Annotated in this window: 105 protein-coding genes, 1 tRNA gene and 1 pseudogene (2 of these 107 cut by a window edge); 62 read left to right on the top strand and 45 right to left on the bottom strand. The window is 66.9% G+C overall.

Translation table 11 applies throughout. From position 1 onward, the window contains the following. A protein-coding gene (gene proS, locus NO363_RS07210) for a proline--tRNA ligase (protein ID WP_256683986.1) crosses the window boundary here: on the top strand, positions 1-967 show its 3' portion. It extends 491 nt beyond the left edge of the window; only the last 967 of its 1,458 coding nucleotides appear in the window; its start codon lies off the left edge, out of view; it ends in the stop codon at positions 965-967. 137 nt (positions 968-1,104) lie between these two features. Next, positions 1,105-5,667 carry a glutamate synthase large subunit gene (gene gltB / locus NO363_RS07205; RefSeq protein ID WP_256683985.1) on the top strand — a complete coding sequence of 1,521 codons (4,563 nt, stop codon included), beginning with the start codon at positions 1,105-1,107 and terminating at the stop codon, positions 5,665-5,667. An 18-nt stretch (positions 5,668-5,685) separates the two neighbouring features. Here the strand turns inward: gltB and menE are convergent, their stop codons facing one another. The 3 genes from menE to NO363_RS07190 are packed head-to-tail and all read right to left on the bottom strand — an operon-like array spanning position 5,686 to position 9,103. Beyond that, complete coding sequence (gene menE / locus NO363_RS07200) at positions 5,686-7,158, bottom strand: o-succinylbenzoate--CoA ligase (protein ID WP_256683984.1); 1,473 nt, start codon at positions 7,156-7,158, stop codon at positions 5,686-5,688. After that, positions 7,155-8,165, bottom strand: coding sequence for a mandelate racemase/muconate lactonizing enzyme family protein (locus NO363_RS07195; protein WP_256683983.1), 1,011 nt, complete (start codon positions 8,163-8,165; stop codon positions 7,155-7,157). Before NO363_RS07195 ends, menE begins: the two co-directional genes overlap by 4 nt. Further along, entirely contained in the window at positions 8,162-9,103 is a 942-nt protein-coding gene (locus tag NO363_RS07190; RefSeq protein WP_256683981.1) for a 1,4-dihydroxy-2-naphthoate polyprenyltransferase, read from the bottom strand. Before NO363_RS07190 ends, NO363_RS07195 begins: the two co-directional genes overlap by 4 nt. Positions 9,104-9,505: 402 nt before the next feature. Between NO363_RS07190 and NO363_RS07185 the strand changes: the two genes are divergently transcribed. Beyond that, positions 9,506-10,600 (top strand): glycosyltransferase family protein, encoded by a 1,095-nt coding sequence (locus tag NO363_RS07185; protein ID WP_256683979.1) that lies wholly within the window; start codon positions 9,506-9,508, stop codon positions 10,598-10,600. A gap of 26 nt (positions 10,601-10,626) precedes the next feature. Continuing rightward, positions 10,627-11,103: a DUF7109 family protein gene (locus NO363_RS07180; RefSeq protein ID WP_256683977.1), complete on the top strand. Its 477-nt coding sequence runs from the start codon at positions 10,627-10,629 to the stop codon at positions 11,101-11,103. Here NO363_RS07180 and NO363_RS07175 read toward each other — a convergent pair whose 3' ends face one another. Next, positions 11,104-12,123, bottom strand: coding sequence for a lysylphosphatidylglycerol synthase transmembrane domain-containing protein (locus NO363_RS07175; RefSeq protein WP_256683976.1), 1,020 nt, complete (start codon positions 12,121-12,123; stop codon positions 11,104-11,106). 147 nt (positions 12,124-12,270) lie between these two features. Between NO363_RS07175 and NO363_RS07170 the strand changes: the two genes are divergently transcribed. Continuing rightward, complete coding sequence (locus NO363_RS07170) at positions 12,271-12,885, top strand: NUDIX hydrolase (RefSeq protein WP_256683974.1); 615 nt, start codon at positions 12,271-12,273, stop codon at positions 12,883-12,885. On the opposite strand, the gene NO363_RS07165 is transcribed toward NO363_RS07170, so the two are convergent. Together NO363_RS07165 and NO363_RS07160 are read right to left on the bottom strand one after the other, a co-directional pair. Further along, positions 12,882-13,379, bottom strand: a complete 498-nt coding sequence (locus NO363_RS07165; protein ID WP_256683973.1) for an Hsp20/alpha crystallin family protein — start codon at positions 13,377-13,379, stop codon at positions 12,882-12,884. The genes NO363_RS07170 and NO363_RS07165 overlap by 4 nt on opposite strands. After that, entirely contained in the window at positions 13,376-13,534 is a 159-nt protein-coding gene (locus NO363_RS07160; protein WP_256683972.1) for a DUF7559 family protein, read from the bottom strand. Before NO363_RS07160 ends, NO363_RS07165 begins: the two co-directional genes overlap by 4 nt. 81 nt (positions 13,535-13,615) lie before the next feature. On the opposite strand from NO363_RS07160, the gene NO363_RS07155 reads away from it, so the two are divergent. The 7 genes from NO363_RS07155 to NO363_RS07125 all read left to right on the top strand — a co-directional run bounded on the left by NO363_RS07155 (position 13,616) and on the right by NO363_RS07125 (position 21,044). Next, on the top strand, positions 13,616-15,316 hold the full coding sequence (locus NO363_RS07155; protein ID WP_256683971.1) for a radical SAM protein: 1,701 nt from the start codon (positions 13,616-13,618) through the stop codon (positions 15,314-15,316). A 66-nt stretch (positions 15,317-15,382) separates the two neighbouring features. Further along, positions 15,383-17,185 carry a flippase-like domain-containing protein gene (locus NO363_RS07150; protein WP_256683970.1) on the top strand — a complete coding sequence of 601 codons (1,803 nt, stop codon included), beginning with the start codon at positions 15,383-15,385 and terminating at the stop codon, positions 17,183-17,185. Between the two features lie 50 nt (positions 17,186-17,235). Beyond that, a complete protein-coding gene (locus NO363_RS07145) occupies positions 17,236-17,985 on the top strand; it encodes an NRDE family protein (protein ID WP_256683968.1) in 750 nt (249 codons plus the stop codon). Between the two features lie 24 nt (positions 17,986-18,009). Next, positions 18,010-18,354: a helix-turn-helix transcriptional regulator gene (locus tag NO363_RS07140; protein ID WP_007741411.1), complete on the top strand. Its 345-nt coding sequence runs from the start codon at positions 18,010-18,012 to the stop codon at positions 18,352-18,354. A gap of 69 nt (positions 18,355-18,423) precedes the next feature. Continuing rightward, positions 18,424-19,311, top strand: a complete 888-nt coding sequence (locus NO363_RS07135) for a DUF5791 family protein (RefSeq protein ID WP_256683965.1) — start codon at positions 18,424-18,426, stop codon at positions 19,309-19,311. Next, positions 19,308-20,195 (top strand): NAD-dependent epimerase/dehydratase family protein, encoded by an 888-nt coding sequence (locus tag NO363_RS07130; protein WP_256683963.1) that lies wholly within the window; start codon positions 19,308-19,310, stop codon positions 20,193-20,195. The genes NO363_RS07135 and NO363_RS07130 overlap by 4 nt, the downstream gene beginning before the upstream one ends. Before the next feature lie 48 nt (positions 20,196-20,243). Further along, positions 20,244-21,044, top strand: a complete 801-nt coding sequence (locus NO363_RS07125; protein WP_256683961.1) for a helix-turn-helix transcriptional regulator — start codon at positions 20,244-20,246, stop codon at positions 21,042-21,044. Here the strand turns inward: NO363_RS07125 and NO363_RS07120 are convergent. Next, a complete protein-coding gene (locus NO363_RS07120) occupies positions 21,028-21,327 on the bottom strand; it encodes a transcriptional regulator (RefSeq protein WP_256683960.1) in 300 nt (99 codons plus the stop codon). The two genes, NO363_RS07125 and NO363_RS07120, sit on opposite strands and share 17 nt — an antisense overlap. A 98-nt stretch (positions 21,328-21,425) precedes the next feature. Between NO363_RS07120 and NO363_RS07115 the strand changes: the two genes are divergently transcribed. After that, positions 21,426-21,821: a nascent polypeptide-associated complex protein gene (locus tag NO363_RS07115; protein ID WP_256683958.1), complete on the top strand. Its 396-nt coding sequence runs from the start codon at positions 21,426-21,428 to the stop codon at positions 21,819-21,821. Further along, positions 21,818-22,555 carry a methyltransferase domain-containing protein gene (locus tag NO363_RS07110; RefSeq protein ID WP_256683956.1) on the top strand — a complete coding sequence of 246 codons (738 nt, stop codon included), beginning with the start codon at positions 21,818-21,820 and terminating at the stop codon, positions 22,553-22,555. The genes NO363_RS07115 and NO363_RS07110 overlap by 4 nt, the downstream gene beginning before the upstream one ends. A 46-nt stretch (positions 22,556-22,601) precedes the next feature. On the opposite strand, the gene NO363_RS07105 is transcribed toward NO363_RS07110, so the two are convergent. The 5 genes from NO363_RS07105 to arcD all read right to left on the bottom strand — a co-directional run bounded on the left by NO363_RS07105 (position 22,602) and on the right by arcD (position 27,687). Further along, positions 22,602-23,570, bottom strand: a complete 969-nt coding sequence (locus NO363_RS07105) for a DMT family transporter (protein WP_256683954.1) — start codon at positions 23,568-23,570, stop codon at positions 22,602-22,604. 274 nt (positions 23,571-23,844) lie between these two features. Continuing rightward, complete coding sequence (locus NO363_RS07100) at positions 23,845-24,720, bottom strand: universal stress protein (RefSeq protein ID WP_256683953.1); 876 nt, start codon at positions 24,718-24,720, stop codon at positions 23,845-23,847. 105 nt (positions 24,721-24,825) lie between these two features. Further along, the gene (locus tag NO363_RS07095) at positions 24,826-25,431 is read right to left on the bottom strand and encodes a metal-dependent hydrolase (RefSeq protein ID WP_256683952.1); all 606 of its coding nucleotides are present in this window, start codon (positions 25,429-25,431) and stop codon (positions 24,826-24,828) included. Positions 25,432-25,516: 85 nt separating this feature from the next. After that, positions 25,517-26,170, bottom strand: a complete 654-nt coding sequence (locus tag NO363_RS07090) for a helix-turn-helix domain-containing protein (RefSeq protein ID WP_256683951.1) — start codon at positions 26,168-26,170, stop codon at positions 25,517-25,519. Between the two features lie 44 nt (positions 26,171-26,214). After that, positions 26,215-27,687: an arginine/ornithine antiporter ArcD gene (arcD, locus tag NO363_RS07085; protein WP_256683950.1), complete on the bottom strand. Its 1,473-nt coding sequence runs from the start codon at positions 27,685-27,687 to the stop codon at positions 26,215-26,217. A 398-nt stretch (positions 27,688-28,085) separates the two neighbouring features. On the opposite strand from arcD, the gene hutU reads away from it, so the two are divergent. From hutU to hutH, 4 genes are read left to right on the top strand one after another with little or no spacing between them, the layout of a single operon-like run. Further along, positions 28,086-29,822, top strand: a complete 1,737-nt coding sequence (gene hutU / locus NO363_RS07080) for a urocanate hydratase (protein WP_256683948.1) — start codon at positions 28,086-28,088, stop codon at positions 29,820-29,822. Then, the gene (gene hutG / locus NO363_RS07075; RefSeq protein WP_256683946.1) at positions 29,819-30,739 is read left to right on the top strand and encodes a formimidoylglutamase; all 921 of its coding nucleotides are present in this window, start codon (positions 29,819-29,821) and stop codon (positions 30,737-30,739) included. Before hutU ends, hutG begins: the two co-directional genes overlap by 4 nt. Then, on the top strand, positions 30,736-31,968 hold the full coding sequence (gene hutI / locus NO363_RS07070; protein ID WP_256683944.1) for an imidazolonepropionase: 1,233 nt from the start codon (positions 30,736-30,738) through the stop codon (positions 31,966-31,968). The genes hutG and hutI overlap by 4 nt, the downstream gene beginning before the upstream one ends. Then, positions 31,965-33,545, top strand: a complete 1,581-nt coding sequence (hutH, locus tag NO363_RS07065; protein ID WP_256683942.1) for a histidine ammonia-lyase — start codon at positions 31,965-31,967, stop codon at positions 33,543-33,545. Before hutI ends, hutH begins: the two co-directional genes overlap by 4 nt. A 58-nt stretch (positions 33,546-33,603) precedes the next feature. Here the strand turns inward: hutH and NO363_RS07060 are convergent, their stop codons facing one another. Both NO363_RS07060 and NO363_RS07055 read right to left on the bottom strand, forming a co-directional pair. Then, a complete protein-coding gene (locus NO363_RS07060; protein WP_256683940.1) occupies positions 33,604-34,416 on the bottom strand; it encodes a hypothetical protein in 813 nt (270 codons plus the stop codon). A gap of 77 nt (positions 34,417-34,493) precedes the next feature. Continuing rightward, entirely contained in the window at positions 34,494-35,408 is a 915-nt protein-coding gene (locus NO363_RS07055) for an acetamidase/formamidase family protein (RefSeq protein WP_256683939.1), read from the bottom strand. 138 nt (positions 35,409-35,546) lie between these two features. On the opposite strand from NO363_RS07055, the gene NO363_RS07050 reads away from it, so the two are divergent. Both NO363_RS07050 and NO363_RS07045 read left to right on the top strand, forming a co-directional pair. After that, positions 35,547-37,016, top strand: coding sequence for an amidohydrolase family protein (locus NO363_RS07050; RefSeq protein ID WP_256683937.1), 1,470 nt, complete (start codon positions 35,547-35,549; stop codon positions 37,014-37,016). Positions 37,017-37,337: 321 nt separating this feature from the next. Beyond that, positions 37,338-38,717 (top strand): uracil-xanthine permease family protein, encoded by a 1,380-nt coding sequence (locus NO363_RS07045; RefSeq protein WP_256683936.1) that lies wholly within the window; start codon positions 37,338-37,340, stop codon positions 38,715-38,717. 67 nt (positions 38,718-38,784) lie between these two features. Here NO363_RS07045 and NO363_RS07040 read toward each other — a convergent pair whose 3' ends face one another. From NO363_RS07040 to glpA, 5 genes are all read right to left on the bottom strand, one after another. Continuing rightward, on the bottom strand, positions 38,785-39,699 hold the full coding sequence (locus tag NO363_RS07040) for a DUF7551 domain-containing protein (RefSeq protein WP_256683935.1): 915 nt from the start codon (positions 39,697-39,699) through the stop codon (positions 38,785-38,787). Between the two features lie 113 nt (positions 39,700-39,812). Beyond that, complete coding sequence (locus NO363_RS07035) at positions 39,813-40,985, bottom strand: ABC transporter substrate-binding protein (RefSeq protein ID WP_256683934.1); 1,173 nt, start codon at positions 40,983-40,985, stop codon at positions 39,813-39,815. Between the two features lie 102 nt (positions 40,986-41,087). Then, positions 41,088-42,449: an anaerobic glycerol-3-phosphate dehydrogenase subunit C gene (locus tag NO363_RS07030; RefSeq protein WP_256683932.1), complete on the bottom strand. Its 1,362-nt coding sequence runs from the start codon at positions 42,447-42,449 to the stop codon at positions 41,088-41,090. Between the two features lie 5 nt (positions 42,450-42,454). Further along, a complete protein-coding gene (gene glpB / locus NO363_RS07025; RefSeq protein WP_256683930.1) occupies positions 42,455-43,732 on the bottom strand; it encodes a glycerol-3-phosphate dehydrogenase subunit GlpB in 1,278 nt (425 codons plus the stop codon). Continuing rightward, positions 43,722-45,473 carry an anaerobic glycerol-3-phosphate dehydrogenase subunit GlpA gene (gene glpA / locus NO363_RS07020; RefSeq protein WP_256687919.1) on the bottom strand — a complete coding sequence of 584 codons (1,752 nt, stop codon included), beginning with the start codon at positions 45,471-45,473 and terminating at the stop codon, positions 43,722-43,724. Before glpA ends, glpB begins: the two co-directional genes overlap by 11 nt. A gap of 271 nt (positions 45,474-45,744) precedes the next feature. On the opposite strand from glpA, the gene NO363_RS07015 reads away from it, so the two are divergent. From NO363_RS07015 to NO363_RS06995, 5 genes are all read left to right on the top strand, one after another. Further along, positions 45,745-46,974 (top strand): Cdc6/Cdc18 family protein, encoded by a 1,230-nt coding sequence (locus NO363_RS07015; RefSeq protein WP_256687917.1) that lies wholly within the window; start codon positions 45,745-45,747, stop codon positions 46,972-46,974. A 162-nt stretch (positions 46,975-47,136) separates the two neighbouring features. Beyond that, a complete protein-coding gene (gene glpK / locus NO363_RS07010) occupies positions 47,137-48,669 on the top strand; it encodes a glycerol kinase GlpK (RefSeq protein ID WP_256687915.1) in 1,533 nt (510 codons plus the stop codon). 1 nt (position 48,670) lies between these two features. After that, on the top strand, positions 48,671-49,744 hold the full coding sequence (locus tag NO363_RS07005) for a DUF7973 family transport facilitator (RefSeq protein WP_256687914.1): 1,074 nt from the start codon (positions 48,671-48,673) through the stop codon (positions 49,742-49,744). Between the two features lie 8 nt (positions 49,745-49,752). After that, a complete protein-coding gene (locus NO363_RS07000; RefSeq protein WP_256687913.1) occupies positions 49,753-49,926 on the top strand; it encodes a hypothetical protein in 174 nt (57 codons plus the stop codon). 139 nt (positions 49,927-50,065) lie between these two features. Then, positions 50,066-50,995 (top strand): sulfide-dependent adenosine diphosphate thiazole synthase, encoded by a 930-nt coding sequence (locus NO363_RS06995; protein ID WP_256687912.1) that lies wholly within the window; start codon positions 50,066-50,068, stop codon positions 50,993-50,995. A 141-nt stretch (positions 50,996-51,136) separates the two neighbouring features. Here NO363_RS06995 and thiM read toward each other — a convergent pair whose 3' ends face one another. The 3 genes from thiM to NO363_RS06980 form a co-directional block, all read right to left on the bottom strand. Next, entirely contained in the window at positions 51,137-51,973 is an 837-nt protein-coding gene (thiM, locus tag NO363_RS06990; protein ID WP_256687911.1) for a hydroxyethylthiazole kinase, read from the bottom strand. Continuing rightward, positions 51,970-52,605, bottom strand: coding sequence for a thiamine phosphate synthase (thiE, locus tag NO363_RS06985; RefSeq protein ID WP_256687910.1), 636 nt, complete (start codon positions 52,603-52,605; stop codon positions 51,970-51,972). The genes thiM and thiE overlap by 4 nt, the downstream gene beginning before the upstream one ends. A gap of 109 nt (positions 52,606-52,714) precedes the next feature. Next, positions 52,715-53,134: a GlcG/HbpS family heme-binding protein gene (locus NO363_RS06980; RefSeq protein ID WP_256687909.1), complete on the bottom strand. Its 420-nt coding sequence runs from the start codon at positions 53,132-53,134 to the stop codon at positions 52,715-52,717. Between the two features lie 163 nt (positions 53,135-53,297). Here NO363_RS06980 and NO363_RS06975 point away from each other — a divergent pair, with 163 nt between their 5' ends. After that, a complete protein-coding gene (locus NO363_RS06975) occupies positions 53,298-54,734 on the top strand; it encodes an MATE family efflux transporter (protein WP_370525588.1) in 1,437 nt (478 codons plus the stop codon). Positions 54,735-54,865: 131 nt separating this feature from the next. On the opposite strand, the gene NO363_RS06970 is transcribed toward NO363_RS06975, so the two are convergent. Both NO363_RS06970 and NO363_RS06965 read right to left on the bottom strand, forming a co-directional pair. Continuing rightward, on the bottom strand, positions 54,866-55,624 hold the full coding sequence (locus NO363_RS06970) for a Nif3-like dinuclear metal center hexameric protein (protein ID WP_256687908.1): 759 nt from the start codon (positions 55,622-55,624) through the stop codon (positions 54,866-54,868). Between the two features lie 38 nt (positions 55,625-55,662). Beyond that, positions 55,663-57,792: a thioredoxin domain-containing protein gene (locus NO363_RS06965; protein ID WP_256687907.1), complete on the bottom strand. Its 2,130-nt coding sequence runs from the start codon at positions 57,790-57,792 to the stop codon at positions 55,663-55,665. 87 nt (positions 57,793-57,879) lie between these two features. On the opposite strand from NO363_RS06965, the gene NO363_RS06960 reads away from it, so the two are divergent. Then, positions 57,880-58,374 carry a hypothetical protein gene (locus NO363_RS06960; RefSeq protein ID WP_256687906.1) on the top strand — a complete coding sequence of 165 codons (495 nt, stop codon included), beginning with the start codon at positions 57,880-57,882 and terminating at the stop codon, positions 58,372-58,374. A gap of 29 nt (positions 58,375-58,403) precedes the next feature. Here NO363_RS06960 and NO363_RS06955 read toward each other — a convergent pair whose 3' ends face one another. Then, entirely contained in the window at positions 58,404-58,691 is a 288-nt protein-coding gene (locus NO363_RS06955) for a hypothetical protein (protein ID WP_256687905.1), read from the bottom strand. Positions 58,692-58,805: 114 nt separating this feature from the next. Then, positions 58,806-59,621 carry a manganese catalase family protein gene (locus NO363_RS06950; RefSeq protein WP_256687904.1) on the bottom strand — a complete coding sequence of 272 codons (816 nt, stop codon included), beginning with the start codon at positions 59,619-59,621 and terminating at the stop codon, positions 58,806-58,808. Between the two features lie 205 nt (positions 59,622-59,826). On the opposite strand from NO363_RS06950, the gene NO363_RS06945 reads away from it, so the two are divergent. The 4 genes from NO363_RS06945 to NO363_RS06930 all read left to right on the top strand — a co-directional run bounded on the left by NO363_RS06945 (position 59,827) and on the right by NO363_RS06930 (position 63,888). Beyond that, positions 59,827-60,642, top strand: coding sequence for an aldo/keto reductase (locus NO363_RS06945; protein WP_256687903.1), 816 nt, complete (start codon positions 59,827-59,829; stop codon positions 60,640-60,642). A gap of 99 nt (positions 60,643-60,741) precedes the next feature. Beyond that, complete coding sequence (gene purD, locus NO363_RS06940; protein WP_256687901.1) at positions 60,742-62,037, top strand: phosphoribosylamine--glycine ligase; 1,296 nt, start codon at positions 60,742-60,744, stop codon at positions 62,035-62,037. Beyond that, the gene (locus tag NO363_RS06935) at positions 62,037-62,519 is read left to right on the top strand and encodes an acyltransferase (RefSeq protein WP_256687899.1); all 483 of its coding nucleotides are present in this window, start codon (positions 62,037-62,039) and stop codon (positions 62,517-62,519) included. The genes purD and NO363_RS06935 overlap by 1 nt, the downstream gene beginning before the upstream one ends. A 127-nt stretch (positions 62,520-62,646) precedes the next feature. Continuing rightward, positions 62,647-63,888 (top strand): Nramp family divalent metal transporter, encoded by a 1,242-nt coding sequence (locus tag NO363_RS06930; protein WP_256687897.1) that lies wholly within the window; start codon positions 62,647-62,649, stop codon positions 63,886-63,888. 273 nt (positions 63,889-64,161) lie between these two features. Here NO363_RS06930 and NO363_RS06925 read toward each other — a convergent pair whose 3' ends face one another. Further along, the gene (locus NO363_RS06925; RefSeq protein WP_256687895.1) at positions 64,162-68,202 is read right to left on the bottom strand and encodes a DNA polymerase domain-containing protein; all 4,041 of its coding nucleotides are present in this window, start codon (positions 68,200-68,202) and stop codon (positions 64,162-64,164) included. Between the two features lie 90 nt (positions 68,203-68,292). Between NO363_RS06925 and NO363_RS06920 the strand changes: the two genes are divergently transcribed. The 3 genes from NO363_RS06920 to NO363_RS06910 all read left to right on the top strand — a co-directional run bounded on the left by NO363_RS06920 (position 68,293) and on the right by NO363_RS06910 (position 70,314). Then, positions 68,293-68,640, top strand: coding sequence for a DUF7322 domain-containing protein (locus NO363_RS06920; protein ID WP_256687893.1), 348 nt, complete (start codon positions 68,293-68,295; stop codon positions 68,638-68,640). 24 nt (positions 68,641-68,664) lie between these two features. Next, positions 68,665-69,087: a DUF7346 family protein gene (locus tag NO363_RS06915; protein WP_256687891.1), complete on the top strand. Its 423-nt coding sequence runs from the start codon at positions 68,665-68,667 to the stop codon at positions 69,085-69,087. Positions 69,088-69,258: 171 nt separating this feature from the next. Continuing rightward, positions 69,259-70,314 (top strand): AI-2E family transporter, encoded by a 1,056-nt coding sequence (locus NO363_RS06910; RefSeq protein WP_256687889.1) that lies wholly within the window; start codon positions 69,259-69,261, stop codon positions 70,312-70,314. 415 nt (positions 70,315-70,729) lie between these two features. Here NO363_RS06910 and NO363_RS06905 read toward each other — a convergent pair whose 3' ends face one another. Beyond that, positions 70,730-71,536 (bottom strand): DUF7388 family protein, encoded by an 807-nt coding sequence (locus tag NO363_RS06905; protein ID WP_256687887.1) that lies wholly within the window; start codon positions 71,534-71,536, stop codon positions 70,730-70,732. Positions 71,537-71,692: 156 nt separating this feature from the next. Between NO363_RS06905 and NO363_RS06900 the strand changes: the two genes are divergently transcribed. The 4 genes and pseudogenes from NO363_RS06900 (at position 71,693) to NO363_RS06885 (ending at position 77,309) form a co-directional block, all read left to right on the top strand. Beyond that, positions 71,693-73,993: a heavy metal translocating P-type ATPase gene (locus tag NO363_RS06900; RefSeq protein WP_256687886.1), complete on the top strand. Its 2,301-nt coding sequence runs from the start codon at positions 71,693-71,695 to the stop codon at positions 73,991-73,993. A gap of 80 nt (positions 73,994-74,073) precedes the next feature. Then, entirely contained in the window at positions 74,074-74,565 is a 492-nt protein-coding gene (locus NO363_RS06895) for a CBS domain-containing protein (RefSeq protein ID WP_256687884.1), read from the top strand. A gap of 49 nt (positions 74,566-74,614) precedes the next feature. Then, a pseudogene (locus NO363_RS06890) lies at positions 74,615-76,974 on the top strand (penicillin acylase family protein). Further along, positions 76,971-77,309 (top strand): hypothetical protein, encoded by a 339-nt coding sequence (locus tag NO363_RS06885; protein WP_256687883.1) that lies wholly within the window; start codon positions 76,971-76,973, stop codon positions 77,307-77,309. The pseudogene NO363_RS06890 and the gene NO363_RS06885 overlap by 4 nt, the downstream one beginning before the upstream one ends. Positions 77,310-77,395: 86 nt before the next feature. Here NO363_RS06885 and thiD read toward each other — a convergent pair whose 3' ends face one another. The 5 genes from thiD to NO363_RS06860 form a co-directional block, all read right to left on the bottom strand. Then, positions 77,396-78,739 carry a bifunctional hydroxymethylpyrimidine kinase/phosphomethylpyrimidine kinase gene (gene thiD / locus NO363_RS06880; RefSeq protein WP_256687882.1) on the bottom strand — a complete coding sequence of 448 codons (1,344 nt, stop codon included), beginning with the start codon at positions 78,737-78,739 and terminating at the stop codon, positions 77,396-77,398. Next, positions 78,736-78,882: a hypothetical protein gene (locus tag NO363_RS06875; RefSeq protein ID WP_256687880.1), complete on the bottom strand. Its 147-nt coding sequence runs from the start codon at positions 78,880-78,882 to the stop codon at positions 78,736-78,738. The genes thiD and NO363_RS06875 overlap by 4 nt, the downstream gene beginning before the upstream one ends. Further along, positions 78,879-80,429 (bottom strand): sodium:solute symporter family transporter, encoded by a 1,551-nt coding sequence (locus tag NO363_RS06870; protein WP_256687879.1) that lies wholly within the window; start codon positions 80,427-80,429, stop codon positions 78,879-78,881. The genes NO363_RS06875 and NO363_RS06870 overlap by 4 nt, the downstream gene beginning before the upstream one ends. Continuing rightward, a complete protein-coding gene (gene tenA, locus NO363_RS06865) occupies positions 80,430-81,110 on the bottom strand; it encodes a thiaminase II (RefSeq protein WP_256687877.1) in 681 nt (226 codons plus the stop codon). It lies immediately after the preceding gene. A 200-nt stretch (positions 81,111-81,310) separates the two neighbouring features. Further along, a complete protein-coding gene (locus NO363_RS06860) occupies positions 81,311-81,505 on the bottom strand; it encodes a DUF7535 family protein (protein WP_256687875.1) in 195 nt (64 codons plus the stop codon). 191 nt (positions 81,506-81,696) lie between these two features. Here NO363_RS06860 and mutL point away from each other — a divergent pair, with 191 nt between their 5' ends. From mutL to NO363_RS06835, 5 genes are all read left to right on the top strand, one after another. Next, complete coding sequence (mutL, locus tag NO363_RS06855; RefSeq protein ID WP_256687873.1) at positions 81,697-83,769, top strand: DNA mismatch repair endonuclease MutL; 2,073 nt, start codon at positions 81,697-81,699, stop codon at positions 83,767-83,769. Positions 83,770-83,816: 47 nt separating this feature from the next. Then, positions 83,817-84,758, top strand: coding sequence for a PfkB family carbohydrate kinase (locus tag NO363_RS06850; protein ID WP_256687871.1), 942 nt, complete (start codon positions 83,817-83,819; stop codon positions 84,756-84,758). A 64-nt stretch (positions 84,759-84,822) separates the two neighbouring features. Beyond that, positions 84,823-85,020, top strand: a complete 198-nt coding sequence (locus NO363_RS06845) for a hypothetical protein (RefSeq protein WP_007741310.1) — start codon at positions 84,823-84,825, stop codon at positions 85,018-85,020. A gap of 69 nt (positions 85,021-85,089) precedes the next feature. Beyond that, positions 85,090-86,439 (top strand): MFS transporter, encoded by a 1,350-nt coding sequence (locus tag NO363_RS06840; protein WP_256687868.1) that lies wholly within the window; start codon positions 85,090-85,092, stop codon positions 86,437-86,439. A gap of 119 nt (positions 86,440-86,558) precedes the next feature. After that, the gene (locus tag NO363_RS06835) at positions 86,559-87,293 is read left to right on the top strand and encodes an SDR family oxidoreductase (RefSeq protein WP_256687867.1); all 735 of its coding nucleotides are present in this window, start codon (positions 86,559-86,561) and stop codon (positions 87,291-87,293) included. Here the strand turns inward: NO363_RS06835 and NO363_RS06830 are convergent. Continuing rightward, positions 87,280-87,699 (bottom strand): DUF7988 family protein, encoded by a 420-nt coding sequence (locus NO363_RS06830; RefSeq protein WP_256687866.1) that lies wholly within the window; start codon positions 87,697-87,699, stop codon positions 87,280-87,282. The genes NO363_RS06835 and NO363_RS06830 overlap by 14 nt on opposite strands. A gap of 46 nt (positions 87,700-87,745) precedes the next feature. Further along, a complete protein-coding gene (locus tag NO363_RS06825; protein WP_256687865.1) occupies positions 87,746-88,225 on the bottom strand; it encodes an RNA-binding protein in 480 nt (159 codons plus the stop codon). Between the two features lie 82 nt (positions 88,226-88,307). Between NO363_RS06825 and NO363_RS06820 the strand changes: the two genes are divergently transcribed. Then, positions 88,308-88,616: a DUF7562 family protein gene (locus NO363_RS06820; protein WP_256687862.1), complete on the top strand. Its 309-nt coding sequence runs from the start codon at positions 88,308-88,310 to the stop codon at positions 88,614-88,616. Between the two features lie 41 nt (positions 88,617-88,657). Here NO363_RS06820 and NO363_RS06815 read toward each other — a convergent pair whose 3' ends face one another. Continuing rightward, positions 88,658-91,015, bottom strand: coding sequence for a DUF2298 domain-containing protein (locus tag NO363_RS06815; protein ID WP_256687860.1), 2,358 nt, complete (start codon positions 91,013-91,015; stop codon positions 88,658-88,660). 92 nt (positions 91,016-91,107) lie between these two features. On the opposite strand from NO363_RS06815, the gene NO363_RS06810 reads away from it, so the two are divergent. From NO363_RS06810 to NO363_RS06800, 3 genes are all read left to right on the top strand, one after another. Beyond that, positions 91,108-91,875: a glycosyltransferase gene (locus NO363_RS06810; RefSeq protein WP_256687858.1), complete on the top strand. Its 768-nt coding sequence runs from the start codon at positions 91,108-91,110 to the stop codon at positions 91,873-91,875. Further along, positions 91,872-92,393, top strand: a complete 522-nt coding sequence (locus NO363_RS06805; protein WP_256687856.1) for a GtrA family protein — start codon at positions 91,872-91,874, stop codon at positions 92,391-92,393. Before NO363_RS06810 ends, NO363_RS06805 begins: the two co-directional genes overlap by 4 nt. Before the next feature lie 39 nt (positions 92,394-92,432). After that, positions 92,433-92,507: transfer RNA gene (locus tag NO363_RS06800), tRNA-Met, on the top strand. A 372-nt stretch (positions 92,508-92,879) separates the two neighbouring features. On the opposite strand, the gene NO363_RS06795 is transcribed toward NO363_RS06800, so the two are convergent. Beyond that, complete coding sequence (locus tag NO363_RS06795) at positions 92,880-93,563, bottom strand: DJ-1/PfpI family protein (protein ID WP_256687854.1); 684 nt, start codon at positions 93,561-93,563, stop codon at positions 92,880-92,882. 41 nt (positions 93,564-93,604) lie between these two features. Next, positions 93,605-94,171, bottom strand: a complete 567-nt coding sequence (gene hpt, locus NO363_RS06790; protein ID WP_004052857.1) for a hypoxanthine/guanine phosphoribosyltransferase — start codon at positions 94,169-94,171, stop codon at positions 93,605-93,607. Positions 94,172-94,382: 211 nt separating this feature from the next. Here hpt and NO363_RS06785 point away from each other — a divergent pair, with 211 nt between their 5' ends. Continuing rightward, positions 94,383-94,574 (top strand): hypothetical protein, encoded by a 192-nt coding sequence (locus NO363_RS06785; protein WP_256687845.1) that lies wholly within the window; start codon positions 94,383-94,385, stop codon positions 94,572-94,574. Between the two features lie 107 nt (positions 94,575-94,681). Here the strand turns inward: NO363_RS06785 and NO363_RS06780 are convergent, their stop codons facing one another. Next, on the bottom strand, positions 94,682-95,044 hold the full coding sequence (locus tag NO363_RS06780; protein ID WP_256687843.1) for a type IV pilin domain-containing protein: 363 nt from the start codon (positions 95,042-95,044) through the stop codon (positions 94,682-94,684). Between the two features lie 240 nt (positions 95,045-95,284). Here NO363_RS06780 and mbhE point away from each other — a divergent pair, with 240 nt between their 5' ends. The 8 genes from mbhE to NO363_RS06740 are packed head-to-tail and all read left to right on the top strand — an operon-like array spanning position 95,285 to position 103,166. Beyond that, a complete protein-coding gene (gene mbhE, locus NO363_RS06775; RefSeq protein ID WP_256687842.1) occupies positions 95,285-97,756 on the top strand; it encodes a hydrogen gas-evolving membrane-bound hydrogenase subunit E in 2,472 nt (823 codons plus the stop codon). Between the two features lie 11 nt (positions 97,757-97,767). Further along, positions 97,768-98,223 (top strand): MnhB domain-containing protein, encoded by a 456-nt coding sequence (locus tag NO363_RS06770; protein ID WP_256687936.1) that lies wholly within the window; start codon positions 97,768-97,770, stop codon positions 98,221-98,223. Next, positions 98,220-98,573, top strand: coding sequence for a sodium:proton antiporter (locus NO363_RS06765; protein WP_244698652.1), 354 nt, complete (start codon positions 98,220-98,222; stop codon positions 98,571-98,573). The genes NO363_RS06770 and NO363_RS06765 overlap by 4 nt, the downstream gene beginning before the upstream one ends. Beyond that, a complete protein-coding gene (locus NO363_RS06760; RefSeq protein WP_256687841.1) occupies positions 98,573-100,156 on the top strand; it encodes a complex I subunit 5 family protein in 1,584 nt (527 codons plus the stop codon). The genes NO363_RS06765 and NO363_RS06760 overlap by 1 nt, the downstream gene beginning before the upstream one ends. Next, a complete protein-coding gene (locus NO363_RS06755) occupies positions 100,153-100,713 on the top strand; it encodes a Na+/H+ antiporter subunit E (protein ID WP_256687839.1) in 561 nt (186 codons plus the stop codon). The genes NO363_RS06760 and NO363_RS06755 overlap by 4 nt, the downstream gene beginning before the upstream one ends. After that, positions 100,697-100,993, top strand: coding sequence for an MrpF/PhaF family protein (locus NO363_RS06750; RefSeq protein WP_256687838.1), 297 nt, complete (start codon positions 100,697-100,699; stop codon positions 100,991-100,993). Before NO363_RS06755 ends, NO363_RS06750 begins: the two co-directional genes overlap by 17 nt. Next, on the top strand, positions 100,990-101,358 hold the full coding sequence (mnhG, locus tag NO363_RS06745) for a monovalent cation/H(+) antiporter subunit G (protein WP_256687837.1): 369 nt from the start codon (positions 100,990-100,992) through the stop codon (positions 101,356-101,358). Before NO363_RS06750 ends, mnhG begins: the two co-directional genes overlap by 4 nt. Beyond that, positions 101,358-103,166, top strand: a complete 1,809-nt coding sequence (locus NO363_RS06740) for a flippase activity-associated protein Agl23 (protein ID WP_256687835.1) — start codon at positions 101,358-101,360, stop codon at positions 103,164-103,166. Before mnhG ends, NO363_RS06740 begins: the two co-directional genes overlap by 1 nt. On the opposite strand, the gene coaBC is transcribed toward NO363_RS06740, so the two are convergent. Both coaBC and NO363_RS06730 read right to left on the bottom strand, forming a co-directional pair. Next, positions 103,085-104,254 carry a bifunctional phosphopantothenoylcysteine decarboxylase/phosphopantothenate--cysteine ligase CoaBC gene (coaBC, locus tag NO363_RS06735; RefSeq protein ID WP_256687833.1) on the bottom strand — a complete coding sequence of 390 codons (1,170 nt, stop codon included), beginning with the start codon at positions 104,252-104,254 and terminating at the stop codon, positions 103,085-103,087. The two genes, NO363_RS06740 and coaBC, sit on opposite strands and share 82 nt — an antisense overlap. 18 nt (positions 104,255-104,272) lie before the next feature. Next, entirely contained in the window at positions 104,273-105,589 is a 1,317-nt protein-coding gene (locus NO363_RS06730; RefSeq protein WP_256687831.1) for a NosD domain-containing protein, read from the bottom strand. A gap of 209 nt (positions 105,590-105,798) precedes the next feature. Here NO363_RS06730 and NO363_RS06725 point away from each other — a divergent pair, with 209 nt between their 5' ends. Further along, entirely contained in the window at positions 105,799-106,323 is a 525-nt protein-coding gene (locus NO363_RS06725; protein WP_256687829.1) for a type II toxin-antitoxin system RatA family toxin, read from the top strand. 36 nt (positions 106,324-106,359) lie between these two features. Here NO363_RS06725 and NO363_RS06720 read toward each other — a convergent pair whose 3' ends face one another. Beyond that, positions 106,360-107,115, bottom strand: a complete 756-nt coding sequence (locus NO363_RS06720) for a GNAT family N-acetyltransferase (protein WP_256687827.1) — start codon at positions 107,113-107,115, stop codon at positions 106,360-106,362. 158 nt (positions 107,116-107,273) lie between these two features. On the opposite strand from NO363_RS06720, the gene NO363_RS06715 reads away from it, so the two are divergent. Beyond that, positions 107,274-107,960: an HD domain-containing protein gene (locus NO363_RS06715; protein WP_256687824.1), complete on the top strand. Its 687-nt coding sequence runs from the start codon at positions 107,274-107,276 to the stop codon at positions 107,958-107,960. Here the strand turns inward: NO363_RS06715 and NO363_RS06710 are convergent. Both NO363_RS06710 and NO363_RS06705 read right to left on the bottom strand, forming a co-directional pair. Beyond that, complete coding sequence (locus NO363_RS06710) at positions 107,949-108,626, bottom strand: LysE family translocator (protein WP_256687822.1); 678 nt, start codon at positions 108,624-108,626, stop codon at positions 107,949-107,951. The genes NO363_RS06715 and NO363_RS06710 overlap by 12 nt on opposite strands. A gap of 405 nt (positions 108,627-109,031) precedes the next feature. Further along, entirely contained in the window at positions 109,032-110,222 is a 1,191-nt protein-coding gene (locus tag NO363_RS06705; protein ID WP_256687819.1) for a threonine synthase, read from the bottom strand. Between the two features lie 86 nt (positions 110,223-110,308). Here NO363_RS06705 and NO363_RS06700 point away from each other — a divergent pair, with 86 nt between their 5' ends. From NO363_RS06700 to NO363_RS06685, 4 genes are all read left to right on the top strand, one after another. Then, entirely contained in the window at positions 110,309-110,590 is a 282-nt protein-coding gene (locus NO363_RS06700; RefSeq protein ID WP_256687817.1) for a DUF7545 family protein, read from the top strand. 52 nt (positions 110,591-110,642) lie between these two features. Continuing rightward, positions 110,643-111,899, top strand: a complete 1,257-nt coding sequence (locus tag NO363_RS06695; protein WP_256687815.1) for an NAD(P)/FAD-dependent oxidoreductase — start codon at positions 110,643-110,645, stop codon at positions 111,897-111,899. A gap of 61 nt (positions 111,900-111,960) precedes the next feature. Then, entirely contained in the window at positions 111,961-112,377 is a 417-nt protein-coding gene (locus tag NO363_RS06690; protein ID WP_256687813.1) for a hypothetical protein, read from the top strand. Positions 112,378-112,413: 36 nt separating this feature from the next. Beyond that, positions 112,414-113,184: a DUF7839 domain-containing protein gene (locus tag NO363_RS06685; protein WP_256687812.1), complete on the top strand. Its 771-nt coding sequence runs from the start codon at positions 112,414-112,416 to the stop codon at positions 113,182-113,184. On the opposite strand, the gene NO363_RS06680 is transcribed toward NO363_RS06685, so the two are convergent. Continuing rightward, positions 113,181-113,633: the 3' portion of a J domain-containing protein gene (locus NO363_RS06680; protein WP_256687811.1), read on the bottom strand. Its footprint extends 150 nt past the window's final position; only the last 453 of its 603 coding nucleotides appear in the window; its start codon lies off the right edge, out of view — the gene reads right to left on this strand; the stop codon is at positions 113,181-113,183. The genes NO363_RS06685 and NO363_RS06680 overlap by 4 nt on opposite strands.

The following is a 113,633-nucleotide window of genomic DNA, read 5'->3' as shown; positions in this document are numbered from 1 at the left end:
GGAGGGCCACACCGCCCACCGCGACGGCGAGAGCGCGTGGGAGGAGACGATGCTCCGCCTGGAGCAGTACCGTCGCCTCCACGAGGAGGTGCTCGCGATCCCCGTGCTGGAGGGGCGCAAGCCCGAACACGACAAGTTCCCTGGGGCCGACACGACGACCGCCGTGCAGTCGCTGATGCCCGACGGCAAGAGCCTGCAGGCGGCGACGAGTCACTACCTGGGCGACGGGTTCGCCGAGGCGTTCGACGTGACCTACGTCGACGAGGACGAGAACGAACACGTCGCGCATACGGCCTCGTGGGGCCTTTCCTGGCGCGCGCTCGGCGGAATGGTCATGACCCACTCGGACGATCAGGGGCTCGTCCTCCCGCCCGCGATCGCACCAGAACAGGTCGTCGTCGTGCCCATCTGGCAGGAGGACACTCAAGAGGAGGTGCTCGACTACGCCGCCGAGCTCGCCGCCGAGCTCGACGAGGCGGACATCAGGGTCGAACTCGACGATCGCGACGGGCGCAACCCCGGCTTCAAGTTCAACGAATGGGAGCTCAACGGCGTTCCGCTGCGCATCGAGATCGGGCCGCACGAGGTCGAAGACGAGGAAGCGACGCTCGTCCACCGTCCAGACGGCGAATCGATCGTCGAGGGGCGTGAGAGTATCGCCGACACGGTCGACGAGCATCTCGACACCGTCTACGCGAAACTGTACGCCGCCGCCGAAGAAGAGCTAGAGGAAAACGTCCGCGAAGCCGAGAGTCGCAACGAGTTGCTCGGTACGATCGGTCAGCACGGTGGCTACGTCAAGACCGCGTGGTGTGGCGAGGAAGGCTGCGAGACCGAGATCAAAGACGAGATCGCCGCCGAGATCGTGATGGTCCCCTTCGACGAGGACGAGGGGCCGATCGACGACACGTGTGCGATCTGTGGCGACGACGCGACCGAGACAGCGTATTTCGCCAAGTCGTACTGAGCGGTTCCACCCCCTGAATCCTCTTTTTCCGCGCTGACGACCGCGGGACGGATGTACTGACATCCTTGAGTGGTATTAATACACACTTATCCTTTCAGGGTTAGCCTCTTATCCCTGTCAATGAGAGCCCGTTGCATATGGATGACACACATTCCCACGGAGAGCAGTCGGCGGCCACGGGACTGGCCGATCCGTCCGAGCAGCGCGCGAACTGCGGCGTCGGGGTCGTTATGGATCTCGACGGGGAGGGAGGCCACTCGGTCGTCGCCGACGGGCTCGAACTCCTCTCGAATCTCGAACATCGCGGGACGACCGGCGCGGAGGAGAACACCGGCGACGGCGCGGGCGTCATGCTTCAGACACCTCACGAATTCTTCGCCGACGAACTCCCGATTGATCTCTCCGGGACCTATGCCGTCGGATCGCTGTTCTTCCCCCAGGACGATGCCGCACGCGAGGTGCTCCAGGAACTCGTCGCCGACGAACTCGCCGAGCACGGCCTCTCGGTCGCCCACTGGCGGGCGGTCCCGACGGACAACACAGATCTAGGACGGACGGCGATCGATTCCGAACCAGCGGTTTACCAGGCGATCGTCGTCCCCGAAGAGGATCTCGCCACCGACGAGTTCGACACGCGGCTCTACGTCGGCCGTCGAGCGGTCGAAAAGCGCGTCGCCGAGCGCGAGCCCGCTGGCCACGAGCGCTTCTACGTCTGCTCGCTCGACCGCCAGACGCTCGTCTACAAGGGACTGCTGAAGGGCGATCAGCTCGCCGGCTACTACCCCGACCTTCGGGATTCGCGGCTCGCCTCGACGTTCGTCATGGTCCACGCGCGCTTTTCGACGAACACGCTCGGCGCGTGGCATCTCGCCCATCCCTACCGGCGAACCATCCACAACGGCGAGATCAACACGATCCAGGGCAACGTCAACTGGATGCGCGCCCGCGAGACCGACATCGATACCGACGAGTTCGACGTCGATGCGGTCAGGCCGGTGATCGCCGATGCGAAGCAGTCGGACACCGCGAGCGTCGACAACGCGCTCGAACTCCTCATGGAATCGGGCCGCGAGCTCCCACACGCGCTCAGGCTGCTGATCCCGGAGGCGTTCCGCGGCGACGAACACGAGATGAGCGACGAGCGCCGTGCGTTCTACGATTTCCACGCCTCACTGTCCGAACCGTGGGACGGGCCGGCGCTGGTGGCGGCGACGGACGGCGAGCGGGTCGGTGCGGTGCTCGATCGCAACGGCTTCCGGCCCTGTCGCTACGACGTGACGACCGATGGACGGCTCGTGATGGCCTCAGAGACCGGGGCGCTCGATCTCGACCCGGCGAACGTCGCCGAGCGCGGCCGGCTCGAACCTGGCCAACTGTTCCTCGCGGATCCCGAGGAAGGGCGCGTTCTGCCCGACGAGGAGGTGTTCGCGGAACTGACCCACGAGAACTACGGCGAGTGGATCGACGAGGAGCAGGTCGATCTCGCCGACCTCGTCGACGCGGCAGGCGATCACCAGGAATACGCGGAGCACGAGAGCAACACCGATCTCCGCAGCCGCCAGGCGCTCTACGGCTACACCCACGACGAACTCGATAACCTGCTCGAACCGATGGCGACCAAGGGGAAGGACCCGGTCGGGTCGATGGGCGACGACACACCTCTTTCCGTCCTCTCGCAGTTCAACCGCCCGCTGTTCACCTACTTCAAGCAGCTGTTCGCGCAGGTGACGAACCCGCCGCTCGATTACATCCGCGAGGAGCTGGTGACGTCGCTCGAAACGCGCCTCGGCAACCAGCGCAACCTGCTCGCCGAGTCGCCGGCTCACGCACGCCAGCTCGTCGCCGACTCGCCCGTTCTCTCGAACGACGAGACGGCAGCCATCAGGGGGATCGAGGGCGAGGCGGCCAACGGGATGGAGAGCCGTGTCGTCGACATCACCTACGACGTCGACGACGATCTCGAATCGGCCGTCGAGCGCGTGCGACGCGAGGCGACCGTGGCCGCCGACGAGAACGATATCCTGATTCTCTCGGATCGGACAGCGAGCGGCGAGCGGGTACCGATCCCGTCGCTGCTGGCGACCGGTGCCGTCCACCATCACCTGGTGCGCAACGGCCGTCGCAACCGCGTCGGGCTCGTCGTCGAATCGGCCGACCCACGTACCGTTCATCACGTCGCGGCGCTCGTCGGCTACGGCGCGGGTGCGGTCAACCCGTATCTCGCCTACCGGACGATCGCGGACCTCACGCGCGGCGCGGACGGTGCCGACCGCGATGCGGCCGTCGCGGCCTACCGGGGCGCGCTCGAGGACGGACTCCTGAAAACCATGTCGAAGATGGGGATTTCGACGGTCCAGAGCTATCAGGGGGCCCAGATCTTCGAGGCAGTCGGACTGGATTCCGACTTCGTCGCCGACTACTTCGAGGGAACGACCGCCCGCACGGAGGGCATCGGCCTCGCGGAGATCGAGGACGATCTCGAGGATCGCCACGTGCTCGCGTTCGGCGACGAGCCCGATATCGAACGGCAGGGTGAGTACGAACACCGCTCGGACGGGATCTTCCACGAGTGGAACCCCCAGACCGTCGGCACGCTCCAGCAGGCCGTCAGGCAGGGCGATTACGAGCAGTACGAGGAGTTCGCCCGTCTGATGAACGAGCAGAACGAGCAGCTCCAGACGCTGCGTGGTCTGCTCGAATTCGACAGCGAGCGCGAGTCGATTTCGGTAGAAGAGGTCGAACCGGTTCACGAGATCGTCGAGCGGTTCTCGACGGCGGCGATGAGCCTCGGCAGCCTCTCGCCGGAGATGCACGAGACGAACGCGATCGCGATGAACAGGTTGGGGGCGAAATCGAACACCGGCGAGGGTGGCGAGCCGCCGGCACGGTTCCATACTGAAAAGGAGTGTCCGGTCAAGCAGGTGGCGTCGGGTCGGTTCGGCGTCACCTCGGAGTATCTCACGTCGGCCGACGAGATACAGATCAAGATGGCCCAGGGCTCCAAGCCGGGCGAGGGCGGCCATCTCCCCGGGAAGAAGGTCAACGAGATGATCGCCCACGTCAGATACGCGACGCCGGGCGTCGGCCTCATCTCGCCGCCGCCGCTGCACGACATCTACTCGATCGAGGACCTGAAGCAGCTGATCCACGATCTGAAGGCGGCGAACCCCGAGGCCGACATCAACGTCAAACTCGTCTCTGAGGCGGGCATCGGCACGATCGCGGCGGGTGTGGCGAAGGCCAACGCCGACGTCGTCCACATCTCGGGGCACTCCGGCGGGACGGGTGCGAGCCCGCGCACCTCGATCAAAAATGCGGGTCTGCCGTGGGAGCTCGGACTGGCCGAGGCGAACCAACTGCTCCGGGAGACCCGACTCCGCTCGCGCATCCGGATCTCGGCCGACGGCGGCATGAAGACCGGCCGTGACGTGGCCATCGCGGCGCTCCTGGGGGCCGAGGAGTACGTGTTCGGGACCGCTTCTCTCGTCACCTCGGGTTGTGTGATGGCTCGCCAGTGTCACGAAAACACCTGTCCGGTCGGCGTCGCCACCCAGCGCGAGGAGCTCAGGGAGCGCTTCCCCGGCGAGCCCGAACACGTCATCAACTACATGACGTTCATCGCACAGGAACTCCGCGAGATCATGGCCGAACTCGGCTTTGCAACCGTCGAGGAGATGATTGGCCGCCCCGAGTTCCTCACCCAGCGCACGGATGTCGCCAACGAGAAGGCCAGAAAGCTCGATCTCTCGTCGATGCTCGCCGAGCCGCGCAGCGACGGCGAGCCGGGCACCGAACGCACGAAGATACGAGACCAGACCCACGAGATCGACGAGCAGCTAGATCACGAATTGATCGCCGACGCCGAGACGGCCATCCAGAACGGAAAACCCGTCTCGCTCAGTCGGGAGATCTCGAACGCCGATCGTGCGGTCGGCGCGCTGCTCTCCCACCATATCTCCCGCGAGCACGGCGGCGATGGTCTCCCCGAGGATTCCATAACCGTGGACTTCGACGGGACGGCCGGCCAGAGCTTCGGGGCCTTTCTCGCCACGGGCGTGACGATGCATCTGACCGGGACCACCAACGACTACGTCGGCAAGGGGCTCTCCGGTGGGAAACTCGTCGTGAACACGCCGCCGACCGCGCCCTACGAACCCGAGGCGAACAGTTTGATCGGGAACGTCGCCCTCTACGGCGCGACCGAGGGCGAGATCTACGTCAACGGGAAGGCCGGCGAGCGGTTCGCGGTGCGCAACTCGGGTGTCACGGGCGTCGTCGAGTCGGTCGGCGACCACGGCTGCGAATATATGACCGGGGGAGCGATCGCGGTGCTCGGCGAGACGGGGAAGAACTTCGCGGCCGGCATGAGCGGCGGCGTCGCGTACGTGCTCGATAGGGAGAACGAGTTCGAATCGCGCGTCAACCGCGGCATGGTGAGCACGACCACGGAACTCGACGAGAAGGACGAGCGGATGCTCCGCCGGCTGGTCGAAAACCACGTCACCTACACCGGCTCCGACCGCGGGCAGTCCGTTCTCGACGACTGGGACGAGGAGCTGACGAATTTCGTGAAGGTGATGCCAGATGCCTACGCCGACGTCATCGACGAGCGCGAGGGCGCGGACGTACGGACACAGCCACCGACTGCAGCGGCGCTCGACACCGACGGTCGGCCGGTCGCGGAGGGCGGCGCTGACTGAGAGCCACGGCCGACCCGATCAGTCGCCGTTGTCTAGAAGACGCTCCCGGACCACCCGGCGCGCGACGGTGCCCGAGGCGGTGCGGGGGAGTTCGTCGGCGAACGCGATCGTTCGCGGGAGTTTGAAACCGGCGAGGCGCTCGCGGCAGTAATTTCGAACCGTCTCGGCGTCGGTGACATCCCCGACGACGAGTGCACCGACGCGCTCGCCCCAGTCGGGATCGGGGAGACCGACGACGCCGGCGTCGTCGATGGCCGGATGGGACCGGAGCACGCGGGCGATCTCGCCGGGCGCGACGAGCTCCCCACCCGTCGAGATCATCTCGTCGCGCCGGCCCGTCACCCAGAGCCGCCCGCCAGCGTCGCGATGGCCGACGTCGCCGGTGTGAAAGCCTCGCTCGGAGAATGCCCGCGCGGTCGCGTCGGGATCGCCGTAGTAACCCGCGAACACCGTCGGGCCGGACACGACGAGCTCGCCCGTCTCGCCGATGTCGACGGATTTCCCGTCGCCGCCGAGAACCGAGAGATCGGTGTCCAGGAGTGGGCGGCCGACCGTACCGGTGTGGGCGAACGCCTCTCCGGGACGTGCGGTGGCGACCTGCGAGGCCGTCTCGGTCATGCCGTAGGTGGGGTGGACGGGAACACCGCGCTTCTCACAACGCTCGATGAGTTCTTCCGAGGCGGGCGCACCGCCCAGGAGGACGAACCGGAGCGAGTCGGCGAGCGACCCGGCGGCGAGAAGCCGCCGGAGCATCGTCGGCACGAGCGAGATCCCGGTGCAATCGAACCGTTCGAGCGCGTTGAGCGTCGCTCGGGCGTCGAACTCGCCCGGAATGACGACGGTCGTCCCGTAGAGTGCGGAGCGAACGATCGGCGCGAGCCCGCCCATGTGGTAGACCGCGAGCGGATCGAGCCAGCGGTCGTCGGGCGTGATGCCAAGCCGAAACGCCGAGGCGACGGCGCTCGAACGCAGATTTTCGGTCGTGAGCACGACGAGCTTCGGCTCGCCGGTCGTCCCCGACGTGGCGAGCATGACTGCCGGATCGTCGGCGTCGCGCGAGGCGGGCGCGAACTCCGCCGGCGAGACGCTGTCCAGGACAGTGATCTCCGTGTGCTCCGTGTCGTCGACGGAAGCGGTCGGAACGTCCACCGAGAGCTCGACGGCGGTGTCGGCGGTGTCCGCCCCGCAGACGAGCGCCGCGAGCTCCGCGCGTTCGACGTGGCTGTCGAGTTCGGTAGGCGTGAGACGCGTGTTCAGCGGGACGAGCACGCAGCCGAGGCGGGCGGCCGCGTGGACGAGAACGGCCGTCGCGGGCCGGGTTTCGAGTAGACAGCCGAGATGTTCGCCCGCGATCCCGAGCGCCGCGAGCCGGCCGGCGACCCGCTCGACGTGCTCGTCGAGCTCGCGGTAGGTCCACTCCGCTCCTCCGACCCCGACGAGCGCGGTCGCGTCGGGCGAGGCCTGCACGCGCCGGGCGAGCACGTCTGTCATCCGTCCTCCAGTGGCGCGTTGCCCGGTCCCTGTGGCACGCGCGCGTGGCCGTCGTCGATCGGTGCCGGATCAGAGATGAGATCCTCGGCGAGCCGATCAGCGGTCGCGAGCCCGGCCGCCAGCGGGTCAGGGAAGCTCGCCGCGACGTGGACGGCCCCTGCCCGTGCGAGTGCACCGTCGATCGTCGTCGTGAGAACCGCCTCGCAGCCGGCCTCGCGGGCGGCGAGCGTGGCCGCACGCGCGCGATTCGGCCCACCGAGCGCCATCGGTTTTACGATGATGACGTCCGCAGCATCGGCGGCGAGAACGCGCTCGACGGAGTGAATCGCGAGCGATTCGTCGAGCGCGATCGGCAGCCGTCCTCGGAGATCGGCGTGGCCGGCGAGATCGTCCGCGGGAAGCGGTTGTTCGACGTACGCGAGCCCCGCGTCGGCGAACTCATCGAGCGCTGCGCGTGCCGTCTCGTGGTCCCACGCACCGTTCGCGTCGGCACGGAGCTCGATATCGTTCCCGACCGTCTCCCGGACGGCGGCGACGCGCTCGATGTCCTCCACGATCGCCCGCGCGCCGACTTTGAGCTTGAGAGCCTCGAACCCCCGTTCGACGGCCGCGGTGGCTTCGGCGATGGTTTCGTCGACTGAGCCGTCGCCGATCGTCGCGTTCACCGGGATCTCGTCCGTCGGATCGCCGCCGAGATGGCGGTAGAGCGGGAGACCGGCGGCACGCGAGCGGGCGTCGGCGAGCGCGAGCGCGAGCCCGTGGCGGGCGGCCGGTGTACCGTCGAGCGCATCGAGCGCTGCTGACCAGTCGTCGGTATCGAGTACACGATCGAGCGCCGTCCGACACTTGTCGAGCGATTCCGTCCAGCCGGGCAGCGGTGTCGCCTCGCCGACGCCTCGCGTCCCCTCGTGGTCGATCGTGACGAGGAACCCCTCCCTCGTGTCGATCGTGCCCCGGGCGGTCGAGAGCGGGCTCGCGAGCGCCAGCGAGAGCGGTTCGATCCTCATAGCACCCTCGGCAGCGCGAGCCCGAGCGCGAAGAGCACGGAGTGGGCCGCGAGCAGTTTGCCCACCCGTTCGAGCGCGGGATTGAGCGCATCGCCGTCGGTTCTGGTCAGAACGGTCGCGGCGATCGAGGCGGCGTACGGCAGCGTCAGCAGCGGTGCGAGCACGAGCGCGCCGGAGCCGGTGAGCCAGAAGACGACGGGGATCACGTAGGCCATTCCCGTCATCAGCAGGAACTCGACGCGGCTCCAGCGGTAGCCGAGGAGCACCGCGAGCGAGCGCTTGCCCGCCGCCATGTCGGTCTCGCGATCGCGCAGGTTGTTAACGATCAGGATGTTGGTCGAGAGGCCCGCGGCGGGCAGGCTCGCCACGACGGCCGCGAGCGGCAGCGTGTCGGGTGGGAGCCAGAGCGGGAACGATCGTGCGAGAGCCGCGGCCTGCACATAGTAGGTGCCGCTGACGGCGACCAGCCCGAAGAAGACGAACACGAAGAGATCGCCGAGGCCGTACCAGCCGTAGGGGTAGGGGCCACCGGTGTAGAGGATCCCCGCGGCGACGCTCGACAGGCCGACGATCACGATCGGCAGTCCGCCGACGAAGACCAGATAGCTCCCGAGAACGATGGCGAGCGCGAACGTGGCGATCATCGCGCGCCGGACCTCGCTCGCCCCGATGAGGCCCGATTGGGTGACTCTCGTGAACCCGTCGCGATCCTCGGAGTCGACGCCGGACTTGGCGTCGTAGTAGTCGTTCGCGAAGTTCGTCCCGATCTGGATGAGCAGCGCGCCGACGAGCGCCGCCAGCGCGGGCAGCGGGGCGAACACGTCCATCGCGACGGCGAGACCGGTGCCGACGAACACCGGCGCGGCGGCCGCCGGCAGCGTCTGCGGTCGCGCGGCCATCAGCCACGCGCGGCCGCGGGAGACCTCCTGTGTACTCATTTCCGGAGAATCAGGCAGCCGGGAGCGTTAACGTTGGGATACGGATCGCCGACGAGACCGACGAAACACCTATTCTCGTTGCCGTTCGAGAACGAATTGATCTGTCGACAGGTGGTATGTTTCACGGCGTGACACATGCTTCAGTGTTTGAAACGTCGGTCAGGGAGTAAGTATAGGGCCTTCTGCATCGTGCATCCAAACGGAACCAGAGGGTTCCGGTCACACGGGAACACGGTCCGCTGCCCTGGCATCACCGCGCACCTTTCCCGTGTCTGTTTTCGAGACGAACGGCGTTCCGGAAGGCTTGATTGGCCGCAGGCCCGACGATGGACGAACAGGCCCGGCGCGCTCGTCCCGAACGAAACTACCGAGCATCGAGCGCGCGAGTGGCGAGTTCGACTCATGGAGTACGTTCAGGAACGGATCACGACGCTACACGGGTTCGCCGACGAGCCGCCGGCCGCGCCGACGGAGCGCACGGCGGTCGTCGTCCCGATGACCGGCCGCGAGCACCGCACCGATGCGGCCGAGCACGTCTTTTCGTCGCTCGCCACGCTCGACGTGGCCACCGTCATCGTCGCCTTGCGCGCCCCGCGCGAGCGCGTCGAGTCGATCGCCGAGTGGCTGTCGGGGTTCGCCATCGATATCGAACTGTTCTGGTGTGGCGGGCCGCGCCTCGCCGCGCTGCTCGACGAGCACGGTCTCGACGGCGAGAGCGGGAAAGGTCGGGACGTCTGGCTCGCGCTCGGCCCCGCGAGCGACCACGAGTTCGTCGTCGTCCACGACGCCGACGCGCTCTCGTACTCGCCCGCCGACGTCCGCCGCCTCTGCGCGCCGCTCGCCGACGGCTTCTCGTTCGTGAAGGGCTACTACGCCCGCATCGAGCGTAATCAGCTGTTCGGCCGGCTGTTCCGCCTCTTCTACGAACCGCTCGTGGCCACTCTCTGCGAGCGCCACGACGCAGCGGTCCTCGGCTACTTCGGCGCGTTCCGCTACGCGCTCGCCGGCGAGATCGGACTCACCGGCTCGCTCGCGCGCGAACTCCGGCTCGGCCGGGGCTGGGGGCTTGAAATCGACGGGCTGGCGACCGCATTCGACGAGGCAGGGTTTGCGGACACCGCACAGGTCGATCTCGGGATCGACGTCCACGATCACCGGTCGGTGTCGGGGGCCGACGGCCTGGCAGCGATGAGCCGGGAGGTCGGGCGAGCGCTGCTGCGCGCGGTCGAAGGACACGGCGTGCGCCCCGCGTACGATACCTTGCCGGCGCGCTACGAGCGGACGGCGGCGCGGTTCGTCCGCCAGTACGCCGCCGACGCCACCCACAACGGGCTGGAGTACGACGCCGACGACGAACGCGCGCAGGTCGGCGACTACGCGGCGGCCATCGAGCCACCCGAGATCGACGATCGGCTGCCGGCGTGGACCGACGCACCGCTCGACCCCAACGAGGTCCGGGCAGCGGTTCGGGCCGATCTCGCGGCAGCAAAGGACTAACCCGTGGCCCACGGTAGGACGATCGAATGAAGCTGACCCACGACGAGCTCGCCGGCATCGTCGATCTCTTCGGCGCACTTTCGCGGAGCGAACTCGCCACCGCGGGCGACGAACTCGCGTTCAAGCGCGGTGCGAAGTTCGACAGCCCGGACGTCGACGCGGCGCTCGCGGCCTATCGACTCGTCGCGTTCGATCCCGATACGATCGCCGACCGGACCGCGGACGAACGGCTGCTCGCCGCCGGTCCGACGGCGTTCCCGGCGCTTCCCGACGGTGCCGAGGACCTGCCACACATCCTCGACGTCGATGCCTGTACGCCCGATCGCGCAGCACTTGGGGCAGTCGTCGAGGAGCGGTTCCGCGCGGACGCGGCGCGTGCGGTCGCCGAGGACGATCACGAACGTATCGCGCGGCTGCTCGACGTGAGCTACGATCTCGAAACGTGGGCCCCGATCGCCCTCGACGGCGTGCGTGATCGACTCGATGCGGCCGCGGGCGACTGATCAGGCGCGGGCGGTGACGTAGAGCGCGGCCGGGCCACAGACGATGAGTGCAAACACGTAGCTCGTCGCCCGATAGAGGATCGCGAGCGCGGCCGCCGCGCCGGCACCGACGGGGGTGAGCGCGACCACGAGTGCGACCATCGCCGTCGAGACGCCGCCGAGACCGCCCGGCGTCGGGACGAAGCCGGCGAGCGAGCTCGCGGGGGCGAGGAAGGCGACCAGCAGCGGATCGACCGGCAACGAGAGTGCGAGCGCGGCGAAATACAGCGGCGCGGCGAAACAGATCCAGCCGAGATACGAGTAGACGATCCCGACGAGCAGATCGCGCGGCTCCGCGGCGATGCGCGCGATCTGGCTGTAGAAGGTGTCGATGCGCGTCTCGATCCGCTCCATCGACACCCGATCGGTGCGTGTCGTCACCGGACGGGCGAGCGTTGTGATGATCCGCTCGACGAGATCGCGCCGTCGCCACGCACCGTAGACGATCGCCGGTATGCCGATGGCGATGGCGGCGAGTCCGATCAGGATCGAACTCGCGCCCGGCGGCACTGTCCCGGTGATCGCGAGCGCCGCGAGCCCGATGCCGGCGAAGGTGAAAAAGGGCAGCAGATGCATCAGATCGGCCGTCGAGACGCTTGCGAGACTCTCTTCGTAGCTCGCCTCGGTGTCGGCCGAGAGGACGTAGGCGATGAACGGTTCGCCGCCGGCCTGACCGAACGGCGTCGTGTAGTTCGCGAACGTCGCCGCGAGATAGGTCGGAATCAGCTCCCGGTAAGGAATCTCGATCCCGCCGGCATCGAGGACGACCTGCCAGGTCTTCGTCCACGCGAGCAGGTAGCCACAGGTACAGAGACAAGCGACGGCCACCCAGCGGAGGTCGGCACGCGCGAGCGCGTCGGCGATGTCGGCCCAGCCGACGACGTTGCCGAGGAAGTAGAGGAGCACGGCGGCGATGAGGAAGCCGACGAGCATCTTCCCGATCGAGCGCCGGTCGAGGATGTCCGCGGATTCGGTCGCCACGTCAGGCTCCTGCCGGTCGCCGCCGGTCACGCTGCGATCCGATCATGCTGTCGAGGGGACGAACGGCGGTGGCATAAACGACCCGAAACGATCGTCCCGAGACGAACGGAGCGGACGAATTAAGCCCCGTCGGCGTCTCACGACGGTATGCATCTCGCGCGGGTCGCCGAGCACGCCGCCACGGGCGTCACCGACGAGCAGCGCGACGCGGCCGTGCTCGTGCCGGTCATCACGCGCGAGCGCCCGGACGACTACGGCGGCGCACATCTCCTCTTCACCAAGCGCGCCGACCACCTCGGCGAACACCCCGGACAGATGAGCTTCCCCGGCGGCGGGCGCGAGCCGATCGACGATGATCTGACTGCAACCGCGCTGCGCGAGGCCGACGAGGAGATCGGTCTCGACCCTGACACCGCCGAGGTCGTCGGCCGACTCGACGATATCCGTACCATCACGCGCTACGCCGTCCGGCCGTTCGTCGCGCGCGTCCCCGATCGCGAGTATGTCCCCGACGAGCACGAGGTCGCCGAGGTCGTCGTGCTCCCGATCGCGGCGCTCACCGATCCCGACAACTACGATTCCGAACGCCGCGATCACCCTCACTACGGCGATATCCGACTCCACTTCTTCCGCGTCGGCGACTACGTGGTCTGGGGTGCGACCGGCCGCATCCTCGTGCAGTTTCTGGAACTGACGACCGACTGGCGCGTTCCCGACGATCCCGATCGCGTCGTCGATTCGGATGCCGACTTCCCGGTTTAGAACTCGTCGACGTCGTCGTCCGTCGTCTCCTCGTCAGTCTCTACAGACGTATCCTCGACTGTCTCGTCGTCAGCCGTCTCGCCCTCGTCGGTGGAGATCCGGATCGGCCCGTCGTCGGAATCCTCGACTTTCGGTAGCTCGACTTCGAGCGTGCCCTCGGCGGTGAGCGACGCGCTCGCGACGTCGGGATCGACCGTCGCCTCGGCGGGGAGCGTCACGCTGCCGTCGAGCGAGAGGCCGCGACCGGGAAAGCGCATCTCGAACCCTTCGCGGTGCTCGCGGGTGCGGTCGATACGGACGTGGACGGCGCGCTCGGAGAAGCGGACTTGGACATCGTCGGCGTTCGCGTCGGGCGCGTCGAAGACGACGAGATAGGCGTCGTCGCTTTCGAGCAGATCGGTCGCCAGCGGGCGGCGCTCCTGGGCACGACCAGCGAACCGTCCGACGCCGTCGAGCACGCGCTTGAGGACCGATTCGCCGACATCGCTGCTCACAGTTCGACCTCCCGGAGCGAGTCCGTCTTAGTGCAGTACGGACATTCGAAGGCGTCGATGCCCACGTCGTCGGGCATGTCGTAGGTGTAGTGCATCTCGAACATGTCGAGCTCACAGTCGTCGTTCTCACAGACCACTTCGAGGGTTGCGGGCATACGTCCCGTACTGCCGGACGACCTATCAACCCCACGGGTCGTGAGAGTGGGAGTTTTACGCCGCGACGCTCTTGTGACCCCATGACCGATCCAGCCACGCTCGACGTCACCCTGGTCGATGGGTACGTCGACGAACCCGCCCACTTCGGGGTGCCGCCGTACATCTCCACGTATCCACGGTTCACCGCCGGCGCGCTCGTCGATGCGGGCGTTCCCGAAGAGCAGATCACCTACCACACGATCGACGAACTGCGCGACGAGCGGGACAAGTGGCGTGACGTCGCCCAGGCCGATCTGATGATCTATCTCGGTGGGATGACCGTTCCCGGAAAGTACGTCGGCGGCACGCCCGCCGAACCCGACGAGGTCCGCGAGCTCGCGTGGGTCGCCGAGGGCACGAGCCTGATGGGTGGTCCGGTACGGTTCGGCGTCGGGGAGGAGAACGCCGGCGGCCAAGAGACCGAACGCAAGGACCTCGATTTCGAGTTCGTCGCCAAGGGCGACGTCGAGGCCGCCGCCCACGATCTCGTGGGCAATGGGTTGGAGGGGTTCAGCAATCGCGTCCGCGATGTCGGGGAAGTCACGCGCTGGGCACGACAGGGCGCGTTCGTCGTCTCCCAGCACCCGAACCATCCCGACTACCTCATCTGCGAGCTCGAAACGTCCAGGGGCTGTGCCTACCGCTGTTCGTTCTGTACCGAACCCCTGTATGGAAACCCCTCCTTTCGTCCGCCCGATTCGATCGTCAACGAAGTCGCTGCGCTCGCCGACCGCGGCGTCAAACACTTCCGCCTCGGCCGACAGGCCGACCTTCTCGCCTACGGCGGCGACGGTGAAGCACCCAACCCCGACGCGCTCCGGGAGCTCTACGGCGGCATTCGGGATGTCGCGCCCGACCTCGAAACGCTCCACCTCGACAACATCAACCCGATCACCATCGTGCGCTGGCCGGAGCAATCGCGGGAGGGACTGCGGATCATCGCCGAACACAACACGCCCGGCGACACGGCTGCCTTCGGGCTCGAAAGCGCCGACCCCGTCGTCCAGGAACAGAACGATCTGAACGTGACCGCCGACGAGTGCTTCCGCGCCGTCGAGATCGTCAACGAAGAGGCCGGCTGGCGGCCTGAGAGTGATGGAACCGCTAACCGCCTGCCGAAACTGCTGCCCGGTATCAATCTCCTCCACGGGCTGCAGGGCGAGCGCGAGGAGACGTTCGAACTCAATAAGGAATTTCTCCACCGGGTCTACGACGCCGGCCTCTCGCTCCGCCGGGTGAACATCCGGCAGGTGATGGCCTTCGACGGGACCGAGATGAGCGAGACCGGCACGCAGATCGCCGACGATCACAAGAAACTGTTCAAGCAGTACAAAACCGAGGTCCGCGAGGAGATCGACAACCCGATGCTCCAGCGTGTCGCGCCCGCCGGGACGCTCCTGCCGGACGTCCATCTCGAATACCATCAGGACGGCAAGACATTCGGTCGGCAGCTCGGAACCTACCCACTCTTGGTGGCGATTCCTGGCGAGCGTGATCTCGGGAACGTCACCGACGTCGCCGTCACCGACCACGGCTATCGCTCCGTATCGGGCGTGCCGGCACCGCTCGATCTCAACCGTGCCTCGATGGACGAACTCGCGGCGTTGCCCGGGCTCGGCGACCAGCGCGCGGGCACGCTCGTCGTGAACCGGCCGTACGGGTCGCCCGCCGAGGCCAGCGACGCGCTCGGCGTCGAGCTCCCCGGTTTCGCCACTGCCCGCGCGCCGGAAGGGGCCGACTGAGAGCGAGCGAACGGGGACCGTGTAGAACCCGGAAATGATTTGTCGATGGCTGGCGCATTCGGAGCAATGAGTTCGGTCGCCGTGAGCGTCGTCCTTCCGGCCTACGACGAGGAGCGCACGCTCTCAGCGACCGTCGAAACCACGCTCGACACGCTCGGATCGTTCCTCCCCGACGGCTCGTTCGAGCTGCTCGTCGCCGAGGACGGCTGTACCGACGACACGCCCGAAATCGCCGCCCGGCTCGCCCGCGAGGACGACCGCGTGCGCCACGTCCACAGTGACGAGCGGCTCGGCCGCGGCGGCGCGCTCACCCGTGCCTTCCGGGCGGCGCGCGGTGACACGCTCGCGTACTTCGACACCGATCTCGCGACGGACATGGGGCATCTCGAAGAACTCGTCACCTCCGTTCGCTCCGGCGAGTACGACGTCGCCACCGGCTCGCGCCTGCTCGCGGCGAGCGACGCCGACCGGCCGGCGAACCGCGACGTGCCGAGCCGCGTCTACAACGGGCTCGTCCGGCTGTTCCTACGCTCGTCGGTCCACGACCACCAGTGTGGGTTCAAGGCCTTCGACCGCGCGGTGCTCGACGATCTCCTCACCGATGTCGAGGACGACCACTGGTTCTGGGACACCGAGCTACTCGTGCGCGCCCAGCGCGCCGGCTACCGCGTCCGGGAGTTCCCCGTCGACTGGACGCCGAAGGGCGATACGAAGGTCGATTTCGTCCGCGACGTGCTCGGCATGGGCAGCGGGGTGCTGCGAACGTGGTGGCAGCTCGCCGTCGCGCCACGGATCACTCGGCGCGTGACGCTCGTCGCCGGCACGCTGCTCACGCTGTTCGCCGTCGCGCTGATGCCACAGTACATCGACGTCTCACGGATGATCGCCGAGATCGAGACCGCGAACCCGGCGCTCGTCGTCGCCGCGGCGCTCGTCTATGTTCTCTCGTGGCCGCTCCGCGGGGGACGCTACCGCGACATCCTCGAAGAGCTCGGCTACACCGAAGGGCTCGGCTTCCTCACCGGTGCGGTGTTCATCTCCCAGACCGGCAACCTCGTCTTCCCGGCGAGGGCGGGCGACGCGGTCCGGGCCTACGTCGTCAAGACACGCCGACGCGTCCCCTACCCGACGGGCTTCGCCTCGCTGGCTGTCGAACGGGTCTTCGATCTGCTCACGATCACGCTGCTCGCCGGCGTCGTTCTCATTGGACTCGCCGGGACGGGGATCACTAGCCTCTCGGGGCTTGGTGCGACCGTCGCCGGCGGGAATCAAAGCGGGCGCGTCGCCCTCCTCGTCGCCAGCGGCGTCGGGGTGGCCGCTATCGTCCTCGTCGGTGCCATCGTCGCCAGCGCGCGCTCGGATCGCAATCTCGTCCGTCGCGGGATGGAGAAGGTGAGCTCGGACGCCTACGCCGACCGCGTCGCGGGCGTCATCGAGCGGTTCGTCGGCGACGTGCAAACTGTCGCCGGCGATCGCGGTGCGTTCGCCCGTATCGGCGCGAGCAGCGTCGTGATCTGGACGCTCGACGTCATCACTGCCCTGCTCGTGTTCGCCGCCTTCGACGTCGCACTGCCTCTCACGACGCTCGTCGCCGTCGGCTTCTTCGCCGTCAGCGTCGGCAACCTCGCCAAAGTGCTCCCGCTCTCGCCGGGCGGGCTCGGTCTCTACGAGGGTGCGTTCAGCCTGCTCGTCGTCGGACTGACACCGGTCGCCACGCCGATCGCCCTCGGCGCGGCCATCGTCGACCACGCGGTGAAGAACATCGTCACCGTCGTCGGTGGACTCGCCTCGATGCTCGTGCTCAACGTCTCGCTCACGACCGCCGTCGAGGAGGGCAGCGAGGTCGAGGCGACACCGACCGACGACTGACTGGTGCACTGACCAGGCCTATTTAGGCGCGCCGGCCCCTTCTTCGAACCATGTGCACCCTCGTGCTCGCGTGGCAGGTCTTCGCCGACCGTCCGGTGGCGGTGGCGGCCAACCGCGACGAGGCCGTCGACCGCGAGTCGAACCCACCAGGATTGCTCTCGGACGAACCCGCAATCCTTGCTCCGAGCGATGCCAAGGCCGGCGGGACGTGGATCGGCTACAACGAGCACGGACTGTTCGTCGCGGTGACGAACCGCTGGACCGATCAGGAGCTGGCGGGCGAGCGCTCGCGCGGACTGCTCGTCAGGGACGCGCTCGAACGCGACTCGGCGGAGGCGGCCGCCCGTCACGTCGAGCGCGCCGTTGAGGCCGACGAGTACGAGGGGTTCAACGTCGTGGTGGCCGATGCGCGGGCGGCGATCTTGCTCGAATGGGACGGCCAGTTGCAGCTCCGAAACCTCGACCCCGGCGTCCACGTCGTGATGAACACCGGCGCGATCGGCGACGTCGACGTGCCCGAGTCGTGGCCCGAGCGCGGCGAGCGCCAGGCCGAAAACGGCCGCCAGGTGCGCGCGGCGCTTCAGCCCGATCCCGGCGAAACGAGCGAGGAGTGGCTCGATCGCGCGGCCGATGTCCTTGGCGATCACGACTACGGGGTCTGCGTCCATCACGAGGAGTTCGGCTTCGGCACGCGCTCGTCGTCGCTCATCACCATCGACGAGGATGGCGATGGCAAGTACGCGTTCGCCGACGGGCCACCCTGTCGAACCGCGTTCGAGCCGGTCGAACGCCGGATTTAACCCATCCGGCGGTGTGGATAGCGTATGAGCACGACGGCCGAGGTGGAGCTCTCGGAGGACGAGCGTGCCGGTCTCGAACTCGTTCGCTCGACGGGCGGTATCCACCAAAGCGATTTCTGGAAGGAGCTCGATGTCGACTCGCGCACAGGCAGTCGCATCGCCGAGCGCCTCGAAGAGCACGGGCTCGTCGAGCGCGAGGACACCGTCTACGAGGGCCACAACACCTACTACATCGCCCCGGCGGCGCGCGATCTCGACTTCTCGCTGCTGATGGCCGGCAACAACCTCTCGCCGCTGGTCGGCGAGGAGGACGTCGAGGCCGACAGCGACGCCTTCTCGCAGTGGATCATGCAGCTGGCCTACGAGTAATTACCGGCATTCCCGGCTGCTTGCACCGAGCACGAACGTTCAAACCCGAAGCCGCGACCAATCGGCGGCGTGGAGCCGTCGCATCGCACGAGCATCGAGCCGACCAACCGGGTGGACGCACGCTGTGACTGTGAACCATCCGTCGAGAGCAGTCGTCTTTTGATCGACGCGAGCGACTGCGTCGGGGATGGCCGGATCGCGACGACGCCAGCCTGTCGGGCGACCGCCATCGCGGCGCTCGACGACTCTATCACCGAAATCGAAATCCACGACGAGGACTGCGAGCGCCGTCACGACGAGGGGACGGTCGGCATGTTGCTCGCCGCGGCTCGCTTCGCCGCCCTCGTCGCCGATCGAGATGCGACGCTGGCGCGGCGAGCACATCGGGAACCGCTCGTGGCGGCCCGCGCGGCGCTCGCTCGCGGTGGACGGGTGGGCGAACTCGCCGCCGTGACCGGTCTGGCCGAGGCGCTCGCTCGGGGATACGGCGTCACGGACGAACTCAATCCACTTACGTCGGGGACGGCTACCGGAGCCATGTTCCACGACGTCGAGAATGCGGGCGAACTCACGCCCGACGAACTGCGCGCGCGGTACGACGAACTCCTCCGTTCGGTCGTCGAGAGCCACGGCAGCGACACGATCCGCGAGGAGACGGGCGTCGAGGGCGTCGGGGCGCTCACGAACGGCGAATCGCCGTCGCTCACACTCGACGAGGCCGCGGCCGTGCTCGCGCTCGATCCCGAGGAACCCGACGCCGACGCCATCGCCATGGAAGCACGCGATCATCTCCTGATGGGGATGACCACCGCAGTTCTCGACGTCGAGGCGCTCGAATCGGGCATCGACGGTGCGCTCGACGCGCGCGAGATCCAGCAGAAGATCGAGGGACGGCTCGCGATGGAGCTCGACGAGTTCGCGCTGCTCCACGGCTACATCGAGGAACGAAAGCCATGAGCGTCGCCATCCTCGGCTGTGGCTACGTCGGCCTTGCACTCGGTCGTAGCCTCGCGCCCGATCGCCGGGTCGTCGGCGTGCGCCGATCGGCCGACGGGCGGGCGGCGATCGAACGCGCCGGTTTCGAGGCCGTCGAGGCCGACGTCACCAGTCAGGAGGAGCTCGCGGCCGTTCCGAACGTCGATACGGTGGTGTTCGCCGCGAGCTCCGGCGGTCGCGGAGCCGACGCCGCCCGCGAGATCTACGTCGACGGGCTCCGGACCGCCATCGAGACCTTCGGCGCACGCGAGGAGCCACCCGATCGGCTCGTCTACACCTCCTCGACGGGCGTCTACGGCGATCACGACGGCGACTGGGTCGACGAGGGGACACCCATCGAGCCGACGACCGAGAAGACCGAGGTGCTCGCCGAGGCCGAGCGGATCGCCATAGCGGCAGCGGACGAACACGGCATCGACGGCACCGTGGTGCGCTTTGCGGGTCTCTACGGTCCGGAACGCTACCGGCTCGATCGCTACCTCGACGGGCCCGTGACGGAGGGGTATCTCAACATGGTCCATCGCGCCGATGCCGCCGGCGCGATCCGATTCCTGCTCGAAAGCGACGTGGCGCGCGGCGAGACGGTGCTCGCCGTCGACGACGAGCCGGTCGCAAAGTGGCAATTCGCCGACTGGCTGGCCGACGAGTGTGACGTGCCCCGCCCGGAGAAACGGACGACCGCCGAGCGCCTCGCCGACGAGGGACTCTCGGCACCGGCGCGGCGACGCATCGAGACGTCGAAACGCTGCTCGAACGACAAGCTTCGGGAACTGGGCTACGAGTTTTCCCATCCGACCTATCGCTCGGGCTACCGGGCAGCGATCGAGGAGTATCGCCGCGGTTGACAGTACCCAGCGGAAGCTTCTTTCGTCTGCACGGAAATCCCCAATCGAATGGCGTCTTGGGAACACGTCGCGTTTCTCGCCGGTTCGGAAAATCGCGTCCGGATCCTGGAAGCGCTCCAGGAACGGCCGCGTCGGCAGTGTGAACTGGTCTGTGAGTGTGGGCTGTCGCGCTCGACGGTCCATCGGGCGCTCGACGGGCTCGCCGACCGCGAGTGGATCCACAACGAGGGCGGTGTCTACCAGCTTACGGTCGGCGGACGGCTCGTGCTCGATCAGTACGAACTGCTCGAAGCGACGATCGAGCGCGTCGACGAGTGGGGATCGTTTCTCCAACATCTCGGCGAGGCGGCCACGACGCTGCCTGCGGCGGCGCTCGACGACGCGCAGCTGGTGTCGAACGCGCCGGAGAACCCCCACGCGGCCATCGGCCACGTCGCCGACGCGTTCGCCACGAGCGACGTCGACACGTTTCGCGGCATCTCCCCGGTCGTCAGCCCCGTGCTCAACGACGGTGCGCGCGAACTCGCCACGTCCGGGGCGGAGATGGAGTATCTCATCGATAGTTCGGTGCTCGATGCGTCGCAGTCGGCCTACCCGGAGGCGCTCGCGGCCGCGCATTCGATCGATCGGTTCACGCTCTATCTCTATCCCGGTGAGATCACGTTCGGGCTCGCGATTCTCGACGAGCGCGTGCTGGTCTCGACCTACGACGAGCACGGCTCGCTCCACGAGTGCCTCGACGGGGCCGACGAGGCGCTCGTGCGGTGGGCGAACGACGTCTACGAGGATCACCGGGCAGTGGCCGAGCCCGTCGAGGCCCCCGAAGCTGAAGCTACCCCTCGACAGTGAAGCGCGGCTCCTCGATCGCCTCGCTCTTGCACTCGGGACAGCGTGAGGGGCGGTTGATGCGGTCGTCGAACCCGTCGAACCCGCAGTCACGACACTCCGGCGGGGCGACCAGCAGCTCCTCGTCGGTCCCGTCGATCGACTGGGCGACGTGCTCGACGTGATCGAGCGCGGTCGCCGTCGTGATCGAAAACTCGGTCGCGAGGCTGCTCGCGGCGGCCGGCTGTTCGCGGAGATGGTCGGCGATGCGTTGGCGCGTCGTCGCGTCGGCGTCCGCTCGGCGCATGGATTGTCTGGGAAGCGGTCGCGCAAAACCGTTTGCCTCCGCGCGGTCGTCTCGGAGTGGGTCGGAAGCCACAAGGCGCTGGCTGTCCATCCGCAGGTATGTTCGGAGGAGGCGGCGGTCTGAACCCGCGCAAGATGCAACAGATGATGAAACAGATGGGCATCGACATCGAGGAGATCGATGCCGAGGAGATCGTCATCCGCACCGGCGACGAGGAACTCGTCTTCGACGACGCCGAGGTCCAGCGGATGGACGCCCAGGGACAGGCGACCTACACCATCACGGGCGAGCCCGAGACACGCTCGGCCGACGACGAGGAAGCGATCCCGCTCGGCGAGGGCGACGACGATGCCGACACGGGCGGTACGGATCGGATTCCCGATTCGGACGTCGAGATCGTCGCCCAGCGCACGGATGCGAGTCCCGAGGAGGCACGCGAGGCGCTCGACGCCGAGGACGGCGACCTCGCGGCGGCGGTCTCGCGACTGGAGTGACGGCCGTTCTGCTCGTCGGCGAGGGCCGCGAGTATCTCCGCGAGCCGGGCGCGAAGTTGGAGACGGATCTCGGCGTGCTCGACGTACCGACGGACGCGAGTAGTGGCGACGTGCTCGAAACGCATCTCGGCACCGAATTCGAAGTCAGAGAGCTCCGCGGTCCGGATCTCTTCAACCATTTCGAGCGCACCGGCGCACCGATGTTACCCCGAGACATCGGTCTGGTGATGGGCCACACCGGCGTCGCGACTGGCGACCGGGTGCTCGACGCCGGCACCGGAACGGGCGTGCTCGCCGCCGCGCTCGGCCGTGCGGGCGCGTCGGTCGCGACGTACGAACAGGACCCCGAGTTCGCCGCCGTCGCCCGCGAGAACATGACTCTCGCCGGGGTCGAGGAGGACACGAGCGGCGGCAGCGTCGACGTCCGCACTGGCGACGTGCTCGACGAACTCGACGAACTCGATCGTCGCTTCGACCTGCTCACGCTCGACACCGCGGACGCGCCGGCGGTCGTCGAACACGCGCCCGATCTGCTCGTTCCGGGGGGATTCGTCGCGATCTACTCGCCGTTCGTCGAGAGCATGCGCGAGACGGTCGAAACGCTCGACTCGGTGGGGATGGACGCCGACACGTACGAGACGATCCAGCGCGAGATGGACGTCGACGAGCGCGGGACGCGCCCCTCGACGGCCGGTGTCGGGCACACCGGCTATCTGATTTTCGCACGGAAATAAGGGTCGTCGGTCTTCGCCGATCTTTCGGAGAACCGCGGGAAGGAGTTCAGTCGGAAGCGGGCGACGACCGCCGGACGAAGAGGTTGACCAGCGAGCGCCGCTGGATGCAGACGAACCCGGCGATGATGGCGGCAAAGCCGAGCGCGGTCAGCGTGTCGATGAGCTGGCCCAGGACGAGCCACGAGAGCACGGTCGCGGCCGCGGGTTCGAGATAGCCGATGAGGTTGACCTGTGCCGGGCCGAGGCGGTCGAGCAGCGTGAAGTAGATGAGAAAGGCTCCGGCACCCGAGACGAGGCCGAGATAGAGCAGCGAGATCCCCGCCGTCGGCGTCCATCGAATGGCGGCGAGCGATTCACCGCGCAGGCCGCCCGTGAGCATGAGCAACGCCGCTCCGATCAACATCGCCCAGGCCTGGACGGTGCGCATCGGCAGCGTCGTCTCGATCGTCCGCGTCAGCACGCCGCCGAGCGCGAACGAGGCCGCCGCGAAGAAGACCAGCACGATGCCGGTCATGTCGCCGGCCAGCAGCGCGCCGGGATCGAGCGCCGCGATCCGCTCGGCGAGCGGTAAGCTACTCTCCTCGGCGATGCCGGGCTGGGCGACCAGCAACACGCCGAAGAGGCCGAACGCGAACCCGAGCCCGTCGAGCGCCGAGAGATGGGCATCGAGGATGGCGACGGCGAACAGCGCCGTCAGTACCGGCCCGAGGCTGACGACGATGGCGGCGACGGCACCGCTGAGATACTGTTGGCCGAGATAGAGAAACGAGTGGTGGCCGCCGATGAGAAAGGCCCCCGCGACGCCCGCGAGCGTCCATTCACGACGACCTCGTGGTCGCCAGCGCGGCGTCGTCAGCCACGCGTAGGCCAGGATCACCACGCCGGCGATGAGGAATCGCAAGCCGGCGAACTCCAGCGGCGGGAAGTACGGCAGTCCGAGGTCGATCGCGACGAACGAACTCCCCCAGAGCGTGCCGAGCGTGACGAACGCGATCGCCAGTTGCCGTGTGCTCATCGACACCGCCGGCCGGTCGAGCGCGCGTCGAACCGCGGTCGGAGAACGAAGCCACCAGCTATCGAATCGAGTGCAAACATCTCATCCACACCTAGACAACCACACCATCATATTGCTATTGGTTCGGTCGTTCGCAGTCAATCAGGATGATTATCGTGTGTCAGTGCAAGACAAACGCACCCGTTCGTCGACCATTGCCGTGCGGTCGGCACGTTACTGACGTATTACCGACGAACTGGTGGCGAATCTGACGCGTGGCCCCGACGATTGGAAATCAGACGTCTCGCGTCGTGAGGACGGGAACGTCGCTGGTTCTGACGACGCGCTCGGTTACGCTACCGACGAGATAGCGTTCGATTCCCGTTCGGCCATGCGTCCCCATCGTGACGAGATCGATATCCGCCGCGTCGACGTAGTCGGTGATGGCCCGGTAGGGTGTACCCTGGACGACTTCGGTGACGACGTCGATCCCGCGCTCCTCGGCCGTGTCGGCGACGGTCGCGACGGCGCGCTCGCAGTCGTCCGACCAGGTGTCGATGACCGTCGAGATGCCGGGACCGACGTCGTAGGAGCCCGCCAGCGAGTTCAGATCGACGACCGACAGCGCGTGGACGGTGCCGTCGTAGCGATCGGCGATCGCCAACCCGTGTTCGACGGCGGCGGTCGCAGCGTCGCTGCCGTCGGTCGGGATCAGCACGTCGCCGTAGCCGGCATCGGTGGCCGGTTCCCGTCGCGTCGTGAAGACTGGAACGTCGCTCGTCCGGCCGACGCGCTCGGTGACGCTGCCGATGAGCACGCGCTGGAGACCCGTGCGCCCGTGGGTGCCCATCGCGACGAGATCGGCGTCACGATCGGCGATATCGAGGATCGTCTCGTGGACCGTACCGTGTTCGATCGCCGTCTCGTAGGAAACGTCCGTCTCGGTCGCGAGCGCTTCGAGCGTTTCGAGCGCGTCGGCCGCCTCCTCGTCGAGCACCGTCCGCCGCTCGGCGATCGAATCGAGACCGACGATTCCGTCCTCGTTCGCGGCGTTGACGACGCTCAGAAACTGGAGTCGGCTGTCGAAGGCGTCCGCGAGCGCCAGCGCGTGCTGTGCGGCCGCGTGCGCCCCGGTGCTGCCGTCGGTCGGAACGAGGATGGTGTCGTACATGATCGTCAGCGGACGTTCGACGGCGAGTGACAAAAAACGGTGGCCGGCGACGTCGACGGAATCCGACTGCGGCGTCGGCAGGGTCGGCGATCCGTAATGGTCGCCTCAGCCCTCGACGAACCGTTCGGGGACGTACTCGGTCATCGTGGCAGGGACGAACCCGATCAGATGCTCGGTTACTGCGGGCACTCGCCGGCGGACGAGCGCGTAGCCGACCGAGAGACAGACCGTCGTCCCGATCAGCCAGCGCAGCGGTGCGCCAGCGACGAGCAGCGGCGGGATGGCCAGTAGCGCGCCGAGCAGCGCGTCCTCGGGCGCACCGTCGTAGCGCACCCAGCGCCGTGGTCGACGCCAACGGCCCGCGAAGTGGTCGTACACCGCCCGCTCGGAGGTCGCACGCCACGGCCGGAGTTCGAGCCCGCCGCCGAAGACGTCCATCGTCGAGTGGAGCGCCGCCGCGAGGAGGAAGCAGACGAGGGCGACGGTCGCCGGCCCGGTCGAAACGACGGCGAGCGCGCCGGCGGCGAGCGCGAACGGCCAGTAGTAGACCGGGAAGTGGAGCGTCTTGCGGTGGCCGGCGTAGAGATCGAGGTCGGGGAACAGGCCGCCGACGAACGCCGCCGCGAGCGCCATGGGTGCCTGTTCGGGGGCACCGAGCGCGACGAGCGAGGCGACGGCAACGCCGGCCAGCGCGTGTGTCGTTGCCATCATCGTACCGTCTCGTAGGTGATCGGCGGCCAAAACGATATCGACTGCGCGGGACTGCGATTTTCGCAATTCGGACTGTACAGGCGTCTCAGACGCCGACGTACTGCATCAGCGCCGCCATGAGTTTGTTTTCCGCCCGCCGGAGATGTTCCTCGGCGGTGCGCCGTTCGACCCCGACTTCATCGGCGATCTCGCTGGTCGTCGTTTCGCGCGGGATTTCGTAGTAGCCCTTTCCGTGGGCGGTCGTGAGCGTCTCGCGCTGGCGGGGCGAGAGATCGGGCAGCACGCCGTCGAGGCTGAGCAACGGCGCGTCGTGGGCGACCGTCTCGATCTCGCGTTTCCGTTCGACCGAGACCGAGAAACCGTCATCGACGAGATCGCGATAACAGCCCGTCAGGTTGGCCGGATCGAGCGCGAGCACGCGACAGGATTTCGCGCCGTCGGCGTAGCGCAGCGGCGGCAGGAGCAGGCAGTCGTGACGCGCGAGATACGTCTCGATCGAACTTCGCTCGTGGCGTTTCAGACAATCGTCGGTGACGAGCACCGACTCGTTCGGCCGCTGGAGACTGTCCTTGATGCCGACACGCTCGCGGACGTGCGCACGTACCCCGTCGACGGCCTCGTTCGTGACGTAGAGGAGATCGCAGTGGTCGTTACACCACAGTTCGACCGTCGCATCCGTTCCCGCGGTCGCGGCGGCGTAGGCCCCGTCGCCCTCGATGCGGAAGGTCGCCTCGTACATACGCCGCACAACGGCTGCGCTGCCCTAAACCTGCCTCATGGGCGTCAGTCCTCGCCGGGGGCGGCGGGGACGGATCCCTCGCTCGTCGGTGTCGTCTCGCCCGTCTTTCCGTCCTTGTACGCGATCTGCCAGCCGGTGAGCCCCATGACGATGAGGACGAGCGGCGAGAGGAAGCCGAAGAAGTAGTAGGGCGCGTACGATAGCGTCGAGACACCGAGCGTGCCGGCCATGAACAGCCCGCCGCTGTTCCAGGGGATGAGTGCCGCGGAGGTCGTCCCGCTGGCCTCGACGGCGCGCGAGAGGTTCTTGCTCTTCAGGCCCTGTTCGTTGTAGAGATTGCGAAGGGTCATCCCGGGGACGACGATGCTGATGTACTGCTCGGCGGCGAGCATGTTCATCGCCACGGCCGAGATTGCCGTCACGCCGGTGAGACTCGCCACGCCACGACTCAGCCGACCCAGATGGTGGGCGAGCACGGCAAGCATACCCGTCCGTTCGAGGATGCCACCGAGCGAGAGCGCAGCGAGCGCGATCGTCACGATCCATGCACCCCCGAGCAGGCCGCCGCTTTCGAGCAGTCCGTCGACGAGCTGCATCCCCGTTTCGGGGGCCGTCCCGGACTGTGCGGCCGTCCACGCGGCGGTGAAACCGGTCCCCTGGACGGCCATCGAAGTGAATGCGCCCGCGAAGACGCCCGTGCCGAGCGTCGGGAGCGCCGGAACCCCGTAGATGGCCAGCCCGAAGGTGACGAGGATCGGGACGAACACGAGCGGCGACACGGCGTAGGAGCCCGCGATGGCGTTCTGGATCGCGCCGACGCGCCCGGCCGGGATCGACCCGGAGGCGCTCAGGCCGAGGATTACATATAGAACGACCGAGAGGCCGAACGCAACCAGCGTGCCCGCGCGCATCGCGTTGATGTGCTCGTAGAGATCGGTGTTCGTCACCGCGGCCGCGAGATTCGTCGTGTCGGAGAGCGGCGACTGTTTGTCCCCGGTGTACGCCCCCGAGAGGATCGCACCGGCAGTCATCGGCGCGGGGATGCCGAGCCCCGAGCCGATACCGATGAAGGCGACGCCGAGCGTGCCCGCGGTCGTCCACGATGAACCGACCGCGAACGAGACGATCGCGGCGAGGATGGCGGTGAGCGGGAGGAAGATCTCGGGTGTGAGCAGTTCGAGCCCGTAGTACATCAGTCCGGGAATCGTCCCGGCCTGGATCCACGTCGAGACGAGCGCGTAGACGACGAACATGATGAGCACGACCCGCATCCCCATCAGGATGCTGTCGGTGATGCCGTCGTAGAGCGCGTCCCACGAGAAGCCGAGACGGTATCGGACGAACAGTCCAGTGAAGGCGATCCCCCAGAACAGGGGAAACTGCGGGTCGAGGTCGAAGACGACGATACCGACGCTGAGGAAGACGATCATCGCCGCGACGGGGACGAGCGACGCCGCGAGCGACGGGCGTTCGTCGGGATCGATCTCCGCGAACAGCCGCGGTTCGAACGCTACCATTCGTGTCGATCGTCCGTGGTGGTCTCACTAAATGACTTCTCACTTCGCCCGCTCCGCCACCAACCGCCAGAATCGCTCCCACTGGACTGGAAGACGACTCCCACAGCCGATTGCCAATCTGCGACCAGCGAAATCCATGACTGTGAGATCGGGGTCCGTGCCGGTTCGTGATCGTCTATCCTGGGTGTTGTTCGCATAGCTCTCTGTTATCCCAGCGCGAACAAGGAAGGAATACTGCCGAACGGAGGGGTATTTTTATATTCATGCTCACACCGATCGCTCGCCATCGATTCGATCGATCTACGAACGACCGTAACACCCCCGCTCCAGATCGGCTTAAAAATCAACCACCGCTTGGAGGCCAAACTGTCTCGTGACTCGTTCGCATAGTTTGGCCGATGAGCGAACAAGAACCCGCACCGGACGAGGCCGGCATCGGCGAGCCGTCGGCGCAGTGGCGCGAGTACCAGGGAGCGCCCACGGGCACCGAGATCGAGTGCGAGGGCTGGCGGCAGGAGGCGGCCCTCCGGATGCTCAACAACAACCTCGATCCCGAGGTAGCCGAAAAACCCGAGGAGCTCGTTGTCTATGGCGGGACCGGCAGAGCCGCCCGGAGCTGGGACGCCTACGACGCGATCCTCGCCGAACTGCGCGAACTCGACGACGAGGAAACCCTGCTCGTCCAGTCAGGCAAACCCGTCGGACGGTTTCCGACCCACGAGCGCGCGCCCCGGGTCCTGATCGCGAACTCGAATCTCGTCGGGAGGTGGGACGACTGGGAGCAGTTCCACGAACTCGAAGCCGAGGGGAAGATCATGTACGGCCAGATGACCGCCGGCTCGTGGGCGTACATCGGCACGCAGGGGATCATCCAGGGAACCTACGAAACCCTCGCCGAACTCGGTCGCCAGGAGTATGATAGCGACCTCGAAGGAAAGATCGTCGCCACCGGCGGTTTGGGTGGAATGAGTGGTGCACAGCCGCTCGCGGTCACGATGAACAAGGGCGTTTGTATCGCCGCCGAGGTCGACGCCAACCGGATCGAGCGTCGCCTGGAGACCGATTACCTGATGGAACGCGCCGAGGATCTCGACGAGGCGCTCGACGAGGCCGCAGCGGCGGCCGACGCCGGCGAACCCTACAGCGTCGCCGTCGAGATGAACGTCGCGGACATGCTCGAAGCGATGGCTGAGCGCGATTTCGTTCCCGATGTCGTGACCGACCAGACGAGCGCCCACGACGAACTCGAAGGCTACTATCCGAGCGGCTACACGGTCGACGAAGCCGACGAGCTCCGGGAGGAGAACCCCGAGCGCTACGTCGAGGAGAGTCTCGATACGATGGAGCGCCACGTCGACGCCATCCTCGACCTCCAAGAAGAGGGTGCGATCGCCTTCGAGTACGGCAACAACCTCCGCGGGCAGGTCGAGGATCACCGCGGGCGTGAGGACGCGTTCGACTTCCCCGGGTTCGTTCCCGCCTATATCCGCCCGATGTTCTGTCGCGGTCGCGGCCCGTTCCGCTGGGCGGCGCTGTCGGGCGATCCCGCGGACATCCGTCGCACCGACGAGGCAGTCACCGAACTGTTCCCCGAAAACGACTCGCTCACCCGCTGGATCGATCTCGCCCAGGAGCAGGTCTCCTTTCAGGGACTTCCCTCGCGGGTCTGCTGGCTCGGGTACGAAACTGACGACGATGGGGTCACCGAACGCGCCCGCTTCGCGCTCCGGATCAACGAGTTGGTCGCCGAGGGCGAGATCAGCGCACCGATCGTCGTCACGCGCGACCACCTCGACGCGGGCAGCGTCGCCAGCCCGCATCGCGAGACCGAGGCGATGAAAGACGGCACCGACGCGGTCGCCGACTGGCCGATCCTCAATGCCCTCCTCAACTGCGCCGCGGGTGCGGACATCGTGAGCGTCCACGACGGCGGCGGCGTCGGCATCGGCAACGCGCTCCATGCGAACAATCACGTCGTGCTCGATGGCTCCGATCTGGCTGCCGAGAAGGCCGAGCGCGTGTTCACGACCGACCCCGGCATGGGCGTGATCCGCCACGCTGACGCAGGCTACGAGGATGCCATCGACGAGGCCGGCCAGTCGGACGTGCCCGTTCCGATGCAGGATCGGCGATGAGCCTGCGCGAACCGCCGGCCTGGGACGGCCCCTCCGCCGACCCGAACGACGAGCAGTTCGGCGATATCGTCGAACCGATAACCCTCGACCATGCCAGCGAGTTCGACACCGTCCTCGTCGGCGAGCCGTACGACGGCGCGGTGATCGGCCGACGCGGCGCACGTGAAGGTCCTACAGCGCTCCGCGAGGCGCTCACTGGAGTCAAAACCCATCATTTCGACGCGGGGCCCGTCGAATCGGTCGGCGATCTCGGCGACGTCGAGGTTCTGGACGGCGACGTCAGCACGGTCCAGGAATCGATCCGCGAGATAACTCGCGAGATCCACGCGAGCGACGCGCTGCCGATCTTCCTCGGCGGCGACAACTCGCTCACGTATCCGAATGCTGCGCCGCTGCTCTCCGAATCACTCGGCGTCGTCAACTTCGACGCCCATCTCGACTGTCGTGAGGTGCGTGGCGAACCGACGAGCGGGACACCCTACCGGCAGCTTCACGAGGCGGGGCTCGACGCCTACGCTTGCGTCGGTGCACGTCACTTCGAGACATCGACGGCGTATGCCGAGTATGTGGACGAACAGGGTGGCGAGATCGTCACAAGCGAGGCCGTCGGTGACGATGTCGAGAGTGCTGCCGAGCGCGCACTCGATGCGATGGCCGGGGTCGATACAGTCTACGTCAGCGTCGATCTCGACGTGCTCGACGCGACGGCCGCACCGGGCGTGAGCGCACCCACACCCGGTGGACTCACGACGCGCGAACTATTCCGCATGCTGCGAATCGTCGCGGCCGACGACCGCGTGGCAGGCTTCGAGGTCGTCGAGTATGCGCCGCCGCTCGATTCAAGAGAACTGACCGCCGCGGCCGGCGCGCGGGCGATTGCCCACTTTCTCAGTGCGTACGACGGAGATTCATCATGACTGAACTCACGACAGTAATCCACGACGCGAACGAGATCGTCGTCGGACCGGGAACGGACGCACCGCTCGAACGATACGAGAACGCCGCCATCGCCGTCACGGACGGCCACGTGACCGCGATCGGTCCGACCGAAGAGATCACCGACGAGTATCCCGCGGCGAACGCCACACACGCGATCGACGCCAGTGGGAAGACCGTGATTCCGGGATTCGTCGATTCCCACACGCATGGCCTGTTCGCTGGCGATCGTTCGGACGAGTTTGCGGCGAAGCTCGGCGGCGAGCAGTATCAAGACATTCTCGCCGAGGGTGGGGGTATTCTCAGAACCGTAAACGCTGTCCGCGAGGCGAGCGACGACGAACTCCTCGCGAACCTGCTCCCGCATCTCGACATGATGTGCGCCCACGGCACCACGACCGTCGAGATCAAGTCCGGCTACGGGCTCGATACCGAGACCGAACTGCGGATGCTCGACGTGATTCGGCGTGCCGACGAACAGCATCCGATCGATGTCGTGCCGACGTTTATGGGCGCACACGCCGTGCCCGAAGACGAGGACGCCGAGACGTACACCGATCGAGTGGTCGACGACCAGCTCCCCGCGGTCGCCGACCAAGGGATCGCGGAGTTCTGCGACGTCTTCTGCGAGGAGGACGTCTTCTCGGTCGCACAGTCCAGACGGGTGCTCGAAGCCGGGATGGAACACGGGCTCACGCCCAAGGTCCACGCCGAGGAGTTCGTCCGACTCGGCGGCGCGCAGCTCGCGGCCGAACTGGGTGCGACGAGCGCCGATCACCTCCTCCACGCGAACGCGGACGATCGCGCGGCACTCGCCGAAGCTGACGTCACACCAGTACTCCTTCCCGGAACGGCTTTCTCGCTTGGCGCGGATTACGCGGATGCGCGGGCGTTTCTCGACGAGGGCGGATCGGTTGCCGTGGCGACCGACTTCAACCCGAACTGCCACTCACAGAGCATGGGCTTCGCGATCGCACTCGCCTGCGTCGGGATGGAAATGACGCCCGCCGAAGCCCTGATCGCCGGCACACACGGTGGCGCACGCGCGCTCGATCGTGCCGGTGAGGCGGGAACGCTTCGTGAGGGGATGCCCGCCGACGTGGCGATCGTCGACGCGCCCTCGCACGTCCATGTCCCCTACAATTTCGGCGTGAACACCGTCGTAACGGTGCTCAAAGGTGGCGAACCCGTCTCTGGAGGGCAGCGATGAACGAGGACGAACCGGTCGTACTCGACGGCGAATCACTCACACCCCAGGGGGTGGCCGCGGTCGCCCGCCACGATCGCCCGGTGGCCATCGCCGATTCCGCGCGCGAGGCCGTCCGGGAATCCAGAGCGCGCGTCGAGGACGTCCTCGACAGCGACGAGACGGTCTACGGGCTGAACACCGGGTTCGGCCAGCTCGTGACCGAACACATCCCCGAAGGTGATCGCGAGCAACTCCAGACCAACCTCATTCGGAGCCACGCCTCGGGCGTGGGCCGCGAGCTCGAACGCGAGGAGGTGCGCGCGATGCTGCTCACACGGATCAACGCGCTCGTGAAGGGCTACTCGGGCATCCGCGAAGTCGTCGTCGACCATCTCCTGATGATGCTCAATCGGGGGATCCATCCGGTCGTCAAATCTCAGGGCAGCCTCGGCGCGAGCGGCGATCTCGCGCCGCTGGCCCACCAGGCGCTCGTGTTGCTTGGTGAGGGTAAAGCCGAAGTCGACGGCGAGCGCCTCGACGGCGAGGCAGCGCTCGCGCGGGCCAGCCTCGAACCGCTCTCGCTCGGAGCGAAGGAGGGGTTGGCGCTCATCAACGGCACGCAGCTCACGGTTGGGCTGGGCGCGCTCTGTGTCGTCGATGCCGAGCGCGCGCTTCGCGGTGCGGACGTCGCCGGCGCGCTCACGACCGAGGTCTCGATGGGGACGACCGCCGCCTGCGATCCGGCGATCCAGGACGTGCGTCCGCACGCGGGACAGGCCGCGAGCGCGCGTAACGTGCGAACACTCACGGCAGGGTCCGAGATCGTCGAATCCCACCGCAACTGTGATCGCGTCCAGGACGCCTACTCGATTCGCTGTCTCCCGCAGGTCCACGGCGCGGCGCGCGACGCGATCTCGCACCTGCGCGAGGCGGTCGAGGTCGAACTGAACAGCGCGACCGACAACCCGCTCGTCTTCCCCGGCAGCGCGGTCGACGACCGCGCGAGCGGCACCGAGTCCGTGGGCGTGCTTTCGGGCGGCAACTTCCACGGCGCACCGCTCGCGCTCCGGCTGGATTACGCCACGAACGCGCTCGCCGACCTCGCCGCCATCGTCGAGCGCCGTGTCGATCGGCTGCTCAATCCCAATCTCCAGGAGGAGCATCTCCCACCGTTTCTCACGCCCGATAGCGGCGTCGGCTCGGGCTACATGATCGCCCAGTACAGCGCCGCCGCGCTCGTCAACGAGAACCGATCGCTGGGATCGCCCTCGACGGACAACACACCCGTGAGCGGCGGGCAGGAAGACCACGTGAGCATGAGTACCCAGAGCGCATTCAACGCCCGTACGGCGGTGGAGAACGCGCTGACGGTAGTGGGGATCGAACTGCTCTGTGGCGCGCAGGCGATGGAGTTCGTCGACGACGGGCTCGATCCCGGTAGCGCCACCGGTGCGGCCTACGACGCACTCCGCGAACACGTCCCGCCGCTCGACGCGGATCGACCGCTCCACGGTGACATCGAGATCGCGACGGAACTGGTCGCCACCGGCCGACTAGACGAAATCGTCGAGGGTGCGTGCGACGACCCGATCTCATAGCGCGGGCGTGCTCGACTTTCGAGCTGAATTCGGCCGATGCGGGCGACTGTGGCGGCGTTCAGTCGTTGTACCGAGCGACCAGCGCCAAAATCGCGAACACGACGAGCAACAGCGTGCCGGCGATGGTGAACAGGCTGATCGATCCGAGCCAGTCGAGTATCCCTCCGCTCTCGCCCTGTGGCTGTGTGGTCGCGTTCGCCGCCTCGGACGGGGTCGGCGATGCTGTCGGCGTTGCGGATGGCGTCGCCGTGGTCGTCGAGGGTGTGTCCGGCGTCGGTGTCGCCGTCGACGTTGCTGTCGGTGTCGCGGTGGCTGTGGCCGTCGTCGTCGGCGTCGCGGTAGCCGTCGATGTCGGTGTGGACGTCGGCGTCCGCGTTGGCGTCGCCGTCGGCGAGGCAGTTGTCGGCGGTGCGGACTGTGGGAACGTCGCGGGGTCGACTTGCGTACCATTGACGGAGACCTCCGCGGGCCCGCCGGAGACGTTCAGCGCGGTGATCCGCCCACGAAACGTGAAGTTGTCGACGCCGTTGAGCGCCGTCGAGCCGGACGCCGTCGCTCCGTTGATCGTATCGGGCTGATCCGCACCCGTGAGATCGGCTCCCGGTCCTGGCTCGATATTGCCACTGACCGAGATCGTATAGAAGACGCGCTCCTCGCCCGTGCTTCGGATGGTCACGGTGTTCGGCGTCGACTGTTGAAGCTGTTGCTGTGTGGGTACGTCGGCAGCCGCTGCTGGACTGCCGTCGGCCATCGCTGGACCGCCGCTGGCTGCCGCGAAACCAGCGCCGAGGAGACACAGAGCGACGACGCTGACGCAACCGACCCGCCACCACGTCCGACCATCCCGCCGTTCGGCTTGCTGCTCTTGCATGGCGATGTTCAGTGCTTGCGTCGACCGTCGCGCGTGGCGTTCATCACCCTAGCGGTTCGGGATCGGGAGCACGAAAGTTACGCAGTGCCGAACGGATCGTCGAGATACTCCATCGGAACGGCGTTTCGCACCGTGACGAGCGGGTCGACGACCTGGCTGATCTCCAGACCACCGACGAGACTGGAGAACAGATACGCTTCGGTCGTCTCCCAGTCGTGCATGGCTTCGAGCAACGTCATCAGATCGCGATTGGCGAGCGTCGCGGCGACCTCCATCGTTTCGGCGCTCGCGATCGTCTTCCACGCCGCGTCAGTTTCGACCAGCGGTCGGTCGAGCGAGACGGTCGGATCGGACACCACGTCGAGGGTGATGTCGATCTCGGTCCCGATCTCGACGCCGGTGCCACACATCTCCCCGTCAGCCATCGCAGCCTTCGCGTCGCCCATTGCGAGCATCGCACCGTCCTGGAAGACCGGGAAGTACGCCGTCGTGCCGGCGGTCATATCCGTCGTGTCGAGATTCCCGCCGTGATCGTGCGGGACGAGTGTCGAATAGGAATCGGCGGCCGGTGCGACCCCGATCGTTCCGATGACCGGCTGGATCGGGACGGCAACGTCCCCGAACTCGACGGTATCCCCATCAATGGGCGTCATGCGCGTGAACGGGTGCTCGATGTCGGCTGCGTCCTGCTGGAGGCCGAACGCTGGTGCGGTGACGACGCGGCCGCGATCCTCGGTGACGCGTATCGCCTCGATATCGACCCGGAGGACGTCGCCCGGTGTGGCTCCTGCCACGGTGATGGGACCGGTCGCGGCGTTGACCTCGTCCGGGATCGACTGCAATCGGTCGGTATCCTTCTGGATCGCCCCTTCGAGACTGTCGACCGTCTCGACGGTCAGCGATTCGCCGTCCGCAGCGGTGTAGGCTGGTTCGAGCGCCGGCGTGAACTCGTAAATACGATTATCCGTATACGATACGGTCGTTCGTGACATTACTGAATGGTTCGAGGGGGACGAGCAAAAAACCACCTGCCGGTACGTTGCTTCCGTCGGTCGACCCGCATGGGTCCGACAGTACTGAGGAGTGATAGCAAAGAACATGTTTATACTGTCGGTGATTGACCGAAGAGCATGGTCGAACTGCTCGTCGAGAACGGTCGCATCGTGACGATGAACCCGGCGCGCGACGTCATCGATGACGGCGCAATCGCCGTCGACGGGGGCGAGATCGTCGCTGTCGGACCGATGGCGACGATCACCGACCAGTACGATGGCGATCGGATCGTCGATGCGAGCGGTCACGCCGTCCTCCCTGGGTTCATCGATCCGCATACGCACGTTGCGGACATCCTCGCTCGTGGCGGCGTGAGCAACGAGCGGGCGCTGTACGACTGGCTGTTCAACGTCAAAAAGCCAGCAATTTATGCCATGACGCCCGACGACCACGCCGTCGCGTCGGCGCTGTTCGTCACCGAGGCGCTCCGTGCGGGGATCACGACCTTCGTCGAATTCCCCGAGGTGTTTCTCATGTGGGACGACGAGTCCGACGCGATCCTCGAAGCGAAATTGAACGAGTACGACGCCGCGGGCATCCGGAACGTCTACGCGCAGGCGTTTCGCGACAACGACGATCTCCCACGCACCCTAACCGACTTCGTCGATCGCGTCACGCGGAAGGAATCGGCTGTCGAGCACGTCCCGATGGACGCCTCGTTGAGTGGGACCGACGCCGCCCTCGAACGGGTCGGCGACGTCTTCGATCGGTACCACGATCCGTCGCCAGACAGCCGACAGCAGGTCTGGATCGCACCCGAGAACGTCGTGACGGCGACGGACGACGGGCTGACCGCGGCCGCCGAGTTCGCCGAACGCCGGGAGACGATGACGACGACTCACGCCTCGGAGACGGTCCACGAGGAATACGGCGAGATGAGCCATGTGGAGTACCTCGACGCCGTCGACTATCTCGGCGACCGGACAGTGTTAGCTCACTGCGTGCACGTCGACGAGCGGGACGTTCGGCTGTGTGCGGCGACCGACACGAAGATCGTCCACAACCCGCTCACGAACCTGGTTCTCGGCTCCGGCGTCGCACCGGTCCCCACGATGACCAACTACGGAGTCACGGTCGGTCTCGGCACCGACAACCCGAGCGGCAACGACACGATCAACCCGCTCTCGGACATGCAGTACGCCGCCCTCATCCACCGGGCCGACCGCCGGGATGCCGGAGCCGTCACCGCCGAGAAGGCCCTGGAGATGGCGACGATCGACGGGGCTCGCACCATCGGCCGGGCGGACGAGCTCGGTTCGATCGAACCGGGCAAGCGCGCCGATCTGGCGCTCGTCGATCTCGACTACCCGCAGCTGACGCCGATCCGGAACATCGCGTCGGCACTGGTCCTTCAGACACACGGCCACGAAATAGATACCGTCGTCTGCGAGGGCGAGATCGTGATGGAGAACGGGACAGTGCCCGGCATCGAGGAGCGCTACCCGAACCTTCTCGCGGAATCGCAAACACGTGCCGATGACGTACGCTCCCGTGTGGGCCTGGATTCGGTGGCCGATCGTGAGTGGACCAGTCGCTCGGCCAACTGACTCGCTCCATCGCGGAGGTATCCCGGGTCGGGTTCCGAACGTTCCCTGGACCCGGTAGCCGCTGCCAAACGGAACGGACGACTATCGACGCTGCTCTCACGGATCTCGGCGTCGCAAACGAGCTTTCGATCGAACGTCCCGGTCCGTGGTCTCTATCCGTGCCATCACGCCCGTGTGTCGTTGTGAACGCGACGGAGATCGCTGTGAGCGCACGCTGGATCGAGGGTTAATAATAATCGTATATAAGTATGCAGTGATACGAGGTGTGTTTCTCAAACGAGCCTATATATAACCACACCCATACTTGCGTAACGTGGTATCATGTCACAGGAATCCGCTGATCACATACAATACGAATTAGACGACAAGCCGCCACTCCCCGAGGCGATACCGCTCGGCCTCCAGCACGTGTTCGCGATGTTCCTCGGGAACGTCGCACCGCCGCTGATCATCGCGGGTGCCGTCGGGCTCGCGACCGGCAGAACCACGTTCTTGGTCCAGATGGCGCTGCTCGTCGCGGGCGTGGCGACGCTCGTCCAGGTGTTCACTGTCGGTCCCGTCGGCTCGAACCTCCCCGTGATGATGGGGACGAGCTTCGCGTTCGTCGGCCCGCTCGTCGCCATCAGCACGCAGTTCGGCTTACCGGCGGTGTTCGGTGCCTGCCTCGTCGGCGCGTTCGTCGAGGTCGGTATCGGCTTCTCGTACGACTACATCGACCGGTTCTTCCCGCCACTGGTGAGCGGGATCGTCGTCATGCTGATCGGGCTGACGCTCATCCCGGTCGGGATGGACTACGCCGCCGGCGGCGCGGGTGCCGCCGACTACGGCTCGCTGATGAACATCGGGCTCGCCTCGCTCGTGTTCTTCGTCACGCTCGGGCTGAACCAGTTCTTCACCGGCTTCCTCCGGATCACGAGCGTGTTCCTCGGCATCCTGGTTGGCTACATCGCCGCCATCGCCCTCGGCGTCGCCGACTTCTCGGCGGTCGCCCAGGCCGGCTGGATCGCGATCCCGACGCCGCTGGAGTTCGGCATCGCCTTCGAGCCCAGCGCCATCATCACGATCGCCTTCCTCTACGCCGTCACCGCGGTCGAGACGATCGGCGATATGACCGGCATCGTCGCCGCGGCGAACCGCGAGCCGACGCGCGACGAGATCCGCGGCGGACTGTTCGCCGACGGTATCATGAGCGCGATCGCGGCGATCTTCAGCGCCTTCCCGAACACGTCGTTCTCGCAGAACGTCGGCGTCATCAACTTCACGGGTGTTCTCAGCCGGTACGTCGTCGCCATCGGCGGCGGACTGCTGATCGTCGCCGGCTTCGTCCCGAAGGTCGCCGCGCTCGTCACCGCGATGCCTGACGCCGTGCTCGGCGGCGGCGCGCTCATCCTGTTCTCGACGATCTTTTCGAGCGGCGTCAGCATCATCGACCGCGATGTCGATCTCAACCACCGGAACACGACTATTCTGGCGGTCTCGGTCGCGCTCGGGCTGGCCGTCGAGTTCCGGCCGGACGCCATCGCGAGCTTCCCCGAACTGTTCCAAACGGTGCTCGGCTCGGGACTGATCATGGGCGGCATCAGCGCACTCCTGCTCAACATCGTCATTCCCGGATCGGGCGATGCGGACGTCGAACCCGAACCGCCCGCCGACGCCGAACCGTCCATCTCGGGTGACGGTGGCGTCGTGGACGAGGACTGAGATCCACAACGCACGAAACTGACCCTCCCGTCCCGGTTTCCGAACGCGATTTTTGCTGGCCAGTCGATCAGCAGTTAGCAACGATCGGCGCGCTCGCCACCCCGATCGGATCGGTTTCGCATGCGGGTGCGAACCGGATGCGCCAGCCGTCGTCGATTGCTTCGACCCGAACCGGTACCGGTAGCCATTCCGATCGACGACGAGAGAGTTCGACGACCAGCGGGAGGGTCGGGAGCCGCCCGTCGTGTGGCGTCAGCGCGTACTCCGACAGCTCCATCACGACCGACCGCACGCTGTCATCGGGTTCGGTCGCGCCCGACGAACGAGCCGAACCACGGAGTACGCCGCGGTCACGGAGATACGCGAGCGTCGCCGCGACCGGCTCCGCGTCGGTCGATAGGACGGGCGAAGAGAGACGACGCGCGGCAGCCGAGAGGACGTCACGCTGGGCCGTCGGATCGAGTCGCGTGTCGAGTTCGACGGCCATCCCTTCGAGCAGGCGGAGACAGAGATCGTCGGGTTCGGAGATGGTCTCGGCGAGGTCGAAATACCGGTCCATGACGGCCGTTTCGACGGCGTCGTAGCCCGCTTCGGAGAGCGTCTCGAAGACGGCGGCGGCGGTGCGATGGCAGAACTCGACGAGTTCGCGGCGCTCGGCGACCGCCCCTTCGGCACCGGGTTCGATGCGACGGCCCCTCGCTGACGAGCGCCGATTCACCGGATCGTTCCCGTCGTATCGCGGTGTATGTTGCTGGACGATCACGTCGTGATAGGGAAGCTGTGGATCGTACCGGCGGAGCGCCGCCCGGTACTGCTCGGTCGCCTGTGCGGCCGCGCGGGCGGTGGAGCGATCCGCGAAGTGGTGGTCGGCGGCCGGAACGGGTCGGTCGCCGTACCGGCTACAGACGAGGCTGTACTCACCGTCCTCGCTGGCGAGCGATTCGATGTGGTCACGGATATCGCCGAGCGTCGTCCCGATCATGGTCCGCTACCTCTGTCCCTCGATCCGCCGTCCGGCGGTGGCGCTTCGGCGCGACACAACCGGCTGCCGATCGACGATTCGATTCGCACGGCTGGTGGACGATGCGTTCCGGATCACGGCGAGACGTTCCCCGCGACGATGTCGGCGACGCGCTGGCGGTCGAACAGCTGTTCGTCCCGATCGAATTCGTCGGGGTAGAGCTGCCACGCGCCGCGCTCGGTCCACGCGAGGTTGATGATCGGTCCCTGGTAGATGCCGGCACCGCGGTACACGTCGCCGTTCTCGACGGCGGTCAGCTGGCTCGCCACGTCGTGGTTCTGCATGAACGAGACGAGCGTGTCCTGAAACTCCTCGCGGGACATGCGTTCGAAGCGACCGCCGCCGTCCCACATGAGCAGGGCGTCCGGATCGGCCTCGACCACCGTCTCGTAGTCGATCGTCCCGCCGGAGACGTAGTAGTCCTCGATGCCGGCTTCCTTGAGGGCGCTCGTGGCACCGAGATCGCGCCACTGTTTGTACGATGTCCCCTCGTTGATCGGGTAGGGATAGAACTTCTCGGGCTCGTTTGAGGAAACGAGGAGGATTGCCACGGAGGGACGCTCTGATTTCGGCGGGAGGCGCTCTCGCACCCGACCGACGACCTCGTCGTGGAGCTGCTCGAACGCACGATAGCGCTGCTCCGCGCCGAAGACCTGCGCGAGCTTCCTGAACGCCTCGTAGAGGCTGTAGTACCGGTGATCGTGCCACTGGAAGGCGTGGGAGTAGATGCTATTGCCCAACACGGGGCCGACGTTCTCGCGGATCTCGTCGAGATCGGCCTGCTTCCACTTCGATCGGCTCAGTACGAAGACGGGATCGAACACGTGGACGTCGGCACCGAGCTCGTAGAACCGCTCCTTGCTGAGCGACTTGCCCCACAGCTGGTCGAGGTCCTTCCAGTGTACGTCGATACCGGGGATGTCGTCGTAGACGTGCGTGTGATACCGGTTGGGTCGCCAGAGCCCTTTCGGCGGCTCCCGGCCGAGCGCGATGCCCATGTCCGCCCAGCTGCCGTTGTTCGCGATCCACGTCTTCGGAACGCTCTCGAACTCGACGTCGCCTACCGGTGCCATCGCCACCGAGTACGAGTTCGCCCGCCCTGTCGTCCCGGTGGAACCGTTCGTCCCGTTGCCCGACTCGCCCTTTCCCGTACAGCCCGCGAGCAGTCCCCCGCCGACCGCCGCGCCGCCGTACTTCAGACAGTCGCGTCGCGTCGGTACCCGGTGTGTCGCCGGCTCGGTGTCCATACGATTTAGGCCAGCCTAAAACGGTATATCGGTTTCGGTTTTTAGGCTTGCCGAAATCGGGGGAAAGGGCGACGATAGCCGGGATCGTCGGCCGTATCGACGTTACGAACCCGTGACCAGCGCCTCTTCGAGCAGTTCGAGCGGGTGGCGGATCTCGTAGCCGGTGCCGTGCTCCATCTGCATCGCGCAGGTCGGACACTCGGTCATCCCGGTCTCGCCGGCGGCGTGCTCCATGTGTTCGAACATCTCCTCGCCGATCTCCATCGAGTAGTCGTACTTCTCCTCTTTCCAGCCGTAGGTGCCCGAAATCCCCGAACAGGAGTCGCCCACGTCCTCGATGGCAACACCGTCGAGGTCCGAGAACAGTTCGACGGCCTGCGTGTCGAGCCCCTGGTTGCGTGCGTGACACGGCGCGTGATAGGCGAACTCGCTTCCATCGACGCTGGTTTCGTCGAGCGCGCCCTCCAGGTCCTCGTGCAGGCGGAGGTACTCGACGCCCTCGTAGGTGTGTGCGGCGACGTCCTCGATGCCATCCAGATCGAACAGTTCGGGGTATTCCTGGCCGAGCGCCATCGAGCAGGAGGTACAGGAGGCGACGATCTCGGCTCCGTTCTCGATCGCTGCGGCGAGGTTCTTCACGTTGGTCTCGGCGTGGCGGCGCGCGTCGCCGAGCATTCCGTTGGCGAACATCGGCGTGCCCGAACACTTCTGTGGCGGGACGAGGACCTCGTAGCCGAACTCCTCGTACACCCTGACCATCGCCTTGCCGACCTCGGGCGTGTTGAAGTTCGAGTAACAGCCGTGGAAGTACGCGATCCGCTTGTCGGGATTGGAAACTTGTGCACCGCCGCGAGCGGCCCACCACTCGCGAAAGGTCTGGTCGGCGAACTCGGGGAACTCCCGCTCGCTGGTCACACCCATCGTCTTCGCCATCGCCCAGCGCGCCGGCCCGAAGTTCATGACGAAGTTCGCGACGCTCGGCATGAAGGAGGCGAGCCACGCCGACGTGTGGTAGTTCGCGAGGATTCGGTTTCTGAGTCGTTCGACGAGTCCGTCCTGGCCCTCACGGACGATGTCGAGCGCCTCGCGCAGGTTGCCGTCGGCGAGCGCCGACAGCGCCTCCCGGCCGAACCGCTGGTTCTCGACGTACTCGCCGCGGGCGGTGTTGTGCATCTGGCTCAGCGGCACCGATGAAGGGCAGGCGTCGTCACAGCGCATGCAGTTCGAACAGGAGGTGATCGAGTCGTCGATCTCGTGACCCTCCGTGCGCTTGAGCCGCCACTGTTCCGGTCCCTGAAACTTCGGACCGGGGAACTCGTCGTCGACCTCGGCGACCGGGCAGGACGTATCGCACGTCGAACACTTGTAGCAGTCGTCCGCGCCCGGGCGGAGATCCATCTCGGTCGTCTCGAAGACGTCCACCGGTTCGAACTCGTCGGCATCGTGGGTTGGTGCGTCGCTCATGTGTATCACTGGTTCGCCGCCGCGCCCGCCGCACGGCCGGCCGCGTGACCGGTCGCGAGCGAGATGCCGCTGCCCGATTTCTCCGCTGCGAAATCCGCCCCGCCGAGGACACTCCCGGCGGCACGGAGGTTGTCGTACTCCGTCCCTCCAGCCGCATCGAGCGGCCGCAGGTCGTCGTCCACCGTGACCCCGAAGCGCGCGAACGGGTGGTCGCCGAACGCCTCGTCGTCGAACCACTCGTAGCGGTCGTCGGGATGGGGGACGTGACAGTCGAAGACCGGCTCGACGACCCCCTCGCGATCCGAGTCGATTCCTTTGCCGACCAATCCCCCTGTCGCGAGCACGAACTCGTCGGCATGGAACGGCGTCGGTCGGCCGTTGCGGTCGGTCGATACGCTTCGAATTCGTCCGTCGTCTGCGTCGAACTCCACGACGGGATTGCCGGTCGTCCGGCGCACGCCCGCCTCGGCGAGCGCTTCCTGGAACAGCGTTTCGAGCCCCAATCCGAGCAGGCTCGGCGGTCCCATCGGCACCTCGAACACGTCGATGCCGAGAGCTGATTCGAGCGCGTTCCGGACTTCCTGGGACTCCTCCTCGCCGAGCACCGCCGGAAAGCCGATCCGTTCGGCGTCACCGAGATGGGATTCGACCGCTCGCACGAGCGCGCGCCGCACCGGCATCGATCCATTCGCGATTTCGACGGTCTCGTCATCGTCGAGTGCGCGGGCGGAGCGCGTCACGCGCGAGTCGGCCCTGAAATCGCCCGGGAACGCGACGGTGACGCCACGTGTCGCTCCTGGAACGCCGGCGGCAGCGAGGTGGTCGGCCGCGAGCGGTGCGTCGAAGGCGGTCAGCGAATCGAACCCCACGAGCAGCGTCTTTCGATCCTGGCTCGCCAGCCCCGGAGCCACGCGCGTCGGGTAGCGCGCGGTCGGCTTTACGGTGCCGCCGTGGGTCGCCACGAGCGCGTTCGCGTCGGTGTGGGTTCCTCGATAAGCGTCGCCGGTCACGTCGTCGAACAGGGACAGTCCCGCTCGCACGGCATCGTCCCCGACCCGCCGGTAGGGATGGGTTTCGGGGAGCGAGGGGAGCGCGTCGAACGGGTCGGCGACGAGTTCACCGTCGGCGTAGCCCAAAATATCGACGAGTCCGCTCGCGTGTCGGAGCGTGCTCTTCTTGTGCGAGAGCAGTCTCACCCGCGCACCCTCACGCGCTGCTCGAAGCGCGGCCGTCATGCCGGCGAGACCGCCGCCGATCACGCAGACGTCGTCCTCAATCGCCACGGTCGTCCTCCTCGTCGTCGGTTCCGTCGCGCCCACCAGCACGACCGCCGTCGGCCGCCGCTTCCGGTGTAGGCGGGCCTGCATCGAAGCGGTCGTATTCGATTCCGTCGTCCGACGCCGCCGGATCGCGATCCCGGTTCATCGTGGTCGCGTGGAGCGCGTGGTTGAGCATCGCCTGCGAGAGCTGTTCGCCCCAGAGCGCGTGGCGCTGACCCTTCCAGCGCTCCTCGTACAGTTCGTCGAGTGCGGTTCTCGTCGTCGCTTCGTCGTACTCGGGATGGAGCAGTGCGGCGATCCGATGGGCACAGAACCCGCCCTGGCAGTTGCCCATCGAGGCGCGGGTGCGGATGCGCGTCGCGTTCAGATCGGTGCCCGCATCCGCGATCGCGTGGTCGAGTTCCGCGCGCGTGACTGCCTCACAGGTGCAGACCACCGGGTTTGGATCGTCGGTTTTCAGCACCTCGTCGGCCTTGCTCCCCAATCGTTCCGTGCTCCGACGGCCGACCGGCGAGCGCAGCCCGAACTCCTCCATGTAGTCCCGGAGCACCGAGAAATCCTCGCTCCCCGGAAGAGGTTGCTCGGCGGTGCGACAGACTCCCTCGACGCCGAGTTTCTCGCAGACGTGGTCCGTAATCCCTTCAGCCATCAGTCGGTAGGTCGTGAGCTTGCCGCCCACGATCGACGTCATCCCGGCCAGACTGTCGCGATCGGCGTGGTCGAGCAGGAAGAACTGCCGCGTGATGTCGGTCGGGTCGGTCGTCCCAGTATCAGGAGGTTCGTACAGCGGGCGCACGCCCCAGAAGGACCTGATGGTTCGGGCCTCGCTCAGGATCGGCACGAGCTCCGAGAGGGTGTCGATCATCATGTCGACCTCCCACTGCTCTTCGGGGTAGTCGTCGGGATCCTCGACTTCTTCATCAGTTGTCCCGAGGATGCAGGCCGTCTCGTGAGGGACGATGATGTCGGCGTCGCCCTTCGGCCGACAGCGGTTGACGACCGTATCGACCTGGCGCGTGTTCATCACGGTCATCACACCCTTCGACGGGCGGACCTCGACCTCGACGCCCGCCATCGCGCCCAGCTCCCCGGCCCACGCACCGGTCGCGTTCACCACGTGATCGGCCTCGATGCGCTCGGTCGTGCCCGGTTCGTGGTGTGAGCGTTTTCCGGGACCGCTCTCGTGGCGCACCTCGACACCCGTCACTTTGCCGTCCTCGACGAGCACGTCCGTGACCTCGGCGTGGGTCTCGATGCGCGCACCGTGTTCTTCGGCGTCGGCGGCGTTCGCGACGCAGAGTCGAAAGGGGTCGATGGCCCCGTCGGGCACTCGGATCGCGCGCTCGACGTCACGAGTGAGATACGGCTCGATCTCCCTGGCTTCCTCGCCCGAGATCACCTCGGCCGGAATGTCACAGTCGCGACAGCCCGCGAGCTTCTCCTCGAAATACTCGTCGTCGTCGGCGGGCAGCTGGACGAACAGCCCGCCGGTCATCTCGACGCAGTGGCTCGCGATCTCGCGGAGAACGCGGCTCTCCGCGATGCACTCGGCGGCGCTCTCCTGATCCGAGACCGCGTACCGCCCGCCGCTGTGGAGCAGCCCGTGCATCCGGCCCGTCGTCCCGTGGGTGAGATTGCCGCGCTCGACGAGCGTGGTGTCGACGCCACGCAGCGCGAGATCGCGCGCGATACCACAGCCCGTCGAGCCGCCGCCGATGACGAGCGCCTCGGTTTCGGTTGCCATCTGTCCGTGTGTGCATGAGGTTCCACACGGTTTATTTTATCGGTGGGGGGTTAGTGGCCGTAGATAACGGCCATCCAAGGGGAAGCGGGCGGTGGACGAACCGAACGATCGGTCCGGTTCTCCCGATCGATCGCCGAGGTAGCGACGGTTGTCGTCGCCGTCCGCACAAGGCTTATCACTGCATACAATGATTTACGGCCGAACACGTGTCAGTAGTAACAGACAGCGGACGGGAGAACGGGAGGGGGACGGACGGCGAGGAACGGCGTCGATGGCGACGAGTTCGGTCGATCGGCGGTCGACGGCCGCGCCGGTACGGTCGATAATCGTGGATCTCGCTGCTCGCATCCGACGGCGACGGGAGTCGGTTGGGGAGACGCGGGTCGTGCTCGACTACCACGCGATCAGCCCCATCGCCCACGTCGACGAACCGACCAACCGAGGGACGGTGCTCGAACGCCTGCTCGACTACGTCGATCCGGTGTTCGACGGCCGCCTCCCGCCGAACGCCTACGTCTGGGGGCCATCCGGGAGCGGGAAATCGGCCGTCGTCACCGCGTTGCTTGACCAGCTCCGTCGCGTGGGGACGCGTTCCGGTTCGGTGATCCACACCTCGACCCGCGGCGGGACGAACGCGGCACCGTCGCTCGTTTACGTCGACACGCGCCACGCGAGCAGCGAGTTCGGCCTCTATCAGACGGTGCTCGACGGGATGCTCGACGAATCGGTGCCGAAACACGGCGTCGGGACGGATACGCTCCGCTCGCGGCTGGCCGAGACGCTCGCGGACGATCGCCGGCTGCTCGTCGCGTTCGATCACGTCGACGAACCCGGTACGCAGTCGCTCGCGTCGCTCGTCTCGGCGTTCGACGGGATGATGGATTCGCTCTCGTGGCTCGCCATCGGCCGTCGGCCGCCGTCGGAGCTCTCGATCGACGGCCCGCCCGAGCGCATCGAGGTTCCGGCCTACCGCGACCTCGCGCTGGTCGACATCCTGACGGCCCGTGCGTCGGCGGGGATGGCGCGACGGGCCATCGAGCACGAACAACTCCGCCGTATCGCCGTCTGGGCCGACGGCAACGCCCACGACGCGCTCTGTGTGCTGTTCGCGGCGGCCGACGAGGCGGCGCTCGCGGGGGTTTCGGGCGTCCGCGAGCACGATCTCCACGTCGGCATGGATGCCCTGCCGCGGCCGGCGGTCTCGCTCGGGCGCGTGTTCGCGCTCTCGGCGAATCGCCAGCAGGTGCTGGCCCGGCTCGTCGAGATCGACGACGATCAGCGCGCGTCGGTCGACGCCGCGGCCACCGCCGTCGCCGCCGCGCCGAGCGTGGAGCTCTCGGAAGGGACAGTGAAGCGCCTGCTCTACGAACTCGCCGAGATCGGGATCGTCGAACGGGTGAGCGAGGAGCGGTCGGTCGGCGCTGGCCGATCACCGAGCCGCCTCGAACCGCGGTTCCCGACACGGGTCTTCGGCCGGCTTCATAGCCTCGCGAACGCGTAGCGAGCGGGATGGATCGCGCGTCGCTCCACGCCGAGAAGCTGGCCGGCCGCCGAAACCACGGCCTGCGCAAGGTTTATGTGAATAGAAGATACTGTTTACGGACGGATACATGGTAGCAGTAAAAACCGGTCGAACCGCGCGGCGTGCGGACGGGAGCCGACGATGAGCGAGGGGACGTACGTCGGCGCGATCGACCAAGGGACGACGGGCACGCGGTTCATGGTGTTCGACCACGGTGGCGGGGTCGTCGCCAGTGCCTACGAGAAACACGAACAGTACTACCCGGAACCGGGCTGGGTCGAGCACGACCCGATGGAGATCTGGGAGAACACGAAGTCGGTCATCGGCGACGCGCTCGACAGCGCCGGCATCGACGCGACGCAACTCGACGCGATCGGCGTCACCAACCAGCGCGAGACGACACTGTTCTGGGACGCCGACACCCGTCGGCCGATCATGCGGGCGATCGTCTGGCAGGATCGCCGGACCACCGACCGGATCGAGGGGCTCGAAACGAACGGCAAGGCCGAGACGATCCAGGACAAGACGGGGCTCGAACCCGACGCCTACTTCTCGGCGACGAAGGCCGAGTGGATCCTCGACAACGCCGATCCGATCAAGCTCCAGCGCTCTCGCCCGCAGGACATCCGCGAGCGCGCCGCCGACGGCGAGGTGCGCTTCGGGACGATCGACTCGTGGCTCATCGAGAACCTCACGGGCAACCACATCACCGACGTGACGAACGCCTCCCGGACGATGCTGTTCAACATCCACGAGATGGACTGGGACGACGAGCTCCTGGAGGAGTTCCGGGTACCGCGCGCGGCGCTGCCCGAAGTCCGTCCGTCGAGCGACGAGAACCTCTACGGAACGACCGACGCGGACGGGTTCCTCGGTGCCGAGATCCCCGTCGCCGGCGCGCTCGGCGACCAGCAGGCCGCCCTCTTCGGTCAGACTTGCTTCGATCCCGGCGACGCGAAGAATACCTACGGCACCGGGTCGTTCTTCCTGCTCAACACCGGCGAGGAGGCCGTCGAGAGCGATCACGGCCTGCTCACCACGATCGGGTTCCAGCGCTCGGGCGAGCCGGTGCAGTACGCCCTCGAAGGCTCGATTTTCGTCACGGGTGCGGCCATCGAGTGGCTCGAGGACGTCGAACTGCTCGATAACGCGATGGAATCAGAAACCGTCGCCCGCAGCGTCGACTCGACCGACGGGGTCTATCTCGTCCCTGCCTTCACGGGACTGGGCGCACCCCACTGGGACGGGCGCGCACGCGGGACGATCGTCGGGATGACGCGCGGGACGGAACGTGCACACATCGTCCGCGCGGCGCTCGAATCGATCGCCTTCCAGACCCGCGACGTGGCCGAGGCGATGGAGGCCGACGCGGGGATCGAGATCGACGGGCTCCAGGTCGACGGCGGTGCAGTGAAGAACAACTTCCTCTGCCAGCTTCAGGCGAACATCGTCGGCACCGACATCGTGCGCCCGGAGGTCGACGAGACGACGGCGCTCGGCTCGGCCTACGCCGCCGGGCTCGCCGTCGGCTACTGGGACGACCCCGAGAAGCTGCGCGATAACTGGCGGGTCGACCGCGAGTTCACGTCCGACGAGGATGCCGAGGTCGACGGTCGCTACGAGCGGTGGAGTGAGGCGGTCGAACGCTCACGCGACTGGGCACGGGAGGCCTGAGGTGCACGCACTGCTTCAGCTCCCGATCATCGGCCTCGGCGTCGAGGAGTTCGTCCTGCTGTTCATCGCCGCGCTCGCCGGCGGAGCGTTCGGGGCAGCCCTCGGTGCGCTCCCCGCGTTCGTCTTCACCGGCTTCGCGATCTTCCTCGGCGAGGGACTCAACATCCTCCAGGGGGAACTTGCTTCGAACGTCGGCTCACTTGGTGCGGGATCGCTCGGCGTGGACCTGACCGGTACGATCGGCTTCGGGATGGTCTTCGGCCCGCATATCTCCTTCGCGGCCGGCGTGGCCGCCTCGGCCTACGTCGGCAAGAAATATCCCGAGATGGAGCCCGACGGCTGGGACTACCATCCAGGAAAAGTCATCACGGAGGCATACGGCACGAAACCCGACATCCTCGCGGTCGGCGCGGTCTTCGGCGTCGTCGGCATGCTCATCAACCAGTTGGCGAGCGGGATCGGCTTGCCGACCGACGGTATCGCGCTGTCGGTCGTCCTGACGGCGTTGCTCGCCCGACTCGTCTTCGGCTACCCGCTGGTCGGTTCGCCGTCCGGCTCCTCGCTGTTCGATATGTCACCGTTCGAGCGCGAGGAGCAGCGTGCGGTGGCCGACGGCGGTACCGACAGCATGCGGCTGGCGACCGAGCCGTGGCTCGGCCACCAGTACAAGTGGTCCGGCGTCGCCTTCATCGGCGTCGTCGGCGGGATCCTCAGCGGCTACATCTGGATCGAGACCGGGAGCATCTTCCTCGGCTACGCCTTCTCGGCGATGAGCCTGCTCTTTCTCAACCTCGGCGTCGCGAAGATCCCCGTCACCCACCATATCACGCTGCTCGGTGCGGTCGGGGCCATCGTCGCGACGGAGATGATCGGTGGTCCGATCCCTGCGATCCTCGGGGCCGCTCTCTTCGGCGGACTCACCGGCGTCATCGGCGAGGCGACCCAACGGATCTTCTACTCGCATTCGGGGACGCACGTTGACCCGCCGGCGATGGCGATCGCGGTCGCGATGACCATCGTGGGTGTGCTCTACCTCGTCGGAATCATCCCGACTTCGGGCTACCTCGGTCTCTAACCACAACAATGTCACATACACCAGAACGACCGGAGCTGTACGTCTGCATGGACTGTCAGAGCGTCCACGCTGGGAACGTCTCGGGCGGCCCGGCGGACCATCGGTACGACGCCCCGGGCGAGTGTGCCGCCTGCGGGGGCACTGAGTTCGTCGAGATGGAGAATTACCCTCACGTCGGCTGAACGGCGCGACGAACGGCGACGAACCGTACTTTTCTCGATCATTCCTCGAAATCGGCCAGTGGCGACGCCATGCGAACACGATCGACGGGACACCGACGATGGAAAGATATATTATTCACCGGTAGTAACACTGGGTTGCATGACGGAACAGTTCGAGCAGTTCAGCGACGTGGGCGAAGCACAGGTCACCCGAGCGATCGGTCAGGAGTGGACCGAGGAGTTCATGGACTACACCGAGTCCGACGTGATCATCGTCGGCGGCGGCCCCTCGGGGCTGATGGCCGCCAAGGAACTCGCCGAGCGCGGCGTGAAGGCGATGGTCGTCGAGAAGAACAACTATCTCGGTGGTGGGTTCTGGCTCGGTGGCTTCCTGATGAACAAGATCACCGTTCGCGATCCCGCACAGACGGTGCTCGACGAGATCGACGTCGACTACAAGCGCTCGCAGGACAGCGAGGGGCTCTACGTCGCCAACGGTCCCGAGGCGGCATCGGGCCTCATCAAGGCCGCCTGTGACGCCGGCGCGAAGATGCAGAACATGACGGAGTTCACCGATATCGTGGTGCGCGAGGATCACAAGGTCGGCGGCATCGTGATGAACTGGACACCCGTCCACGCGCTCCCGCGCGAGATCACGTGTGTCGACCCCATCGCCGTCGAATCCGACCTCGTCATCGACGCGACCGGTCACGAGGCGATGGCCGTCTCGAAACTCGACGAGCGGGGCGTGCTCGACGCACCCGGCATCGCCGACGCCGCCGAGAACGCCACCGGCATGGACCAGACTGAGGACGGCCAGTACGGCGCTCCGGGTCACGACTCGCCGGGTCACGACTCGATGTGGGTCGGCCAGAGCGAGGACGCGGTCGTCGAGAACACGGGCGTCGCCCACCCCGGCCTGATCGTCTCGGGGATGGCGACTGCGACGACCTACGGCCTCCCCCGGATGGGGCCGACCTTCGGCGCGATGCTCCTCTCGGGCAAGCGCGCGGCCCAGGCCGCCATCGACGAACTCGGTGTCGACGCCGAGCCCGTCGACATGAGTTCGCCCGCACCGGCTGACGACTGAGACGATCGACGCATTCCCGAACCCCGATCCCGATCGGCGGCCCCATCTCGGACCCCGATCGATCGCCGGTTCGCCGGCATCGCTACGGCGACGGCTGCTAGTACTCCACCCGTAGCATCCCGGCAAACGCGGCTTCTTCCCCTATTCGTCGCTTCGCACGGCCAGTTCGATCCGCTCGGCCGGATCGATGAGTTCGTTCACCGAGAGCCCGGCGACGGCGTCGTGGAAACACGTCCGGTAGCTGTCCGGGCCGGCGTACTCGCCGAATCTCTCGTCGGCGGCGGCCTCGCCGGCGAGTCCGAACGCGAGCGTGCCGGCGAGCGCCGCTCGTTCGTCGTCCAGCGCGGCCGTGAACACCGCGAGCGTCATCCCGAGCATGCAGCCGGTGCCGACGACCGAGCCGAGCAGTTCGTCGCCGCCGTGGAGTTCGAACGCCTCGTCGGCGGTCGCGACGATGTCGACCGCGCCGGAGGCGACGACGACGCTGTCGGTCTCGCGCGCGCAGGTGATGGCCGTCTCGGCGATGTCACCGTACTCGCCGACCGATTCGACGCCGCGGACGGTCGCGTCTTCGCCCGCCAATGCGGTGATTTCACCGTAGTTGCCACTGACGATGCTCACGTCGAGCTCGGTCGTCAGGCGCTCGGCGACCCGATCGCGAGTCGACGTCGAGCCGACGCCGACCGGATCGACCACGACGGGCGTTCCAGCCTCGTTCGCCGCCTCGCCGGCGGCCACCATCGCTCTCTCGCCGCTCTCGCTCACCGTCCCCATGTTGAGCAGGCAGGCGTCGGCGGCCGCAACCATCTCGCCGACTTCGCGCTCGTCGTCGGACATCACTGGCAGCCCACCCCAGTGGAGGGCGATGTTGGCCACGTCGTTGACCGTCACGTCGTTGGTGAGCGCGTCGATCAGCGGTTCGGTCTCGTCGACCGCGTCCAGAGCGTCGGCGAGATCGAGTCCGTCGAGCGCGCTCATTGAGCCACCTCCTCGACGGTATCGGTGAGCTGTCGCGTCGCGGCCGCTGGATCGTCGGCGGCGGTGATCGCCGAGATGACCGCGACGCCGTCCGCACCGGCAGCGACGACGTCGCGAGCGTTCTCGGGTGTGATGCCGCCGATGCCGACGACTGGGATATCGACGGCGGCCACGATGTCGGCGACGGTCTCGGTGCCGATCTCCGCCTCGGCGTCGGGGACGTCCTTGGAGGTCGTCGCGTAGATCGCGCCGACACCCAGGTAGTCCGCACCCGCGCGTTCGGCGGCTTCGGCTGCTTCGACCGTCGAGACCGAGCGGCCGATACAGCGTTCCGGTCCGAGAACCTCGCGCGCGGCGGGGATCGGGAGATCGTCGTCGCCCAGGTGGACCCCGTCGGCGTCGACGGCGGCCGCGATGTCGGCCCGATCGTTGACGACGAAGGTGACGCCGGCGGCACGCGTCTGCTCGCGCAGTTCCTCGGCGAGTTCGTAGCGCTCGCGGACGGTCGCGTTCTTCTCGCGCAACTGGACGGTCGTCACCCCGCCGTCGATCGCCGCCGCGACGATCTCTTCGGTCGAGCGGTCGCGCGAACGGTTCGCCTGCGTCACGAGACACGCGCCGGAAACATTCATGCGTTGTATGTCGAAGTGGTCGCAGGGACGGCATATGAATGTCGGTCGTCGCGTTGGCTCGTCAGGGATCTGCTCGTGAGCGCTTCCGAGTTCCCGATCGCGCGGGTGGCTACTCCGCCAGTTCTTGGAACTTCTCGACAGCAGCCTCTGCGATCTCGACGTCCTCGTCTGGCATCCCGCCGCTCGACCCGACCGCCCCGACGATCTCGCCGTCGACTTCGAGCGGGAACCCGCCGCCGAAGACGACGAGTCGGCCGTCGTCGTTCGTCTGGAGTCCGTACAGCGGGCCGCCAGGCTGGACCGCCTCGGCGAGTTCGTGCGTCGGCATCTTCAAACCGGCAGCCGTGTAGGCCTTGTTCCGGGAGATGGTGACGCTCGGGAGCCACGCGCCGTCCATCCGGTGCTGGGCGACGAGGTTGCCCTCGGCGTTCGACACCGTGAGCACCGACGGCACCCCGATCTCCTCGGCGTGCTGTTCGCCCGCTTCGATCACCGTCGTCGCTCGTTCGAGTGGGATCGTCGCTACCATCGTCCGTTCGTTTCACTCCAGTGTACAAAAAGGTGGAGGCCAACACGACCATGCCGCGGAAAACGCTGTCATGTCATTGTGGAGGGTACATCACGGTCGATTATATATGTTAGTTCGATGAGAAAGAAAACCCCTTTAAACACCCGTCACGAACCCTTTAACGTTGAAATTTCGCGCGTCAAACCCCGTTCGGTTAGTCGTACTGTACATCGGTCGGCTGCTCGTTCGTGCCGGATTGCTCGAATCCGAGCGAGCACGTCGCACGACGAAGCTCGCCTGGCCACGCATCATCACCGGCATCGCCCGGATGTCGAAGAACGCCATCGACATCGCCATGATCGGTATCGCGCTCGGCTCGACAGCGATCGCCGGCGTCGGCTTCGCCAGTCCCTACTGGGGGTTCGCCTTCGCCATCGGCGGCGGCATCGCCGCCGGCACGATCGCGCTCGTTTCACAGCGCTACGGTGCGAAACGCCTCGGCGACATCGATCGCGCCGTCCGATCGAGCGTCGCCGTCGTGGTCGCGCTCACGCTACCGATCGTCGCCGCGCTCTGGCTCGTCCCCACCCCGCTGGTCTCGCTGCTCGGCGACGACCCGGCGGCGATCACCTTCGGTGCCGACTATCTCAAGGTCGTCGCGCTCGGCATCCCCTTTGCAGCGCTCAATCTCATCGGCAGCCGTGTCTATATCGGTGTCGACGACGCCCGGACGCCGATGATGCTCCGTAGCGCCGGCGCGCTCGCGAACATCGTCATCAACGCCGTGTTGATCTTCGGCTTCGGCCTCGGCGTCGTCGGCGCGGCGCTCGGCACCGTCCTGTCGAGCGCGGTCGTCACCGGCCTCTTCGCCATCGGACTCGTCCGGGGTCGCCTCCCGGGTCTCGGTACACTCCCCGTGCAGATCGACCCGCGCGGGAGCTATCTCGGCACCGATATCCGCCACGTCGTCTCGATCGGGACGCCCGTCATCGGTCGTGAGCTCGTCTTCACCGTCGCGGAGTTCCCGATGCTCGTCATCGTCGCGCTGTTCGGTAGCGACGTCGTCGCCGCCTACGTCATCGCGCGGCGCATCTGGGGCCTGATGAACACGCCCGGCTGGGGCTTCGGTCTCGCTTCCTCCAGCCTAGTCGGCCAAGAACTCGGCAGTGGCCACGAGGAGACCGCCGAGGCGTACGGTCGTGAGATCGTCCGCTTCGCGGTCGCGGTCTATCTCGTCTCGGCGGGACTCGTCTTCGTCTTCGTCGACGAGATCGTCGCCGCGTTCGTCGGCGACCCCACCTCGTCGGTCGTGCCGGTCGCGGTCTCTCTCGTCACGGCAGCCTGTTTCGCCATCGTCCTTCGGGGGGTTTCGGGCGCGGCCGCCGGCCCGCTCGACGCCAGCGGCGACACGAATTGGACGTTCTACAGCCAACTGCTCGGCATCTTCGGCGTCGCCGTTCCGGTCGCCTACCTCGGTGCGACGACCTCGCTCGGGCTCGCCGGGCTCTCGCTGGCCTTCCTCGCCGAGACGACCGTGCCCGCCGTGCTCAACTACTACCGCTTCCATAGCGAGAAGTGGAAACAGGTGAGTCGGGGCTACCGCTCGGACGCCTCGGCGTAGGCTGCTCGCACTCGACGATAAAATAACTCCACCGTCGGTTGTCACCGAACTGTTCGACTCGTCCCGCGACTGCTTCTCTCCGCTTTCCCTGGTTTCGCGACACCCACCAACCGAGTGAATGGCTCTCGCGACTACAGCCCGGTCGGACAGTCGATGAACGTCGTTTCGGTGCCCCACTCTTCGGCGAGCGACTGGAGCGAGCGCACGCCGAACGTCTCGGTCGCGTAGTGCCCGGCGAGGAACACGTGGACGCCGGCCTCACGCGCCTCGTGGTAGAGTTTCTGTTTCCCCTCGCCGGTGACGAACGCGTCGGCACCCCTTTCGACGGCCTCCTCGAACCAATCGGCGGCGGCCCCGGTCGCGATGGCGACGTCCTCGATCTCGTCGGGCCCGAACTCGAGCGCCGTCACGCCGTTTTCCGATCCACACTCGGTCGCAAGCCGATCGCGGAGTTCCGCGGGCGCGAACCCGGAAGCGCGCCCCGATTGGCCGATATACTCGTCGCCGAGCGCGCCGAACGGCTCGCGATCGTCGAGCGCGAGCGCGTCGGCGATACCGGCGGCGTTGCCGAGCTCTTGGTGGCCGTCGAGCGGGAGGTGCGAGACGTACAGCGCCATGTCGTGCTCGAAGAAGGGCGCGAGTCGGTCGTGAATGGGGCCGGTCGCGCGCTCGAACTCGCCCCAGAACAGGCCGTGATGTACGACGAGTGCGTCAGCGCCCGCATCGGCGGCGCGCTCGGCGGTCTCGATCGCGGCATCGACTGTGAAGGCGGCGTCGTCGATCTCCTCCGGTCCGGCGACTTGGAGACCGTTGGCGCTCGCGTCGAGATCGGCGTAGGCGGCGGTGTCGAGGCGGTCGTCGAGACGCTCGACGAACGTTTCCGTGTCCATAGCGGGCGTTCGCTCGCCGGGATCAAGAACGCTGGCGTCTACTCCGATCCCGGACTCTCGGGTGCGAGCCGGTCGGCCCACGACAGCGCCTCGTCGATCTCGGTCTGGGGCGGCGAGCAGGTGAACGCACGACAGACGTACGCCGTCGGCTCGCCGCTTTCTCCTGTCCGATCGGCCCAGATCGGCGGCGCGTCGTCGATCGAGAGCCGGTCGAGCCAGCCGTCGAGCTCCGCGTCGGTCGGCGGGCGACGTGCGAGCAGCCGTCCGGGGAGATACGCGCGTCCGATGCGTTCGCGCCACTCGGTGGGGAGTTCGTCGGCGACGATCGTCAGCTCGAGCGAGCCCGCGGTGTGGCGGTCGGCCGCGAGCGCGAGCGACGCGCGCCGGAGCGGGCTCGCCTCGATCGACTCGGCGTGGGTTTCGAGTACCGTCTCGGCGACGTCCTCGAACTCCTCGTCGAGCGCGAACTGCGACAGCGCGAGCAGCGTGTCGACCGCCACCCCGGTACTGGAGGGCGTCGACTGGTCGTCGAGCTCCTGGGGCCGGGCGACGAGCGACTCGCCGCTCTGGGGAGTGAAATACAGTGTACCTTCCTCGCCGTCGAAGAACTCGCGGACGGTGGCACGCCCGAGATCGAGCGCAAATTCGAGCTGCTCGACCTCGCCGGTCGCCTCGTAGCAGTTGAGCGCACCGCGTGCGAGGAAGGCGTAATCCTCGAGATAGCCGTCGATCGCAGCCGTCCCGTCCTTGAATCGCCGCACGAGCCGTTGCTCTTTCTCGTCCCACAGCTGCTCGCGGACGAAATCGAGCGCCGCGACGGCCGTCTCGCCGTAGGTTTCATCGAGCGCAAGCCCTGCCTCGGCGAACGCCGAGATCATCAGCCCGTTCCAGCCCGCCAGGATCTTCTCGTCGCGCGCCGGGCGCTCGCGGTCGGCCCGCGCCGCGAAGATCGCCTCGCGGGCGCGTTCGAGGTCGGCCTCGATCTCCTCGGTCGTCGCCCCGTGCTCGTCGGCCAGTTCGTCGATCCCGGTGTCGAGCGTCAACACCGTCTTGCCGTCTTCGAAATTGCCCGCCTCGGTGATGCCGTAGCGCTCACAGAACAGGCCGGCGGCGAACTCGTCATCGACCGCCTCGTGGACTTCCCGAGGCGTCCAGACGTAGAAGGCGCCCTCCTCGTGTTCGCCCGATTCGCCCTCGCTCTGGGCGTCGAGCGTGCTGAAGAAACCACCGTCGGGGTGGCGCAGTTCGCGCTCGACGAACCCGAGCGTCTCGCGGGCGATCCCCGCGTAGCGCTCCTCGCCAGTGAGGCGATAGCCGGCGAGGTAGGCGCGCACGAGTTCGGCGTTGTCGTAGAGCATCTTCTCGAAGTGGGGCACCGTCCACTCGCGGTCGGTGACGTACCGGTGGAAACCGCCGCCGGCGTGATCGCGCAGTCCGCCGTCGGCCATCGCGTCGAGCGCCTCGACGGCGACCTCGCGGAAGGCGTCTCGCCCGGTCCGCTCGTGGGCCTGCATGAGGAGGTGGAGCCGCCCGGTCTGGGGGAACTTCTGCCCGCGGCCGAATCCGCCGTGCTCGCGATCGGCGTCGCTGACCGCACGTTGGGCAGCGGTTTCGAGCAGTCCTGGAGAGACTTCGCCCGGGGTGTCGGGCGTCCCCTCCAGTTCACCGGCCATCGCGTCGGCCCACTGGTCGGCGCGGCTCTCGATGTCCTCGCGTTCGTTCTCCCACGAGTCGGCGATGCCCTCGACGAGGTCGAGAAAGCCCGGCTGGCCGCGCTTTGCCTCGCGCGGGAAGTACGTACCCACATAAAAGGGACGACCGTCGGGTGTGAGCCAGACCGACAGCGGCCAGCCGCCGCGTCCGGAGACCATCGCGGCGACGGTCTGGTAGAGCCGATCGAGGTCGGGCCGCTCCTCGCGATCGACCTTGATCGGAACGAACTCCTCGTTGAGCCGTTCGGCCACGGTGGGGTCGTCGAAGCTCTCGTCGGCCATGACGTGACACCAGTGGCAGGCCGAATAGCCGATCGAGAGGAAGATCGGCACGTCGCGCTCGCGGGCCGCATCGAGCGCGTCGTCGTCCCAGGGCTGCCAGTGGACCGGGTTGTCGGCGTGCTGGCGGAGATACGGGCTCGCCTCCTCGTCGAGTCGGTTGCGGCTGGTGCTCATGGGTCCGGTAGACACCGCGGACGGGTAAACACCATCGCCCGCTCTCGCCGGCAGCAGGTTCTTGCCGAGCGCGAGCCCACAGTAAGGATGGCGACCCACCTCAGCCGCGAGCAGACCGAGGCGTGGCTCGACGAGTCGGTCGTGCAGAACGTCGAGAGCGAATCCGGCGACGGAACCGAGTACAATCTACAACTCCAGCTGTCACGGTTGCCCCTGCACGTGATCAAGGAGGAGACGTGGGGACCGCTACGTGTCGTCGGCGAGTGTACCTTCGACACCGATCGCGTCGCGGCGCTCGTCGAGAACGCGGAGCGCCGTCAGGAGCTACTGCTGCGCTTGAACCCGGTTCTCGCCGGCGCACCGGGCTTTTACACCTTTCTCGACGACGAGGGTGACCCCTGCGAGTTCCCCCGCGTCCACTCGATCCTCCTCGAAGACCGCCTCTACCCCGACGGCGCGAGCCAGCAGGCGCTGATGCGATCGGTGATGGCGACGGCGAGCACGATGCGTTCGATCCAGAACACGGCCGCCGCGCTGCAAAACCAGTCGATACAGCGCGCACACGACGATTCGACCGAGTAGCCCTCCGCCGCTACCCGTGATCGTGCGTCTCAGGCGTCGAGCTCGGCTGTCAGCCGCTCGATGTGGACGACCTCGGCATCGTTCTGGACCATCTCGATGACCGACCCATGGCGCGAGACGTCCGTCTCGATCCCGGTGACAGAGACCGCGTAGCCCGCATCGAGCGCGCCCTCGACGAACCCGACCGCCTCACGCGGATCCAGGTTTTCGAGCGCGACGGTCAGCGGGCTGCCAGCATCACTCTCATCCGCCTCGTCGAGTCGTGTGGCGGCCTCTTCGAGCGATCGGTCACTCATGTCGATGGTCACGTCCGCCATATCGTCACCTCTCGCTCGGACGGTATAAAGACGTGGCAGGCGCGCTCGCCGTTTCTATCCCGCCGCGATCACGCTCCGACGGCCGACACCCTGCACGGGAGCGTGGACGAGCAGCTATTCCCGGTTGATCTCGTTGTGCATCGCGTCGATGACCTCGTCGAGGTCGGGTTCGCCGCCGCCGGGCTGCTCGCCGTAGGAGAACTCGCCGTTGCCGTCGATCGACTCGCCCTGCGTCCAGCGCTGCTCGGGATCCGATCGGTCCTCGACGTGCGTGGACATGAACTCGTAGTTGTGCTCCTGGTTTTCCTTCTCCTGGGGGAAACTGTTCGGAACAGGGACGTGGTCGTCCATCGTTTCGAGCGCGGCGTGCCACTGGTTCTGGTGCATCGTATCGCGCGCGATGAGATACGAGAGCATATCCTGCATCCCCTCGTCGTCGGTCATTTCGTAGAGACGCGTGGCGAGCAACCTGCCCGTGGACTCGGCCATTACGTTCGCGTACATGTCGGCGGCGAGGTTGCCGCTGGCGACGACGTAGCCACCGGAGAAGGGTGCGCCGTTCGAATCGACCGGCATCGCGTGAAGCCCCGCCGAGAGCGCCTGTCGGGGCTGGCCGCTGTCCATCATCTCGGCGATGACGGGGTCCTCCCGGGCCTCCTCGCGCTGTGCGTTCGAGGCTCCCTGGAGGTTCTTTGCCACGGCGGTCGAGAGCATCTCGATATGGCCGAGCTCCTCGGTTGCGGTCTCCATCAGGAGCTGGCGATACTCCTTCTTCTCGGCCGGCACCGCGAAGGCCTGGAACATGTACTGGAGCGCGACGCGCATCTCACCCTCGGCCCCGCCGATCGCCTGCTGGAGCATCTTCGCGAAGCGGGGGTTCGGCTCCTCGACTTCCACCTCGTACTGGAGTTCGTCGTCGTGATAGAACATCGGTGTTGACCTCACCGAGAACACGATCGAGAGCCGAATAGCGGTCGTGCCTGCGAGTGCAACCGACCGTGACGGCTTGGCTGAACGGCGGTTCCGAACGGTGACCACCCGCTATTCGCCTCGCTCTTGTTTCTCTCCACTCACTTCCTCTTCCCTCACCACCGACCCCCGACAATCGTTTGACTGTCGCTCGCCATGTCGACGTATGAGACACGTCACGGTCGACGGTGTGGACGTCCCCGCACTCGGCTTCGGTACTGCCGGCATGGACACCGACGAAGAACGACAGAAGGCCGTCGAAGCGGCGCTCGCGGCCGGTTATCGACACATCGACACCGCACAGATGTACGACAGCGAGTCGGCGGTCGGGGCGGCGGTCGAGGAGTCGGACGTCGCGCGCGAGGAGCTGTTCGTGACGACGAAGCTGACGCGGGACAACCGCGCCCATGAAGCGGTCATCGACTCGACACAAAACAGTCTCGACCGGCTCGGCATGGAGTACGTCGATCTGTTGCTCATTCACTCCCCCGATCAGAACGTCCCTCACGAGGAGACGCTCGACGCGATGGACGAACTCGTCGCGGACGGACTCGTGAACCATATCGGCGTCTCGAACTTCTCCGTCGAGCAGACGCGAAACGCCGTCGACCACTCGGCGGCACCGATATTCACCAATCAGGTCGAGTACAGCCTCGCCACCCATCAGCCCGATCTCTTGTCGTTCTGCATCGACGAAGACGTGCTGCTCACCGCCTACAGTCCGCTCAAGCTCGGCTCGGCGCTCGAAGACGAGGAACTCGTAGCCGTCGCCGAGACGCACGGAAAGACAGTGCGGCAGGTCGCGATCCGGTGGCTGCTCCAGCAGCCGATGGTTTCGACGATCCCGCGGTCGTCGAATCCCGACCACATCGAGCGGAACAGTGCCGTCTTCGACTTCGAACTTGCCGACGAGGAGATGAGACGTCTCTTCGGAATCGGCGGCGGTATCGACGAGGAACTCGCGGCGACGATCGGTCTCTGAGTCGTCCCACCATTCTCCCGAGCGATCGATCACCGTCCTGCGATCCGAGCCGGTCCGTGAAGGACAACGCTTAGGTCGCCCGCGCCGGCCCCACTGCACATGCACGAGACCGTGCTTCTCGTCGGTGGCGGCGGTCGCGAACACGCCATCGCGCGCGCCCTCGCCGACAGCGACGCGGAGCTCTACGGCTGTGCGGGCACCCGGAACCCGGGGATCGCCGCCCTCGCGGCGGGATTCGAAACTCTCGACACGACGACCCCGCAGGCCGTCGTCGCCTACGCCGAGGAGGTCGACGCGACGCTCGCGGCCGTCGGTCCCGAAGCCCCCCTTCAGGCGGGTGTCGCCGACGCGCTCGCCGAGAACGGGATTTTTCCGTTCGGCCCGAAGGCCGACGCGGCGCGCATCGAGACCGACAAGGCCTACCAGCGGCGGTTCATGCGCGAACACGATATTCCGGGATGTCCCGACTTCGCGACGTTCGACGACATGGAGCGCGCCTGCGAGCACATCGACGACAGCGACGGCGATCTGGTCGTGAAACCCGCCGGCCTCACCGGCGGCAAAGGCGTGCGCGTCATCGGCGAGCAGCTCAGCCCCGCGGAGGCGAAAGAGTATCTCCGCGAGTCGAAGTACGACCGTGTCGTGCTCGAAGAGCGCCTCGTCGGCGAGGAGTTCACCGTGCAGGCGTTCGTTGCCGACGGCGACGTGCGCACGACGCCGGCCGTCCAGGATCACAAGCGTGCCTACGAGGGCGACGAGGGGCCCAACACGGGTGGAATGGGGAGTTACAGCGCCGCCACGCGCGAACTCCCGTTCATGACCGAGGCGGACTACGACGCGGCCGTGTCGATCATCGAGGAGACGGTCGACGCCCTCGACGACTACACGGGTGTGCTCTACGGCCAGTTCATGCTCACGGCCGACGGACCGAAAGTCGTCGAGTTCAACGCGCGCTTCGGCGATCCCGAGGCGATGAACACCTTGCCCGTACTCGACACCGACTTCCTCGACGTTCTCACGGCAGCCCGCGGCGGCGACCTCCCCGAACTCACCTTCGACGAGCGGGCGACCGTCTGCAAGTACGCCGTTCCGGCGGGCTATCCCGAAGACCCCGACGCGGGCGCACAGGTCGGGATCGACCCCGAGAGCGCGGGCGACGCGCTGTTGTTCTACGCGAGCGTCGACGAGCACGAGGACGGCATCTACACGACCACCTCACGGGCATTCGCAGTCGTCGGAATCGCCGAGAGTATCGCGGAGGCCGAGGAGATTGCGGCCGATGCGCTCGACGCGGCCGACACGGACGGACTGCGGGTGCGTGAGGACATCGGCACGGCCGATCTCGTCGAGTCACGAATCGAGCACATGGCCGAACTGCGTGGCCACGAGGGCTGATGGGCCGTCACGATCGCCTCACGGTGCATTCGACGCCGGGACGGCGGAACTCGCTGTGGCACTGGCCCGACGCGAAGAGCGCGTGGCGGATCATGTACACCTATGTTCTCGTCCTCGTCGCGCGTATCGCGCCCTCGCTACGGATCAAGAACTGGGCGCTCCGGCGCATCGGCGTCACCGTCGAACGGGGCGTCTCGTGGGGGCTCGAAGCGACACCCGATGTTTTCTGGCCGGAACTGATCACCCTCCGCGAGAACGCCATCGTTGGCTACGACACGACCCTGCTCTGTCACGAGTTCCTCCAGGACGAATATCGCACGGGGGAGGTGGTCGTCGGCGAGCGTGCGATGATCGGTGCAGGGGCGATCGTTCTCCCGGGTGTCGAGATCGGTGCCGACGCGCGCGTGGCCGCGAACTCGCTCGTGGCCAGCGACGTGCCGGCGGGCGCGACGGTCGCGGGCGTGCCGGCGACCGAGCAGTAGAAAACCGATCCCGGGGTGATTGCCACAAATCGTCACACCGTTCGTGAAAACAACGATCGAAGGACTCACAGTTATCCGATCGACCACAACTAGATTTATCCGATAGCCACGACCCGCTGTACACTCGATGAGTGCTCACACGGACGATTCATCTGACGAACCGGAATGGTCGCTGATCGGGCCCGGCCTGCTCGTCGCCGCGACCGGCGTGGGAGCCGGCGACCTCGCGGCCGGGCTCGTTGCGGGCAACCGATACGGACTGAATTTCGTCTGGGCGGTGCTCGTCGGCATCGTCATCAAGTTCGCGCTGAACGAGGGCGTTGGACGCTATCACTTAGCAACCGACGAGACCATCCTCGAAGGGATTCACTCGCTGGGACGGTGGGCGAGCGGCTTCTTCGGTGGTTACTCTCTCCTGTGGGGATTCGTCTACGGCGCTGCGGTCAGTTCGTCCGCGTCGCTCGCGGCGAATGCCCTCTTCCCGGCGATACCGTTCTGGATCTACCTGGTCGCTCACCCGATTCTCGGGGCCGTACTGGTGCTGGCGAACCGGTACGAGACGTTCGAGAACGTGATCACGGTCTTCATCGTGTTGATGGTCGTCACCGTCATCGGATCGGCGATCGCCGTGTTGCCCCAGCTCGGTGAAATCATCGGAACCGGCGTCCCCGCGCTGCCGGAGGGATCGATCGTCTACGCGCTCGGGCTCATCGGCGGCACGGGTGGGACGATCACGATGGCATCCTACGGCTACTGGCTCGCCGAGAAGGACTGGGACAGCCCGAACTACATTCCGGTGATGCGCCGCGACGCCTCCTCGGCCTATCTCATCACGGGGCTGTTCGTCATCGCGCTGATCGTCATGAGCGCGGCGCTGCTCTACGGCACCGGCGCGAGTGTCTCCGGCGAGGACGGGTTGGTCGCGCTGGCCGACAACCTCGGCAACCAGCTCCATCCCGCACTCCGGTTCGCCTTCCTGATCGGCTTCTGGTCGGCCTCGTTCACTTCGTTGCTCGGCACGTGGCATGGCGTCTCGTATCTATTCGCCGACTTCGTGGGCGAGTTCTCCGCGAACCCGGTCGAGGCCGATCGGCTTCGGGACACCAACGCGTACACGTTCTACGTGCTGTGGCTCACGTTCCCGCCGCTACTGCTGCACTTCCTCGGCGAACCGGTGTTCATAATCATCATCTACGGTGTTCTCGGCGCGGTCTTCATGCCGTTTCTGGCCATCACGCTCCTGTTGCTGCTCAACTCCGACCGTGTGGCCGCTGCGCACAGGAACGGGATGGTGTTCAACACGCTGCTGACCGCCAGCGCCCTCCTGTTCATCGTCCTGCTGGCGAACGAGCTCAGCACGCTTCTGTAGTCCCGCAGAGCCGATTTTCGATCGCTGTCTCCAGAGATGTGGACCGCATGCGGTGCTGTGCGGTTGCGGAACGGGTGGAGAAATCCGCATCCGCGCTCACTCCGTTCGCGCGGTTCGCGAGAGACGCGGAGCGTCTCTCTGGCTCTCGTTCACTCCCTGCGCTCGTTCATGAGAACGCCGCGAGTGACCGTCGGGAGCGAGCGGGTGTTTTTGATGAACCTTTTTGCAAGGGGTTGAGCGCCCGCAGGGCGCGATCCCCCGCAGTAAAAAGGTTCAGGTGAAGCTCCCGAGTCCGGTTTGTGTCTGGCCGGATTTGACCTCGTTCCAGGAGATATCGAGCGCTTCGAGCACGCGCGCGATCGGGCCTTTGAGCGTCTTGTCGAGCATCTTCGGCCAGTCGATGGCGAACTCGTCGGGAATTTGGTCGGCGTACTCGAAGCAGATGACGCCGTCGCCGTTGCTCACGTCGCGTTTGAACTCGCGGTAGAGGTCGTCCTCGGCGATCTCGGGCTGGTCGGATTCGATGCGTTGGAAGAAGCGGTCGTCGACGCGGTCGAGATAGAGCCGTTTGGGCTTGCTGCCGCGTTGGAAGTTCGTGCCCAGGAGGAGGTTCGCGTATTTCGCGCCGCGGACCTGGGCGGTGTCGGTATCGTAGTTGCCGAGGCGTTTGCCGATCCCGCCGGGGACGCCGACCTCGTCGATATCCACGTCGCCGTCCTCGAACCGTTCGATGACCTCGCGGACGTAACGTTTGACGTCGTCCAGATCCTCGCCGTGGACGATGCGATCGATCACCTCGTGCTGGACGTTCTTGGTGATCGGGGCGATGTCTGAGCGCTTGTACTCGAAGCCCGTGATGTCGACATCGTCGACGTCCTGGCCTTCTTTCCAGACGATGTGACCGGCGTAGCGTTTCTTCTTGCCGGCCTGGAAGAACCGGCGGTAGAGCTTCTCGAACTCGATCTCGAAGCGGTGCTCGTCGGCTCCCAACTGCTCGCTGGCGAAGGCGTCGTAGGAGTCGTTGATGTGCGACTCGATGGTGCCGGCCTGCTCGATGGCCGATTCTTTGGCGACGTCGCCGCCGAGTTCGAGCATGACCGAATCGGTGTTATGGAGGACGACACCACCGACTCCATCGACGAAGTTGTCGTTTTCAGCGACGCTGAGGTCGTACACGTAGCCATCGTGTTCGATGTCGGTACGCACCGGGTCGCGTCCCGATCGGTAGTGTTCGCACGTTCTGATGGTGTAGCTGTCCTTCGAGTCACGGAACTTCAGCGAGTGTTTCCGCCCGCGCTGTGTCAGCAGCATCGACAGTCCAGCAGCAAGCCGACGACTGACGGTCTCGTAATCGAAGTTTCGTTCGGCGTAGGCGTCGCTGTACCGTGGGAACTCTCGAGAGCCGTCGCCGTCGACGAGCCAGTCGAGAAACAGTTGCTGTTCGGAGTCCGGGAGATGGAACACGAACGACGGGACGCGCTTTCCATGGGACGTCTGACCGGCGAACTCGCGGAAGAACACCGCCGCAAGCTCGTTCATCATCTGCAGCTTGAGCGTCCGGTCGTCGTACGCGGCGCTCGTCTCGCCGGTCGACGTGTCGTAGGAGACGGTTCGTTCGTCGCGCGTGTCGCTGGCGATGATGCTCGCCGTGACGTTCTCGAACAGCCGGTGGTAATCGTCTTCGAGTTGTTCGAGCCACTCACGGCGCGATTCGGCGATGCTCGCTCCGAACCTCGTGTCTGTCGTTTCGGCGGTCGAGGAACTTCCTTCCGCAACGTAGGCGGCGAGCAGTCTGACGAGCGCTCGTCCGTCCTCGCCGTCGATGTCGATGTAGCGCTGCAGTTTGATCGTTGAGTCGAGGGTTCCGTGGTGGTCGTGCCCGAACCAGACGTACTCCTCGTCGGCGTGGACGCGCTTCGTTTTTGTCGTCGCCCGCTCGCTCCCGACACTTCTGCCGTCTTCGTACTCGCGCGTGTACCCGCCGAGGACGTCGTACATATCGATCGTCCCGACTGTTTCGACGTCGGGAATGGTCGGAACGCGAAGCGGCGTGTCGACGGCCGACGGTGCCGCCTCGGTAAGCGTCCCCTCATTCTCGACGACGTAGGAGTGATCCCGTGTCGTGATCGATTCGCCGAATTTGTGTTGGAGTTTGACGACCGACTTATCGGTTTCGTGTCGCATGACCTGCTGGATGGGTTGCCACTCGCTCTCGCCGTCGTCGGCTAGCGAAAGCGCCTGCCATCCGTCGAGCGAGCGCCGACTCTTGCCGACTGACGCGTTGGCGACGGAGCCCCCATCGGCCGTGATGAGCACCGACGATTCGGCAGTGGCCTTGCCCTGCTCGAACAACGTCTCGATGGGGAGAACTCGAACCCGTCCTCCGGGATCGCGAACGACCACCGGTCTATCGCCGGTAACGCTATCACCGTATGCGACCTGATAGTCCAGTTCGTTTGCAGCGTCCTCGGTGTGCTCGATGACCTCGCGGCCGGTCGCGGTCACGGCCGCGCCCATCTCGCGGTCGTACAGCCGGAACCGTTCCCAACCGAGCACCCCGTAGAGGGAGTTCATGATGACCTTGACGGCGGCCTGCTGGCGGTCGAAGCGCTCGTAGGCCCCGCTGCCCGGGCTGTGGTCGGCCCGCCGGGCTTTCTTCTCGTCACGCTCGGCGAGCAGTTCATCGACCATCTCCCGGATGATGCCGTCGGGATTCTTCCGGAAGTGCGTGCCATTGGGTGCGTGATAGGTCTCGCCGTCGTAGTGCTCGGGGTCGACCTTCGTCTCCGGGCTCGCGTTCGTCGTGACCATACACATCGGATAGAGGCTCTTGAGGTCGAGCACCGCCACCATCTCACGGACACCCGTGATGGGATCGAACACCGCGCCACCCTCGTAGTCCTCCGACTCCTGCTGGCCCTTCGACGGGAGCGCGAACTTCCCGTGGGCCTCGTGGAGCACGTACATGTCGACCGTATCGCCCGGCGTCGTGGCGTCTTCGAGCTTACACCCCACGAACGAAGCGACCTCCTGCCAGAACGGGATCACGTCCTGCTGGCGATCGATCTCGACACAGAGTTCGACGTCCCGAAGGTTGTATTCGAGCAGCCGTTCGGGGTTCTCCTCCCAGAGATCGCCGATCGATCCCGCGTACCGCTCCTTGCCGACGCCGAGTTCGACCTCGCCGACGGCATCGAGTCGGTAGGAATCGAGCTCGGAGAACTGCGTGCGCTGGTAGGCGTAGAGCAGGTCGAAGACGACCCGGCCCTTGACGTCGGGCCCCTGCCAGTCCGAGCGCCAGACCTCGTTCACCCGCGAGAGCCGGTTCGGATCGAGGTCGTGGCTCTCGCAGTCGGCCCCGCCGAGCACCTCCAGCCGATCGAGGAGGTAGGGCGCGTCGAAATCGGTGAAGTTCCAGCCCGTCAGCACGTCGGGATCGGTGTCGTCGATGTAGTCGAGGAAGGCGGCGAGCATCGCCTCCTCGCTCCCGTAGCGGTTGACCGTGGCGTCGATCTCCTCCTCGATCCCGACGTACTCGTCGAGTTCGTCCGGGCCGATCCCGTCGCTGGCCTCGTAGAGCCAGACGACGTACTCGTCGGTGCGCGAGTCGTGACTCGACAGACAGATGATCGTCTCCTCACCGTCCTCGGGGAAGCCCGAGCGGTCGTCGACCTCGATATCGAAGGTGCAGACACGTGCCTCGGCCTCCATCTCGGTCGCCTTGACCTCCTCGTGGGGAACGACGAGCGCGTCGTCGCTCGCGCGGCGGACAGGTACGCGAACGCCGCCGCCGATGTCCTTATCGATGAGAAACCGGTTCGGGAAGAGGATGTCCGCCTCGTAGTGATCGAAGCGGTCGCGGATCTGACCGACGTCGCGGGGCGTCTGGCCGAACACTTTGGTGAGTTTCTCGCCCCGAATGCTCTCGTAGGGCTCGCCGTTCTCGTCGGTCTCCTCCGAGCCGGTGATGCGGTCGTGGTCGAACCCATCCGTCAGGTTCGCCGTCGGCGCGTAGAAGTACGGACGGAAGCCGTGGACGCGGACGTGTTCGGCCTCGCCCGCTTCGGTTCGGCCGAAGACGTGGATGATCGGTGTCTCCCGTTTGCCCGATCCTTCGATGGTGTAGTCGACTTGCGTGACGGCGAGGTCGAGCGTTCCGTCGGGGTCGGGGTAGCGGCGGGCGCTCGGATCGACGAGTTCGGCCTCGTCGCCGCCGTCGCCGGCGACCGTCCGCGCCGCCGCTGCCGCCGACCCCGCGGCCGCCGTTTCGTCGGCGGCGCTGTCCCCAAGCGTCGCCTGCTCGGTCCCGGTCATGACCGCCCTTCGCCACCATCGGTAAAAACACCGGCGGTCGGCCGCGACGAACCGAAACACGGTTGTTCGCGACGACACGACATCGACATCGTGTCCGACGATCCCGTCGACGGCTCGATCGACCGGCTTGAGCCGGACGAGCCGGACCCCGAAGCCGAATACAGCCCCGATATCCCGTCGGTTTCGGTTCCCGACGCGACGGAGGACATCCCATCGGTTTCGATCCCCGAGATCGGCGACACCGACGTCCCACCAAGGCTGGCGCGGGCGTTCTGGGGTGCGGTCGTCGCGGTCAACATCGGTCTGTTCGCGGTCTCCATCGGTCTCATGGTCGGCGTCTTCCGCGGACAGTGGCAACTCGGTGCGACCGCGATCACCCTCGGAATCGTGGCGCTGCTCTCGGGCTATCGCCGCTACCGCGCCTATCAGAACCGCTAACGGGACGCGGTTCCAAGCGGCGACATGCAGACCGTTCGTACCGATGATGGCGACCGCTATCTCCTCGTCCGTCATTCCGGCGAATCAAGCCGCGTGCGCGACCCCGTGACCAGCGAGGAGCACAGCCTCGCTACCGACCGTCTCGAACCCCTCCCCGATGAGTCGGCGCTCGACACGGCCGCCAGCGCGATCTCGGAGCCGGTTCGCCGACTGATGAGCGCCGTGCCCGACGACCGCGCGCTCGGGCTGCTTCGCGAAATCGACGTTCGTGGGCCGGTCGCAGTCCGCGATCTCCTGGCGTACGATCTCTGTGAAAGCGATCTCCACGGTCTCTGTGGGGAGTTCCGGGCGGCTGGACTGATCGAACCCTGTGAGGTCGCCGGCGAGCGCGGCTATCGGACGACTGCCGACGCGAGTACGGCGCTTGCCACACTCCGCGAGGAGTGAGGGCTGTCGTGTGTGAGTTCGACAGTGATCGTCGATCGATCGGTGATCCGTCCGGCGATATATGGTGAACCAACGGTCGTGCTATCACGACGGGACCGAAACACGACCATCGCGCTGGGGGTGGGGGGAGTAACCGCATATAGTTTAGTGGCAGCCACGAGGACCATCAGCATGGAACTCGATCGGGGGGTGCTCGCTGCGGCTATCGTCGTCTTCGCGGCGCTCTCGTTGCTGGTGGTTCTCCCACTTGCCCAGTACGTCCTGCTCGCGCTACTGCTCGGCTACGTGCTCTATCCGCTGCAGAGACGCCTCGCTCCGCGGATCGGTACGCGCATCGCCTCGGGCTCGCTCATCCTCGCGACGGCGCTCGTGGTCTTGATCCCACTCGGAACGGTGATCACGATCGCCGCGCGGCAGGCGTTGCAGGTCTACCGGGCCATCCTCTCCGGCAACCTCGGAGTCGATACCGTCGAGCAGTTCATCGGTGAGCAGTTCGGCGTCGCCGTCGACGTCAGTCGATTGCTCGGCGAGTTCAATCCGAACGAACTCGTCAACGTGGTCGAGGGCGGCGGCGGATCGGCGCTGTTCGGCAGCGTCATGAAAGTCTTCGGCGGGCTCTCGGACGTCGCCCTCGGTCTGACGGTGTTGCTCTTTCTCACGTATTACCTGCTCGTCGACGGGTCGGCCTCGATGCGCTGGTTGCGCAGTGTCTCCCCGCTGTCCGATGCCGCCTGGTCGGAGTTCGTCGAGCGCGTCGATCAGCTCGTGTGGGCCGTGATCGTCGGCAACGTCGCGGTGGCGGTCGTCCAGGGCGTGCTCACCGGCATCGGGCTGGTTGTCCTCGATTTCCCGAGTGCCGTCTTTTGGACGGTCGTCACGGTGGTGCTCGGACTGCTGCCGCTCATCGGTGCGTTCATCGTCTGGGCACCGGCGGCAGCCTACCTGCTAATCATCGGCCGTCCCGTCGCCGCCGTGGTGTTGTTCGTCTACGGAGCCACGGTCGTGAGCCTCTCCGACAACTACCTCCGACCGGTCATCGGCGGCCGCGAGGCGGGTCTCAACCCCGGTCTGTTCGTCCTCGGCATCTCCGGTGGGCTGTTCGTCTTCGGTTTTCTCGGCGTGTTCTTCGGCCCCGTCGTTCTCGGAATCCTCAAAGTGGTCGTCGAGCTGTTCGCCCGCGAGCGCGCACCGGCAGGCCCGGGCGATGGAGGGCGTCGCGCTAGCTAATCGTCGATTGGAGCGTTCCGATATTCGACCCACGCTGGGGTCGGACACGGTTCGATACCCGTCGTGCATGAACCGACGAATACGACCGGCGTATATACCACCTTGAGTCGTCATGGCCCACCTCTTTGGCGGATGGCTGTCTGCATCCGAGCGGGAACACGGCACAGCGGAGGACGGATAGTTCATGGGCCTCCGCAGCGCGTGTCTCTGGCATCACCGCGCCCCCGTGTCCCCGGCGGCCGCCGTCAAACTGCGGAGATTCTATCGCCGAACAGTAGCCACGAGCCAGACCGAAGAAGAAACGGTTCGTATGGGGCGCTTCGCGGCGTCCTCAGGCACCATCCGTCTCCTCGCGTAGGTCATCCTACTCGAACCGGTCGCTTCCCAGCATGTCGATATCGACGAGCGCCGGCGATCAGCGCCCGAGCGCCGCGGGACCGCGCGCCGGATAGCCGACGAGCGTGTCGACGCCGGCCGATCGGAGTTCGTCGATGCGTCCGTCGATCGCGTCGTCGGTGCCGACGAGCGCGAACCGCTCGATCGCCGAGACCAACACCGAGCGCGGTTCGCCCGTCGCTCCCGCATCGGTTCGCATCCCGTCGGCGGCGGTCGCGACGTCCCCGCGCGCATCGTCTAGGGCGGCGGAGACCGAGCCGCGGCGGGCGACGTAGTCGCCGAGCGCGTCCAGAAGGACGTCCTCGTCGGCGCTGCGCACGACGGGCGTGTAGACGGCGATCCCGTCGTCGAAGCCCGCCGCCCGGAGTGCGCGCACCTCGCGGATGGTCGTCGGCGCGAGCAGTTCGAACTGGGTGCCGCCGGCCGCGAGCGCAATCCGCGCGATTCCCTCGGTGCCGACCCAGGCCGCCGGCGTGCGCTCGCGGGCCGCGCCGAGCCGCGGGGCGATGGCGCGCGTTCGCTCCGTTTCGGTGAGATAGGCTGGGTTGCCCGCGACGAGCACGCGACCGACGGTTTCGGGAAGCGATGCCGAGAGACCGTCGTCGCCGAGCGGGTCGAACCCGTCGGCACGGACCGGCGTCGTGACCGACAGCGCCGTCTCGCGGGCGCGGTCGGCGAGCAGTGCTGGCTCCGGAAGGTGTTTGCGGCCCTCGTAGTCGACGACTGCGTGCCCGACATCGGAGAGATCGATCGACGCGACGTCGATCTCGGTCGGTTTGAGCGCGACGGCGTCGAACCCGCTCGCGAACGCGGCGAGATCACTCACGGGCGATCACCGGCCGGGAAGAACAGGGGCTGTAGCGGCTATCGCGGAACACGATCCATCGTCTGTGCGACCATACCGGCTCTCGGTCGATCGAGGCTCAAAACCCCGTCGGTTCGAACGGCGTGTTCCCGCCGAGCTCGCTCCGGGCGAACCGTGGTGCTCATTGAATCCGACGGCGAAGCGCTCGCGTTAGGGTTCGACGAACGGCATCCGACCGGCGAGCGTACGTATTCAATGTATGCTAACACTACTCACGACACGCACAGAGCGACCGACACAGCGACCGCCGAGACGGCGTATTTCTCGCTGCGCGGGATGCACACTCGTGCCTGTGAATCGTTTCTCGAAACGCTCGCGACCGACATCGACGGCGTTCGCGACGCGGCGGCGAGCTACAGCGCCGAGACGGTTCGCGTGACCTACGATCCCGGACGGGTCGACACCGACGCCATCGCCGACGGGCTCTCGCGGTGGGGCTACCGGGCATCGGCCCCCTCGCCGGACGCGACCGACGAGGACCGTAGCGCGCTCGCGTTCGACCGCGTCAGGACGGCCTTCGCGATCATCGTCGTCGCTCCGGTCTACATGCTCTATCTGGTCTTCTTCTATCCGGTCTATCTCGGTCTCTATCCCGACGCGTATCTCGACACCCACGCCATCGTCGTCGGCCTGTACGGCCCGGTCGTCCTGTTCACGACGATCACCGTCTTCGGCGTCGGCTTCCCGATCTTTCGCTCGGCATATATCAGCCTCCGCGAGCGCCAACTCACCCTCGACGTGCTGATCGCGCTGTCGGCGCTCGCCACGTACGCGTATTCGGTGCTCTCGCTCGCGTTCTTCGACAAAGCCTACCTCTCGTTCGACGTCGCGATGACGATCATCGTCGTGGCGACGATCGCCAACTACGTGCGTGCCGCCGACGAGCAGCGCACCGTCGCCGATCTCGCCGAGCGACTCGACGGCTCGCAATCGCGTGCGACGCGACTCGCCGACGGTGGTACCGAGACGCTCCCGGTCGACGACTGCGAGGCCGGCGACACGCTGCTCGTGAAGCCCGGCGAGCACGTCCCGTTCGACGGTCGGGTGCTCGACGGTCGCGGAGCGGTCGACGAATCGCTCGTCACCGGCGAGGCACGCCCACAGCGGAAGGTCCCCGGCGATGGCGTGGTCGGCGGTTCGATCGCGATCGACGGTGCCTTCGAGGTCCGTGTCGGCGACGGTGCGACCAGCCTGCTCGATCGACTCCGCGCGCTCGTCTGGGATCTGCAGGCGACGCAGACGAACGCCGCCCGGCTCACGAGCCGGATCGCCAGACGGTATGTCCCGCTGGTCTCTGCACTCGCCGTCGTGACGTTCGCGGGCTGGCTGCTCGCCGGAGCGACGGTCGATACAGCGTTGCTGACGGGGCTGTCGGTGCTCGTCGTCGCCTGCCCGGTGGCGCTGGCGCTGGCCGGCCCGCTCGCGCTCGGGCGCGGTCTCGCGACGGCGGCCGACCAGGGCGTGGCCGTCCTCGATCGGACGCTGCTCGAACGGATCATCGACATCGATATCGTCGCGTTCGACAAGACCGGGACACTCACGACCGGCGAACTGCGCGTGACTGGCGTCACGGCGCTCGGCGAACGGGAGGAACTCCTCGCGCGTGCGGCCGCCGTCGAGTCGCACTCGGGCCATCCGATCGCGGCGGCCATCGATGAGCGGGCGACGGCGATCGGGGACGTCGATGAGTTCGAGCACCATCGCTACGGCGTCAGCGCCACCGTGGAGGGGTCGCGAACGGCGGTCGGCAACCCGACGCTGTTCAACGAACTCGGTTGGGAAATCCCCGAAACGGTACGATCACGGGTCGCCAAGATCCGTACGGCGGGCGAGCTGCCGGCGGTCGTCGGCTGGGATGGTGCGGCGACGGGCGTCGTCGCGCTCGCGGACACACCACGAGAGGGATGGACGAAAGTCGTCGAGCGTCTCGCGGCCGACGGCAGGCGGGTCGTCTGCATCACGGGCGACGATCCGCAGGTCGCCGCCCGATTCGAGGCGTCGGCCATCGACGAGGTGTTCGCCGACGTGGCACCCGAGGCGAAGGAGGGAATCGTTCAGGAACTCGGCGCGGAGGGGACGGTGGCAATGGTCGGCGACGGCACCAACGACGCGCCGGCGCTCGCGGCGGCCGATGTCGGCGTAGCGATGCTGGCCGGCAGCGACTTCACCGCCACGGCCGCCGACGCGCTGTTGACGAGCGACGATCTCGACTCGTTCGTCGACTGTCTCGCCATCGCCCGCGGGACGCGCCGGCGGCTCGTCGAGAACCTTGCGCTCGCGCTCTCTGTTCCGGTAGTCGGGACGATGCTGGCAGTCGCGGGCGTCGTCACCCCCGTCGTCGCGTCCGCGTTGCTCGTCGTCGGCACGCTTCTCGTCGTCTTCAATAGCCGCCGTTCGCTGGCGGGAGACGACTCTTGACCGTTGGGAACGCCGGATCAGGTGGCCATCGGTGGGAGCGACACCGCAAGAGCTACCACCGCGCCGCGAGGCGTTCCGGTATGTCCGTTCGCGCGCGTGACATCATGACGAGCGAGGTCGAGAGCGTCGGTCCGGACGAGGAGATCAGCACCGTGCTGACGCGGCTCTCGCGGGCCGAGTTCAACGGGTTTCCGGTCACCGACGACGGCCGCCTCGTCGGCATCGTCACGCAGGGCGATCTCGTCGACCTGTTCCAGCCGAGCGATCGCACGCTCTGGATCCCGATCGGCTTCCCGCCGTTCATCGAACCGATCGACTACGCCTTCGATTTCTCGTGGGACGATCTCGACGTCAACCTCGATCTCGCGAAACACGCCGGCAAACCGATCAGCAGCGTGATGACGAAAGACGTCGTCACTGTCGAGCCCGACGCCAGTCTGGACGAAGTGCTCTCGGTGCTGGCCGACGAGGAGCGCGACATCAATCGCGTGCCGGTGATCGACGACGAGGAGATCGTCGGCATCATCACCCGCGAGGACCTCCTGCGGACGCTCGATCGCGAACGCGAGTAGTTCGTCCGGGCGCTCGTGGTTTTATATCACGGGCCACCCACGGTCGAATATGGCACGCGATCTCACGCGCCGCGCGCTCGTCGGGGCGATCCTGGCGGGCGGCGGCGCGGTCGGTGCGCTCTCGCCAGTCCGTGGCTATCTCGAACGGTTCGCGCCGCTCACGGGGTCAGCCTGGGACTCGACCGAACGTGAGACGGAGACCGTCGAGAGCCCCCACGGGAGCGCCACGGTACGCTACGACGACTACGGAACGCCCACATCGACGCCGAGAACGAGGACGCGCTCTACTTCGCGGTCGGCTACGCGCAGGCACGCGATCGCGCCTTCCAGATGGATCTCCAGCGCCGGCAGATGCGCGGCCGGCTCTCCGCGGTCGTCGGCGACGCGACGCTCGATTCCGATATCTTCCACACGAAGATGGACTTCGACGGCGCGGCGCGGGCGAACGTCGCGCTGCTCGAGGACACGAAGGCGGGAGCACTCGGCGAGACCTACGCCGAGGGCGTCAACGCGGTGCTGACCGACGATCCCTCGGCGATCGAGTTCTCGCTGCTCGAGTACGAGCCGGAGCCCTGGAAACCGGTCGATACGATGTTGCTTCAGAAGCAGATCGCCTGGACGCTCACGGGGAGCTTTCGAACCCTCCGAAAGGCGCTCGTCGCCGATCGATTGGGAAACGAGGCGGCGCGCGAACTCTATCCCGATCGTTTCGATCACGATTCGCCGATCATCCGCGGGCAGCGCGCGGCGGGATCGTCCGATCGATCGACATCGGGCAAACACGCCGTCGGTCCGGGGCTCGTCGACTGGCTGAGCAACTACGAGTCTCCGGCGGGGATCGGCTCGAATAGCTGGGTCGTCTCGGGCGAGCAGACGAAAAGCGGCGCGCCGATCGTGGCGAACGACCCGCATCTGAGTCTGATGAGTCCCCCTGTGTGGTACGAGATGAACCTCCGAACCGACGACGTGAGCGTGCGCGGGGTGACCTTCCCCGGGGTTCCGTTCGTCGTCATCGGCGAGAACGACGCCGGCGCGTGGGGCTTCACCAACACCGGCGCGGACGTGATCGACTTCTATCGATACGATACGCGGGATGGCCAGTATCGGTACACAAACGAGTGGCGCGACTTCGATACCGAGCGGCGCGAACTTCCCGTTAGCGACGGCGAGAACCGAACGGTGACGGTGAAAAAGACCGTTCACGGGCCGGTCATCGAGCGCGAGGGCAGTCGCGTCGGCGTCGCGTGGACGGGCCTGTCGGCCGAGCGGACGCCACAGGCGATCTACGAGTACAGCCACAGCGACGGGCTCGACGACGTGCTCGACGCCACGAAGAAATTCGACACGCCGACACAGAACCTGGTCTACGCCGATCGCGACGGCAACACGCTCTACGCCGTCACTGGACGGATCCCGATTCGCACCATGGACGGGGAGGAGGTCTCCGGAGCACGGATCTTCGATGGCTCCGCGGGCGAGGGCGAGTGGCAGGGGTTCACCCCCTACGGGCGCTCCTCCTGGGAGAGATTCATTCCGTTCGACGAGAAACCGGGCGTCGTCAACCCCGACTACATCGGGACGGCGAACCAGCGCATCGTCGACGATCCCGCGCACTACATCGCCGAGGCGTACTCCGATCCCTACCGCGGCATCCGGATCTACGATCTGCTCGATCGGCGAGCGACGTCGGACAAACCGATCGACCGCGCGTTCGTCAAGCGCATGCAGCGCGACACGCTCGATCTCCGGGCGCAAGCGCTCGTCCCGCCGCTCGTCGCAGCCGCACGCGACGCAAACGACACCGACGAACTGGATCGGTACGTCGACGCGCTCGACTCGTGGAACCACCGGATGGAGCGCGATTCGCTCGCGGCGCTCGTGTTCGCGCGCTGGTTCGAGCAGTACCGCGAGGCGACGTTCGGCCCGGAGTTCCGCGCTGCTGGCCTGGACGAGTCGTACTTCCCCGCCGACTGGGTGCTCCAGCATCTCGATCGGAAGAGCCGGTGGTTCGGCGCGGACTCGCGCGCAACGATGATGGTTGAGGCACTCCGGGAAGCCGTCGCGACGATCGAGGACGAGGGCGAGGAGCGATACGGTGACTACAACACCACCGGCGCGATGGACCATCCGCTGGGTCTCGACTTCCTCGGCTACCAGACCTATCCGACCGACGGCTCGCGCGCGACGGTGAACAACTACGCCGTCGAGAACCCCACCGGCAGCAGCTGGCGGATGGTCGTGCCGATGGCCGGCAACTCCCGGGCGATCCTCCCCGGCGGCAACTCGGGGGACTACTTCTCGCCGCACTACGACGACCAACTCCAGATGTGGGCCGACGGCGAGTACAAATCCATGTCACGGAAGCTCCGTGGAGCCCCGACCTATACTTTCGAGCGAGGGGACGAATGAGCGCCACGAGCCGCGTACGGACGGCAATCGACGACGAGCGCGTCCGGTGGCTGGCGATGGTCGCGGCCATCGCGATCGGCCTCGCCGCGAGCGCGTTCCACTGGGTCGGCCTGTTCCTGGGTGGTGTGCTCTGCGGGGCGGTGGCCGCGGATCGTCGGCGGGCGCTGCTCGCCGGGTTCGGGTTCGGCGTGCTCGTCTGGGCCGTGTTCGCGCTCTCGCTGGCCGCGAGCGGTGATCTCGGGGCCTATCTGGCGATGGGGCAGATCACCGCCGTGAGTGCCGTCATCCCGGTCGCGACCGCGACCCTCGGAGCGCTTTCGCGCTGGCTCGTGTAGCGATCGAGAATCCTCCGCAACGACTCGACGCACTCAACGAATCACGGGCGGTCGCCGATCCGAAGATCGACGTCCGTCGTGAAAAATCAGATCGCGTCGGCGAGCGCCAGCAGTCGCTCCTCCAGAACGGCCGGCGAGGGCGCGAACAGCCGGCAGATCGTTTCCTCGCCGACCGCACCGCGATCGAACACCGCATCGGGGACCGTCTCTCGATCGTTCATCGCCCGCTCGACCGCCCATGCCGCCGACTCGTCCCTGGATTCGGCGACCGACTCGCCGTCGGATCGGGTTCGATCGACTTCGACGGCGTCGAACTGGTCGGTGACGGCCTCCGCCACCGTGTCGTCGAGACGGATGGTCGCGGCCGCGACGACCGAGTGATCGTGGTCGCGGGCAGTGAGCAATGACTGGGCGACGTGATCCGACACACCGAGCCGAGGACAGCCGGCGGCCGCCACGCCGTCGGCGGTCCGGTGGAGTCGGCCATCGACCGCGGCCACGTCGTCGGCGTCCATCGCGTAGGGCGTGGCGACGGCGACGTTCAGCCCGACCTCAGGTACGAGCGCATCGATATCGCTTCGTTCGAGCGTTTCGACGAGCGCCCGTACGTCGTCGAGCGCGTCGGCGCGGGCGGCGTCGTCGTACAGCCCGGCGAGGTGGTTGACCGGGCCGTCGCCGCTGCCGACGGCGAGCCCGTAGCTCACGGCGCGGTCGATGAACCGCTCGGCGTGCTCGACGGCCGCCGGCATCGTCGCCCCGCCGGCGAGTTCGGCGGCGATCGCAGCCGAGATCGTACAGCCGCTGCCGTGGGTGTCGTCGGTGTCCCGGCGCGCCTTGCGGAACGTGTGCGTCTCGCCGTCGGCGGCGAGCACGTCGACGAGTTCGTCCTCGTGGAGGTGGCCACCGGTCACGAGCACCGCGTCGGGGCCGTCGGCAGCGATTGCCGCGGCGGCCGCGCGCATGTCCTCCTCGTCCTCGATTTCCATGCCGGTGAGCACCGCCGCCTCCGGCAGATTCGGCGTCACGAGCGTCGCCTGTGGGAGCAACTGTTCCTTGAGCACCGTCTCGGCCTCCGCGGCGAGCAGGCGATCGCCGCTCTGGGCGACCATCACGGGATCGACGACGAGCGGGAATTCGTGGTCCGCTAAGCTATCGGCGACCGTCTCGATGATGGCCGCCGAACTGAGCATGCCCGTCTTCGCCGCACTGACGGCGAAATCGTCCGTGACGGCGTCGATCTGCGCCGCGATGGTCTCTGTTGGAACGTCCTCGATCGCTTCGACGCCGCGCGTGTTCTGGGCGGTGACGCTCGTCAGGGCGCTCGTCCCGAAGACGCCGTGTGCCTCGATCGTCTTCAGATCGGCCTGGATGCCGGCCCCGCCGCCGCTGTCCGATCCCGCAACCGTCAACGCGATGTCACGCTCTGTCATGGGTTCACCTCGGCTCCCGCGGCCGAATCCGTTTCGGCCTGCGCTCCACGGGCGAGCATCACGAGGAGGAAGGCGAAGACGGCGGCGACCGCCGCCAGACTACCCCAGACGAGCAGCGCGAACGCGACCTCGCTGAGGATCATCGCTCTACTCCCTGGGACTCCATCCCGTCGTTCGCTGGTTGCCCGCCGTCGGTCACGGGACCGGCAGCGTCGTCGAGCGAGTGGACCTCGGCCGCGAGGCTATCGAGGTCGAACCGGCCATCGGACAACCGCGCCGCGAGCAGCGAGAGCAGGGCGGAGACGCCCGCCGCGCCCGCGAAGGAGTGGATGAACGAGCCGCCGGGCAGCAGCGGCCCGACGACCGGCAGTCCGACCAGCGCGCCGTGGAACGTCGGGAAGTACGCGAGTCCGACGAGCAGTCCGGCGACGCTGGCGAGCAGGACACCGCGCTCGGTCGCGCGGCCGGAGTAGAGGCCGTGCAGAAATGGAATGAACGTCGCCGCGCCGAGGAGGTCGGCGAGCAAGAACAGTTCGAGCACCGAGTAGCCCTGTGCGCCGACCGCGATGGCCGCGATCGCGACGACGACCGTCAGCGCGCGGGCGGCGTACTGGAGCGTTCGCTCGTCGGGGTCGTCGAGCACGCGCGAGAGGTCGGCGGTGACGATGCTCGCGATCCCGTTGAACAGCGTGTCGGTCGTGCTCGTGACGAGCAACACGACGAGCACGACGACTCCGAGCGTCGCCCACTCGGGCAGCGCCGCGGCGATGGCGACGAACAGCGCGACGCTCGGGCCCGCATCACCCATCAGCCCGAGCCCGGCGGCCGAGACGCCGAGCAGCCCCGCCAGCAGGATCATCGGCACGGTGACGACCGCCGCGATGGCGAACCCGCGCCGGAGCGACGTATCGTCGGCGGCGGCGAAGACGCGCTGCCAGCGGCCCTGATTGAACACGCTGGAGCCGGTGATGGCGATGACGACGTAGCCGCCGAAGGCGAGGCCGGGCACGAAGCCGAGATCGAGCAGATGTGGGTTCGCGCTTGCGATGGCTTGGTGGATGGCACCGGTGCCGCCGAGGCCGACGACGACCGCCGCGAAACTGAGTGTGAGCAGCGGCAGGATCACAAGTGTTTGGACCGTGTCGGTGAAGATGCTGGCCACGAGTCCGCCGTAGCCGGTGTAGATGAGCACGAAGCCGCCGATGATGCTCGCGGTGATCCAGGACGGAACGCTGGCCACGAACGCGAGCGCGTCCGCGGCGGCTGTCATCCCCGCGGCCAGCGAGATGAACATGTAGAACACCGCGATCAGGAGGGCGTAGCCGTACATCCACGCGCCGTAGCGGCCGTAGACGTACTCGGTCAGCGAGTGGCCCTGCGGGAGATACTCGCGCAGGCGGACGCCGACCGAGATGAACAGGAGCAACGGGACGGCGCTGCCGATGGCGTAGCCGCCGACCGCCGCGAGCCCGCCGAAGCCCGCGCCGGCCTCGGCGGGGCTGAACAGGATCCAGGCACCCATGCCGGAGGCGATCAGCGTGGCCGCCGTCGTTCCCGTATCCGCCGAGTTGCGCGCGCTGATGTAGTCCTCGACCGAGAGCATGCGCGTGCGCGAGTGGGCGACCCCGAGCGCGGTCATGGCCGCGAGCACCGTGACCGTGACCCCGAGCGCGAGCGCGGTCGTGACCACTCAGACGACCTCCTGCCGGCGTTCGTGCGGCCAGGCCTCCTCGGTGTAGGCCATCTCCCAGAAGGCGTGTTCGAGCTGCGTACAGCGCCGGAAGGCGGCTTCCATCTCGTCGCGGAGCGACGGGTTGCGCTCGGCACAGCGATCGACCAATTCGGTCATCCACGCCACCGATTCGCGGAACTCGTCGCTGGTGTACTTCTCGATGAACGGCGTGTAGCGGTGGTCGCCGTCGGAGCGCTCGGCCATGTGCTCGGCGATGTCGAGGTAGCCACGCCCGCAGGGGTAGATCGCGGCCGCGCCGACGCCGAGCGGGCGCTCGGTGGCCGTCCGCAGCAGGTAGTTCGTATAGGCGACGCAGGTGGGGACCTTCTCGACGCTCGCGAGATCCTGGGGCGTGAGGCTGTAGTCGGCGGCGAACTCCCGGTGGAGATCCATCTCCTCGTCGACGATGTTGCCGGCGACCGCGAAGCAGTGCGCCATCGTCTCTTCCTCGCGCGCTTTCGTCCCGAGCACGGCGAAGGTCTGTGCGTAATCGTGGAGATAGCGGTAGTCCTGCTCGACCCACGTCCGAAACGCCGCTTCGTCGAGGGTGCCGTCGGCCAGCTCGCGGATGAACGGGTGGTTCTTCTGGGCGGTCCACAGCTCCGATTCGGTCTCGACGAGATGGTCGCTGAAACTCATCAGGGAAACGCTACGGCTCTCGACTCATATAACTATCGAATAAAACTAGATTATATTTTGGGGAGCGACGGGAGCGTTTCTTCCGGAACAGGGGCCGAAAGACGCTTGATTCGGCGATAGAGAGATGGTATCCGATCACGGCTACATCGCGAGAGCGTACGCTGGTCGGTCGCTGCGCCGTGAGGAATCGTCGCCGCGACTCAGCCGAAGAGCTTCATCACGACCCAGCCGAGCGCGGCCAGGGGCAGCAACGGCAGCATCACTACGAGCATTCCTGCGAAGATCACGAGACCGACGACGTTCATCTCGCCGTTCGGCTGCACTCCGGCGTCGGCCGTGACCGTCGGCGTCGCTCCCGGGAGTTCGCCGTCGTCCTCGGTACTACTCTGACTCATGTATATATAGACGTGGACGACGCTAATAAAGCTGTAGCACCCGACCCGTCGACAGCGGTGGATTGATGCGTTTCTGTGTCCTCCGGAGAGATAATGAGCATCGAACCGAGCGGTGGATATCCCTCTCCGACGATCGGCCGGCGACGAGCACGTCGCCACGGAGCACACTGTCGCCGAACACGACTCCCAGCATGACCGACGGCGAAATTCACCGGCTCGACCAGTCGACGATCGAGCGTATCGCCGCCGGCGAGGTGGTCGAACGGCCCGCCTCGGTGGTGAAGGAACTCGTCGAGAACAGCCTCGATGCGGACGCCTCGCGCGTGCGCATCGCCGTCGAGCGCGGCGGGAAGGACGGCATCCGTGTGACCGACGACGGCACCGGGATGAGCGAATCCGCCGTCGAGACGGCCGTCGAGAAACACACGACGAGCAAGATCGGCGACATCGAGGACCTCGAAGCGGGCGTCGAGAGCCTGGGGTTCCGTGGCGAGGCGCTCGCGGCGATCGGCGCGGTCTCGCGGCTCACGATCCGCACGAAGGCCCGCGATGCCGACCGGGGCACCGAACTGACGATGATCGGCGGCGAGATCGAGAGCATCGAGCCGGCCGGCTGTCCCGTCGGCACGACCGTCGAAGTCACCGATCTGTTCTACAACGTCCCGGCACGACGGAAATATCTGAAGCAGGACCAGACCGAATTTGGCCACGTCAGTCGCGTGGCGACGGGCTACGCGCTCTCGAACCCCGACCGCTCGCTCACGCTCACGCACGACGACACCGAGGTGTTCTCGACGACCGGCCAAGGAAGCCTCGAAAGCACGGTACTGGCGGTCTACGGCCGCGAGGTCGCCGAGGCGATGATCCCGCTCGATGGCGATCTCGACGAAGAGGGCCCGCTCGACGCCATCGACGGTGTCGTCAGTCATCCCGAGACGACACGCGCGAGCACGCAGCAGTGTACGGTGTTCGTCAACGGGCGCTACGTCCGCGCGGGAGCCGTCCGTGACGCGATCGTCGACGCCTACGGCGGCCAGCTCGCAACCGACCGCTACCCCTTCGCCGTCGTCTTCCTCTCCATCCCGCCGAACACGGTCGACGTGAACGTCCACCCGCGGAAACAGGAGATCCGCTTCGCCGACGAGGAGACGGTGCGCGACCAGGTCGAAACGACCGTCGAGAGCGCACTGCTGGAGGCGGGTCTCGTGCGGTCGGGCGCGCCGCGCGGTCGGTCGGCCCCCGAACAGACGGCCATCGACCCGCACTCGACCGACGACGGGGCGAGCGATCACGGGACGACCACTCGGGAGACGACCGATCGAGAGACGAACGACGTACGAGCGGATGGGACGGCGGCCGACGGGACGGAACCAGCCGAACCCATATCGACGGCCGAATCAATCGAAGCGAGTTCCACAGCAGAGCCAGCGTCGAGCGACGACGAACTGGTCGGCGAGCAGCAGACGGAGCCAACTACATCGACGGAATCGGGAGAGAGTTCAGAAACTGTCGAGGGATCACGGTCGCCGGAACGGACGATGGACGGCGCGGCGAACGGAACGACCGAGGAGCGAAAATTTACCGAGACGCCCACGCAGGCGACGCTCGATGGCGAGACGGTCGCCGACGAGCCGGATTTCGAGCGGCTGCCGCGCCTGCGTGTGCTCGGCCAGCTCCACGACACGTATTTCGTCTGCGAGTCGCCCGACGGGCTCGTGCTCGTCGATCAGCACGCGGCCCACGAGCGGGTCAACTACGAACGACTGCGCGATCGGGTCGCCGGCGAGACGAACATCCAAGAGCTCGCCGAGCCGGTCACGATCGAGCTGACGGCCGCCGAGAGCGCGCTGTTCGAGGAGTTCACCGAGGCACTCTCGGCGCTCGGTTTTCGTGCCAGCCCGAGCGACGGGAAGACGGTCGAGGTGGCAGCGGTGCCGGCGGTGCTCGCGGGCGCAGCCGATCCCGAACTGCTGCGGGACGCCCTGTCGGCGTTCGTCGACGAGCGCGATCCCGACGAGACGATCACGCAGGTCAGTGACGCGCTGCTGGCCGATCTCGCCTGCTACCCGTCGATCACGGCCAACACGTCGCTGTCGGAGGGATCGGTGACGGAGCTACTGCGCGCGCTCGATGACTGCGAGAACCCCTATGCCTGCCCGCACGGCCGTCCCGTCGTCATCGAACTGAGCGAGCGCGCGCTCGAGGAACGCTTCGAGCGTGACTACCCCGGTCACGCGGGCCGACGGGCAAGCCACGACCCATAGCGATCGTCGATCGGACGTATAATATACCATCGTCGAGTTCCGAAATTATGACTGATCTCCTCGCGATCGGTGCGACCGCTCTGGAACTCACGCCTCCGGATGACGAGCGACTCGAAACGGCGACCGAACTGAACGTCTCGGTGACGGGACCGGCATCGAACGCCGCGATCGCGGCGAGCCGTCTCGGTACCGCGAGCGCGTGGCTCTCGAAACTCTCGGACGACGCTCTCGGGCGGCGCGTCGTCGGCGAACTCCGTCGTCACGGCGTCAAGCCGGCGGTCTGCTGGGGCGGAGGTCGGCAGGGACTGACCTTCACTGAGCGGGCAACGACCGCGCACGACGGTGGCCACATCGACGACCGGGCGGGCGCGGCGGTCGCGTCACTGACGCGGGACGATCTCTCTTCGCTGGATTTCCAGGGAGCTGAAACCCTGTTCACGAGTGCGGCGACGCTCGCGCTCTCGGACACGCTCGCTGGGACTGTCGAAGAACTGTTCGCGGCGTTCGCTGGACGGACTGCGCTCGCTCTGCACCGTTCCCGAGCGCTTGACTCGTCGGTCGGTCGCGAGCGCGTCGAGTCGATACTGTCGGCGACTGACGTGCTCTTGGCGAGTGAGGAGGGTGCAGCAGCGCTCGGCGAGGACGGATCACCGCCCGAGGCGGCCCACGCGCTCGCCGCCGCGCACGATCTCGACACCGTGGTACTCGCCGATGCGGGAGGTAGCGCGCTCGTCTGGCGCGAACGGACGGTGCACGAACGTGATCCGCCGGACGCCGAGACAGTCGACGAGCGCGGCGCGCTCGACGCGCTCTGTGGCGGCTTTCTCGGCCGACGGATCGCCGGCGATGGCGTGGACGAGGCGCTCGCCGCCGGGGTCGCCTGCGGGGCACTCGCGCGCACCGTCCAGGGATCGATACCTGTCGTAACACCGGAGGAGGTTGACGACTGCATCGCGATGATGGACGGCGAGCGCAGCGGCCGTCGGTAGCTTCGTTTCGGGATATCGACACCACTTCGCAATCGTTATTCCCCGAGCGCGAGCGTTCGCCGATATGGCCGACGAGTTCCCGAGCTCGTGGCGCGATCCGGAGTACGTCGGCACGGTCGTCGGCGTGCTCGCGACCGGCGCGGTGGTGTTCTACGCGGCTCTCACCGCCGGACCGCCGACGCCGGAGACGGTCACGTTCGTGCTGCTCGCCGTGTTCGTCCCGTGGGCGCTCGCCCGCGAGGCCGCCCGTCGCTGGCTCTGAGATTCTAACATCGATTCGGTGTCCAAACGGGTGCGGAACAGTTATTTCGCCGACAGTTGAATTCGAATCATGGCCGGCGAACCGACGAGCGTCCGCGCGCAGCTCCGCGAGTTCTTCGCGCTCTCCCGGGACGTGCTCGTGCTCTCGATCGCGATGTTCGCGTTCAGCCTCGGCTTCCAGATGACGAGCCGCTATCTCTCCGAGTACATGGTCGCGCTGGGCGCGAGCGCGTTCGTCGTCGGTCTCTACGGCACCGTCTCGAACGTCATCAGTGCGGTCTACCCCTATCCCGGGGGAATCATCTCCGACCGAATCGGGTCGCGCTACGCGCTCACCCTGTTCGGATTGCTCTCGGCGATCGGCTTCGGCATCTGGCTCGTTGCCCCCGCCGCGGGCGCGCTCGCCGTCCCGCTGCTCTTCGTCGGCGTCGTGTTCGCGCAGGCCTGGAAATCGTTCGGGCTGGGCGCGACGTTTGCCATCGTCAAGCAGAGCGTCGCCCCCGAGCGCCTCGCCGAGGGGTTCGCCAGCACCGAGACCGTCCGGCGGACCGCGTTCCTCGTCGGTCCGCTGCTCGCGGCCGGGATCTTCGTCCTGTTCGGGCCGGCGGCCGTCGGCTCGATGACCGACTCGGCGATCGTCACCGCGTTCGGGGTCATCCTCGCGGTCGCGGTCGTCTTCGCCCTCCTCGGAACGCTCGCCCAGCACGTCCTCTACGACGCGACCGGCGACGACTACGGCAAGTCGTTCGCGGGTGTCTCTCAGATCGTCGAGGACCTCCGAACCCTGCCCGCCGAATTGCGTCCGCTGCTGGTCGGCGACACGCTCGTCCGGTTCGCCAACGGGATGGTCTACGTCTTCTTCGTCATCGTCGTCACCCGCTTTCTCGGCGTCGGACTGTCGATGGAGCTTCCGATTCTCGGCGAGATCGACCTCTCGCCGCAGGCGTATTTCGGCGTTCTCCTGGGCATCGAGATGGCCGTCGCACTCCTGACGATGGTTCCGGTCGCGAAACTCGCCGAGCGAATCGGCCTCAAGCCCGTCGTCGCACTCGGCTTCGTGGTCTACGCGGTCTTTCCCGCCCTCCTGATCACCGCGCCTGCGGACGCCGGCGTGCTCGCGCTCCTGTTCGCCTTTTCCGGGCTGCGCTTCGCCGGCCTCCCGGCGCACAAGGCGCTCATCGTCGGTCCCGCCGAGCAGGGAACCGGCGGGCGCGTCACGGGGACGTACTACCTCGTGCGCAACGTCGTCGTCATCCCGAGCGCCGCGCTCGGCGGCGCGCTCTACGGCGGCGTCTCGCTGCCGGGCATCGGCACCATTGGAAGTCCGCCGCTCGCTTTCGGCGTGGCGACGGTCATCGGCCTCATCGGCACGGGCTACTTCCTCGTCTTTGGCAAGGATTTCGCGGCCGCCAGCCGGTGATTTCTCACCCCAAATAGCCGCCGTCGACGAAGTCGGACAGAGTCGACCCGCGTGGTCGCCACGTTCGATCGGACAACGACCGCCGAAAGACCGAACCCCTCACCCGCCCATGCCCTGATATGGCACCCCACTCACTCGACGGGAAGAGCGCGATCGTCACCGGCGCGAGTTCGGGCATCGGCAGCGAGACGGTCCGCGCGCTCGCCAGCGACGGGGCAAACGTCGCACTCGCCGCGCGCCGCGAGGAACGATTGGAGGAGATCGCCGCGGACATCGAGGACGAACACGACGTCGAGGCGATCGTCGTCCCGACCGACGTGACCGACGAGGGAGCGGTCGAGGAGCTCCTCACCGAGACCGTCGAGGCGTTCGGGCGACTCGACGTGCTCGTGAACAACGCAGGGCTCACTCGCGGTGGTGACGTCGCAGAACTCTCGACCGAGGAGTATCGGACGATGATGGATGTGAACGTCGACGGGACCTTCTTCGTCACGCGGGCGGCGCTGCCACTTCTCGAAGAGTCCGCGGGCAACCTCATCTGTATGGGGAGCTTCGCGGGTCAGTATCCACGCCCGTCGAACCCGGTCTACGCCGCGACGAAGTGGTGGGTGCGCGGGTTCGCGCTCAGCGTGGCGGCCGCCGTCGGCGAGGATGGCGTCGCCGTCTCCGTGATCAACCCCTCGGAAGTTCGCACCGAGTTCGGCGGCGACGAGAGTTTCGCCGAGCAATTCGACGAGGGCGACGTCACCGAACCCGCGGAGATCGCCGATGCCGTCGCCTTCGCCGCCCGCCAGGAGACCTCGACGGTGAGCGAACTCGATCTCTTCCGGCGCGACAAGTTCAGCGGCTTTTGAGATCGACGGCGAGCGCTTTCGAGGGCGTCGTCGCTCCGCGGACGTAGCGCGTCGGATCGCGCTTGATCACGAAGGACCGAATCGTCATCACGAGTCGCGCGTCCGCAAGCGTCGCGCGCAGCACTGGTCCGACGCTCGTGATGGTGAGATACGGCGGCGCGGCGACCGGTTCCGCCGGGAGTTCTTCGCCGAGCGCAGCGACGGCATCGGTGAGCAGGGCGGGCAGCCGGCCGGTGACATCGTGCTCGGCGAGAGCGTTCTCGAACGGTTCGACGACGCACCGGCGTTCGGTCGTTCCTTCGTCGTCCCACGATGCGGCGACGCCATCGGCACAGTCGAGGATCGTTTCGAGCAGTGATTCGTGATCGTCGAGGACGGCTCTGCGGACGACCTGCTCCCGGTTCACAGTCGATGCCTCGAACCGGCGGTTGCGACGCTCGAAAACACGGAATTCAGATCGAGAACTCGTAGAGATCGTCGCCGACGTGGTGGAGCGACTCGACGACCTTGCCCGACTCGCCGACCATCTCCCCGCCGTCGGCCATCGCGCGCCCGACGGCGAGCACCTTTCCGTGGTTCTCCTCGGCGATGGCCACGAGATCGCCCGGTTCGATATCGGCATCGGCCTCGGTGATGCCGGGTCGCATCACGTCCGCGCCGTCGGAGACGAACGAGATCGCGCCCGTATCGACCGTCACGACGTGGCTCTCCGGTGGGAAGTCGTTCGCGCCGCGCACGGTGAGGAACGGCTCGTCGTCGAAGTAGCAGACGACGGGATCGCCGTCGACCAGGACGAGATCGCGCTCGGCGTCGGCGAACTCGACTCGTTCGTAGCTGTCGCCGTCGAGGGTGACGCCGAGCGTCGTGGCGAGGCTCTCCTCGATGTCGTCTACCGCGTCGCTGCGGAGGTGATGGCGGGATTTGACCTGCATGGGCTATCCTCTCGGCGGTTGGGGATAAATCGTGCGCTGACCGACGCGAAGAGGTAAGTGCCCCCGCGTGCATTCTCCGAGCATGTGGGGGTCCCGGCGAAACCGGGGGGCGAAGCGCATCACCTGTATCGCCTGCGGGGAGGACGTGCGGCGCTCGGAAGCGCGCGAGTACGACAAACACGGCGATCGGTGGGAGCGACGGAACAAGGCGTTCGAACACCTCTGTAAAGCCTGTCATCGCGATCTCTGTCACCAACCACGCGACGAGCTCGAAGCGCTGCTGGTCGAGATCCAGACCGAACTCGGCAGCTGCTCGCAGGAGACGTTTCTCGCCCGCTACGAGGAACTGGTCGAGGACCGCTACGGCCCGCTCGAAGAGCGCGAACGCTGACGCACCGTCGAACCCCTCCCCCTCCTCTTCTCACGTCTCCGTCACGCGGCCAGTCGCTGCTGGCTCACCCGATAGATCGTGACCTCGTCCCACTGCTTGGCGACGGTGATTCCTTGAAGATCGTCGAACACCGTCGGGCCGTAGGCCTCCCGCTCGTTCGGTCCGACGTAGACGTAGCGTACGTCGTATTCGTCGAGCAGTCGTGTGCGTGCTGCGGGCGTGCCCTCGTAGATCGTCTCGACGTCCGCCACGCGATCGAGATACGGCCCCTCGCCACGGTAGCCGATCTCGTGGTCCCAGCCGACGACCGTCGGGAGCCCCGTGAAACTCGACGGGGCGTTGACCCAGTTGTAGCTCGTCAGTCCGTCGTCTTCGTTGCAGTAACAGCCCGGTGCCGAGACGATGTGTGGCTGGCCCGCCCGCGAATCGAGCCAGGCGATCGCGTCGGCCTCCTCGGGATGGGTCGTCGAGACGAACTCCAGCGCGTCGAGCGTCGGATCGTCGACGGTCGCCACGCTCGCCTCGCTCGTCACCTGATCGGTGAGCGCGAGCGCGCCGTAGATCGACGTCGAGAGCACGAGTAGTGCGAGCAGCACGCGACCGGCCGTGCGAGCACCGCCAGAGAGACCAATCGTTGGCCGCCCCGCGCCGACGAGCCACGCACCGATCGCGCCCGCCGCCGTCCCGAAGAGCACCCACACCTGCGCGTAGGTCTTGAAGACGGTGTTGAACCGGCCCGGACCGGCGTCCTCCTGAATGTAGATGAATTCCACGAGCAGGACGAGACCGACGCCGGCGACCACCAGCACGGTCTCGAAGCCCACGTCTGGCAGCCCGCTTCGCCCGTCGACCCCGCCGTCCGACTCGGCGGGTCGTGCCCGTCCGACGATCCCCGAACCCGCCCGAGCGGAGTCCGTACCGTTCCGTCGTGCGGCAAGCACCAGCCAGCCGATGAGTAGGAGCGGACCGAACAGCGCGACCGCGGCGGCATCGACGAGCCACGCGAGCACGATCAGTCCGGCCGTCGCCGCGAGCGCGATCCGTCGCGTGCGCGCCGTGAGCCCACGCGAGCGGGAGGCGAGATACGGGACGAACACGAGCACGAACGCCCCGTAGACGACCACGAGCGGTCCGAGCGCGCTCCGATCGGGGAGGAAGGCGATGGCGCGCCCGCTCGCCGACCCGAGCCAGAACGGTAGCGACCACAGCCCGCCGAGGACGAGAACACCCGCTGCGACCGCCAGCGCGCTCGCCGTCCGGCGGAGCTCTCGCCCGAGCAGGGACCGCCCGCGCGAGAGCCGATCGCCGAGTCGTGGGACGAGCGTCGCGGGATCGCTGTCGGCGAAAGTGAGCGCGAGCCAGCCGACGCCGGCGACGGTCGGGAAGCTCCAGGTGTTGATCACCGTGAGCAGGCCAGCGATCGGGGGGAGCGCACCGAAGACGAGCAGTCGGCGACGTCCGAGCTCGTCGGCCGGCGTTCGGTAGTAGGCGAACCAGCACGCCACGGCCAGCAGGAGAAATGGGGTGCTCAGCATGTGCGCGTGGAGATCGCCGTTGAGCCACGCGAACAGGGGGAACTCGTTGACGGTCCCCGGGATCACCCGGCTCGCGCCCCAGTAGCTGAACTCCGCGGGCGAGGCCGCGAGCCCCTCGATCGTCACGCCGAGCGCGTCGGCGATCGTTCGTGCGAGGCCATCGGGTAGCAGCCAGAGCACGGCGCGGCCGGCCGGTTCGAGGTTGCTCGCGAAACCGACGAAGAAGGCGGCGACGACGCCGGCCGTTCGTGCCGAGCGTCCACGCGAGTCGGCGACCGCACCGGCGAGACCGTAGGTTCCAGTGACGAGCATGCCGAAAAAGCCCGCGAGCACGAGGTTGTAGGCGTAGCGCGCCTCGGTGACCGTGAGCTTCGCGAGCAGTGCCGTGAGGAGGTGGCCGCCGTAGTAGTATTTGACCGGCTCGCCGGCGAACCAGACGTCCTCCGGTGGGAGCTGTGACGTCCGCAGGAGCGACTTGAGCAGCCCGAAGTCGAGGAACTTCTCGCCGCCGCCCGGGTGGACGGCTGGGTCGAGCGCCCGCACCGTGAGCATGAACGCGAAGGCGAGCGCGAAGACGAGCACCGGGCCGGCCATCGCCCGGAGATCGAACGCCTCCCTGTCGAGTTTGCGAAGCGAAAGCACGGAGAGGGTGGCGAGAACGATCAGTCCGACGACGAGACCGGCGGTGAGCGAGAGATGGCCGAGCCAGTAGGCGACGATGCCGACGGTCGCGAGCGACAGCGGCAGCGAGAGGGCGACCCCGCGATCGGGAAAGTCCCGAAAGAGCCGGGCAGCGAGCGGTGTTGCAAGGAGCCCGATGGCGAGAAAGGCCGCCAGCCAGAGGGCGACGAGACCGTACTCCATAGCGAAAGCGGGGAAGCGGCGCATATCCCTCTTGTGGGATGCGGCAGCGGCGCTTCCGAACTCCTTTTATTCGCGCCGTCGGGATCTCGCCCATGCAGCGCTCCGTCGGGGTCGTCGTGCCGGCCTACCGGCCCGACGTCGAGCGACTCGCCGAGTACGTCACCGCCATCGCCGAGCGGCTCGACCCGACGGTCATCCGTATCGAACTCGACGTGCCCCGACCGGATGCGGTCGAACGGCTCTCCTCGTTGCCGGGGACCGTCGCCACGGCACCCTACCGCCGCGGCAAGGGGCGGGCGATCACGATGGGGTTCGAAGCACTCGATACCGATATTCTGGTGTTCGCCGACGCCGACGGCAGCACGCCCGCCGACTCGCTCGCCGCTGTCACCCGATCCGTTCTCGACGACGATGCAGAGCTCGCGGTCGGTTCGCGTCGCCATCCCGACGCACGGATCGCCCGCCATCGAACGTTCGCGCGCCGTCGGCTCGGCGACACCTTCGCGTGGCTCGCCCGCCGGCTGCTCGATCCACAGCTGTTCGACTACCAGTGTGGCGCGAAGGCGATCTCGCACGCGGCCTGGACGACGGTGCGCGAACACCTCTACGAGCCGGGTTTCGCGTGGGACATCGAGCTGGTGGCGATCGCGGGCGCGCTCGGCCAGCGGATCGCGGAGATCCCGATCGAGTGGCACGACCAGCCCGACTCGACCGTCTCGCCAGTGGGGACCTCGATCGCGCTCGCGCGCGGGTTGCTCGCGGCGCGCCACCGTGCGGCACTCATCAACGAGAACCGGCTGCACGGCATGATCGCCGCACAGCGAGAGGAGCATCCGCTCGTCGACGCGGACGAGCAATGACCGACGACCGTACCGGCGACTCGCTCGCATCCGCCGGCAATCGATCGTCGCGCTCCGATATCGGCCAGCGACTCTCCGCGCTCGCCTCCGGTTCCCGCTTCGGGCGATTCGTCTCGGTCGGCGTCGTCGGCGCGCTGTTCGACGTGACGACGGCGACCGTGCTGCGCGAACTCGGCGTGTTCCCGGAGCTGGCGGTCTTCGTCGGCATCGAAATTTCGATTCTCGTCATGTTCGTGCTGAACGACACCTGGACGTTCTCGGCCGAGGGGGCTGCCGGTCGGTTCCCGATGGTCCGCCGGCTGGTCCGCTCGAACGTCGTCCGCATCGGCGGCATCCTCGTCCAGCTCGCGGTTTTCCGTGCTCTCTATCGCATGATCGCCGTCGATCTCACTCTCGTGGGTATCGACGGCTGGTTCGTCGTCGCGAAGGTCGCCGGTATCGCCGCCGGCATGGTCGTCAACTACATTGCCGAGAGCCTGTTCACGTGGCGCGTTCACACGACAACAGGCAACGACTGAATCACAACCGTTAATGGGTCGACTGCGGTATGAACAGGTAGCGGGATGGGATAGCCAGGAGATTCCGGCGGGCTCATAACCCGCAGACCGGTAGTTCAAATCTACCTCCCGCTACTGCACCTTTTGCTACGGTCGCTCACTTCGTTCGCTCCCTCGCAAAATCTGCACCAAAAGCCTCCTCCTTCCCGCTGGTCAGTCGTCGGCCCGCTCGATCACTCCGTTCGCTCGCGGTAGAGCAGCCTATCATCTCCGCAACCGCACGGCACCGCTACCGCACCGCCGAAGCCCTCGCTCCCTGTGGTCGTCTGCTCGCGGGCCAGAGGCCCGCTCGCACGGTACGAGGGACCTTCGGTCCCTCGCTACTCGCCCTTCATCCACCAGGAAAGTAAACTCTCCTGAGCCTCGGCTCGCGTCGCTCGCCGAGACACCAGGAACCGCGCCGCACCGCGGTCGCGCGGCCGCACCACAGCGTCATCCTCAACTGAACTACTCGATATCCAGCTCTTCGAGCAGTTTCTCGCCACCGGCGGCCGAGGAGCCGGGGCCGCGAGCGGTGACGAGATCGCCATCGACGGTTACGCTCGTGTCGGCGTCGAGTTCGGCGTCCCAGTTGCCGCCGACGGCTTTGACCTCGTCCTCGACCCAGTAGGGGAGCTTCCGGCCGTCGGGCATTCGGTCGTGATCGTCGACGATCCCCTCCTCCCACGCATTGGGGAACCCGGTCACGTCACGGCCTTCGACGATCGCCGAGCCATCGTCCTCGCGGGCGAAGGCAAGGATGCCCGCCGCGTGGCAGACGACGTAGCCTTTGCCCTCATCGCCGGAGACCGCATCGACGAGCAGCGCGCGGGCGTGACTGTCCTGGTTGACGTCCCACTCGGTACCGTGGCCACCGGGAAAGGCCACGAGATCGTAGTTGTCGGCGTCGGCGGTCGCGACCGGGATCGGGTCGTTCAGGCGCTCGTCGGACTCGTGGATCTCCGTGACCTCCTCGGCGGTCTCCTCACCGACCTCGTCGGGATCGATCGAGCGCTCGTCGATCACCGGCGGCGAACCGCTCGGCGTCGCCACGGTGATCTCGACGCCCGCATCCGAGAGCATCGTGAGCGGTGTCGTACATTCCTCTCCCCAGTAGCCTTCCTCGCTGACGACGAACAGTGCGCTTGGCATCACTCTCGGTGGGAGCGCCGCACGCAAAAGCCCCGTGGCCCTCAGTCGTCGCCGTGTGAATCGGTGATGACGACCGCGCCGTCCTCGACGTCGACGTTGATCAGTGTCCGCACGTCGTAGTCGGTGTCTTCGAGTTCGTTGCCGCCGCCCTCCTTTTTGATCACCGCGACCACGTCGGCGATCTCCGCACCGATCTCTTCGAGCGCGCCGGTGATCCCGCGGAGCGTGCCGCCCGTCGAGAGAACGTCGTCGAGCAGGAGCACGCGATCGCCAGCGTCGACGTCGTTGATATACATCTCGTTTTCCGAGTAGCCAGTCACCTGCGAGAGCGCGACCTCGCCATCCAGGCCGTACTGGCGTTTCCTGACGACAACGAGGGGGATGTCGGTCATCAGCGAGACCGCCGTCGAGATGTGGATGCCCATCGCGGCGGGCGTGACGATCTTGTCGACGTCGACGTCGGCCTTGCGGATGATCTTGATGACGATCTCGCGCAGGAGCTCGGGTTCGAGCATCGGCACGCCGTCACTGATCGGATGGACGAAGTACTGATAGCCCTCTTTTTCGATGATGGGGGCGTCGAGCAGCGACTCCTCCAGCTGATTCATGCTGCGGGTACAGCCAGTCGTGGGTAAAGCTTGACGGTCGTCGAATCGAACGCTACGCAATCGCATCCCGACCCACACCGCTCGCTGCGCACGAACCGACGATCCAAACGCGATCGCCACGACGAAATCGAAAATCGTCGCGTCGCACGCCGATGGATGCCACGCATGTGCCAGGATTGCCCTCATCCGTGCTCGTCTGCAACGTACATCCATGCCAAGCACGACCGCCACACCCGGCGAGAACGGCCAGCTCGAAATCGTCTGTCACCGAAACGGTGAGGTCGAGCCGAGCGCGAGCCTGACGAACATCGAGGGCGCAGTCTCGCTGCTCATCGACGATCTGGAGCCGAACGAGTCGGTCGAAATCGAGATCATCGAGAGCAACGGACGCAAACGGTCCTAAATCAGACACGTACTCCTACCGAACCGTCGGTTACTGGGCGTTACAAAAATCAAGGGAATGTTCTGAAACTACTCGATGCACCCGAGATGGGTGCACGGGTAGTCGGTCTAGACCTCGGTTTGCCAGATGGTCGAGGATTGACCGTCGCCCTCGTACACGATTCGTACTGTACCGTTACCACTGATGGTTGCGGCAGTATCTCCTGGTGTGAGGTCCCCCTTATTTGAGACTTTTGCACCACTGGCCGAGAGATTGTTAGTTGACAAACTGTCGCCACCCTCGTAGATCACGCTCTGCCCATCGACGCTGAACGTTGCCTGTGGAGCCGCCGCTTGATTTCCACCGAGACCGAGCACGAACGCGCCGATCACGGCCGCGAGAATCACGACCACGGCGACCATCAATACGACACCGATCACGGGGCTGACACCACGCTTGTCCGCAACGAACTGTTTGATTTTTTCCTTCATGGTTTCCTGTAATCTGCACACCAGTCCAAGTCGGAGGAACCCGACCGCTCGGTCGCGTTCCCCGGTAGACCGGTGCGTTGGGGCGGTCTGGCCGCGGTATCGTATATAAATCTACGTGCCGGGCTGGCGGGTCGATGTGGGGCTCGCCTACCGAGTCGAACCACCGACGAGACGGTGTGAAACCGACCCGCCGGCGACGGATTTGAGAACCGTTAAGAGCCATCGCTTGCAGATTCGGACATGTCTCTCGTGGCGCTCCCGACAGCGATCGCCGAGGCTTCGACAACGGGGCAACTCGGGACGGGAGCCGCCACGCTCGCACAGGCTACAGCCGATCCTGCGGGGATGGCCCTGTTTGCCGCGCTCGCGCTGCCGTTCCTCGGCGCGCTCGTCACGCCGCTGGTCTACCGCGCGCTCGGCGAGCGCACGGCCTGGTTCGCGGCGCTCGTCGCGCTCGCCTCGTTCGGGCTGGTCGCGAGCCAGTTCGGTACCACCGGCTCGGTGTCGGCCGAGTGGATTCCGACGCTCGGCGTCTCACTGAGCCTCTACCTCGACGGCCTCTCGCTGCTCATCTCGCTACTCGCAAGCGGTGTCGGCGTGCTGGTGTTCACCTACTCGGCGGGCTACATGCACGGCGAACCCGGCCAGGCGCGCTACTACGGCACCCTGCTCGCCTTCATGGGCTCGATGCTCGGCGTCGCGCTCGCGTCCGACCTCATCGCGCTGTTCGTCTTCTGGGAGCTCACGAGCATCACTTCGTTCGGGTTGATCGGTCACTACCGCGAGAGCGAGAGCTCGCTCTACGCCGCCCGGAAATCGATGCTCATCACCGTCTCCGGCGGCCTGTTCATGCTCGTCGGCTTCGTGCTGCTCGCGTTCGTCTCCGGCGACGCACTCGGCAGCACGACGTTCACTCTCATCGGCACACCCGATTCGATGATTGCCAACGCCGACGCGATGCGCACCGCTCTGGAGAGCGCGGGCCTGTTCGTCCCGGTACTCGTTCTCGTCGCGATCGGCGCGGCTGCCAAATCCGCACAGGTCCCGCTCCACGTCTGGCTGCCGAACGCGATGGAAGCGCCGACCCCCGTTTCGGCCTTCCTCCACTCGGCGACGATGGTCAAGGCGGGCGTCTACCTCATCGGACGGATGCGACCGCTGCTTGTCGGCGACGAGTGGATGCTGCTGCTCGGGACGCTCGGGCTCCTCACGATGACCGTCACGGCGCTGCTCGCTGTGGGTGCGAGCGACATCAAGGAGCTACTGGCCTACTCGACAGCTTCACATCTCGGCCTTATCACCGCCGGATTCGGCTTCGCCAACCAGCTGGGTGCCGAGACGGGGGCGTTCCATATCCTGAACCACGCGCTGTTCAAGGCGACGCTGTTCCTCGTCGCCGGCATCATCGCCCACGAGGCGGGCACTCGCGCGATCTCGGAACTGGGTGGGCTACGCCACGATCTCCCGATCACGGGGATCGTCACGGCGATCGCCGCGCTCGGAATGGCCGGCGTCCCGCCGTTCAACGGCTTCTACTCGAAGGAACTGCTCTTCGAGTCGGCCTACGAGGTGGCCCACGAGCTCGGCGGGCTGGCGTGGCTCTTCCCCGCCGTCGCCGTCTTCGGCAGCGTCTTCACCTTCCTCTACTCCATACGATTCCTCTGGCTGTTCATGGGCGAGAAACCCGCCGGGCTCGGCGAGGTCCATCGTCCCTCGCTGGCGCTGCTCGCCCCGCCGGTCGTTCTCGCCGGGCTCGCCATGATCGTCGGCATCGACCCGCAGCTCGCCGTCGACACGATCGTCCAGTCGGCGTTCGGCAGCGCGGTCGCCGGCGAGGCCCACACGATGAGCATCCATCTCCCGACCGAGCTCACGCCGGCGGTGGCGATGAGCGCCATCACGATCCTCACAGGAGCGGCGCTCTCGCCGTTCTACGATCGCCTGCGCGACGGCGTCCGGCGGCTCACGCACGGGCCGCTCTCGGCCGACTGGTACTACGACAAAGCGGTCTACGGGCTCGAACATGTGAGCGGGCTGGCGCTGCCCCGCATCCAGACCGGTCAGTTCCGTACCTATGCCGCCTGGATGCTCGGCGTGACGAGCCTGCTCGCGCTCGCGGGCTATCTCGCGGCCGGGATCTCCGTGCCGGCGTTTTCCGACCTCTCGATCACCGCGCCGGTCGTCATCGTGTTGCTCGTGGCGATCGTCGGGGCCGCGGCGGTGGCGCGAGCCCCCTCGCACATCGCGGGCGTGCTCACGCTGTCGGTGCTCGGGTTCATGGTCGCGCTCTTCTACGTGCTCGCCAGCGCGCCCGACCTCGCGCTCACGCAGTTGGTCGTCGAGACGCTCGTGCTCGTCATCTTCCTGCTCGTTCTCGATCGATTGCCGGCATTCTACGGCGATGCCGATCGGGGGAAAGTCGCCCGCGACGCGCTGCTCGCCGGCGGCGTCGGGCTGACGGTGACGATCAGCGTTCTCGTGGCGACCGCGGGCAGCCCCGACGCGATCGCGCGCTTTTTCGTCGAGCGCGCGCCCGTGCCGGCCGAGCACGGCTCCATCCTCGCCGACTTCGGCGGCGGGAGCAACATCGTCAACGTCATTCTGGTCGACTTCCGTGCGTTCGATACGATGGGCGAGATCTCGGTGGTGGCGATGGCCGCCCTCGGCGTCCTCACACTCGTCGCCATGCGTGGTCGGGGTGAGTCCTCGTGAGCACCCGCGACATGTCGGTCATCACCCGCACCGTCACCCGCGTCGTCTTCCCGCTCATCCTGCTGACGGCGCTCGCGCTGCTCTTCCAGGGCCACAACCTCCCCGGCGGTGGGTTCATCGCGGGCGTGCTCACCGTGGCGGCGTTCGCGCTCGTCTACATCGTCAACGGGCTCGACTACCTCCAGGAGGACCTGCTCGGGCGCACCGGCGACGACGTCGAGGGCGGCCCGGCGATCGTCGCCGACTTCCTCAACGTGTTCGCCGTCGGTCTCGCGATCGCCGCCGGCGGTGGCGTCGTCGCCATCCTGCTGGGCCAGCCGTTCCTCTCGCAGGCCGTCGTCTTCCTCCACGACCTGCCGATCTTCGACGATCTCGAACTCGCGAGCGCGTTCGTCTTCGATCTCGGGGTCTATCTCGTCGTCGTCGGCGGACTCCTGACGATCCTCACGGTGGTGGGCGACGAATGACGCAGTTCGTCCTCGCCGGCGTGCTCGGCCTGCTGTTCGCGTTCGGGACCTTCCTGGTGCTCCGCAGAGATATCGTCCGCGTCGTCTGGGGGGTGACGATCATCTCCCAGGCCGCGAACGTCTATCTCGTCACGATGGGGGGGCTTGCCGGGAGCGTGCCGATTCTCGGTCACGGCCCGCCCGATAACCCCGCGACGATCACCGATCCGCTGGTGCAGGCGCTCGTCCTGACGGCGATCGTCATCAGCTTCGGGACGACCGCCTTCGCGCTCGTGCTCACCTACCGCATCCACGAGGAACACGGCACGATCGATCTGCGTGAACTCGGCGAGACGGGAGGCGAGCACTGATGGCCGCCCAGATCGTCATCGCGCCGCTGCTGATCGCCCTCCTCACGGCGATCGCTACCCTGCCGCTGCGACGATTCCCCCGCGCCCAGCGGGCGGCGAGTGTCCTCGGCGCGCTCGCCTATCTCGGCGCGGTGGCACTGCTCGCCGGGCGGGTCGTCGACGAGTCGATCCTGGTCTACCAGCTCTCGGCGTGGCCCTCGCCGTTCGGCATCACGCTCGTCGCCGACGCGCTCTCACTGTTCATGCTCGGGCTGACGGCGATCGTCTCGCTCGCGTCGGTCGCCTTCTCGGTGCGGTTCATGAGTGGGTTCGCCCAGCGGATCTCCTACCACACGCTCTATCACCTGATGGTCGTCGGCATCACCGGGTCGTTCCTCACGGGCGACATCTTCAACCTCTTCGTCTGGTTCGAGGTGATGCTCCTGTCGAGCTACGTGCTCGTCGCCTTCTACTCAGGGCCCGAACACACGCGCGCGGCGCTGACCTACACCGTGCTCAACCTGCTCGGGAGCGCACTCATGCTGCTGGCCATCGGCGGGCTCTACGCCACGGTCGGCACGCTCAACATGGCCGACATGGCCCGCCGACTCGCCAACCCCGCGCAGTTCGGCGTCGATCCGGTGCCGGTATTGGGCCTGACAGTCCTGCTGTTCTGTGTGTTCGCGCTCAAGGCGGGGATCGTCCCCTTCCAGTTCTGGGTGCCGGCGGCCTACCGCGCCGCGCCCGCACCCGTCACGGCGATGCTCGCCGGCGTCGTCAAGAAGGTCGGCATCTACGCGATCATCCGGCTCTACTTCACCGTCTTCGCCGCCGCGACCCTCCCCGCAGGGCTCGGGCTGCCGGGGTTCGTCGGCAACGACTTCCTCTCGTTTTTCGGCCCGATCCTGTTCGTCATGGCCGCCGGCAGCATCCTCCTCGGGGGGATCGGCGCGGTGAGCCGCGACGGGCTCGACGGCGTGCTCGCCTACTCGTCGATCGGCCAGATCGGCTTCGTGATCCTCCCGCTCGCGGTCGCGGCCACGGTTCCCGAGGTGCGGGCGCTCGCGATCGCGGCCGCGCTCGTCTACGCGCTCAACCACGGTCTCACGAAATCGATGCTGTTCCTCGCGAGCGGCACGGTCAAGGAGGCCGTCGGCTCGGTCCGTTTCGAGCGCATCGGCGGGCTCGCTAAACGGACGCCGGTGCTCTCGATCGGCTTCTTCCTGGGAGCGGTCTCGCTGATCGGCATCCCGCCGCTGTCGGGTTTCTTCGGCAAATTACTCGTCTTCAGAACGACCGCACACGCCGGCGCGCTGGGTGGCCGGGGCGGGGCGGTCGCGCTCGGGCTCTCGCTGATCGGCGCGATCCTCACGATCGCGTACTTCTCGCGGGCGTGGAATCGTGGGTTCTGGGGCACCGAATCCGAGGGCGTGCGGACGGCGACCTATGCACCGTCGCTCGTGGTGATCGTCGTCGGCCTCGCCGGACTCCTGCTCCTCGTCGGCGTCGGCTTCGATCCCGTGTTGCGCGCGGCCGAGGCCGCCGCCGACATCGCGCTCGATAGGCAAGCATACGTCGACGCCGTTCTGGAGGGTCTCCAATGAGACGCTGGCCGGCGATCGGCGTGGTGTTCGCGGCGGTCTGGCTGTTCGTCCGCGGCGTCGCGCTCACGCCCGAGCGGGTCGCCGAGGAGCTGCTCATCGGCCTGGCCGTCGGCATCCCACTCGCGTACGCCTTCCGGCGGTTCTACGCCGACGAGATCGCGCTCGGGCGCGTCGTCCGGGCGCTGCCGGCGACGGTCGCCTATCTGGCGGTCTTCGTCAAAGAGCTCGTCGTGGCGAACCTGGACGTCGTCTACCGCGTGCTCTCGCCGTCGCTGCCGATCGAACCCGACGTCGTCGCGGTGCCGCTGCGCGTCGAGAGCGATCCCGCGATCACGACGATCGCCAACTCGATCACGCTCACGCCGGGAACACTGACGATGGACTACGACGCCGACTCGAACACGCTCTACGTCCACGGCATCACCGGTCGCGACGAGGCGAGCCTCGTCGATCCCATCCGTACATGGGAGGACTACGCGCTCGTCATCTTCGACGAGGACGCCAGTCCAGAGGACGCGCCACCGGCGGCCCCACGGGGTGATGTCGGTGGCGACTGAACTCCCCGGCTTCCTCAGTCTCGCCATCACCGTCGGGCTGGTCGTCGCCAGCGGCGTCACGCTGCTGGCCGGCTATCGCGTCATCTTCGGCCCGACGACGCCCGATCGGGTGGTGGGCCTCGACACGATCGCGACGAACGTCGTCGCCATCGCCATCCTGTTCGCGCTGCAGACCGACGACGGCTTCTTCATCGACGTGAGCCTCGTGCTCGCCATCATCGGCTTCATCAGCACGATCGCCGTCGCGCGCTACGTCTCCGAGGGGGACATCATCGAATGAATACGATCCACGCCGCGCTCGTCACGCTGTTCATCGCCATCGGAACGTTCTTCCTGCTCGTCGGGACGATCGGTCTCATCCGACTACCCGACGTCTACAACCGGATGCACGCGACGAGCAAGGCCACCACCCTCGGAGCGACCTCGCTCTTTCTCGCCGGGACGATCTACTTCGCGCCGAGCGCGCCCGGCGGCGCGGGCCTCACCTCCCTGGTCGGCATCGTCTTCCTGTTCATGACCGTGCCGACGGGTGCACACGTCATCTCGCAGGCCGCCGAACGCATGGGCATCGAGTTCGCCGGCGACGCCGTCTGGCCCGACACGGGCGAGTCGCGACCGGAATCACCCGACGAGAGCGACGAGTGATGGACTGGTCGAGTCGCCGCAGCCGTGTCCGAGCGCTCGTCGTCGCCATCGCCGTGCTCGCGCTCGCCGTGCGACTGGTCGGTCTCGGCGCGCGCGTCGCCCACCAGGACGAGGCGCGCGTCGCCTACTGGGCCTACCGCTACATGGAGACGGGCGTCTACTGGTATCGCCCGATCGTCCACGGGCCGTTCCTCACGCTCGTGGACAGTCATGTATTCGCGCTGCTCGGGGCCTCCGACTTCTCGATGCGGCTCGTCGTCGCCGTCGTCGGCGGGCTGCTCCCGCTCGTGGCGCTCCTGTTCGGCGATCGGTTGCGTGATTCCGAGACGCTCGTCCTCGCGCTCGTCCTCGCCGCCAACCCCGTCCTCCTCTACTACTCGCGGTTCTACCGCAACGACCTGCTGCTCGCGGGGTTCATGCTCGTCGCGTTCGGCTTCCTCGTCCGTGCGTACGACCGCGACCGCCCCCTCCATCTCTATCTCGGGGTCGCCTTCTTCGCGCTCGCCTTTACAACCAAGGAGAACGCGCTCGTCTACCCCGTCACGTGGCTCGGGGCGCTCGCCCTGCTCGCCGATCGTCGGCTGTTGATGCGCACCCACAGCCCCGCACAGGCGCTCCGGAACGCCACTCGACGGGTCCGTGCCGGGCTTGGGCGCTGGTGGCTCCATCTCGTGCTCGGAGTCGTGCTGTTCGTCGGGATCGTCGTGTTCTTCTACGCACCGCGCGGCCAGGCCGCGGGTGCGGAGCCGACGCTGGGCGCGACGATCGCCGATCCGACGCTGCTGCCGGCGCTGATCGAGGAGGCACTGGTCGGCTCGTGGCACGCCTTCGTCGAACAGTGGGGCAGCGGCAGCGGCGATGCCTATCTCGACACCGCGAGTGCGCTCTGGTCGGTGCTCGGCGCGGGCGCGCCCATCTTGCTCGGTTTCTCGGTCGTGGGCTTCCTCGTCGACCGCTACACCGGCGAGCACCCGCGCGACGTCGTCGCGTTCACCTTCTTCTGGGGCGCGGCGAGCGCGCTCGGCTATCCGGTGATCGTCGACAACCCGTTCCCGTGGGAGGTCATCCACGTCATCGTCCCGCTCACGGTGCCGGCGGCGGTCGGGCTGGCGCTGGTCGCCCAGATTGGCCTCTCGCGGCTCCGTGCCTCGCTCGCTCACTCACAGGTCGATCGCGACGCGATCGTCGCCGTCGCGGCCGCGCTCGTACTGGTCGTGGCTGCCGGCCAGGTCGCCGCGAGCGCCTACGACACCTCCTACGCGAACCCACAGAGCGCCGACAACGAGCTCGTCCAGTACGCCCAGTCGTCGAGCGAGATGAAGCCACTGCTCGACGAGCTGCAACGGGTCGCCCGGGCGAACGACGGCACGGACGTCCTGTACTACGGCGACGATCCCGACTTCGACGGCGACGAGCTCTACGCGCCCGACCCCGACTCGCATCTGACCCCGACCGCCGGCAACGGCTGGTTCGAGCGCCTGCCGTTCGCCTGGTATCTCGAAGGCGACGGGGCGCGGACGAACAGCACGGACGACGCCGCGGCGGTACGACGAGCGGTGCAGGGTGGCGATCGCCCGCCGATCGTCATCGCCTTCGGCCCGTCGGAGGCCTGCTCGGAAGAGTACGACAACGCCGCCGATATCGAGCAGTATCTGGACGGCTACGAGCGCCACGAGGTCCAGCGATTCCTCTTCGACAGCGGCTGTACGATCAGCAGTATGGTGGTCTACGTCGACGAGGGTTCTGCCAACTCGCCCGCCAACTCCTCGGCGACGCGCGCGCCGAGCCCCGCCTTGTCGCCTTCGTAGCTCTCGACGTCCGTCTCTCGCACCACGAGCGCGCGGGTCTCGCTCTCGCCCATCACGCTCGCGTCGTTAGCCACCACGAACGCCAGTTCCGCACGCGAGAGCGTCTCCCGGGCGGCCCGGATCATCTCCTCGTCGACGCCGCTCGTCTCGGTCTTGAACCCGACGATTGGGAGGTCGGGCCGGGCGTCACGAGCCGCATCGAGGACCTTCGGCGTGGGTTCGAGCGCGAGCGAGAGTTCCTGACCCGAACGAATCTTCTCGTCACTCGCCTCGACGGTGTAGTCGCCGATCGCCGCCGCCGAGACGAACGCGTCGGCGTCCGCGACCGCTCCCTCCACTGCGGCGAGCATCTCCGCGGCGCTCTCGGTGCGTTCGACGTCGGCATAGGGAACGTCCGGTCCGTCGTGAACGAGTGTCACGTCCGCACCGCGCGCGTAGCACGCCCGCGCGACCGCCCGCCCGGTCTTGCCCGACGAGCGGTTCGTGAGCACGCGCACCGGATCGATCGCCTCGCTCGTGGCCCCGCTGGTCACGACGATCCGCTCGCCAGCGAGGTCGTGTGCGCCCGTCGCGCGCGCCGTGTCGAGCGCGATGGCGTCGAGACTCGCGATCTTCGCCTTTCCCTCTTCGATGCGTGGTGGGACGAACTCGACGCCCCACGACTCGACGCGCTCGATGGCATCAAGCACGCCGGGATGGTCGTACATCGGCTCGTGCATCGCCGGCGCGACCACCACAGGAACGTCGGCACCGAGCGCGGTCGTCGCGGTCGTCGTCACCGGCGTGTCGTCGATGGCCGCTGCGATCTTCCCGACGGTGTTCGCCGTCGCGGGTGCGATCAGTAATACGTCGGCCCAGCCGTCGCGTCCGCAGAGTTCGACGTGTTCGACCCGGCCCGTGAGTTCGGTCACGACCGGGTTCTCGGTGGCGAATTCGAGCGCCCACGGATGGATGATCCCCTGCGCGCTGTCGGTCATCACGCCGCGAACGCGCGCGCCGCGCCGCCGGAGTTCGTGGGCGAGTTCGATGGTCTTGACCGCCGCGATCGACCCCGTGACGCCGAGTGCGACGCGTACCCCGTCAAGCATTGCCGCCCGTTGATCGGCTTAGCGGTTAAACCCCGGCCCTCGGTCGTCGCGCCCGCGCAGTGCCACGATACCGAGGACGATCAGTCCGATCACGCCAGCGATCACGAACACCGTTCTGATGATGCCGGTGCCGGAGCTCTCGGTCGCCTCGCTCTCTCCCTGTGCGGCCGTTGGCGTCGCGTTCGCCGCCGACGGTGCTTGCTCCGTGGCCGCGGATGCGGGGCTGGTCGTCGGTGTCGGTGCCGGCGTCGCCGTCGGGCTCGCGGTCGCCGTCGGCGTCGACAGGTTTCGCTGGACGGCGGGTCCCTGGTCGGCCGAGACCGTCACCGGCCCGCCGGCGTTCGCCCCCGCGTCCGACAGGGCGGCGAACGTGCCGAACTCGCTGATGTTCGCCGAGACCGTACTCGACGCGCCGTTGGTCTGCGAGTCGGCGACGCGCGACCAGTGTTGGCCGTCGTGTCGCCACAGCGCGACCGGGTTGTTGGCGTTGCCGTAGCTCATCGTCAGTGAGATCGCCGCCTGGCCACCCCGGGTGCCGGTCGCTTCGACGTAGCTGTCGAGGTTGCCCGCCCCGCGCGGGAGCGGCGGCGGCGAGGTCACGGCCCCCAGTGCGACGTTCCGTTCGGAAAAGGAGAACGTCCCCGTCGCGAGATCGAGGTTTCTGACGATGTTCTCGTTGTCGTTGCGCTCGGAGTAGTAGTCCCACCGGCTGTTGTTCCGGGCGACGCTGTCGACGACCGTGTTGTTCGCGCTCTCGCGCTCGAAGTGGATCCCCCACCGGTTCTCGACGGCCGTCATCCTGCGCAGCGTGTTGTTCTGGCTCTGCCCGCCGAGCGCGATCGCGATGGCGCTGCCGGTGGCGGTGTTGTTCGCGAGCGTGTAGTTGCTCGACGCGCCGAGGGCGATCCCTTCGGTGCTGTTCTGGGTGATCGTCCGGCGGATCGTCCCGTTGTCGGTTTCGAGCGCGAAGACGCCGATCGACCAGTTGTGCGCCTGGAGGTTCTCGACGGTGACGTTCGTGACCGGCCCCCGACTGCCGTCGATCTCGACACCGTGACCCGCACCGGTGCCGGCGACCGTGTGGCCCTGTCCGTCGAGGGTGACGTTGCCCGCGGTGATCTCGATACAGGCCGCATTGGGATCGTCGAGATCGCCGGTGACGGTTCCGGTCAGCGTGTACTCTCCGGAAGAGTTGATCGTCCGACAGGAATCGACCGTCGTGGTGTTGCCGGCCTGCTGTGCGCTCACCGTGCCGGCCGTGGCCGCGACCAGCACGACGACGATTCCAACGAGCACGGCTGCTCTCGCCCCGACCATCCGCGATCCACGTGGCATCATCTCTCGTTCACATCGCTTCCGACCGTGGGGTCATTTATTTCACGGTATCAGTCGGCCAATCGACCACACTCCTCGTCGGCATATCCTCGAACGGCAATCCGTGCCGATCGGTGGCGGCCAGCCGATGCCAACGCGAGGCTGTTTGCAGAGTGAACGCTGCCGATTCCGTCCGACAGTATTAGGCGGTTGCCACACCAGTAGCGGTCGTGGACAGTATCGAAGTCAGCACCGAGGTCTATCTCCCGCCGGCGGACGTCTACGAGTTCCTGATCGATTTCCCCCGTTACGCCGACTACTCCGAATATCTGGAGGACGTCGAGGGTCACGGCGACGGCTCGCCGGGAACGACCTACGATCTCCAGTTCGCCTGGTGGAAACTCACCTACACGGCACGCTCGGAGGTCACGGACGTCGACCCGCCCAACCGGATCGATTGGAAGATCGTCAAGGACATTCACGCACACGGTTACTGGGCGGTCGAGGAGATCGACCCGCCGGACGACCGCGAGCACGCCTCGCGAGTACGATTTCACGTCGCGTTCGACGCCGACTCGGTCGATTCGAGCCAGTTCGACCTGCCGAGCCTCGTCTCGCTGTCGTGGGTCGTCGAGAAGGTCAAACCGCTCATCGAGAACGAGGCCGAACGGATCGTCGAACGCATCGTCGAAGATCTCGAGGGCGAGCGCCGGCCCGTCGATCTCACCGTCCACACGAGACCCGACTCGGTCTGAGGTGGTTCCCGCTCCCTCACCGGGCGTTGCGTCCCACTACCCGTGGGTGGCGTCCCAGCGCGTCGCCTTCCGGAGGTTGCCACACTCGTTGCACTTCACGCGACCCATCGTGTCCATCGCGTTGTCGAGGGTCTCGCAGTTCGCGCAGTAGTAGCCGTACTTGTGCTCCTCGTCGAAATCGGGGTCGGTGTAGGCGGTGAGGAAGGGACCTTTCGAGCCGCGTTCGACTTGCTTTTCGTTGACGTACAGGCCGTCGTCGAGCTCGCGCATGGAGTCCGTGGTTTCAAGCGTCGGCTGGACGTCGACGTCGTCGGCGTGGAGATAGATGTTCTCGACGTAGTCGCTGTCGTCGATCTCGACGGTGTCGGTGCCGACCTGCTCGAAGTCGAACGCCGCGTAGAACTCGTTGCCCTCGGTGTTGTCCTCGAGTACCTTCGCGCGCAGCTGTGCGGCACCCATCTCGAAGAGCGCCTCGCGGGTGTGTTCGAACAGGTCGCTGGCGATCCCCTGCCCCCGATAGTCGGGATCGACGTGGAGCCAGAGCAGGTCGCCGTTGCCGCCCTCGTTGACGAGGTCGCTCTCGGTGAACCCACGTAGTTCGCCCTCGTCCTCGGCAACCATCAGGAGCGTATCGTCCTCGTCGAGTTTCGTCGCGATCGCTTGCTCGTCGTACCACTGGGAAATCGCGCCGTCGATCGTGCGCGGGCTGAGCGAGTACGACTGTTCCATCGACCGGCGGGCGATCTCACGGATCGCCGCATCGTCGTCGGCCGTTGCTTCGCGCAGTTCCATACCACCGGTTCGGCACTCGATGGGATAAACCCCTGTGTCACTGGCAACACTCCTCGCCGGTATGGTGATCACAGTCATGGGGTCGTAACGCTAAAGGGTCGAACATACGTCTAGTCGGATAACATGAACGGAACACGAAAGATCAGGAGGGAGTCGGATTGGGCGTCGAGGTGAGGGAATCGCCGGTTTCGACCGCCGAGTTCGCGGAGATGAAGCGGTTCGTCTCCGGCTATCTCGAAGCGAGCATCGAAAACGAGGGGACGGGCGGGCGCATGCGCTGGTATCCCTGGCACTCGGCGAGCTATCGGTTCAACCACATCTTGAACGTCGTCGAGATCGCCGCCGACATCGCCGCGAGCGAGGGTGCGAACGTCGACGTCGTCCGCGTCGCGGCGCTCTTCCACGACGTCTCCAAACTGGAGGCCGAACAGGACCTCCACGCCGAGGCGGGTGCACACGTCGCCCGCGAGTTCCTCGACTCCCACGGCGACTATCCCGAGTCGTTCGTCGACGAGGTCTGTACGGCCGTGAGCGAGCATTCCTATCAGGGGCCGCTCGACGAGCTCCCACTGGAGACGCGCTGTCTCATTGAGGCGGATCTGCTCGACAAGATCGGCGCGAACGGCGCGGTGTTGCTTCTCCTGCGGATGGGGTACGAGTCGCGCACGCACATGGACGCCGCCGAGATGGTCGGGCGCGTGCTCGAACGCGGGCGTGACGCCGAAGAGCGCATCCGGAGCGATCGCGCCGAGAGCCTCATCCACCAGCGTCTCAAGCGCGTGAAGTGGCTGCGCGAGTGGCTCGACGACGAGATCGCCGGCGTCGGACTCGATTCAGACGACTGAGCCGAGCAGCGCGAGCGCCTCGCCAAGGAAGGCCACGCCGAACCCCGCGAGCACGAGCGCGCTCGCGTAGGCCACAGTTGAGCCGACACCAGTAAGGCGGCGTTCGGCCGCGACCAGCGTCGTCGGAAAACCCACGACCCACGCGGCGATACCGGCGAAGAAGCCGACGAGCAGTGCCGGACTGCCCGTCGCGACGACCAGCGTTCCGGCGAGCTCGCTCGATAGCGGTTCGAGTACGTCGATCCGCCCGGGTTCGAGCATGCCGACGCCGATGGTGAGCCAGAACACCACCTGATAGGGGTTCGTGATGGCGAGAGCGAACGCCTTGGCGAACCCGCGGCGCTCGCCGGTGGCCGCCGCGTGGTCGTCGTTCGCGCCGCGAGTCGCATCGTAGGCGAAATAGAGCATCAACAGGCCGCCGATCGCGAAGGCCGCGCCACGGATCGCCGGGACGCGCTCGACGATCGCGACCACGCCGACCAGCGCGAGCACGAAGAAGCAGGCGTCGGCAGCCATCGCACCGAGACCGGCCCAGACGCCCGAGAGCCATCCTCTGAGAACGCTCTCCTCGGCGATGACCGCGTTCATCGGTCCCGGTGGCGCGGCGATGGCCAGCCCGAAGACCATCCCCGCGAGCACCGTCGTCACCGTCCCGAGAACGGACATTCGAACGATGAGAGGGGTGGAGCCGTGAAAAGTCGGTCGGATGGCCTGGTGGCCGCCGCGCCGGCGGTTGCTGTGCGGTGGCGGGTGCGGTGCGGTCCTGGCGGATGAAGGGCGAGGCGCGTGGTGTGAGCGAAGTCGTTCGAAAGACGCGAAGCGTCTTTCGTGATGACGAGAGAGCAAAGCTCTCTCGAACCACGAACACCGCGACCGAAGGGAGCGCGCCGAGGGCTTCTGCGGTGTTGTGCGGAGGGCGGTCGTGTCCGCGCGAACGCAGTGAGCGCGGTTCACCGTGAACGAGGCCGAAGGCCGAGTGAGCGGGAGTTTTTGGTCCAGATTTTTGCAAGCGGGGGTCAAGCGAGCGAACGAAGTGAGCGAGCGCGACCCTCCGCAGTAAAAAGGTGGGTTCTAGATCCCCTTGCCCATCAGGTGGCTGCGGAGGATGTCGGCTTCCTTGTTCGCGCTCGCGCCGTTTACGAGCACGACCGTGTCGTCGGCCCCGAACACGTCCTGCTCGGCGAGTTCCCACGCGCCGCTGGCTGCCGCCGCACTGCTCGCGCCCATCTCGATGCCGGTGTGCTGGGCCACCGTGATCGCGCTGTCGAGGATCGATTCGTCGTCGGTGGCGACAGCACCCCCGTCGGCGTCGTCAAGGGCGTCCAGGACGAGCGGGCTCCCGTGGGGGTCGGCGATCTCGATGCCGCCGCAGATCGTGTCGGGCACCTCCCAGGGCTCGTGACTGTCGTCGTCCGCCTCCCAGGCTTCGACGATCGGCGCACAGCCGCTCGCCTGGGCGGCGTACAGCCCGGGGAGGTCGTCGGTGAGGCCGAGTGCCGCGAACTCCGTCGCACCCTTGTGGAGACCGACGAGCCCGACACCGCTGCCGGTGGGCTGGACGATGCCGTCGGGCACCTCCCAATCGAGCTGTTCGACGATCTCGTAGAACATCGTCTTCGCGCCTTCGTGGCGATAGGGTGTCTCGAAGGGGTTCGTCGCGTACCAGTCCTCGTCGTCCAGTGCGCCCGCGCAGGCCGCTGCGGCGTCGTCGTATCGTCCCTCGACGACGTTCATATCGCCGCCGTGGACGTTGATCATTGCCTTGTTGCCGAAGTTCGCGCGGGTGGGGACGAACGCGTGGGAGTCCAGTCCGGCGCGGGCGGCATAGGCGGCCGCCGACTGGCCAGCGTCGCCCGTCGTGGCGAGCGCGACGTCGCTCGCGCTGTGTTCGCGGGCGGCCGACACCGCGAGCGCGTGGCCGCGATCGGTGCGACTCCCCGTCGGGTTGCGACCCTCGTCCTTGATCAGCAGTCGTGCGACGCCGAGTTCGTCGGCGAGCTCGGGACAGTCGACGAGCGGTGTCGTGCCTTCGTCCATCGTCACCGCTGCCGTGCGGGGCACGGGAAGGAGCTCCTCGTAGCGCCAGAGCCCGTCGAACGGGCGGGTTTCGAGCTCGTCGCGCGCGAGATCGATGTGGCTCAGGTCGTAGCGCGGGTCGAGGAACCCACCACAGTCGGGACAGTCGTGGGTCGTACTTTCCGGGTCGAAACGTTCACCGCAGTCCGTACAGATGAGCCCGTCGAACGCCGCCGTCGTCTCCATGCCACGATTACCGACGCGAGCGACTAATCGGTTCCCTTCATCGCCCGGACCGCCAGCGGTTAGCCGCTGGCGGCGTATCACCGAGCATGACCGAGCCGACGGGTGAGACGATCACGTTCGACATCGCGGCGGGCGACGAGCACGCGGAGCTCGAACTGCCGCGGGCGCTGGTCGCGGCGCTCGCCGACGAGACCGATAGCGCGCCCGACGTCGTCGCCGACATCGCCCAGTTCGATTGCACGCGGCGCGCTTACGAGATGGATAGAGACGAGATGGCAGAGGCCGAAGCGATCGAACACGACGCGCTCGCGCTGTTCGAGGACCACTTCGGGGTCGCCTTCGAGTCGTTGCTCGACGCGGAGGAGTGACGGCGCGCCGCCGTCACGCAGTCGTTTTGTGGGCGGCCCGCACAGAGCGAGTATGACACAGGTCATCGTCGGCGGCGGGCTCGCGGGACTGGTCGCGGCGCGCCACCTCGCCGCGGACGGCGCGGACGTCGAACTCCTCGAACGCCGCGAGTCGGTCGGCGGGCGCGTGCGCAGTCGCGAGATCGATGGCTACACCCTCGATCGTGGTTTCCAGGTGCTCTTCACCGGCTATCCGGCCGCACAGCGCGAACTCGACTACCGGGAGCTCGACCTGCAGTATTTCACACCCGGCGCGACGCTCGCCCGGCCCGGCTCCCGGAGCGTGCTCGCGGACCCGCGGCGCGACCCCGCCTCGCTGACCGAGACGCTGTTCAACGCGAACGTGAGCATCGGGGACATGACCAGTCTGTTCGGGCTCTGGCGCGAGCTCGCGAACGAAGACGAAAGCGAGGTCTTCGCCGGTGGGGACGAATCGATCGACGCGTTCCTCCGGGATCGTGGGTTCTCGAACCGGTTCGTCGAGCGGTTCTTCGCCCCGTTCTACGGCGGAATCACGCTCGATCGGACGCTCGCGACGTCAGCGGCGGTGTTTCGCTACACGTTTCGGATGCTCGCCGGCGGGTCGATCGCCGTGCCCGCGGCGGGGATGGGCGCGATCGCCGACCAGCTCGCCGACGCCGCGCGCGAGGAGGGTGTCGAGATCACGCTCGACAGCGAGGTGGAGGCGATCAAGACGGACGGGAACGGCGCGATGATCGAACTGGCCGGTGAGAGCCGCGAGACGGACGCAGTCGTGGTCGCCGCCGATCCGAAACGCGCAAGCGAGCTCACCGACGTGGCGTCGATCCCGACCGATGCCCAGGGCTGCGTGACGCAATATCTCTCGCTGCCGACCCACCAGCGCCTCGACACGGGAAAGAAACTGCTCCTGAACGCCGGCGGCACCGAACCGAACCACGTCGCACCGCTGTCGGCCGTCGCCCCCGACTACTCTCCTGCTGGGCGCGAACTGCTCAGCGCGACCTTCCTCGGCGAGCAGGAGCGAAGCGACGAGGAGCTCGCCGAGCGCACGCGCGAGGCGCTCGCTGCCTGGTATCCCGAGCGGCGCTTCGACGATCTCGAACTCCTCGCAACCGACCGCATCCCGTTCGCGCAGTTCGCCCAGCCGCCGGGGTTCTACCGCGATCTCCCGGCGACCGACGCACCCGACGGGGACGTCTATCTCGCCGGCGACTACACGAACTGGTCGTCGATCCACGGCGCGCTGGAGAGCGGTCGGGCGGCTGCTCGTGCGGTGCTCGATTCCTGAGCCGATCGACCTGTCCTGTCGACCCGGTGGTTTTTGCGCCGAGCGCACGAGCGACCGATGGATGAAGCCATCGAAGCGCCTGGCCAGCAACCTCGTCGCCGAGTCGAAGGCGTACGGCTACACGCTCACCATCTGGGGTGGCGGCGCGATCCTCATGGCTCACTACGGCACGCCGGACATCCTGGAGGTCGCGGCCTACGTCGGCGGCGCACTCGTCGCGATGGCACTCCTCGCGGTCGTCGCGTTCGGTGGATTACTCGCCGAACAGCGCCAGCCCGACGGCGAACCGCCGCCGGTCGCCTCGATGGTCCACATCGCCGCCACCGGCGGGAGCCTGCTCGCGAGCTATCTCGTCTCGATCGCGGGGAAGGGCCGCCTGCCGCCGGCGCTCGTGTTCGCGCTGGTTGGCTTCCTCGCGACGGCGCTGTACAACACGCTGCTCGTCGCCGAGGACAGTATTGGTCGCGCCGTCGAGTGACGGTAGGATTTTCATGACGGCCGCCCGACCCCTCCCATGACCGACGTTCTCGACGACAAGCGCGACGCGACCCGCTTTCGCATCCTGGCGGCTATCGCCGAGCGCCAGCCGGCCGTGAGCCAGGGCGAGATCGCCGACAACGTCGGCGTCACCGCACAGGCCGTCAGCGAATACGTCCGTGAACTCGACGATGACGGCTTCGTCACGAAGGAGGGTCGTTCGCGCTACCGCGTCACCGAGGAAGGCGTCGACTGGCTGCTCCGCTCGGCCGCCGATCTCCAGCGGTTCGTCGATCACGTGACCGACGACGTCCTGTCGAGCGTCGGCGAGGACGCCGCCATCGCCACCGACACGATCGAGGAGGGCCAGCAGGTGTCGCTCTCGCTCGACGACGGACTCCTCCGTGCGACCCCCGGTGATGAGGGGCCGGCGACGGGCGTGGCGACGGGGACGGCCGAGGGCGACGAGGTCGTCGGCGTCACGGGGTTCGAGGGCGTCATCGATCTCGAACCCGGCACCGTCGTCGTCCAGCAGGTCCCACCCGTGCGCTCGGGTACGGCGAGTTCGCCCGACGCGCTCGCGACGGCGTGTGAGGGCGTCGATCTCGTTGCGGCGGCGGGCGTCGAGGCGGTCGTCGCGCTGCGCGGGATCGACGTCGAACCGATCAGGTTCGCGGCAGGCGCGGTCGCGGCCGATGCCGCCGGTCGCGGCCTGGACTGTGCAGTGGTCGTCACGGGCGATCGCGTCGGGGAAGTGACCGACGCGCTGCGGGACGCCGGCGTCGCCTACGAGGTCTCCACCGACTAACCGGCGCGTTCCTTCGCGGTCGTGTAGGCCTCGCGCACGCGCTTGAACTCCTCGTGATCGCCGCCGTGGTCGGGATGGACTCGTTTGACTTTCTCACGGTAGGCGGCAGTGACTTCGCGCGCGCTCGCTTCGGTCGGGACATCGAGAACCGCGAAGGCAGCGCTCGCGGGGTCGATCTCCCCGTCATCGATATCGAGGGCCGGCGTCTCGAAGGGGAGTCGTGAACCGAGGTGGACGCCGGGCAGTTCGTGTTCGACCAGAACAGCGTGGGTCGACGAGCGCCGGAGGCGGTAGTACGCCCGCGGGTCGAACGTGATCGCGACGTCGCGTTCGGGCAGATAGAAGGCGACCGATCGGCTCTCGATCGGATGGTTCTCGACGAACGACTCGCCGATCGTCTCGAGATAGTCGCGGATCTCACGGCGGCGTTTGGCGTCGCCACTCGCCCC

This window comes from Halococcus qingdaonensis, assembly GCF_024508235.1.
GTDB classification, from domain to species: Archaea; Halobacteriota; Halobacteria; order Halobacteriales; family Halococcaceae; genus Halococcus; species Halococcus qingdaonensis.
This window is presented reverse-complemented; position numbering and strand designations above follow the sequence as displayed.

What these genes read in the sequence shown, in the direction of transcription:
- NO363_RS06690 (WP_256687813.1), top strand. Translation starts at nt 111,961, where the DNA reads ATGAAGCCATCGAAGCGCCTGGCCAGCAACCTCGTCGCCGAGTCGAAG.
- mutL (WP_256687873.1), top strand. Translation starts at nt 81,697, where the DNA reads ATGACCGACGGCGAAATTCACCGGCTCGACCAGTCGACGATCGAGCGT.
- NO363_RS07045 (WP_256683936.1), top strand. Translation starts at nt 37,338, where the DNA reads ATGTCACAGGAATCCGCTGATCACATACAATACGAATTAGACGACAAG.
- NO363_RS06750 (WP_256687838.1), top strand. Translation starts at nt 100,697, where the DNA reads ATGTCGGTGGCGACTGAACTCCCCGGCTTCCTCAGTCTCGCCATCACC.
- NO363_RS06885 (WP_256687883.1), top strand. Translation starts at nt 76,971, where the DNA reads ATGAGCGCCACGAGCCGCGTACGGACGGCAATCGACGACGAGCGCGTC.
- NO363_RS06980 (WP_256687909.1), bottom strand. Translation starts at nt 53,134, where the DNA reads ATGGTAGCGACGATCCCACTCGAACGAGCGACGACGGTGATCGAAGCG.
- NO363_RS07050 (WP_256683937.1), top strand. Translation starts at nt 35,547, where the DNA reads ATGGTCGAACTGCTCGTCGAGAACGGTCGCATCGTGACGATGAACCCG.
- NO363_RS07115 (WP_256683958.1), top strand. Translation starts at nt 21,426, where the DNA reads ATGTTCGGAGGAGGCGGCGGTCTGAACCCGCGCAAGATGCAACAGATG.
- NO363_RS07145 (WP_256683968.1), top strand. Translation starts at nt 17,236, where the DNA reads ATGTGCACCCTCGTGCTCGCGTGGCAGGTCTTCGCCGACCGTCCGGTG.
- NO363_RS06930 (WP_256687897.1), top strand. Translation starts at nt 62,647, where the DNA reads ATGAGTGCTCACACGGACGATTCATCTGACGAACCGGAATGGTCGCTG.
- thiD (WP_256687882.1), bottom strand. Translation starts at nt 78,739, where the DNA reads ATGACAGAGCGTGACATCGCGTTGACGGTTGCGGGATCGGACAGCGGC.
- NO363_RS06895 (WP_256687884.1), top strand. Translation starts at nt 74,074, where the DNA reads ATGTCCGTTCGCGCGCGTGACATCATGACGAGCGAGGTCGAGAGCGTC.
- NO363_RS07060 (WP_256683940.1), bottom strand. Translation starts at nt 34,416, where the DNA reads ATGCAAGAGCAGCAAGCCGAACGGCGGGATGGTCGGACGTGGTGGCGG.
- NO363_RS07155 (WP_256683971.1), top strand. Translation starts at nt 13,616, where the DNA reads ATGACCGATCCAGCCACGCTCGACGTCACCCTGGTCGATGGGTACGTC.
- NO363_RS06820 (WP_256687862.1), top strand. Translation starts at nt 88,308, where the DNA reads ATGTGGGGGTCCCGGCGAAACCGGGGGGCGAAGCGCATCACCTGTATC.
- NO363_RS06760 (WP_256687841.1), top strand. Translation starts at nt 98,573, where the DNA reads ATGGCCGCCCAGATCGTCATCGCGCCGCTGCTGATCGCCCTCCTCACG.
- hpt (WP_004052857.1), bottom strand. Translation starts at nt 94,171, where the DNA reads ATGAATCAGCTGGAGGAGTCGCTGCTCGACGCCCCCATCATCGAAAAA.
- NO363_RS06810 (WP_256687858.1), top strand. Translation starts at nt 91,108, where the DNA reads ATGCAGCGCTCCGTCGGGGTCGTCGTGCCGGCCTACCGGCCCGACGTC.
- NO363_RS07095 (WP_256683952.1), bottom strand. Translation starts at nt 25,431, where the DNA reads ATGATGGCAACGACACACGCGCTGGCCGGCGTTGCCGTCGCCTCGCTC.
- NO363_RS06825 (WP_256687865.1), bottom strand. Translation starts at nt 88,225, where the DNA reads ATGCAGGTCAAATCCCGCCATCACCTCCGCAGCGACGCGGTAGACGAC.
- mbhE (WP_256687842.1), top strand. Translation starts at nt 95,285, where the DNA reads ATGTCTCTCGTGGCGCTCCCGACAGCGATCGCCGAGGCTTCGACAACG.
- mnhG (WP_256687837.1), top strand. Translation starts at nt 100,990, where the DNA reads ATGAATACGATCCACGCCGCGCTCGTCACGCTGTTCATCGCCATCGGA.
- NO363_RS07120 (WP_256683960.1), bottom strand. Translation starts at nt 21,327, where the DNA reads ATGCGCCGAGCGGACGCCGACGCGACGACGCGCCAACGCATCGCCGAC.
- NO363_RS06925 (WP_256687895.1), bottom strand. Translation starts at nt 68,202, where the DNA reads ATGACCGGGACCGAGCAGGCGACGCTTGGGGACAGCGCCGCCGACGAA.
- NO363_RS07160 (WP_256683972.1), bottom strand. Translation starts at nt 13,534, where the DNA reads ATGCCCGCAACCCTCGAAGTGGTCTGTGAGAACGACGACTGTGAGCTC.
- glpA (WP_256687919.1), bottom strand. Translation starts at nt 45,473, where the DNA reads ATGGCAACCGAAACCGAGGCGCTCGTCATCGGCGGCGGCTCGACGGGC.
- NO363_RS06720 (WP_256687827.1), bottom strand. Translation starts at nt 107,115, where the DNA reads ATGGAACTGCGCGAAGCAACGGCCGACGACGATGCGGCGATCCGTGAG.
- NO363_RS06875 (WP_256687880.1), bottom strand. Translation starts at nt 78,882, where the DNA reads ATGATCCTCAGCGAGGTCGCGTTCGCGCTGCTCGTCTGGGGTAGTCTG.
- NO363_RS06705 (WP_256687819.1), bottom strand. Translation starts at nt 110,222, where the DNA reads ATGGAGACGACGGCGGCGTTCGACGGGCTCATCTGTACGGACTGCGGT.
- NO363_RS06935 (WP_256687899.1), top strand. Translation starts at nt 62,037, where the DNA reads ATGGGCCGTCACGATCGCCTCACGGTGCATTCGACGCCGGGACGGCGG.
- arcD (WP_256683950.1), bottom strand. Translation starts at nt 27,687, where the DNA reads ATGGTAGCGTTCGAACCGCGGCTGTTCGCGGAGATCGATCCCGACGAA.
- NO363_RS07000 (WP_256687913.1), top strand. Translation starts at nt 49,753, where the DNA reads ATGTCACATACACCAGAACGACCGGAGCTGTACGTCTGCATGGACTGT.
- NO363_RS07140 (WP_007741411.1), top strand. Translation starts at nt 18,010, where the DNA reads ATGAGCACGACGGCCGAGGTGGAGCTCTCGGAGGACGAGCGTGCCGGT.
- NO363_RS06850 (WP_256687871.1), top strand. Translation starts at nt 83,817, where the DNA reads ATGACTGATCTCCTCGCGATCGGTGCGACCGCTCTGGAACTCACGCCT.
- NO363_RS06805 (WP_256687856.1), top strand. Translation starts at nt 91,872, where the DNA reads ATGACCGACGACCGTACCGGCGACTCGCTCGCATCCGCCGGCAATCGA.
- NO363_RS06945 (WP_256687903.1), top strand. Translation starts at nt 59,827, where the DNA reads ATGAGACACGTCACGGTCGACGGTGTGGACGTCCCCGCACTCGGCTTC.
- NO363_RS07185 (WP_256683979.1), top strand. Translation starts at nt 9,506, where the DNA reads ATGGAGTACGTTCAGGAACGGATCACGACGCTACACGGGTTCGCCGAC.
- NO363_RS06755 (WP_256687839.1), top strand. Translation starts at nt 100,153, where the DNA reads ATGAGACGCTGGCCGGCGATCGGCGTGGTGTTCGCGGCGGTCTGGCTG.
- thiM (WP_256687911.1), bottom strand. Translation starts at nt 51,973, where the DNA reads ATGAGCGCGCTCGACGGACTCGATCTCGCCGACGCTCTGGACGCGGTC.
- NO363_RS06710 (WP_256687822.1), bottom strand. Translation starts at nt 108,626, where the DNA reads ATGTCCGTTCTCGGGACGGTGACGACGGTGCTCGCGGGGATGGTCTTC.
- NO363_RS06845 (WP_007741310.1), top strand. Translation starts at nt 84,823, where the DNA reads ATGGCCGACGAGTTCCCGAGCTCGTGGCGCGATCCGGAGTACGTCGGC.
- NO363_RS06780 (WP_256687843.1), bottom strand. Translation starts at nt 95,044, where the DNA reads ATGAAGGAAAAAATCAAACAGTTCGTTGCGGACAAGCGTGGTGTCAGC.
- menE (WP_256683984.1), bottom strand. Translation starts at nt 7,158, where the DNA reads ATGACAGACGTGCTCGCCCGGCGCGTGCAGGCCTCGCCCGACGCGACC.
- NO363_RS06835 (WP_256687867.1), top strand. Translation starts at nt 86,559, where the DNA reads ATGGCACCCCACTCACTCGACGGGAAGAGCGCGATCGTCACCGGCGCG.
- NO363_RS07130 (WP_256683963.1), top strand. Translation starts at nt 19,308, where the DNA reads ATGAGCGTCGCCATCCTCGGCTGTGGCTACGTCGGCCTTGCACTCGGT.
- glpK (WP_256687915.1), top strand. Translation starts at nt 47,137, where the DNA reads ATGAGCGAGGGGACGTACGTCGGCGCGATCGACCAAGGGACGACGGGC.
- NO363_RS07100 (WP_256683953.1), bottom strand. Translation starts at nt 24,720, where the DNA reads ATGTACGACACCATCCTCGTTCCGACCGACGGCAGCACCGGGGCGCAC.
- NO363_RS07170 (WP_256683974.1), top strand. Translation starts at nt 12,271, where the DNA reads ATGCATCTCGCGCGGGTCGCCGAGCACGCCGCCACGGGCGTCACCGAC.
- NO363_RS07035 (WP_256683934.1), bottom strand. Translation starts at nt 40,985, where the DNA reads ATGGACACCGAGCCGGCGACACACCGGGTACCGACGCGACGCGACTGT.
- NO363_RS06970 (WP_256687908.1), bottom strand. Translation starts at nt 55,624, where the DNA reads ATGGACACGGAAACGTTCGTCGAGCGTCTCGACGACCGCCTCGACACC.
- hutH (WP_256683942.1), top strand. Translation starts at nt 31,965, where the DNA reads ATGAACGAGGACGAACCGGTCGTACTCGACGGCGAATCACTCACACCC.
- NO363_RS06955 (WP_256687905.1), bottom strand. Translation starts at nt 58,691, where the DNA reads ATGGCGGACGTGACCATCGACATGAGTGACCGATCGCTCGAAGAGGCC.
- NO363_RS06910 (WP_256687889.1), top strand. Translation starts at nt 69,259, where the DNA reads ATGGAACTCGATCGGGGGGTGCTCGCTGCGGCTATCGTCGTCTTCGCG.
- NO363_RS07015 (WP_256687917.1), top strand. Translation starts at nt 45,745, where the DNA reads ATGGCGACGAGTTCGGTCGATCGGCGGTCGACGGCCGCGCCGGTACGG.
- NO363_RS06685 (WP_256687812.1), top strand. Translation starts at nt 112,414, where the DNA reads ATGACCGACGTTCTCGACGACAAGCGCGACGCGACCCGCTTTCGCATC.
- NO363_RS07055 (WP_256683939.1), bottom strand. Translation starts at nt 35,408, where the DNA reads ATGTCACGAACGACCGTATCGTATACGGATAATCGTATTTACGAGTTC.
- NO363_RS06840 (WP_256687868.1), top strand. Translation starts at nt 85,090, where the DNA reads ATGGCCGGCGAACCGACGAGCGTCCGCGCGCAGCTCCGCGAGTTCTTC.
- NO363_RS07190 (WP_256683981.1), bottom strand. Translation starts at nt 9,103, where the DNA reads ATGAGTACACAGGAGGTCTCCCGCGGCCGCGCGTGGCTGATGGCCGCG.
- NO363_RS06860 (WP_256687875.1), bottom strand. Translation starts at nt 81,505, where the DNA reads ATGAGTCAGAGTAGTACCGAGGACGACGGCGAACTCCCGGGAGCGACG.
- NO363_RS07040 (WP_256683935.1), bottom strand. Translation starts at nt 39,699, where the DNA reads ATGATCGGGACGACGCTCGGCGATATCCGTGACCACATCGAATCGCTC.
- NO363_RS07195 (WP_256683983.1), bottom strand. Translation starts at nt 8,165, where the DNA reads ATGAGGATCGAACCGCTCTCGCTGGCGCTCGCGAGCCCGCTCTCGACC.
- hutI (WP_256683944.1), top strand. Translation starts at nt 30,736, where the DNA reads ATGACTGAACTCACGACAGTAATCCACGACGCGAACGAGATCGTCGTC.
- NO363_RS06950 (WP_256687904.1), bottom strand. Translation starts at nt 59,621, where the DNA reads ATGTTCTATCACGACGACGAACTCCAGTACGAGGTGGAAGTCGAGGAG.
- NO363_RS06785 (WP_256687845.1), top strand. Translation starts at nt 94,383, where the DNA reads ATGCCAAGCACGACCGCCACACCCGGCGAGAACGGCCAGCTCGAAATC.
- NO363_RS06915 (WP_256687891.1), top strand. Translation starts at nt 68,665, where the DNA reads ATGCAGACCGTTCGTACCGATGATGGCGACCGCTATCTCCTCGTCCGT.
- NO363_RS06730 (WP_256687831.1), bottom strand. Translation starts at nt 105,589, where the DNA reads ATGCCACGTGGATCGCGGATGGTCGGGGCGAGAGCAGCCGTGCTCGTT.
- NO363_RS07125 (WP_256683961.1), top strand. Translation starts at nt 20,244, where the DNA reads ATGGCGTCTTGGGAACACGTCGCGTTTCTCGCCGGTTCGGAAAATCGC.
- hutU (WP_256683948.1), top strand. Translation starts at nt 28,086, where the DNA reads ATGAGCGAACAAGAACCCGCACCGGACGAGGCCGGCATCGGCGAGCCG.
- NO363_RS07030 (WP_256683932.1), bottom strand. Translation starts at nt 42,449, where the DNA reads ATGAGCGACGCACCAACCCACGATGCCGACGAGTTCGAACCGGTGGAC.
- NO363_RS06740 (WP_256687835.1), top strand. Translation starts at nt 101,358, where the DNA reads ATGGACTGGTCGAGTCGCCGCAGCCGTGTCCGAGCGCTCGTCGTCGCC.
- NO363_RS06765 (WP_244698652.1), top strand. Translation starts at nt 98,220, where the DNA reads ATGACGCAGTTCGTCCTCGCCGGCGTGCTCGGCCTGCTGTTCGCGTTC.
- gltB (WP_256683985.1), top strand. Translation starts at nt 1,105, where the DNA reads ATGGATGACACACATTCCCACGGAGAGCAGTCGGCGGCCACGGGACTG.
- purD (WP_256687901.1), top strand. Translation starts at nt 60,742, where the DNA reads ATGCACGAGACCGTGCTTCTCGTCGGTGGCGGCGGTCGCGAACACGCC.
- hutG (WP_256683946.1), top strand. Translation starts at nt 29,819, where the DNA reads ATGAGCCTGCGCGAACCGCCGGCCTGGGACGGCCCCTCCGCCGACCCG.
- NO363_RS06960 (WP_256687906.1), top strand. Translation starts at nt 57,880, where the DNA reads ATGGCGACCCACCTCAGCCGCGAGCAGACCGAGGCGTGGCTCGACGAG.
- NO363_RS06700 (WP_256687817.1), top strand. Translation starts at nt 110,309, where the DNA reads ATGACCGAGCCGACGGGTGAGACGATCACGTTCGACATCGCGGCGGGC.
- coaBC (WP_256687833.1), bottom strand. Translation starts at nt 104,254, where the DNA reads ATGCTTGACGGGGTACGCGTCGCACTCGGCGTCACGGGGTCGATCGCG.
- NO363_RS06965 (WP_256687907.1), bottom strand. Translation starts at nt 57,792, where the DNA reads ATGAGCACCAGCCGCAACCGACTCGACGAGGAGGCGAGCCCGTATCTC.
- tenA (WP_256687877.1), bottom strand. Translation starts at nt 81,110, where the DNA reads ATGAGTTTCAGCGACCATCTCGTCGAGACCGAATCGGAGCTGTGGACC.
- NO363_RS06770 (WP_256687936.1), top strand. Translation starts at nt 97,768, where the DNA reads ATGTCGGTCATCACCCGCACCGTCACCCGCGTCGTCTTCCCGCTCATC.
- NO363_RS07150 (WP_256683970.1), top strand. Translation starts at nt 15,383, where the DNA reads ATGAGTTCGGTCGCCGTGAGCGTCGTCCTTCCGGCCTACGACGAGGAG.
- NO363_RS07105 (WP_256683954.1), bottom strand. Translation starts at nt 23,570, where the DNA reads ATGAGCACACGGCAACTGGCGATCGCGTTCGTCACGCTCGGCACGCTC.
- NO363_RS06815 (WP_256687860.1), bottom strand. Translation starts at nt 91,015, where the DNA reads ATGGAGTACGGTCTCGTCGCCCTCTGGCTGGCGGCCTTTCTCGCCATC.
- NO363_RS06695 (WP_256687815.1), top strand. Translation starts at nt 110,643, where the DNA reads ATGACACAGGTCATCGTCGGCGGCGGGCTCGCGGGACTGGTCGCGGCG.
- thiE (WP_256687910.1), bottom strand. Translation starts at nt 52,605, where the DNA reads ATGAATGTTTCCGGCGCGTGTCTCGTGACGCAGGCGAACCGTTCGCGC.
- NO363_RS06995 (WP_256687912.1), top strand. Translation starts at nt 50,066, where the DNA reads ATGACGGAACAGTTCGAGCAGTTCAGCGACGTGGGCGAAGCACAGGTC.
- NO363_RS06795 (WP_256687854.1), bottom strand. Translation starts at nt 93,563, where the DNA reads ATGCCAAGCGCACTGTTCGTCGTCAGCGAGGAAGGCTACTGGGGAGAG.
- NO363_RS07180 (WP_256683977.1), top strand. Translation starts at nt 10,627, where the DNA reads ATGAAGCTGACCCACGACGAGCTCGCCGGCATCGTCGATCTCTTCGGC.
- NO363_RS07090 (WP_256683951.1), bottom strand. Translation starts at nt 26,170, where the DNA reads ATGTACGAGGCGACCTTCCGCATCGAGGGCGACGGGGCCTACGCCGCC.